General features: G+C 70.6%; 81 protein-coding genes (1 of these 81 only partly in view). 27 read left to right on the top strand and 54 right to left on the bottom strand.

What is annotated here, in order from left to right:
- On the top strand, positions 1–260 hold the 3' portion of the coding sequence (locus ABZT04_RS07840; RefSeq protein ID WP_356054585.1) for an NPP1 family protein. It extends 448 nt beyond the left edge of the window; the window shows 260 of its 708 coding nt (coding positions 449–708); the start codon falls outside the window, past its left edge; the stop codon is at positions 258–260.
- Positions 261–285: 25 nt separating this feature from the next.
- Here ABZT04_RS07840 and ABZT04_RS07845 read toward each other — a convergent pair whose 3' ends face one another.
- Together ABZT04_RS07845 and ABZT04_RS07850 are read right to left on the bottom strand one after the other, a co-directional pair.
- Positions 286–1,701: an FAD-binding oxidoreductase gene (locus ABZT04_RS07845; protein WP_356054168.1), complete on the bottom strand. Its 1,416-nt coding sequence runs from the start codon at positions 1,699–1,701 to the stop codon at positions 286–288.
- 103 nt (positions 1,702–1,804) lie between these two features.
- Positions 1,805–4,405, bottom strand: a complete 2,601-nt coding sequence (locus ABZT04_RS07850; protein ID WP_356054170.1) for an AAA family ATPase — start codon at positions 4,403–4,405, stop codon at positions 1,805–1,807.
- A gap of 95 nt (positions 4,406–4,500) precedes the next feature.
- Between ABZT04_RS07850 and ABZT04_RS07855 the strand changes: the two genes are divergently transcribed.
- Complete coding sequence (locus ABZT04_RS07855; protein ID WP_356054172.1) at positions 4,501–5,394, top strand: alpha/beta hydrolase; 894 nt, start codon at positions 4,501–4,503, stop codon at positions 5,392–5,394.
- Here ABZT04_RS07855 and ABZT04_RS07860 read toward each other — a convergent pair.
- Positions 5,348–5,857 (bottom strand): hypothetical protein, encoded by a 510-nt coding sequence (locus ABZT04_RS07860; RefSeq protein ID WP_356054174.1) that lies wholly within the window; start codon positions 5,855–5,857, stop codon positions 5,348–5,350. The two genes, ABZT04_RS07855 and ABZT04_RS07860, sit on opposite strands and share 47 nt — an antisense overlap.
- Positions 5,858–6,167: 310 nt before the next feature.
- Here ABZT04_RS07860 and ABZT04_RS07865 point away from each other — a divergent pair, with 310 nt between their 5' ends.
- From ABZT04_RS07865 to ABZT04_RS07885, 5 genes are all read left to right on the top strand, one after another.
- On the top strand, positions 6,168–7,541 hold the full coding sequence (locus tag ABZT04_RS07865) for a lectin (RefSeq protein ID WP_356054176.1): 1,374 nt from the start codon (positions 6,168–6,170) through the stop codon (positions 7,539–7,541).
- A 55-nt stretch (positions 7,542–7,596) separates the two neighbouring features.
- Complete coding sequence (locus ABZT04_RS07870) at positions 7,597–9,819, top strand: RICIN domain-containing protein (protein ID WP_356054178.1); 2,223 nt, start codon at positions 7,597–7,599, stop codon at positions 9,817–9,819.
- A gap of 26 nt (positions 9,820–9,845) precedes the next feature.
- Positions 9,846–11,147, top strand: coding sequence for a ThuA domain-containing protein (locus ABZT04_RS07875; RefSeq protein WP_356054180.1), 1,302 nt, complete (start codon positions 9,846–9,848; stop codon positions 11,145–11,147).
- Between the two features lie 120 nt (positions 11,148–11,267).
- On the top strand, positions 11,268–11,975 hold the full coding sequence (locus tag ABZT04_RS07880; RefSeq protein ID WP_356054182.1) for a TetR/AcrR family transcriptional regulator: 708 nt from the start codon (positions 11,268–11,270) through the stop codon (positions 11,973–11,975).
- Positions 11,968–12,711, top strand: a complete 744-nt coding sequence (locus ABZT04_RS07885) for an SDR family oxidoreductase (RefSeq protein ID WP_356054184.1) — start codon at positions 11,968–11,970, stop codon at positions 12,709–12,711. Before ABZT04_RS07880 ends, ABZT04_RS07885 begins: the two co-directional genes overlap by 8 nt.
- Before the next feature lie 330 nt (positions 12,712–13,041).
- On the opposite strand, the gene ABZT04_RS07890 is transcribed toward ABZT04_RS07885, so the two are convergent.
- The 4 genes from ABZT04_RS07890 to ABZT04_RS07905 form a co-directional block, all read right to left on the bottom strand.
- Positions 13,042–13,800: an IclR family transcriptional regulator gene (locus ABZT04_RS07890; RefSeq protein ID WP_356054587.1), complete on the bottom strand. Its 759-nt coding sequence runs from the start codon at positions 13,798–13,800 to the stop codon at positions 13,042–13,044.
- A gap of 245 nt (positions 13,801–14,045) precedes the next feature.
- Positions 14,046–15,056: a 4-hydroxy-2-oxovalerate aldolase gene (dmpG, locus tag ABZT04_RS07895; RefSeq protein WP_356054186.1), complete on the bottom strand. Its 1,011-nt coding sequence runs from the start codon at positions 15,054–15,056 to the stop codon at positions 14,046–14,048.
- Positions 15,053–16,003, bottom strand: a complete 951-nt coding sequence (locus tag ABZT04_RS07900) for an acetaldehyde dehydrogenase (acetylating) (RefSeq protein ID WP_356054188.1) — start codon at positions 16,001–16,003, stop codon at positions 15,053–15,055. The genes dmpG and ABZT04_RS07900 overlap by 4 nt, the downstream gene beginning before the upstream one ends.
- A complete protein-coding gene (locus tag ABZT04_RS07905; RefSeq protein WP_356054189.1) occupies positions 16,000–16,848 on the bottom strand; it encodes a fumarylacetoacetate hydrolase family protein in 849 nt (282 codons plus the stop codon). Before ABZT04_RS07905 ends, ABZT04_RS07900 begins: the two co-directional genes overlap by 4 nt.
- 234 nt (positions 16,849–17,082) lie before the next feature.
- Between ABZT04_RS07905 and ABZT04_RS07910 the strand changes: the two genes are divergently transcribed.
- The gene (locus ABZT04_RS07910; protein WP_356054191.1) at positions 17,083–18,687 is read left to right on the top strand and encodes an FAD-dependent oxidoreductase; all 1,605 of its coding nucleotides are present in this window, start codon (positions 17,083–17,085) and stop codon (positions 18,685–18,687) included.
- A 4-nt stretch (positions 18,688–18,691) separates the two neighbouring features.
- On the opposite strand, the gene ABZT04_RS07915 is transcribed toward ABZT04_RS07910, so the two are convergent.
- The 4 genes from ABZT04_RS07915 to ABZT04_RS07930 form a co-directional block, all read right to left on the bottom strand.
- Complete coding sequence (locus ABZT04_RS07915) at positions 18,692–19,201, bottom strand: hypothetical protein (protein ID WP_356054193.1); 510 nt, start codon at positions 19,199–19,201, stop codon at positions 18,692–18,694.
- A complete protein-coding gene (locus tag ABZT04_RS07920) occupies positions 19,198–19,638 on the bottom strand; it encodes a DM13 domain-containing protein (RefSeq protein ID WP_356054195.1) in 441 nt (146 codons plus the stop codon). The genes ABZT04_RS07915 and ABZT04_RS07920 overlap by 4 nt, the downstream gene beginning before the upstream one ends.
- 139 nt (positions 19,639–19,777) lie before the next feature.
- Positions 19,778–20,380: a TetR family transcriptional regulator gene (locus ABZT04_RS07925; protein WP_356054197.1), complete on the bottom strand. Its 603-nt coding sequence runs from the start codon at positions 20,378–20,380 to the stop codon at positions 19,778–19,780.
- 36 nt (positions 20,381–20,416) lie between these two features.
- Positions 20,417–21,277: an alpha/beta fold hydrolase gene (locus tag ABZT04_RS07930; protein ID WP_356054199.1), complete on the bottom strand. Its 861-nt coding sequence runs from the start codon at positions 21,275–21,277 to the stop codon at positions 20,417–20,419.
- Positions 21,278–21,445: 168 nt separating this feature from the next.
- On the opposite strand from ABZT04_RS07930, the gene ABZT04_RS07935 reads away from it, so the two are divergent.
- The gene (locus ABZT04_RS07935; RefSeq protein ID WP_356054201.1) at positions 21,446–22,318 is read left to right on the top strand and encodes a VOC family protein; all 873 of its coding nucleotides are present in this window, start codon (positions 21,446–21,448) and stop codon (positions 22,316–22,318) included.
- A 54-nt stretch (positions 22,319–22,372) separates the two neighbouring features.
- On the opposite strand, the gene ABZT04_RS07940 is transcribed toward ABZT04_RS07935, so the two are convergent.
- The 4 genes from ABZT04_RS07940 to ABZT04_RS07955 are packed head-to-tail and all read right to left on the bottom strand — an operon-like array spanning position 22,373 to position 24,761.
- Positions 22,373–22,564, bottom strand: a complete 192-nt coding sequence (locus ABZT04_RS07940) for a ferredoxin (protein WP_356054204.1) — start codon at positions 22,562–22,564, stop codon at positions 22,373–22,375.
- Between the two features lie 16 nt (positions 22,565–22,580).
- Positions 22,581–23,393 (bottom strand): mycofactocin-coupled SDR family oxidoreductase, encoded by an 813-nt coding sequence (locus ABZT04_RS07945; protein ID WP_356054206.1) that lies wholly within the window; start codon positions 23,391–23,393, stop codon positions 22,581–22,583.
- Between the two features lie 16 nt (positions 23,394–23,409).
- On the bottom strand, positions 23,410–23,619 hold the full coding sequence (locus ABZT04_RS07950; RefSeq protein WP_356054208.1) for a hypothetical protein: 210 nt from the start codon (positions 23,617–23,619) through the stop codon (positions 23,410–23,412).
- Positions 23,616–24,761 carry an amidohydrolase family protein gene (locus ABZT04_RS07955; protein ID WP_356054210.1) on the bottom strand — a complete coding sequence of 382 codons (1,146 nt, stop codon included), beginning with the start codon at positions 24,759–24,761 and terminating at the stop codon, positions 23,616–23,618. Before ABZT04_RS07955 ends, ABZT04_RS07950 begins: the two co-directional genes overlap by 4 nt.
- A gap of 180 nt (positions 24,762–24,941) precedes the next feature.
- Here ABZT04_RS07955 and ABZT04_RS07960 point away from each other — a divergent pair, with 180 nt between their 5' ends.
- Positions 24,942–25,802 carry a mycofactocin-coupled SDR family oxidoreductase gene (locus ABZT04_RS07960; protein WP_356054212.1) on the top strand — a complete coding sequence of 287 codons (861 nt, stop codon included), beginning with the start codon at positions 24,942–24,944 and terminating at the stop codon, positions 25,800–25,802.
- A gap of 9 nt (positions 25,803–25,811) precedes the next feature.
- On the opposite strand, the gene ABZT04_RS07965 is transcribed toward ABZT04_RS07960, so the two are convergent.
- The 5 genes from ABZT04_RS07965 to ABZT04_RS07985 all read right to left on the bottom strand — a co-directional run bounded on the left by ABZT04_RS07965 (position 25,812) and on the right by ABZT04_RS07985 (position 31,507).
- Complete coding sequence (locus ABZT04_RS07965) at positions 25,812–26,789, bottom strand: NADPH:quinone oxidoreductase family protein (protein ID WP_356054214.1); 978 nt, start codon at positions 26,787–26,789, stop codon at positions 25,812–25,814.
- The gene (locus ABZT04_RS07970; protein WP_356054216.1) at positions 26,786–27,967 is read right to left on the bottom strand and encodes an acyl-CoA dehydrogenase family protein; all 1,182 of its coding nucleotides are present in this window, start codon (positions 27,965–27,967) and stop codon (positions 26,786–26,788) included. The genes ABZT04_RS07965 and ABZT04_RS07970 overlap by 4 nt, the downstream gene beginning before the upstream one ends.
- The gene (locus ABZT04_RS07975) at positions 27,964–28,731 is read right to left on the bottom strand and encodes an SDR family NAD(P)-dependent oxidoreductase (RefSeq protein WP_356054218.1); all 768 of its coding nucleotides are present in this window, start codon (positions 28,729–28,731) and stop codon (positions 27,964–27,966) included. The genes ABZT04_RS07970 and ABZT04_RS07975 overlap by 4 nt, the downstream gene beginning before the upstream one ends.
- A gap of 29 nt (positions 28,732–28,760) precedes the next feature.
- Positions 28,761–29,909, bottom strand: coding sequence for an acyl-CoA dehydrogenase family protein (locus ABZT04_RS07980; RefSeq protein WP_356054220.1), 1,149 nt, complete (start codon positions 29,907–29,909; stop codon positions 28,761–28,763).
- A 125-nt stretch (positions 29,910–30,034) separates the two neighbouring features.
- A complete protein-coding gene (locus ABZT04_RS07985) occupies positions 30,035–31,507 on the bottom strand; it encodes an FCD domain-containing protein (RefSeq protein WP_356054222.1) in 1,473 nt (490 codons plus the stop codon).
- A 192-nt stretch (positions 31,508–31,699) separates the two neighbouring features.
- Between ABZT04_RS07985 and ABZT04_RS07990 the strand changes: the two genes are divergently transcribed.
- Entirely contained in the window at positions 31,700–32,899 is a 1,200-nt protein-coding gene (locus ABZT04_RS07990) for an acyl-CoA dehydrogenase family protein (RefSeq protein ID WP_356054224.1), read from the top strand.
- 88 nt (positions 32,900–32,987) lie between these two features.
- Here the strand turns inward: ABZT04_RS07990 and ABZT04_RS07995 are convergent, their stop codons facing one another.
- The 3 genes from ABZT04_RS07995 to ABZT04_RS08005 form a co-directional block, all read right to left on the bottom strand.
- Positions 32,988–34,508, bottom strand: a complete 1,521-nt coding sequence (locus ABZT04_RS07995) for an ABC transporter ATP-binding protein (RefSeq protein WP_356054226.1) — start codon at positions 34,506–34,508, stop codon at positions 32,988–32,990.
- Complete coding sequence (lanKC, locus tag ABZT04_RS08000; RefSeq protein ID WP_356054228.1) at positions 34,505–37,186, bottom strand: class III lanthionine synthetase LanKC; 2,682 nt, start codon at positions 37,184–37,186, stop codon at positions 34,505–34,507. Before lanKC ends, ABZT04_RS07995 begins: the two co-directional genes overlap by 4 nt.
- A gap of 178 nt (positions 37,187–37,364) precedes the next feature.
- Positions 37,365–37,658: a class III lanthipeptide gene (locus ABZT04_RS08005; protein ID WP_356054230.1), complete on the bottom strand. Its 294-nt coding sequence runs from the start codon at positions 37,656–37,658 to the stop codon at positions 37,365–37,367.
- A 331-nt stretch (positions 37,659–37,989) separates the two neighbouring features.
- On the opposite strand from ABZT04_RS08005, the gene ABZT04_RS08010 reads away from it, so the two are divergent.
- Entirely contained in the window at positions 37,990–41,049 is a 3,060-nt protein-coding gene (locus ABZT04_RS08010; protein WP_356054232.1) for an AAA family ATPase, read from the top strand.
- A 79-nt stretch (positions 41,050–41,128) separates the two neighbouring features.
- On the opposite strand, the gene ABZT04_RS08015 is transcribed toward ABZT04_RS08010, so the two are convergent.
- From ABZT04_RS08015 to ABZT04_RS08055, 9 genes are read right to left on the bottom strand one after another with little or no spacing between them, the layout of a single operon-like run.
- On the bottom strand, positions 41,129–42,274 hold the full coding sequence (locus ABZT04_RS08015) for a thiolase family protein (RefSeq protein WP_356054234.1): 1,146 nt from the start codon (positions 42,272–42,274) through the stop codon (positions 41,129–41,131).
- Between the two features lie 16 nt (positions 42,275–42,290).
- Positions 42,291–43,439 carry a CaiB/BaiF CoA-transferase family protein gene (locus ABZT04_RS08020; protein ID WP_356054236.1) on the bottom strand — a complete coding sequence of 383 codons (1,149 nt, stop codon included), beginning with the start codon at positions 43,437–43,439 and terminating at the stop codon, positions 42,291–42,293.
- Between the two features lie 53 nt (positions 43,440–43,492).
- Complete coding sequence (locus tag ABZT04_RS08025; RefSeq protein WP_356054238.1) at positions 43,493–44,257, bottom strand: crotonase/enoyl-CoA hydratase family protein; 765 nt, start codon at positions 44,255–44,257, stop codon at positions 43,493–43,495.
- A gap of 33 nt (positions 44,258–44,290) precedes the next feature.
- Complete coding sequence (locus ABZT04_RS08030; RefSeq protein WP_356054240.1) at positions 44,291–45,547, bottom strand: MaoC family dehydratase N-terminal domain-containing protein; 1,257 nt, start codon at positions 45,545–45,547, stop codon at positions 44,291–44,293.
- A complete protein-coding gene (locus tag ABZT04_RS08035) occupies positions 45,544–47,049 on the bottom strand; it encodes an AMP-binding protein (RefSeq protein ID WP_356054242.1) in 1,506 nt (501 codons plus the stop codon). Before ABZT04_RS08035 ends, ABZT04_RS08030 begins: the two co-directional genes overlap by 4 nt.
- A gap of 29 nt (positions 47,050–47,078) precedes the next feature.
- Positions 47,079–48,182, bottom strand: coding sequence for an acyl-CoA dehydrogenase family protein (locus ABZT04_RS08040; RefSeq protein WP_356054244.1), 1,104 nt, complete (start codon positions 48,180–48,182; stop codon positions 47,079–47,081).
- Positions 48,179–48,685 (bottom strand): VOC family protein, encoded by a 507-nt coding sequence (locus ABZT04_RS08045; protein WP_356054246.1) that lies wholly within the window; start codon positions 48,683–48,685, stop codon positions 48,179–48,181. The genes ABZT04_RS08040 and ABZT04_RS08045 overlap by 4 nt, the downstream gene beginning before the upstream one ends.
- Before the next feature lie 8 nt (positions 48,686–48,693).
- The gene (locus ABZT04_RS08050) at positions 48,694–49,893 is read right to left on the bottom strand and encodes a cytochrome P450 (RefSeq protein WP_356054248.1); all 1,200 of its coding nucleotides are present in this window, start codon (positions 49,891–49,893) and stop codon (positions 48,694–48,696) included.
- Positions 49,894–49,933: 40 nt separating this feature from the next.
- Positions 49,934–51,166, bottom strand: a complete 1,233-nt coding sequence (locus tag ABZT04_RS08055; RefSeq protein ID WP_356054250.1) for a CoA transferase — start codon at positions 51,164–51,166, stop codon at positions 49,934–49,936.
- Between the two features lie 113 nt (positions 51,167–51,279).
- Between ABZT04_RS08055 and ABZT04_RS08060 the strand changes: the two genes are divergently transcribed.
- Together ABZT04_RS08060 and ABZT04_RS08065 are read left to right on the top strand one after the other, a co-directional pair.
- The gene (locus ABZT04_RS08060) at positions 51,280–52,599 is read left to right on the top strand and encodes an acyl-CoA dehydrogenase family protein (RefSeq protein ID WP_356054252.1); all 1,320 of its coding nucleotides are present in this window, start codon (positions 51,280–51,282) and stop codon (positions 52,597–52,599) included.
- Positions 52,596–53,375, top strand: coding sequence for a glucose 1-dehydrogenase (locus ABZT04_RS08065; protein WP_356054254.1), 780 nt, complete (start codon positions 52,596–52,598; stop codon positions 53,373–53,375). The genes ABZT04_RS08060 and ABZT04_RS08065 overlap by 4 nt, the downstream gene beginning before the upstream one ends.
- A gap of 670 nt (positions 53,376–54,045) precedes the next feature.
- On the opposite strand, the gene ABZT04_RS08070 is transcribed toward ABZT04_RS08065, so the two are convergent.
- The 4 genes from ABZT04_RS08070 to ABZT04_RS08085 all read right to left on the bottom strand — a co-directional run bounded on the left by ABZT04_RS08070 (position 54,046) and on the right by ABZT04_RS08085 (position 57,882).
- Positions 54,046–54,831: an IclR family transcriptional regulator gene (locus tag ABZT04_RS08070; protein WP_356054256.1), complete on the bottom strand. Its 786-nt coding sequence runs from the start codon at positions 54,829–54,831 to the stop codon at positions 54,046–54,048.
- 65 nt (positions 54,832–54,896) lie between these two features.
- Positions 54,897–55,733 (bottom strand): fumarylacetoacetate hydrolase family protein, encoded by an 837-nt coding sequence (locus tag ABZT04_RS08075; protein WP_356054258.1) that lies wholly within the window; start codon positions 55,731–55,733, stop codon positions 54,897–54,899.
- Entirely contained in the window at positions 55,730–57,382 is a 1,653-nt protein-coding gene (locus ABZT04_RS08080) for an FAD-dependent monooxygenase (RefSeq protein ID WP_356054260.1), read from the bottom strand. The genes ABZT04_RS08075 and ABZT04_RS08080 overlap by 4 nt, the downstream gene beginning before the upstream one ends.
- A gap of 5 nt (positions 57,383–57,387) precedes the next feature.
- Positions 57,388–57,882, bottom strand: a complete 495-nt coding sequence (locus tag ABZT04_RS08085; protein WP_356054262.1) for a VOC family protein — start codon at positions 57,880–57,882, stop codon at positions 57,388–57,390.
- A 200-nt stretch (positions 57,883–58,082) separates the two neighbouring features.
- Between ABZT04_RS08085 and ABZT04_RS08090 the strand changes: the two genes are divergently transcribed.
- The 3 genes from ABZT04_RS08090 to ABZT04_RS08100 are packed head-to-tail and all read left to right on the top strand — an operon-like array spanning position 58,083 to position 62,744.
- Positions 58,083–59,684 (top strand): MFS transporter, encoded by a 1,602-nt coding sequence (locus ABZT04_RS08090; protein WP_356054264.1) that lies wholly within the window; start codon positions 58,083–58,085, stop codon positions 59,682–59,684.
- A 37-nt stretch (positions 59,685–59,721) separates the two neighbouring features.
- Positions 59,722–61,191 (top strand): benzaldehyde dehydrogenase, encoded by a 1,470-nt coding sequence (locus ABZT04_RS08095; protein WP_356054266.1) that lies wholly within the window; start codon positions 59,722–59,724, stop codon positions 61,189–61,191.
- Between the two features lie 53 nt (positions 61,192–61,244).
- A complete protein-coding gene (locus tag ABZT04_RS08100; RefSeq protein ID WP_356054268.1) occupies positions 61,245–62,744 on the top strand; it encodes a carotenoid oxygenase family protein in 1,500 nt (499 codons plus the stop codon).
- On the opposite strand, the gene ABZT04_RS08105 is transcribed toward ABZT04_RS08100, so the two are convergent.
- Genes ABZT04_RS08105 through ABZT04_RS08115 form a run of 3 tightly spaced genes read right to left on the bottom strand, consistent with a single transcriptional unit; the run spans position 62,745 to position 65,619 of the window.
- On the bottom strand, positions 62,745–63,782 hold the full coding sequence (locus ABZT04_RS08105) for a phosphotransferase family protein (protein ID WP_356054270.1): 1,038 nt from the start codon (positions 63,780–63,782) through the stop codon (positions 62,745–62,747).
- Complete coding sequence (locus ABZT04_RS08110; protein WP_356054272.1) at positions 63,779–65,293, bottom strand: fatty acid--CoA ligase family protein; 1,515 nt, start codon at positions 65,291–65,293, stop codon at positions 63,779–63,781. The genes ABZT04_RS08105 and ABZT04_RS08110 overlap by 4 nt, the downstream gene beginning before the upstream one ends.
- A gap of 17 nt (positions 65,294–65,310) precedes the next feature.
- Positions 65,311–65,619, bottom strand: a complete 309-nt coding sequence (locus tag ABZT04_RS08115) for a hypothetical protein (RefSeq protein ID WP_356054274.1) — start codon at positions 65,617–65,619, stop codon at positions 65,311–65,313.
- Between the two features lie 116 nt (positions 65,620–65,735).
- On the opposite strand from ABZT04_RS08115, the gene ABZT04_RS08120 reads away from it, so the two are divergent.
- Entirely contained in the window at positions 65,736–66,509 is a 774-nt protein-coding gene (locus ABZT04_RS08120) for an enoyl-CoA hydratase/isomerase family protein (protein WP_356054276.1), read from the top strand.
- Positions 66,510–66,572: 63 nt separating this feature from the next.
- Positions 66,573–67,577 carry an LLM class flavin-dependent oxidoreductase gene (locus ABZT04_RS08125; RefSeq protein ID WP_356054278.1) on the top strand — a complete coding sequence of 335 codons (1,005 nt, stop codon included), beginning with the start codon at positions 66,573–66,575 and terminating at the stop codon, positions 67,575–67,577.
- 77 nt (positions 67,578–67,654) lie between these two features.
- Here ABZT04_RS08125 and ABZT04_RS08130 read toward each other — a convergent pair whose 3' ends face one another.
- The gene (locus ABZT04_RS08130; RefSeq protein ID WP_356054280.1) at positions 67,655–68,914 is read right to left on the bottom strand and encodes an amidohydrolase family protein; all 1,260 of its coding nucleotides are present in this window, start codon (positions 68,912–68,914) and stop codon (positions 67,655–67,657) included.
- A gap of 188 nt (positions 68,915–69,102) precedes the next feature.
- On the opposite strand from ABZT04_RS08130, the gene ABZT04_RS08135 reads away from it, so the two are divergent.
- Positions 69,103–70,581, top strand: a complete 1,479-nt coding sequence (locus ABZT04_RS08135; RefSeq protein WP_356054281.1) for an aldehyde dehydrogenase family protein — start codon at positions 69,103–69,105, stop codon at positions 70,579–70,581.
- 27 nt (positions 70,582–70,608) lie between these two features.
- On the opposite strand, the gene ABZT04_RS08140 is transcribed toward ABZT04_RS08135, so the two are convergent.
- Complete coding sequence (locus tag ABZT04_RS08140) at positions 70,609–71,781, bottom strand: thiolase family protein (RefSeq protein WP_356054283.1); 1,173 nt, start codon at positions 71,779–71,781, stop codon at positions 70,609–70,611.
- Positions 71,782–71,878: 97 nt separating this feature from the next.
- On the opposite strand from ABZT04_RS08140, the gene ABZT04_RS08145 reads away from it, so the two are divergent.
- The 3 genes from ABZT04_RS08145 to ABZT04_RS08155 are packed head-to-tail and all read left to right on the top strand — an operon-like array spanning position 71,879 to position 74,600.
- The gene (locus tag ABZT04_RS08145; protein ID WP_356054285.1) at positions 71,879–73,003 is read left to right on the top strand and encodes an acyl-CoA dehydrogenase family protein; all 1,125 of its coding nucleotides are present in this window, start codon (positions 71,879–71,881) and stop codon (positions 73,001–73,003) included.
- 24 nt (positions 73,004–73,027) lie between these two features.
- Complete coding sequence (locus ABZT04_RS08150) at positions 73,028–73,792, top strand: SDR family NAD(P)-dependent oxidoreductase (RefSeq protein WP_356054287.1); 765 nt, start codon at positions 73,028–73,030, stop codon at positions 73,790–73,792.
- A 49-nt stretch (positions 73,793–73,841) separates the two neighbouring features.
- Positions 73,842–74,600: an SDR family oxidoreductase gene (locus tag ABZT04_RS08155; RefSeq protein ID WP_356054289.1), complete on the top strand. Its 759-nt coding sequence runs from the start codon at positions 73,842–73,844 to the stop codon at positions 74,598–74,600.
- A 26-nt stretch (positions 74,601–74,626) separates the two neighbouring features.
- Here the strand turns inward: ABZT04_RS08155 and ABZT04_RS08160 are convergent, their stop codons facing one another.
- Together ABZT04_RS08160 and ABZT04_RS08165 are read right to left on the bottom strand one after the other, a co-directional pair.
- Positions 74,627–75,580 (bottom strand): SDR family oxidoreductase, encoded by a 954-nt coding sequence (locus ABZT04_RS08160; RefSeq protein ID WP_356054291.1) that lies wholly within the window; start codon positions 75,578–75,580, stop codon positions 74,627–74,629.
- An 81-nt stretch (positions 75,581–75,661) separates the two neighbouring features.
- Positions 75,662–76,018: a DoxX family protein gene (locus ABZT04_RS08165; protein WP_356054293.1), complete on the bottom strand. Its 357-nt coding sequence runs from the start codon at positions 76,016–76,018 to the stop codon at positions 75,662–75,664.
- Positions 76,019–76,441: 423 nt separating this feature from the next.
- Here ABZT04_RS08165 and ABZT04_RS08170 point away from each other — a divergent pair, with 423 nt between their 5' ends.
- Both ABZT04_RS08170 and ABZT04_RS08175 read left to right on the top strand, forming a co-directional pair.
- Positions 76,442–77,632, top strand: a complete 1,191-nt coding sequence (locus ABZT04_RS08170; RefSeq protein ID WP_356054295.1) for an FAD-dependent oxidoreductase — start codon at positions 76,442–76,444, stop codon at positions 77,630–77,632.
- 10 nt (positions 77,633–77,642) lie between these two features.
- Complete coding sequence (locus ABZT04_RS08175; RefSeq protein ID WP_356054297.1) at positions 77,643–78,581, top strand: sigma-70 family RNA polymerase sigma factor; 939 nt, start codon at positions 77,643–77,645, stop codon at positions 78,579–78,581.
- A 122-nt stretch (positions 78,582–78,703) separates the two neighbouring features.
- Here the strand turns inward: ABZT04_RS08175 and ABZT04_RS08180 are convergent, their stop codons facing one another.
- Positions 78,704–79,876 carry a glutamate--cysteine ligase gene (locus ABZT04_RS08180; protein WP_356054299.1) on the bottom strand — a complete coding sequence of 391 codons (1,173 nt, stop codon included), beginning with the start codon at positions 79,874–79,876 and terminating at the stop codon, positions 78,704–78,706.
- A gap of 288 nt (positions 79,877–80,164) precedes the next feature.
- Here ABZT04_RS08180 and ABZT04_RS08185 point away from each other — a divergent pair, with 288 nt between their 5' ends.
- Positions 80,165–80,836 (top strand): class I SAM-dependent methyltransferase, encoded by a 672-nt coding sequence (locus ABZT04_RS08185; protein ID WP_356054301.1) that lies wholly within the window; start codon positions 80,165–80,167, stop codon positions 80,834–80,836.
- 369 nt (positions 80,837–81,205) lie between these two features.
- Here the strand turns inward: ABZT04_RS08185 and ABZT04_RS08190 are convergent, their stop codons facing one another.
- From ABZT04_RS08190 to mftA, 9 genes are all read right to left on the bottom strand, one after another.
- Positions 81,206–81,949, bottom strand: coding sequence for a hypothetical protein (locus ABZT04_RS08190; RefSeq protein WP_356054303.1), 744 nt, complete (start codon positions 81,947–81,949; stop codon positions 81,206–81,208).
- A gap of 53 nt (positions 81,950–82,002) precedes the next feature.
- Positions 82,003–82,521: a flavin reductase family protein gene (locus tag ABZT04_RS08195; protein ID WP_356054305.1), complete on the bottom strand. Its 519-nt coding sequence runs from the start codon at positions 82,519–82,521 to the stop codon at positions 82,003–82,005.
- A gap of 46 nt (positions 82,522–82,567) precedes the next feature.
- Entirely contained in the window at positions 82,568–83,749 is a 1,182-nt protein-coding gene (locus ABZT04_RS08200; protein ID WP_356054307.1) for a hydroxylase, read from the bottom strand.
- 121 nt (positions 83,750–83,870) lie between these two features.
- Complete coding sequence (mftF, locus tag ABZT04_RS08205) at positions 83,871–85,256, bottom strand: mycofactocin biosynthesis glycosyltransferase MftF (RefSeq protein WP_356054310.1); 1,386 nt, start codon at positions 85,254–85,256, stop codon at positions 83,871–83,873.
- Entirely contained in the window at positions 85,253–86,002 is a 750-nt protein-coding gene (gene mftE, locus ABZT04_RS08210; RefSeq protein WP_356054312.1) for a mycofactocin biosynthesis peptidyl-dipeptidase MftE, read from the bottom strand. Before mftE ends, mftF begins: the two co-directional genes overlap by 4 nt.
- 2 nt (positions 86,003–86,004) lie before the next feature.
- Complete coding sequence (gene mftD, locus ABZT04_RS08215; RefSeq protein WP_356054314.1) at positions 86,005–87,195, bottom strand: pre-mycofactocin synthase MftD; 1,191 nt, start codon at positions 87,193–87,195, stop codon at positions 86,005–86,007.
- Positions 87,196–87,237: 42 nt separating this feature from the next.
- Positions 87,238–88,452 carry a mycofactocin radical SAM maturase gene (mftC, locus tag ABZT04_RS08220; protein ID WP_356054316.1) on the bottom strand — a complete coding sequence of 405 codons (1,215 nt, stop codon included), beginning with the start codon at positions 88,450–88,452 and terminating at the stop codon, positions 87,238–87,240.
- Complete coding sequence (gene mftB / locus ABZT04_RS08225; RefSeq protein WP_356054318.1) at positions 88,449–88,724, bottom strand: mycofactocin biosynthesis chaperone MftB; 276 nt, start codon at positions 88,722–88,724, stop codon at positions 88,449–88,451. Before mftB ends, mftC begins: the two co-directional genes overlap by 4 nt.
- A 9-nt stretch (positions 88,725–88,733) precedes the next feature.
- Positions 88,734–88,871 carry a mycofactocin precursor MftA gene (mftA, locus tag ABZT04_RS08230; protein WP_356054320.1) on the bottom strand — a complete coding sequence of 46 codons (138 nt, stop codon included), beginning with the start codon at positions 88,869–88,871 and terminating at the stop codon, positions 88,734–88,736.
- Between the two features lie 123 nt (positions 88,872–88,994).
- Between mftA and mftG the strand changes: the two genes are divergently transcribed.
- On the top strand, positions 88,995–90,542 hold the full coding sequence (gene mftG, locus ABZT04_RS08235) for a mycofactocin system GMC family oxidoreductase MftG (RefSeq protein ID WP_356054323.1): 1,548 nt from the start codon (positions 88,995–88,997) through the stop codon (positions 90,540–90,542).
- A 215-nt stretch (positions 90,543–90,757) separates the two neighbouring features.
- Here the strand turns inward: mftG and ABZT04_RS08240 are convergent.
- Positions 90,758–91,000: hypothetical protein (locus tag ABZT04_RS08240; protein ID WP_356054325.1), on the bottom strand; the 243-nt coding region annotated here is incomplete at its 5' end.

The raw sequence follows: 91,000 nt of genomic DNA on the forward strand, positions 1-91,000 counted from the left end.
CCAAGATCGTCTATCACAAGGACGGCATCGGCTCGCACGACTTCCGCTTCGCCAACACCAACGACGAGCCCCCGGAGAACGCCACCGGCGGCTGGTTCTACCCGCGCCTGGTGGGTTGGAACGGCTACCCGGCCGGCCTCAAGGACAAGCTCCTGGCCGCGGACTTCGGCTCGGCCACGCTGAAGATCCGGGACAGCGACTTCAACTACGCGCTCTCCATCGCCGAGCCGTCCGGCATCTCGTTCGACCCGAACGCGTGATGCCGGCCCGGCCTCGGAGCTGGTGTCACGGGCGCGTCTCGTAGCGCGGTTTCGGGGCCGGGTGGATGTTCTGGTTCAGGTGGAAGACGTTGTCCGGGTCGCGGTCGGCCTTGATGCGGGCCAGCCGGTCGTAGTTGCCGCGGTAGCTGGCCCGGACACGTTCCTGCCCCTCGTCCATCATCATGTTCACGTAGGCGCCGCCCGCCGAGTACGGGTGCAGGGCTTCCTGGTAGTCGATGGTCCACCTCTTGATGAGCCCGGCGTTGGCGGGGTCCCGGTCGACGCCGGCGAAGACGGACGCCCAGCGTGCGTCGCGGTAGGCCCACGGGGTCTCGTCGTTGCCGACGTCGTGGGCGGCGCCGTCGATCGGGTAGAGGTGCATCGTGGACTGCGGGGTGGGGACCTCGGCGCCGAACTTGGCGTGGAGTTCCACGGCCTCGTCCGGGATGTCGTTGACGAAGTCGGCGCGCCAGTACCACTGGTCGCCGGGCGGGTAGAGCCCGTCGAACATGCCCTGCATGTCGGGGTGTTGCATCGGCCCGGCCGCGTGCAGGAGGGGTGCGGGCAGCGCGTCGAGCAGCGGGGCCATCTCGCGTGCGGCGGCCTCGGTGTCGCCGCCGGTGTAGCACCAGACGACGCCGGCCGTCTTGCGCAGGTGGAGCTCCTCGGGGAACGGCGGGGCGGGCGGGACGCTGCCGTAGAGGAAGAAGGCGCTCAGTTCGCGGGGCGCGTTCGGCAGGAAGTCGCGGTAGGCGGTGAGGACTTCGGCGCTGATCTCGACGGGCCAGAAGGTGGGTCCGGCGACGACCGTGCTGATCTCGTGCAGGCGGAACAGGAACGAGGTGACGACGCCGAAGTTGCCGCCGCCGCCCCGGACCGCCCAGAACAGGTCGCTGTTCTCGTCGGCGCTCGCCCGCACCCGACTGCCGTCGGCCAGGACCAGGTCGGCCTCCAGCAGGTTGTCGATGGTCAGCCCGCACTTGCGGGTGAGGTGGCCGAGTCCGCCACCGGTGGCGATGCCGCCGACTCCGGTGGTGGAGATGATGCCGCTGGGGGTGGCGAGTCCGTGCGCGTTGGTGGCGCGGTCCACCTCGCCCCAGACGCAACCGCCGCCGACCCGGACGGTACGGGCCTCGGGGTCGACGTGGATGGCCTTCAGCGGGGAGAGGTCGGCGACCACTCCCCCGTCGACGGTGCCGAGTCCGGCGCCATGGTGGCCGCCGCCGCGCACCGCGAGGGGCAGGTCGTGGGAGCGGGCGAAGGCGATCACGCGGGCCACGTCGTCCGCGTCGGCACAACGGGCGATGAGCGCGGGCCGTTTGTCGATCATCGCGTTGTAGACGGCGCGGGCCTCCGGATAGGCGGCGTCGTCCGGGCCGATCAACTCCCCCGTGAAGTCGGTCAGTTCACGACGAGCGGTCTGTGCGGGTGTGCTGGACATGCGGTCCCCCGTCTCGTGCTGCTCTGGATGACCTGCTTGTTCTATTTCGCCCGGAACCGCACGGTCATCCGTGCGCGTCACCCAGCTTGGCGCCGTCGGGTACCTACGTTTCGCCGTCGGGCAGCAGACCGAGTTCCGTGGCACGGGCGGCGGCCTGGCGTCGGGTGGGTGCGTCCAGCTTCTCCAGGACGGCCCGCACATGGTTGTCGACGGTACGGACGGACACGACGAGGCGGTCGGCGATCTCCGGGTTGGTCAGACCGTCCACGAGCAGTCGTACGACCTGGAGTTGGCGCTCGGTGAGACCGGCCAAGTTGCCTCTGGTCGCGGCGTACGGGCCGCGCGGGATGCGGCGGACGCCGAGGTGGCGCAGTTCGGTGCGGACGAGTCGGGCGAGGGGTTCGGCGCCGAGTGCGTCGAGGCGGGCGAGCGCGGTGAGTTTGTCGGCCGGGTCGGGGCTCTCCGCGAGCGCGGCGGCGTGTTCGTAGGGGCAGCCGGCCTGCTGCCACCGGTCCGCCGCCCGTTTCCAGTCACCGGCGGCCTGGAGCGCGTACGGGTGATCGCTGTCGTCGGCGGCCACGGGGTGCCCGGACTTCGTGAGCCAGTAGCCGAGTTCGGCGCGGTACGGCCCGTAGTCCAGTCGGCCCGCCTGCGCGTGGGCAGGCCCCGCCGCCTCGGCCGCCCCCGCGTGGTCGCCGCGTAGCCAGGCCGCCTCCGCCCGTGCGGCGGCCACCGGGCCCGTGCGTTGCAACTCCCGGGTCCGTACGGCGATCTCCCAGGCCTGGGTGAGGAGTTCGTCGGCGCCGGGCCTGCCGCGCCGGACCCGCACGCGCGCCAGGACGGTCAGGGCGGGACAGCGCGCCGGTACGAAGTCGTGCATGCCGTACTCGGCGTGCCGCGCGGCCTCTTCCCAGTCGGCGGCGGCGAGGCGGCGCATGGCCTGCTCGACGTGCAGGTAGTTGAGGAATCCCAAGTGCTCGGCGCGGTCGGCGAGTTCCATGGCCGGGGGAAGATACCGGTCGGCCTCGGTGTACCGGAGGTTGTCGAGCAGGGACCAGATGATGTTGGCGTAGGACCGGCAGGCGTGTTCGACCTCGCCCGCGGCGAGCGCCACGGCGAGGCTCTCCTCCAACTGCCCTCGCCCGTCGGGGTCTCCGCTGCGCCAGCGGGCGGCGCCCACGTTGTTGAGGGCGTGGGCGAGGATCGCCGCGTCGTCCGCGCGGCGGGCCAGGGCGATAGCCCGCTCGCCGTGCTCGATGGCCTCGGCGTAGCGGTCGGACAGCATGCGCAGTTGGGCGGTGTTGCTGAGCGCGAGGGCCAACAGCCGGTCGTCACCGGCGTGTTCGAGGACGGCGATGGCCTCCCGTGCCGCGTCCTGGGCCTCGTCGGCGTGGCCCGCCCACCAGTGGATGCGGGACAGCCAGCGCAGATCGGCGCCCAGCGCGAGAGTGTCGCCGAGCGAGCGGCGCAGGGCCACGGCGTCCCGCTGGGCCGTGACGGCCTCGACGGAGTCGGCGATGGTGTAGCACTCCACGGCGTAGCGTTCGAGGAGGTCGGCGAGTTCGGCGGGGGTGTAGCGGTGGCGTTCCCGCAGCACGAGCCGCAGATGGGCGGCGGCCTCGCGGTGGGCGCCGGCCTCGGTGGCGTCCCGGGCGGCGTGGGGGCCGTAGCGGGCGATGGCGTCCTGATCGCCGGCCTGCGCGGCGTGGTGGACGATGCGGGCCGGGTCGGAGCCGGGCCGGGCCACGAGTGCGGTGAGGGCGCCGCGGTTGAGGTCGATGCGGCGGGCCGCGGGCAGGGAGTCGGCGATGGCGCGTCGGATCAACTCGTGCCGGAACGTGACCCGTTCGGGGGCCACGGCGAGCAGTCCGCGCTGTTCGGCCGGGGCCAGCCCGGCGACGCCATCCGTCAACAGGGCGTCGACCAGGGGCCGTTCGACGGCCGAGGGCAGGACGGCGAGCTGCTCCAGCGCGTCCACGGTACGGCTGTCGAGTCCGCGCAGCCGGGCGAGCACCGCGTCGACGACGGTCGGCGGCACTCCCCCGGTACCGCCGGCCGCCAGGACTTCGGTGACGAAGAAGGGGTTGCCCGAGGTCACCTCGTACACCTGCGCCGCGTCGAGCCGGCTGGCCGAACTGAGTGTGCGTACGGCGGACTTGGAGAGGCGGGCCAGCGGCAGCCGGTGCACGCGGTCCGCGCGGGACGCCTGGCCCAGCAGGTGGCGCAGCGGATGCTCGCGGCTCAGCTCGTCGTCCCGGTAGGTGAGGACGAGCACGGCGGGCAGCCGTTCCATCCGCCGCACCAGAAAGCGTAGGGCGTCCAGCGAGGCCTCGTCGGCCCAGTGGACGTCCTCCACGACGAGTACCGTCGGATGCGGTATCCCGGCCAGCTCTTCCTGCAGTGCTTCGTAGACGCGCTGGCGGTCGCCGCCCTCGACGACGGCGTGGGCGAGTTCGGTGCCGACGCTGCCGACGAGGTCGCGGAACGGGCCGAGGGGACGGCGGGTGGCGAGGTCGTCGCACTGTCCCAGGAGGATGCGCGACCGAGGGGGCAGCCGGTCCGGCATGGCCTTCACCAGGCTCGACTTGCCGATGCCTGCCTCACCGAAGACGAGCGCCACGGAACCGGCCCCGTCCGCCGCCTCGCGTGCGGCCGCGGCCAGTCGCGCCAGCTCGGGCTCGCGTTCGAGGATCCCCCCATCCACGCGGTCGATTCTGCCACTCGGCGGGAGTTCCCGTCCGGGTGTCACACTCGGCCCGCCGCTGCCCTCTTGAGTGCAGACACGCACGGGAGGCGTACATGAACAGGATCGAACCGGCCGCGACCACCGCACAGCGGCTGATCGAACTCTCGGCCGGGACCCTGGAGTACGAGGACACCGGTGGCGACGGTCCCGTCGTGGTTCTGTTGCACGGGCTGCTGATGGACGCCTCGCTCTGGGCCGCGCCGATCGCCGAACTGGCCGCCGGTCACCGGTGTTTGGCCCCGACGCTACCGCTCGGTGCCCACCGCCACGCGATGCGCGCGGACGCCGATCTGTCGCTGCCCGGGATCGCCCGGCTCGTCGCCGAGTTCATGGAGCGGCTCGATCTGCGGAACGTCACGCTCGTCGGGAACGACACGGGCGGGGCGCTGGTGCAGGTGCTGATGGCGGACGGGTCCGCGCGGGTGGACCGGGTGGTCCTCGTCTCCTGCGAGGCGTTCGACAACTTCCCGCCGGGGCTGACGGGCCGGACGCTCGTGCTCGCGGGGCGCCTCTCGCCGTGGTGGTTCGGGTTGTTCATGCGGCAGATGCGACTGCGGGCGTTGCGCCGCCTGCCGTTGGCGTTCGGGTGGCTGACGAAGCGCGGGGACGCCGTCACCGAGCGGTGGACGCGGCCGGTTCAGGAGCGGCCGGAGATCCGCCGGGACGCCGTACGCGTACTGCGTGCCGCGTCGGCCGACGGGCGCCGCCTCCTGGAGGAAACCGCCGACCGGCTGCGGGAGTTCGACCGGCCCGCCCTTGTGGTCTGGGCGAGCGAGGACCGGGTGATGCCGCCCGAGCACGGGCGCCGGCTGGCCCAACTCCTGCCGCAGGGGCGGCTGGTGGAGGTGGCCGACAGTTACACGCTGATCCCGCTGGACCGGCCCGGCGAACTCGCCCGGCTCATCGCCGAGTTCGTACGACCCGTCTCGCCGCCCGCACCGGTATGATCCGGTGCCGGCGGCGCGGCTTGGGGGCGTCGAGCATGCTGACGCCGTTGTAGTAGCGGCCGCGGAGGTAGAGCGTGGGCGCGGCGACGAAGGTGACGATCACGGCGACGACGCTGATGGGGAAGAGGGTCGGGAGCGACTGTCCCTCGGGGAGGGTCTTGCCGCCTTCGTGGAAGGCGTAGGCGAGGGCCGCGACGAAGACGACCAGGCTCAGTGCCGCGATGACGCGGAGCACGGTCGCGATGGTGCGGGTGGAGGACTGGTCGCGCACCTCGGCCAGCAGGGACGCCGAGCACTCGGTGCAGGTGAGGTCCACCGTGTGCTTGCCGGACGGGGGCCGTTTGACGACGTAGCGGGCGGCCGCCCAGGTGATGGTGCGTGTTCGTGGCTTGAGGACGCCGCCCGTGACCTTGTCACTGAGGATGTGCCGGACTTCGACCTGCGCGGTCCCCGCTGTGTTCATTGGTTCCTCCGGCACACGCACCCTGGCGATCATCACAAAGTCTGCACAGTGTGACCTGTGCGAACCGGCCACTCAATGGTCCTGGTGATTTCTTTTCCTTCGCCTACAACTTCTCAACTCACGCAGGTCGTGGGGGACTTCTCCGGTCGCACCTCTTGACGGCTTTGGTGCAGACCTTTAGGTTCACCAGCCAACAGACCTCCCATGAATGCATTCTCACGCTCACATACGTGAACATCCGTGTTCACCTCTCACCGCCCTCATGCCGGCGGCGTCCACCCCCCACCCCAGGACGAAAGGCCCCCTCGCCATGCAACGCCTCGCCCTGCGCTGCGCCCTCGCGCTCTCCCTCGGCCTCACCGCCGTCGGCACCCTCGCCGCCCCCAACGCCTCGGCCGCCACCGGCACCATCACCGGACTCGGTGGCAAGTGTCTCGACGTGGCCGGCGCCAGTTCGGCCGACGGCACGGCCGTACAGATCTACGACTGCAACGGCACCGCCGCCCAGCAGTGGACGGTCGGCTCCGACGGCACCATCAGAGCCCTCGGCAAGTGCCTTGACGTCACCGGTAATTCGACGGCGAACGGCGCCCAGCTCCAACTGTGGACGTGCGCCGGCAGCGCCAACCAGAAGTGGACCGTCAGCGCCGCGCACGACATCGTCAACCCGGCCGCCGACAAGTGTCTGGACGTCACCGGCAACACCTCGGCCAACGGCACCCGTACCCAGATCTGGACCTGCTCCGGCGCCGCCAACCAGAAGTGGACCGCGCCGGCCGCCGACGGCGGCACCACCCCGCCCGCGACCGCGCCGATGGCTGTGGCGCCGTACCTCTACAACGGCTGGGGCAACCCGCCCAGCCCTACGACTGTCATGAACGCGACCGGCGTGAAGTGGTTCACCCTCGCCTTCGTCCTGAGCAACGGTTACTGCAACCCGCAGTGGGACGGCGGCCGGGCGCTGACCGGCGGCGTCGATCAGCAGACCATCAACACCGTGCGCGCGGGCGGCGGTGACGTCGTCCCGTCCTTCGGCGGCTACAGCGGCAACAAGCTGGAGAGTTCCTGCTCCAGCGCCGGTGAGCTGGCGGCTGCGTACCAGAAGGTCATCAGCGCCTACTCGCTGAAGGCCATCGACATCGACATCGAGGCCGACGCGTACAGCAACGCGACGGTGCAGCAGCGGACCGTGGACGCGCTGAAGACCGTCAAGGCCAACAACCCGGGCCTCAAGGTGTACGTCACCATCGGCACCGGACAGAGCGGGCCCGACACCAGCCTGATCAACCGGGCCGCGTCCTCCGGGCTGACCGTGGACGCCTGGACGATCATGCCGTTCGACTTCGGCGGCGCGGGCCAGAACATGGGGACGCTCACCCAGCGAGCGGCCGAGGGTCTGAAGACCGCGCTGAAGAACGCGTACGGCTACAGCGACGACGCGGCCTACCGGGACATGGGCATCTCGTCCATGAACGGCATCACCGACAACAACGAGACCGTCACCACCGCCGACTTCCAGACCATCCTCGGCTACGCGCAGGCGCACCACCTGGCGCGGCTGACGTTCTGGTCGGCCAACCGTGACCGTCCCTGCCCCGGCGCCTACCCGAACGACGACACCTGCTCGGGCGTGAGCCAGAGCAACTGGCAGTTCACCAGCATCTTCGCCCAGTACACCGGCTGACGAACGCCCCTCCGACCTTTCCACCCCACCCCCCATCACCACCACAGGAGCATCCGTGTTCAGACGGAAGAGGCCGACCCGCCGTCACCGCGTTCCGAGAGCGCTCACGGCCGTCGCGCTCGTGGCGACCACCGTCACCGGTATCGAGTTCGCCGCGCAGGGTTCGGCGAGCGCGGCGAACTCCGCCGCCGCCGCGATACCGACCGGCTACACCACCGTGGTCAACAAGGGCAGCGGCAAGTGTGTCGACGCCCGTTCGGCCGCGAGTGCCGACGGCACCGCCGTCCAGCAGTACACGTGCAACGGATCCACCGCGCAGAACTGGCAGTTGGTCGCCACCAGCGGGGGCTACTACCGCGTCAACAGCAACCTGAACGCGGGCGAGGCGTGGGACGTCACCAATGTCTCCACCGCCGACTCCGCGCCCGTCCAACTGTGGACGTACTCCGGCGGCAACAACCAGCAGTGGCTGCCGGTCGCCGAGGCCGACGGCGCCTACCACTTCGTCAACCGCAACAGTGGCAAGTGCCTGGACGTCCCGAGCGCCTCCACCGCGGACAGCGTGCAGCTCGCGCAGTACACCTGCAACGGCACCGCCGCGCAGTCCTTCACGCTCGGTGGCGCCACCACCAATCCGCCGGGGACCCCGGACTTCGGCCCCAACGTGACGGTGTTCGACCCGTCGATGTCGGCGTCCAGCATCCAGTCCAAGCTGGACTCGGTCTTCTCCCAGCAGGAGACCAACCAGTTCGGCTCGGCCCGCCAGGCCCTGCTGTTCAAGCCGGGCACCTACAGCGCCAACGCCAACGTGGGCTTCTACACCCAGGTCGCGGGCCTCGGCTTCTCGCCGGACGACGTGACCATCAACGGGTCCGTGCACGCGGAGGCCGACTGGTTCCAGGGCAACGCCACGCAGAACTTCTGGCGGGATGCCGAGAACCTCTCGGTCAACCCGAACGGTGGCACGGATCGTTGGGCCGTCTCGCAGGCCGCCCCGTACCGGCGCATGCATGTACGCGGCAACCTCGCGCTGGACGACGGCGGTTGGTCCAGCGGCGGCTTCATCTCCGACACCAAGGTCGACGGGCAGATCCAGTCCGGCTCCCAGCAGCAGTTCCTCACCCGTGACTCGCAAATGGGCAGTTGGTCCGGCTCCAACTGGAACATGGTCTTCGTCGGCGACCAGGGCGCACCCGCCCAGTCCTTCCCGACGTACACCAACGTCGCCAGCTCGCCCACGATCCGCGAGAAGCCCTTCCTGTACGTCGACAGCGCGGGCAACTACCAGGTGTTCGTACCGGGGTTGCAGTCCAACGCCGTCGGCACCACGTGGAGCGGGAAGACCCCGGCGGGCAAGTCCCTGCCGATCGACCAGTTCTACATCGTCAAGCCCGGCGCCACCGCGGCCGACATGAACGCGGCGCTCGCCTCCGGCAAGAACCTGCTGGTCACCCCTGGCGTCTACCACCTCGACCAGACGCTGAACATCACGCGCCCCGACACGGTGGTGCTGGGCATGGGCCTGGCCACCTTCGTGCCGGACGGCGGGATCACCGCGATCTCCACCGCCGACGTGGACGGCATCGAGCTGGCGGGTCTGCTGATCGACGCGGGCACCACCAACTCCGCGAACCTGGTGCAGATCGGGCCGGCCGGTTCGACCGCCTCGCACGCCGCGGACCCGATCCAGCTCTCCGACTTCTTCGTCCGGATCGGCGGCGCCACCGTCGGCAAGGCGACCAACTCCCTGGTGGTCAACAGCGCCAACACGATCATCGACCACACCTGGATCTGGCGTGCCGACCACGGCAACTCCGGCACGGTCGGCTGGACGACGAACACGGCGGACACCGGACTGATCGTCAACGGCGCCAACGTGACGGCGTACGGCCTGTTCGTCGAGCACTTCCAGAAGACCCAGGTCCTCTGGAACGGCAACGGGGGCAGAACGTACTTCTTCCAGAACGAGATGCCCTACGACCCACCGAACCAGGCCTCCTGGATGAACGGCTCCGGCAAGGGCTACCCCGCCTACAAGGTCGCCGCCAACGTAACCACCCACGAGGCATGGGGACTTGGCAGCTACTGCTACTTCAGCAGCAATTCGAGCGTGGTCGCCGACCACTCCTTCGAGGTGCCGAGCGTGTCCGGGGTCAAGTTCCACGACATGGTGACCGTCTCGCTGGGCGGGGTCGGCACGATCAGCCACATCATCAACAGCACGGGCGGACCGTCCAACTCCAGCAACAACGTCGCCTACTTGACCAACTATCCGTAGACCGCACGGAAAGGATCGATCACCCGATGAACACCACCATCAGATCCGGTTCCACCCGCGTGGTCCTGAGGGTCCTGCTCCTCCTCGCGACGGTGCTGGGCTTCGCGGTGGCACCGCCCGCTGCCCACGCGAGCACCGCGGCCACGCCGTTCAAGGTCCTCGGCCTGTACAGCGGTACGTACGACGCGGCGCACATCGACTTCGAGAAGGAGGCGAACGTCTGGTTCCCGCAGCAGGCCGCGGCGAACGGCTTCACCTACACGTCCAGCACCAACTGGGACCTGCTCGCCAACGGCGGGGTCAACGCCTACCAAGTCGTCCTGTTCCTCGACGACTTGCCGCAGACGTCCGCCCAACGCAGCGGTTTCGAGACGTACATGAGAAACGGCGGCGGCTTCATGGGCTTCCATGTCTCCGCCTTCACCACGGACGCGGCCGGCTGGTCCTGGTACCACAACACGTTCCTCGGCTCCGGGAACTTCGTGTCCAACACCTGGGGTCCGACCGCGGTGACCCTGAAGGTGGAGGACCACTCGATCCCGCCCACCGCCAGCCTGCCGGCCACGTTCACCTCGTCGGTCAGCGAGTGGTACAGCTGGTCCAACGACCTGCGGCAGAACCCGGACATCAAGATCCTCGCGTCGATCGACCCGAGCAGCTTCCCGGTCGGCACCGATCCCAACCAGTCCTGGTACAGCGGGTACTACCCGATCATCTGGACCAACACGAAGTACAAGATGCTGTACGCGAACTTCGGCCACAACGCGATGAACTACACGACCAACACGCGCCTGTCGTCGACGTTCGCGAGCCCGACCCAGAACCAGTTCCTGCTGAACGGCCTCAAGTGGCTCGGCGGGGGCGACACTTCGACGCCGCCGACGGACACCCCGATCTCCGAGACGTCCTGGTACTCCGTGCAGAACGGCGGCAACGGCACGTGTGTCGACGCCCGTTCGGCGGCCACGGCCAACGGGACGGCGATCCAGCAGTACGCCTGCAACGGTACGGCGGCGCAGCAGTACCAGTTCCGCTCCACTGACAGCGGGTACATGGAGATCACCGCGCGCGGCAACCCCGCACAGGTCATCGACGTGACCGACCGCTCGACGGCCGACAACGCGCCGTTGCAGCTGTGGGCCTACTCCGGTGGCACGAACCAGCAGTGGCAGCCCGTGAAGGAGACCAGCGGGCGCTACCACTTCATCGCCCGGCACAGCGGCAAGTGCCTGACCGCCGCCACGGCGGCGACCAACAGTGTCCAGCTCACCCAGCGGACCTGCGACGGCTCGGCCGCGCAGGCCTTCCAACTCGCCGTGCAGTCCTGAGCCACCGCACGGCACAGCAGGGGTGCCTCCCACCGCGGTGAAGCGGTGGGAGGCGCCCCTGTTTTCGTTGGTAACAACAGCTTGTTGTCAGCGATACGTATCACTGTTATCGTCGATTACATGAACACGAGATCGCTGATAATCGAGGCGGCGGCGGAGCTGATCGCCCAGTCGCCGAGCGGCGATGTGTCGACGCGCGCGGTGTGCGATGCGGCGGGTGTGCAACAGCCGGTTCTGTACCGCCTGTTCGGCGACAAGGACGGGCTGCTGGCGGCGACGGTCGACCACGTCTGGGACCAGTACCTGGAAACCAAGCGGTCGGCGGAGAAGTCGGCGGACCCGTTGCGGGACCTGCTCGCCGGGTGGGACAGCCACGTGGCGTTCGCCCTGGCCCATCGCAACGCCTACAAGTTGATGTTCGCCCCGGCGCTGCGCTCCACACCGGAGGCGGCACGGGAGGCGCTGCGGATCCTGCGCGAGGTTCTGGACCGGCTCGCCGCGCAGGGCCGGATGCGGATCGCGCCCGAGATCGCGGCGCGCATGGTCATGACGGCCACCACTGGTGTCGCGCTGGGGCTGATCACCCGCCCCGAGCTCTATCCGGACACGGATCTGTCGACGTCGGTCCGTGACGCGATGGTGCGGGCGATCCTGCTCGACGCGCCGTCGGACCCGGCCGTCCACGACGCCCGCGCGGCGGCGGCCACCACGCTGCTCTCCTCGCTCGACGATCTCACCCCCGAACCGTTCACTCCCGCGGAGTCGGCCCTGCTCGGGCAGTGGCTCACGCAGATCCCCACCACACGGAAGGGCCCTCACCATGACTGACACCGCCACCACCACCCGCGTCGCCCTGGTCACCGGCGGTTCCGGCGGCATCGGCCGCGCGGTCGCCGAGCGGCTGGCGAAGGACGGCATCGCGGTCGGCGTGCACTACGCCGGCAACAAGGCGAAGGCCGACGAGACGGTCGCCGCGATCGTCTCGGCCGGCGGCAGGGCGATCCCGGTCGGCGGTGACGTCGCCGACGAGGACGCGATGTCCGCCGCGTTCGACGCGGTCGAGGCGGAGTTCGGCGGCATCGACGTGGTCGTCAACACGGCCGGGGTCATGGTCCTCTCCCCGATCGCCACCCTGAGCCTCGACGACCTCGACCGTATGCACCGCACCAACATCCGCGGCACGTTCGTCGTCTCCCAGCAGGCGGCCCGCCGGGTGCGCGGCGGCGGCGCGATCATCAACTTCTCCACGACTGTCACCCGCACGAAGTTCCCGACCTACGGCGCCTACGTCGCGAGCAAGGCCGCGGTCGAGGCGATGACCCTCGTCCTGGCCCGCGAACTCCGCGGCAAGGACATCACCGTCAACGCCGTCGCCCCCGGCCCCACCGCCACACCACTCTTCCTGGACGGCAAGGACGACACCACGATCGAGAACCTGGCCAAGGCCGCCCCACTGGAACGCCTGGGCACCCCGGCCGACATCGCGGAATCGGTCGCGTTCCTGGCGGGCCCGGCCCGCTGGATCAACGGCCAAGTACTGTTCGCCAACGGCGGGTTGGCATAACGGGGAGGAGAAGCAGGAAATGGCTTACGTACTGCAAGCGGTGATCGCCGGGGAGGAACCGCTCCGCGCCGCCTCGCGGAACATCCCCGGTGCGCCTTCGAGAGGATGCTCGCCGAGTGGTCCGCCGTAGGGCCGGTCACCTATGTGGAGGCCGACTACTTCGGTGGGGTCGGCGAGCAGCGAGCTCTCGCAGGCACTCCGTCGGCTGGGTGCCACGAGCGGTCCGGGCCAGGACGAGTTCAGGGCTGTGGGGCTGGGCCGGCATCGGCACCACGACGGCTGGCTCTCCGCTTCCTCGTAGCGCTTCCTCGAGGCGAGGCCGCCCCCCAACTACCCCACCGCGTCCGCCACTTCGCGCCGGAACGACTCCCCGCCCCCGAACAGCTCCTCGGACACCGCCCGTACGGCGTTCACGACCAGCGGGGCAACGAGTTCCAGCGGCGCTCGCCCGTCGCCGACGACCGAGATCGCGCCGACCGGACCGTCGGGGCCGCGCAGGGCGAGGCCGACGCAGCCGAGGTCGGGGAAGCACTCGCCGCGGTCGATCGCCAGCCCGTTGCGTCGGCGTACCGTGCTCAACTCCCTGTGCAGGAGGTCGAGTCGGCCGATGCTGTGCGAGGTGCGGCACTCCATCGACTGCTGGTACCGGGCGTCGATCTCCTCCGGGCTCAGCCAGGCGAGCATGGCCTTCCCCAGTCCGGTGCAGTGGGCCACGGCCCGGCCGCCGACCCGTGAGGGGATGTCGACCGCCGCCCGGCCTCCCACCTTGTCGAGGTAGTAGATCTCCGGGCCGTCGAGCACGGCGAGATGGACGACCATCTTCGTGCGGACGGCCAGGTCGAGGAGTTGGGGCGCGGCCGCCGCGCGCAGCGTGCTGTGCCCGATCTCCCGCCCGCCCAGACCGAGCGCGCGCGGTCCCAGCGCGTACCCGGCGACCGTGTGGTGCAGCCAGTCCAGGCGCACCAGTTGGTCCAGGATCCGGTGGGTGGTGGAGCGCGGCAAGTGGGTCCGCCGGGACACCACTTCGAGGGTGAGGTGTGTCTGGGGCCGCTCGAAGAGGTCCATGATCAACGTCACGCGCTCCATCATCGACGGTGGCAGCGCATGCCGGTCGGCCTCGTATCGCGGTTCCAGGCGAAGGGCAGACGTCATCGTCAATGCCTCTCTGCTAAAACTGAAATCAATTCTAGTTCGGCGCCGTCGTCAACGTACAACGGCGCCGGACGCAGGCCAAGAGGCGTGCACGAGTTTATTGGTACGAGCGGTCTAATCAATACGTGAAAGCGCCGCCTCCCGGTGCGGGGTCCGGGGAGCGGCGCTACGGAAAGGTACGGTCAGCAGCCGCGGGTCAGGTCGAGCGCGATATCCACGATCATGTCCTCCTGCCCGCCGACCAGTCCGCGCCTGCCGACCTCCTGGAGGATGGTGCGCGCGTCGAGGCCGTACTGAACGGCTGCCGTCTCGGCGTGCCGCAGGAAGCTGGAATAGGCGCCCGCGTACCCGAGGGTGAGGGTCTCCCGGTCGACGCGCACCGGCCGGTCCTGGAGCGGGCGGACCAGGTCGTCGGCGGCGTCCTGGAGCGCGAACAGGTCGCAACCGTGCTTCCAGCCGAGCAGGTTGGCGACGGCGACGAACGGTTCGATGGGGCAGTTGCCGGCGCCCGCGCCCTGTCCGGCCAGGGACGCGTCCACCCGGGTCACACCCTCCTCCACCGCGGTCACCGAGTTGGCGACCGACAGGGACAGGTTCTCGTGCGCGTGGATGCCGATCTGGGTGTCCGGGTCCAGCACGTCCCGGTAGGCGCGGATACGGTCGCGCACGCCGTCCATGGTGAGCCGGCCGCCGGAGTCCGTGACGTACACGCAGTGCGCGCCGTAGGACTCCATCAGCCGTGCCTGGCGGGCGAGTTCGGCCGGGTCGGTCATATGGGCCATCATCAGGAAGCCGGAGACGTCCATGCCGAGTTCGCGGGCGGTGGCGATGTGCTGCGCGGCCACGTCGGCCTCGGTGCAGTGGGTGGCGATGCGCACCGAGCGGACGCCGAGGGAGTAGGCCTGTTTGAGTTCGGCGATGGTGCCGATGCCGGGCAGCAGCAGGGATGTCAGCGTCGCCCGGTGGATGGCGCCGGCGGCGGCCTCGATCCACTCCCAGTCGGTGTGGCTGCCGGGCCCGTAGTTGAGGCTGCCCCCGGAGATGCCGTCACCGTGGGCGACCTCGATGGCGTCCACGCCGGCCTGGTCGAGGGCCGCGCTGATGGCGGCCACCTTCGCGGGCGTGATCCGGTGCCGGATGGCGTGCATGCCGTCCCGGAGGGTGACGTCCTGCACATAGAGCCTGGGGGTCACTGGGTCACCTCGGTGGGGAAGCGCTGGGCGATGCGCTCGGCGACCCGCAGGGCGGCCGAGGTCATGATGTCGAGGTTGCCCGCGTAGGCGGGCAAGTAGTGGGCGGCGCCCTCCACTTCGAGGAAGACGGAGACCTTCGTGGTCACCTCGGAGGCGTCGTCGGTGAAGAGCGTGTGCACCGGATCACCGGCGGGGATCGGGGTGAACTGCACGCTCTGCTTGAGCCGGTAACCGGGCACGTAGTCGGCGACCGCGTCCACCATGCCCTCCACCGAGGCCCGGATCGTCTCGTGATCGGCGTCGCCGATCAGGCAGTACACGGTGTCCCGCATGATCAGCGGCGGCTCGGCCGGGTTGAGCACGATGATCGCCTTGCCGCGCTGGGCACCGCCCACCTTCTCGATCGCGGCGGAGGTGGTCTCGGTGAACTCGTCGATGTTGGCCCGGGTTCCGGGTCCGGCCGACTTCGAGGCGATCGAAGCGACGATCTCGGCGTAGGGCACCGGTGTGATCCGGCTGACCGCGTACACGATCGGGATGGTGGCCTGGCCGCCGCAGGTGACCAGGTTGAGGTTGTCGACCCCGCCCGCGAGATGCTCGTCGAGGTTCACCGGCGGCACGACGTATGGTCCGATGGCGGCGGGAGTCAGGTCGACGAGCCGTTTGCCGTACGGGGCCAGGCGCTTGGCGTTCTCGACGTGCGCCTTCGCGGACGTGGCGTCGAAGACGATCTCGATGTCCTCGAACCCGTCCATCCGGATCAGTCCGTCCACGCCCTCGTGCGTGGTGGGCACCTTCAGGCGTGCGGCGCGGGCGAGGCCGTCCGAGTCCGGGTCGATGCCCACCATCGCGGCCATCTCCAGGGTGTCGGAGAGCCGTAGCACCTTGATCATCAGATCGGTCCCGATGTTGCCGGAGCCGATGACGGCCACCTTGGTCTTCGTCATCCCTCTTCCTTCGACGAGTCCGATGAGTCGGTTGAGAACGTCGCGGTCACCGTGCCGAGGCCCGACATCTCTGCCCGTACGGTGACTCCCGGCGGGGTGGGGACGAGTGGACCCAGCGCTCCGGAGAGCACGACCTGACCGGCCCGCAGCGGGTCCCCGAACTCCCGGGCGGTGCGCGCCAGCCACAGCAGCGCGGCGAGCGGATCACCGAGGCAGGCCGTGCCGTCGCCCTCCGAGGCGAGCTTCCCGTCGGCGTACAGCCGCATCGTCACGTCCCGGGGCTCGAACGCCTTCAACTCGACCCGCTCGCCGCCGAGTACGAACAACCCGCTGGAGGCGTTGTCGGCGACGGTGTCGGTGATCGCGATGTCCCAGTCGGCAACCCTGCTGTCCACGATCTCCAGCGCGGCGACCGCGTACGCGACGGCGGACCGGACCCGCTCGATGTCGAGGTCGTCGTGGTCGAGGTCGGCGGCGAGGACGAACGCGATCTCGGCCTCGACCCTGGGCTGCAGCAGCCGTTCGCTCGGCACGGCCGGCAGCGCGCTGACGTCCATGTCGGCGAGGAGCACCCCGAAGTCGGGCCGGTCGACGCCGACTTGGCGCTGCACCGACTCCGAGGTCAGTCCGATCTTGCGGCCGACGACCCGTGCTCCGGCGGCGATCCTGTCGGTCACGACGCGCTGTTGGACGGCGTAGGCAAGGCTGATGTCGGTGGCGCCGAGCAAGTCCCGTACCGGAGCGCACGGTTGACGGTCGCGGGCCGCGCGCGTCAGTCGGGCGACCGCCTCGGCCACCGCCGCCTCACGGTCCGCCACCGCCGTCGGTTCCCATACGTCTGTCATTCGCATCCTCAACTCGTGATGGTCTCCAGCCTGGGCATCCGTGCCCCATCACGGTCCCGCGCGTTCCGCTCACCGGGACTCGATCCGGGTGTGGACGGACGGTCTCGCTCAGCGAGATGACGTACCGGAGCCGTGGAATCGGCTGGATACCGTCGCCCGCACATTGCTGCTGAAGGTTGTGGCGTTGAGCCGCGCTCGGCCGTCGAGAACGTCAGCACACCTGAGGAGGTCATCTTGGCCAGCAACGAGGACGTCTACGACGTGATCGTCGTCGGGTCGGGCGGAGGTCTGGTCGGTGCCTATGCCGCGGCGTCACGCGGTCTGCGCACCCTCGTCATCGAGAAGACCGACCGGGTCGGCGGCACGACCGCCTACTCCGGTGCGGGTCTGTGGTACCCGGGCTCGGCGCCGATGCGGCGGGCCGGTCTGGACGAGAGCGTCGAGGACGCCAGGACGTATCTGCGCAACGCCGTCGACGACGAGTCGCGCGAGCGGTTGCAGGACGCGTATCTGCGGGCCGGTGCCCAGGTGATCGACGAGTTGGAGCAGAACCCGTGGTTCCGGTCGTTCGAGTACGCCCCGGTGCCGGACTACTATCCGGCGCTCGCCGGCGCCTCCCCCACGGGACACACCATCTTCCCGCCGCAGGTCACCGTCGCCGAACTCGGTGAGCACGCCCCGCTGGTGCGCACCTGTCTGCCCGCCGAGCGGTGGGGACACGACGAGGGGCCGGTGCTGAGCGGTGGCCGCGCGCTGATCGGCCGTACGCTCGCGGCGTTCCTGGAGACGGGCCACGCTTCGCTGCGGCTCAACACCGCGTTGGAGAGCCTGGTCGTCGAGGACGGCAGGGTCGTCGGTGTGCAGGCGGTGAGCGACGGCGAACGGGTGACGTTCCGGGCCACGGGCGGGGTGATCCTCGCGGCCGGCGGCTTCGAGCGCAATCAGGAGTTGCGGGAGAAGTACCAGCCGGTCCCGCCACGCGCCGCCGAGTGGACCCACGGCTGCCCGGGCAACACGGGGGACGCGCTCCAGGCCGGCATCGCGGTCGGCGCCGCCACCGACCTGCTCGACGCGGCCTGGTATGTCCCGGGCCTGGTGTGGCCGGACGGCCTGCCGCTCTTCCACACCGGCACCCGGGGCGGGATCTGGGTCAACGCGGCGGGCGAACGCTTCGTCAACGAGACCCGCCCCTACGACCAGGCGGGCCGCGAGATCGTCCACCTGCACACCACCACGGGTGTCTCGCACATCCCCGCCCACTGGATCATCGACCAGCGCCAGCTCGACCGGGACAGTTTCGGCGGACCCCACGACCAGCCGGTCGACCCCGAGTGGTTCGAGTCCGGCGCCCTCAAGAAGGCAGACTCCCTCAAGGAGTTGGCGAAGCTGATCGACGTACCGCTCGACACCCTGCGCGCGACCATCAAGGAGTTCAACGGCTACGCGGAGACCGGGGTCGACGAGAGGTTCCACCGCGGCGAGACGCCCTGGGACCAGATCGCCTTCCACGTCCTGGGCTTCCCCGCCCTGCCCCAGCTCAACTACCCGGCACCGCCCACCCCCGGCCGGCCCAACCCGCTGCTGCTGCCGCTGGACACCCCGCCGTACTACGTCGCCACCATCCTCCCGTCCGACATCGGCACCAAGGGCGGCCTGAAGATCGACGAGCACGCGCGCGTGCTACGTCCGGACGGACAGCCCATCGCGGGCCTGTACGCGTCCGGGAACACGGCCGCCGCGATGACGGGACGCGTGTACCCGGGCGCGGGGGCACCGATCGGTTCGAGTGTCGCGTTCTCCTATCTGGCGGTGCTGGACATCGCGGACGGCACGGACTGACTCGTCAGAGCCAGCGCCGGACCGGTTCCCGGAACACCATCGCATTCGGACGTTTTCGGCCTACGACCCTCTCCGCGACGGTCGTCGCGGAGAAGTGCGAGGCCAGCAGCGGCCAGGCGATGACCACCGTCGAGAGGACGGCCATGATCGGATACTCGGTGATGAGCTGGTCCGCGCTCCAGTACATCAGCAAGGTGAACGCGGACATGAAAGACGCGGGCAAGGAGAAAACTCCCAGGACAAGGACAACGCCCAGTGATGTCTCCAGAAGGGGCATCGCGAAGCCGAAGAAATGCGGCCATTCCGCGAGCGTGGCATCCGAGAAGCTTTTGAAGTAGCCCGGAACCCTGCTGTTCGACTTCGCGCTGTTCGCCACCAGCAGGATGTCCGCCGCACCGAAATGCGCCCGGTATTTCAACGTCCCCTCATGAAGCCACAGCACACCCAGCGTGACTCTGATCGCGCCGGCGAAGGCCGCCGCGATCAGAGTCCCGCGCGCATGGGGCGACTTCATGACAGCTTCGCGGCGCCGAATACCGCCTTCGCCTTGTCGCAGTGGATGACCACGGTGCTGTAGGCGGCCGCGTCGGCGCCATTGAGGGCGAACATCTGGGACGCCTTGTCGAACTTGACGGCCCCGATCTCCTTGCCCGCCGACACGGCTGCTTCGTCCGTGCCGTTCGTGAGATAGACATGCAGGTCCGGCCCCTCGTCGGAGGAGAACCCGGAAAGCGTGACGCCCGAACCGCTCACCTGCGCGGAGCCGGACACCTTCTTTCCGTTGAGCCCCGCGAACATCCCCGTGCTGTCGGCCGCCTTCGCCGCCTGCGGGGAGGCCGACATGGAGGCCGCCGCCTTCGAGGTGGAGTCGCCGTTGTCAGACCCGCCGCACGCCGTGAGCGTGAAGGAAATCGCCACAAGAGCCGCGCCGGCAAACCCGATTTTCCGCATGCCAAATCCTCTTCTTGATTCCGTGGGAGTCGGCGGCAATAGGAACGGACCGCCGCCGACGAGAACCAACCTACCTACGGAATACGCGAAGAGGACCGGCTGCCGGGGGACGTAAGAAATGCTTCATATCTTGCGGCGGCTACGGCGAGAGGAGCAGCCGTGCGGCCAGGCGCATGTTGCTCTCCGCCTCCTCGGTGGAGAGTTCCTCGGTGAGCATGGCCACGAACAGGCCCCACCAGCCGTAGATGAGCAGTCGCGCCCTGCTGCGGTCGGTCTCGGAGGCCTCGCCGACGCCGAGCAGGCGCAGGATGGTCCGGCCCAGGGCGCTGTCGACGATGTCGATGCGGGCCGGGACGGCGCTGGTGTACTCGGTGAACGAGGACGTCGCCACCGCCGAGGCGAGCAGCGGGCTGTCGAGCAGCTTGACGCTGAGCGCGATGAGCAGTTCCGCGATCTCGGCGGCGGGGTCGGCAGCCGCGTCGGCGGTGGTCTCGTGGTCGCCAAGGAACTGCTCGATGTGCCACTCCATGACCGCCATGAACAGGTGCGGCTTGGACGGGAAGTACCGGTACAGGGTGGCGATGGCTACGCCGGCCTCCTTGGCCACGTCGTGCATCTGGACGCTGGCGAGCCCCTCGCGGGCGCCGAGTTCGGAGGCCGCGCGGAGGATGCGGACCCGGCGGGCGATCTGGCCGCGCGAGACGGGTGCCGCCGGTTGCCGTCCCTCAGCGGGTCTCGCCACGTCGTCCCCCATGTCGTCCGGTGCTCCCGCCGACGCTCAGGATGCCTCGGGGCGGGTCAGGAAGGCCAGGACCGTGCTCTCCCAGGCCTCCTTCTGCTCGATCATGGCCCAGTGCCCGCAGTCGGGCAGGACATGCAGTTCGGCCTTGGGAATCGTACGCATCGGGATCAGCGCGCTCTCCAGCGGTGTGACGCGGTCGTCGCGGCCCCAGGTCAGCAGGGTCGGTGCGCTGATCTTGTGGAGGGCGGCCCAGATGGGCTGGTCGGAGTGGGCCTGCGCGGCCTGCATGGCGGCCATGGCCTGGCGGCCGTAGATCCGGCGGGAGGCCTCCAGGGTCGCGGGCTCGGTGGCGGTCGTCCAGCGCTCCTCGATGAGTTCCTCGGTGAGGAGGGCCGGGTCGTGGACCATCGACCGCAGCCACTGGAGGAGGTTGTCGCGGGTCGGGTTCTCGGCGAACTCGACGAGCAGGTTGAGGCCTTCACTGGGGCCCGGCGAGAGGATGTTGCGGCCGACGCCACCGATGGTGACGATCCTGCGGAACAGGTCCTTGTGGGCGACGGCGAGTCCGGCGGCGACGAAGCCGCCCATGGAGTTCCCGATGACGTTCACGCGGTCGAGGCCGAGGCCGTCGAGGAAGCGCAGGACGGCCTTCGGGGCCGCCATCATGGGGTTCTCGTCGGTGGGGTCGCTGACCCCGAACCCGGGGAACTCCAGCGCGAGGCAGCGGAAGTGCTTCGCGAACACGGGGAGGTTTCCCCGGTAGTTGCGCCAGCCCGTCACGCCCGGACCCGAGCCGTGCAGCATCAGCAGCGGCGGCCCGTCGCCCGCCTCGTGGTAGCGCAACGTGCCCTCGGCGGTGCGCAGTTCGCGCAGGGTGTCCTCAGCGGTGAGTGTCATGACGGTGCGTGGCCTCCGGTCGCGGGGTGACAGGCGACAGTCACCGTGCCACCGGGGCCCGGCCGGGTGCCGTACCGCTCCCGATCAGTGGGACGTGGACGGCCCCCGGTCGGCCACGCTGATTAGCGTCGGGCTGCCAGGACTTGACGACTGTGAGGGGAGAACCTGATGGGTGTGCGCTCACTCGGGTATGTACGGCTGGATTCCAGTGACATCGGGAAATGGAAGGTGTTCGGGGCGGATTTCCTCGGCCTGATGCCTGTTGAGGGCGGCGACCCGGAGTCCCTCTACTACCGGATGGACGACTATCCCGCCCGCATCGTGGTCTCCCCCGGCTCACAGAACGGGATGACCGCCCTGGGCTTCGAGGTGATCGACGAGCGGGAACTGGCGCGGCTCGTCGCCGAGGTCGAGAAGACCGGCATCAAGGTGACCGCCGGCACCGAGGACGAGGCCGCGGAACGCAGGGTCACCGGTTTCGTCAAGTTCAACGACCCGGGCGGCAACCCGGTCGAGTTGTTCTACGGCGCGATCCTCGACCATGTTCCGGTGCACACGCCGCTGGTCTCGGGGTTCCTGACCGGCGACATGGGCTTCGGGCACGCCATCGTCTCCGCCGAGGACGCCCGGGGCACCTTCGACTTCTACGTCGATGTCCTCGGGTTCATCGAGCGCAACACGATGCGCTCACCGGGCGGCACGACCTGGTTCATGGGCTGCAACCCCCGCCACCACACCCTGGGCGTCACCCCGGCGCCGGGTCCCGGGCGGCTGCTGCACTTCATGGTCGAGGGCAAGACGCTGGACGACGTGGGGCGCGCCCTGGACCGGGCCGCGAAGCTCGACGTCCCGATGATGCACTCGCTCGGCAAGCACACCAACGACCACATGGTGTCGTTCTATGTGTGGTCGCCGGAGAACTACGCGGTGGAGTTCGGCTGGAACGGCCTGAAGGTGCCGGAGCCGGTGCCCGTCTACGAGATCACCGACGGCGCGTTCTGGGGCCACCACTTCACCCCGCCACCGCAGCCCGCCGGCTGATCCGAGAAGGCATGAGCAGAGCCCCACGGTCCACGGCCGTGGGGCTCTCGCGTGTCACCCCTCGACGGTGACGGCCCGCTCGGGGCAGGCCGACTCCCCGTCCCTGGCCGCCTGTTGCAGCTCCGGCGCCACCTCACCGTCGAAGGGCAGCGCGTAGCCGTCGTCGTCGAGCTTGAACACCTCCGGCGCCGCCGCCGCGCACCGCGCGTGCCCGGAGCACAGTGCGGAGTCGATCGTGATCTTCATCCGTCTCTCCGTTCCGCTACGGCTTGTTCGTCGATCCCGCGTCGACGGTGAACTGGAGTCCCGTGACGAACCGCGCCTCGTCCGAGGCGAGGAACAGCACGGCGTTCGACACGTCGCGCGGTTCGACGTACGGGGCAAGGGGGTTCATCGCGACCAGTGCGAACAGCGGTTCCCGCGCGGCGAGTTCCTCGATCGGGACGCCGACGGTGATGCCCGTGTCGCTGACGCCGGTGGGGTGCACGGTGTTCACCCGGATGCGGTGCGGGGCGAGTTCGTTGGACAGCGCCTTCATCAGACCGACGACGCCGTGTTTGCTGGCCACGTAGTGGGCGTACGGCACATGGCCGCGGATGCCGGCGGCCGAGCTGGTGATGACGATGGAGCCGCCCTCCCCGGCCTCGATCATCCTGGGGACCGCCGCCCGCACGGTGTTCCAGGGGCCCTTGAGGTTGACGTCCATGTTGACGTCCCAGGCCTCCTCTGACAGCTCCCACGCGGCGCCGATGCTCATCACGCCCGCGTTGGCCACAAGAGTGTCGAGCCGCCCGAACTCCTCCCAGGCCGCGTCGGCGGCGGCCCGCAGCTCCCCCACCGAGCGCACGTCGGCCTGCATCGCGATACAGCGGCGGCCGGTCGCCCGCACCAACTCCGCGGTCTCTTCGAGCTGTTCCTTCGACGCCAGCGAGTAGGGCAGCTCGGCGCTGATGTCGTGGCACACGTCGGTCACGACGACATCGGCTCCCTCCTCCGCCAGCCGCACGGCGTGGGAACGCCCCTGCCCACGGGCCGCCCCCGTGATGAGCGCGACCTTGCCCTCCATACGACCCACGCCAACTCCTATTCGCTCAGCGGACATTCAGATCCTCGGCGGCCTCGCGCAAGGCGCGGAGCCGCCTGTCGAGGAGTTCACGTTCGGCCTCGTCGTCCGCGCCGAGTTCGGCCAGCCGGCGGGCGGTGAGAGCGATCTCCTCCTGGAGGCGGCCGTACGCCTCGTCGCGGGTCAGCAGGTCGAGATCGGTCCAGTCGGAGCGCTCGGACTCCGGGCGCCTGCTCATGCCGGGAGGTTGTAGAGGCGGCGGGTGTTCAGCTCCACGATCTTGTGCACCTCGTCGTCCGGTACGTCGGCCAGGACCTCGGCCGCGTAGGCGCGGCTCTTGGGCCAGTACGAGTCGGAGTGCGGGTAGTCGCACTCCCAGGTGATCTTGTCGACGCCGATGTGGTGGCGTACGTCCACGCCGAACCGGTCGTCGATGAAGCAGCCGTGCATGTGTTTGTGGAACAGGTCGGAGGGCCGCACGGTCTGGTTGACGTTCTGGTAGAAGCGGTGCCGCTCCCAGGTGCCGTCGATCCGCTCCAACAGGTACGGGATCCAGCCGATGCCGCCCTCGGACAGCCCCACCTTGAGGTCGGGGTGCTTGTGGAACACCGGGGAGAACAGCAGGTCGGCGGTGGCGTACATGGAGTTGCAGGCGAACAGCGAGATGGTCACCGCGAAGGGTGCCTCAGGGGCGGTCTTCGGGGCCGAGCCCGAGGTGCCGAAGTGCAGACACAGGGGCATGCCGGTCTCCTCGGCCGCCGTGAACACCGGGTCCCAGTGGTCGGTGTGGAACGACGGCAGCCCCAGCGGGACCGGGTTCTCCGGGAACGAGATCGCCTTGGCGCCCTTGGCCGCCGTACGCCGGATCTCGGCCGCGCAGGCGTCGACGTCCCACAGCGGCAGGATGACCAGCGGGATGAGCCGGCCCGGGGCGGTGGCGCACCACTCGTCGAGCACGAAGTCGTTCCACGCCCGCACGCAGAGCAGGGCCAGTTGTCGGTCCTGTCCGTCCAGGAACACCGTGCCGGCGAAGCGCGGGAAGGACGGGAAGCAGAGCGCGCCCCACACGCCGTCCAGGTCCATGTCGCGCAGCCGGGCCTTCGGGTCGTAGCAGCCCGGGATCATCTCGTCGTAGCGGGTGGGTTCGAGGCCGAACTCCTCGGGCGACTTGCCCGCCACGGCGTTCAGGCCGATGTAGGGGTAGATGCGGTCCTCGTAGTTCCACACCTCGGCCGGGGCCTGGCCCTCGCCGCGCGACTGTTCGACGATCCGGGGCCCGAGGTCGCGGTACTTCGCCGGGAGGCGGTCCGTCCACAGGCGCGGCGGCTCGATCAGGTGGTCGTCGGTGGACAGCAACTTCATCCATGGCTGCAATGGCATCGATGTGCTCCCTCGATCTCATGGACTCTCTAGCACCGGCCGGATTGTGTGCACTGTTCGCGTCCCACTGAACGGAAACCGGCCAACAGCAAACGGAGTTGACACCGATCATGGATCACGAACAGCTCCATCGGACACTATTCAGGCTACTCTTTTATTTCCGGCGGAAGGAGCCCCACGATGGGCCGAGTACAGGACAAGGTCGTCTTCATCACCGGGGCCGCACGCGGACAGGGCCGTTCCCACGCGCTCCGGCTGGCCGCGGAGGGTGCCGACATCATCGCCGTCGACCTGTGCGCGGACATCGCCACCAACGCGTATCCGCTGGCCACTCAGGACGACCTGGACGAGACCGTGCGCCAGGTAGAGAAGCTCGGCCGGCGCATCGTGGCGCGCAAGGCCGACGTGCGTGATCCGGCGGCGCTGAAGGCCGCCGTGGCGGACGGGGTGGCCGAGTTGGGCCGGCTCGACGCCGTGGTCGCGCAGGCCGGCATCGCCCCGCTGGGGCCGCAGAGTGCCCAGGCCTTCATCGACGCCGTCACCGTCGACTACGTCGGTGTCGTGCACGCCGTCGAGGCCGCCCTTCCCCATCTGCCGGACGGTGCCTCGATCGTGGCGACCGGGTCCATCGCGGCCCTGACCCCGGCGACCGTCGACAACCCGGCCAACGGCCCCGGCGGTCTTGGCTACTCCTTCGCCAAGCGTCAAGTCGCCGCGTTCGTCCACGACTTGGCGACGGTGCTGCTGCCCCGGCGGATCCGGGTCAACGCGCTGCACCCCACCAACGTCAACACGGACATGCTCCACAACGACATCATGTACCGGTCGTTCCGGCCCGACCTCGACAGCCCGACCCGCGAAGACGCCATGGTCTCTTTCCCCGCGACGACCGGCATGGGCAACCCCTACGTCGAGCCCGAGGACGTCTCCGACACCGTGCTCTTCCTCGTCTCCGACGAGTCCCGCTATGTCACCGGCATGCAGATGCGGGTCGACGCCGGAGGCTACGTCCGCAAGCGTCCCCAACTCCCCACATTCTGAAGGTCTTCGCTACGAGGTGAGGTCCAGGACCACCTTGCCGGTGGTCCTGCGCTCGGCGACATCGGTCAGGGCGGTCGCGACCTCGTCGAGGGCATGGACACGGGAGACGAACGGGCTCATCCCGTCCCGGACCATCCCGGCGAGGGCCCGGTCAGCGGCGGCCACGGCGTCCGGGGCGTACTGGCGGACCGTACGGATCTCGAAGCCCCGCACGACGAGGTCCTTGAGCAGCACCAGGTTCAGCGGAATCCGCGGGATCTGCCCGTCGGCGTACCCGACCGTGACGAACCGGCCGCCCCGGCGCAGCGCGCGCAGGGCGGCCTCCGCGTGGTCGCCGCCGACCGGGTCGATCACGAGGTGGACGCCCTCGCCGCCGGTCAACTCCCTTGTGCGGAGCTTGAGATCCTCGTGGACGTAGTCCACGCCGGCCTCGGCCCCGAGCTTGCGGGCGACCGTCAGCCGCTCCTGGCTGGACGCGGCGGCGACCACCCGCATCCCGAGCCGCGTCGCGATGTCCACCGTCGCCGAGCCGACCCCGCCCGCGGCGCCGAGCACCGCGACCCACTCCCCCGCCCTGCCCTGTCCCACGGTGACCAGCGAGTGGTAGGCGGTGGCGTAGGTGACGTGGAACGCTGCGGCATGCACCATGTCGAGACCCTCGGGCACCTGGCGCAGGCTCGCGACGGGCACCACGACCTGTTCGGCGAACGCCCCGGTGAACACCGCCCCTGCCACGGGTGAGCCGACGGGAGGGCCGTCCACGCCGGGCCCCAACTCGGCGATCACACCGGCGAATTCACTGCCCGGCGTGAACGGCGGTGGTGCGTGCACCTGGTAACGGTCCGCCACGATCAGTACGTCCGGGAAGTTCACCGCCGCCGCGTGGACCTGGACCAGGACCTCGCCCGGCCCGGGTCGGAGGTCGTCGAGTTCGACGACCGAGAGAGAGCCGGGCGGCCCGTACTCCGTGCAGCGTGCGGCCCTCATGACGTCCTTCCCGTGGTCGTCGGCATCGCCGGGTCCCGGGGCAGCCCCAGCACCTGCTCGGCGATCGTGTTGCGCTGGATCTCGGCGGTGCCCGCGCCGATCGACGAGGCGCGGGTACGGAGGAACCCCCATACCCAGCGCCCGCGTTGCACGGCGTGCGGATCGCGGCGGCCGAGGATCCCGTACGGCCCGAGCAGGTCGAGGGCGAACTCGTGCAGCTCCTGCTCGAAGGTCACGATGAACAGCCGCGCGGTCGAAGAGGCGGGCCCCGGCTCGCCCTTGGCCATGATGTCGGCGATGGTCCGCATGCCGGTGAGCCGCATGACGCGGACGCGGATCTCGAAGTCCGCGAGCCTGTCCCGGACCAGGGGATCGGCTGTGGCGCCGCGTTCGCGGGCGAGTTCGATCAGCTCGTCCAACACCCGCCGGTACAGGGCCGCTTGGTTCATCGCCCCCGCCGCGCGCTCGTGCCCCAGGCTCGTCCGCACCAACGGCCAGCCGCCGTTCTCCTCGCCGACGCGGTTCGCCACCGGTACACGGACGTCGTCGAAGAAGATCTCGCAGAAGTGCGCGTCGCCGGTGAGGTCGCGCAGCGGCCGTACGGTGACTCCGGGGGCGTGCGCGTCGATCAGCAGGTAACTGATGCCGTCCTGCCGGGAGTCGGGCGGTCCGGTGCGGACGAGGGTGAAGAAGATGTCGGCGATGTCGGCCGAACTGTTCCACACCTTCTGCCCGTTGACGACGTACACCGCGCCGTCGCGGCGTGCCGTCGTGCGCAGCGCGGGCAGGTCCGAGCCCGCCTCCGGTTCCGAGTAGCCCTGGGCCCACACCGTGTCGCCGCGCAGCATGGGACGCAGATAGCGCTCCTTCTGCTCGGGGGTGCCGTACTTGACGATCGTGGGGGCGGCGATGCCCAGTCCGGTGCCCAGGGGTCCCGGAACCCGGGCGCGCGCGTACTCCTCCTGGTAGACGACCTGGCGTGCGAAGGACAGCTCCATGCCTCCGTAGGCGCGCGGCCAGCTCGGGCCCGCGTATCCGGCGTCGTAGAGCGCGGCCAGCCATTTCTTCTGCCAGGCGACCCGCTCGACCGGGTCCTTGGGGCGGCGGCCGGGGTGCTGCTCGGTCAGGAAGGCCCGCAGGCGGGCGCGGAACCGCTCGTCGGTCTCGCCATCCGTCATCGCGGAGCCATGCGAATGGCGCCGTCGAGGCGGATCGTCTGACCGTTGAGGTAGGGGTTCTCCAGCATCTCCACGGCGAGGCGGGCGAAGTCGTCCGGGTCGCCGAGTCGCTTGGGGTGCGGCACGGTGGCGGCGAGGCCGTCGCGGATGTCGGCGCGGAGGCGGCCGAGCATCGGGGTGTCCATGATGCCGGGGGCGATGGTGTTCACCCGGATCTGCCAACTGGCCAGGTCGCGGGCGGCGACCAGGGTGATGCCGTGGACGCCGGCCTTGGCGGCGGTGTAGGAGGTCTGCCCGATCTGGCCGTCGAACGCGGCGACCGACGCGGTGAGCACGACGGCGCCCCGGTCGCCGTCGACGACCTCGTTGCCTGCGAGGCGGGCGGCGGCGAGGCGCAGCACGTTGTAGGTGCCGACCAGGTTGACGCGTACGACCTCGGCGAACGTATCGAGTTCGCCGGGCTTGCGGTCGCGGTCGATGATCCGGGTGCGGTCGCCGCCGCGTCCGGCGCAGTGCACGACGCAGCGCAGGGTGCCGAGTTGCTCTGCCGCGTCGAGGGCGGCGTCGACCTGGATCTCGTCGGTGACGTCGGTACGGACGAAGCGGGCGGCCTCGCCGAGGTCGGCGACCGCCTTGACGCCCTGCTCCTCGGAGATGTCGGCGAGGACGACGCGTCCGCCGCGTTCGATGATGCGGCGCGCGGTGGCCAGGCCGAGCCCGGAGGCACCGCCGGTGACGAGTGCCGCTGAACCGTCGATGTTCACACCCAACTCCTCATGGTCTGAAGGGGTTTCTAGAGGCCCAGGGACTTGCTGATGATGGTCTTCATGACCTCGCTGGTGCCGCCGTAGATGCGGGTCACCCGGGCGTCCGCGTAGAGGCGGGCGATCGGGGATTCGAGGATGTAGCCGTAGCCGCCGTGCAGTTGGAGACAGCGGTCGACCACGCGACCCTGTGTCTCGGTGCAGAACAGCTTGGTGCGCGCCGCGTCCACGGGGTCCAGTTCGCCCGCGACGAGCGCGGTGATCGCCGCGTCGAGCAGGGCTTGCGCGGCCGTCAACTCGGCGTCCAGCGCGGCGAGTTCGAACTTCGTGTTCTGGAACTGCGCCAGTGGTTTCCCGAACACGGTCCGGTCGCGGACGTAGCCGACGGTCAGGTCGATCGCCGTACGGGCCTGGGCGACCGCGCCGACCGCGATGGCCAGGCGTTCCTGGGCGAGGTTGCGGCCGAGGAGGGTGAAGGCCGCGCCCTCCTCGCCGAGGAGGTTGGCGGCGGGCACGCGGACGTCGTCGAAGGAGAGTTCCACGGTGTCCTGGACGGCCAGCCCGATCTTCTCCAGCTTGCGGCCGACGGTGAAGCCGGGCATGCCCTTCTCCACCACGAGGAGGGAGAGACCGGCGCGCCGGTTGTCCGGGTCCACCGAGGTGCGGGCGACCACGATCACCAGGTCGGCGTGGTGGCCGCCGGTGATGAAGGTCTTGGACCCGCTGAGCACGAAGTGGTCGCCGTCGCGGACCGCGCGGGTGGTGATGCCGGCGAGGTCCGAGCCGGTGGCGGGTTCGCTCATCGCGATCGCGGTGTACAGCTCGCCGGAGGCCAACCCCGGTAGCCAGCGCGCCCGTTGCTCCGCGTTGGCGAGGCCCGTGAAGTACGGGACGACGATGTCGAGGTGGGTACGCAGGCCGCCGAGCGTGACGCAGGCGCGGGCACACTCCTCCTGGATCACGGCGTTGTAGCGGTAGTCGTCCTGGCCTCCCCCGCCGTACTCCTCGGGGATGGCCGTGCCGATGATCCCGAGCTTGCCCAGCGCGGTGAACAGATCCCGGGGCACGAGCCCGGCTCGCCGCCAGTCCTCGTACGACGGGACCACCTCACGGGCGAGGAAGTCACGGACCAGCAGACGGAAGTCCTCATGGGACTCTTCGAACAGGGTCCGGCGCATCGGATCTCCTTCGGCTCGACCTATTCAGTATACCTAATTAGGCTCGCTCGACACAGCCCGATCCAACGGAACGCCCCGTGAGCCCGAAGGCCGCACGGGGCGTTGCACTGTTGAGTGTCAGGGAATCAGTGCCACCAGGGGATGAGGGCGTCCAGGTGTCGGCGCATCCGGTGTCGGGCCACCCCGGCGTCACCCTCGACGATCGCGTCGAGAATCCGCTGGTGGACGTGCTGGACCTCGTCCGCCGCCGCGTCGCCGGGCAGCGGCCGGTCGTGGCCGGAGGCGTGGCGGCGGAACAGCTCGGTGATGATCGACAGGAACAGCGACAGCACCGGGTTGTCGGAGAGCGCGGCCAGTTCGGTGTGGAAGAGGTCGGCCTTGCGCGGGTCGTCGGCGGGCCCCTCCGTGCTCCAGCGCACCGCCTTGCCGAGCCGCTCGGCCACCGCCTTGTCGCCCTCCGCGACCCGGGCGGTGACCCGGGCGACGATGCCGAGTTCGATGGCGTTGCGGACGATCCGCAGGTCGTCGGCGGTGACGCCCTGGTACTCCAGGAACAGCGCCATGGTGTCGATGCTGGCCTGCGGCTCGGGCTCGGTGACGATCAGGCCGCCACCGGGGCCGCGGCGCATCCGGGCCACCGAGTGGTACTCCAACAGCCGTACGGCTTCCCGCAGTACGGCCCGGCTGATCGAGTAGCGGGCGAGCAGATCGGCCTCCGAGCCGAGCACCATGCCGGTCTGCCAGCCGCGCGCGGCGATGTCGTCGTGGATGCGGGCCGCGACCACCTCGGCGAGTTTCGCCCGCGGCCCCTCGACCAGTTCGGGCTCGACGACATGGCCCGCGATCCGCTGCCCGCGCCGCACCCGGTGCTTCTCGATCCAGCCGGCCACCGACTCCAGATGCGCGGTCAGCTCCGTCTGGGCGCGGGCTCCGTCGTCGGCGATCACCGCGTCGACGACGGCCTGGTGCGCGCGGTGCGAGGTGTCCTTGGCCGCGTGCATCTCGGCCTTGGAGACCCGGCGGGAGGTGTGCGCGTAGCGTGCGGTCAGCCGGGTGAGCACGTCGACGAACAGGTGCAGCACCGGGTTGCCCGACAACTGGCCGAGCACGGGGTGGAGCGGGTCCTGCGAGTGGACACCGGGGTCGTCCCAGTGGTCGAGTTCGGCGCCGAGCGTGGTCCGGAGGGTCTCGATGCCCTCCTCGGTGATCCGCTCGGCGGCCAGACCTGCGGCGATCGGCTCCAGCAGGAGGCGGGCCTGGAGCAGGTCCGTGACGCTGGTGCCGACGTATTCGAGGTAGATCACCATGGCGCGGGTGGCCGGACCCGCGTCGGGCGCGCAGACGATCAGGCCCCCGTTCGGGCCACGCCGCATCCTGGCCACCTGGTGGTGCTCGACCAGCCGGACCGCCTCGCGCAGCACCGCCCGGCTCACCCCGAGGCGCTCCCGCAGATCCACCTCGGAGCCCAACGACTCGCCCACCGGCCAGCCCTGACGGATTACGGCCGACTCGATACGGCGGGCGGTCTGCGCGGCCAGCTTGCCGACCGGGACACCGGTCTCGCCGTCGGCGGGCTCGCGGTCGACGGCAGTCGCCATGGCCAACTCCTCTGGGGCGGATATTGCGGATCCCCAGTCTATTGGTCACCTGGGCCGGAGACGTGCGGTTCGGGTACCTGGAACCAAGATAAGGCCACTTTTTCTGGCCTGGAGCCCTGGCAACCGAGTGATCAGCAAGGTTAAAGTAACCTCATTTATGGGCCGCGGCACGAGAACAGGGAGCCGACAGCGATGCGACTTGAGTCCACGCCCGAGCTCGAGGCGTTCCGGAGGAAAGTGCGCGCCTTCGTCGCGGAGCACGCCCCGGGCGTCAAGACCCATGCGGGGGTGCGCGCCCCGGAGCCGGAACTGATGCCGGCGATCCGGGAGTGGACCGCCAAGCTGTACGCGGCTGGCTTCCTCGGGATCGACTGGCCCGCCGAGTACGGCGGCCGTCCCGACGCGCATCCGCTGGAGGCGTCCGTCGTGGCCGAGGAGATCGCCCGCGCCCGCACCTGGCAGCCGATCGGCGCCGCCTCGCTGGCGTCGGCCGCGTTGCTGGAGTTCGGCACCGACGACCAGCGGGCGCGCTTCCTGCCCCGTATCCGGGCCTGCGAGGACGTGTGGTGCCAGTTGTTCAGTGAGCCCGAGGCGGGCAGCGACCTGGCGGCACTGCGGACGCGGGCGGTCCGCGAGGGCGGGGGCGACGACGCGGTGTTCGTCGTGGACGGCCAGAAGGTGTGGACGACGAACGGCCAGCACGCCGACATGGGCTATCTGCTCGCCCGCACCGACCGCGAGGCCCCGAAGCACAAGGGCATCACCGCCTTCGCCCTAGATCTGCGCAGCCCTGGCGTCGACATCCGGCCGCTGCGGGAGATCACCGGGACGACGGACTTCAACGAGGTCTTCCTGGACGGTGTCCGCATCCCGGCCACGAACGTGATCGGCGGGGTGAACGACGGCTGGCGGGTGGCGATGAGCAGCCTGGGCCATGAGCGGTCCGGCGTGGGCGCGCGCGGTGTCGAACTGGGCGCCGTACTCGACGACTTGCTGCGTCTGGCCGCCCGCACCGAGGTCGGTGGCAGGCCCGCGCTGGACGACTCGGCGACCCGGCAGGCGATCGGTGAACTGGCCACCCGGGTGCAGGTGAACGCCGCGTTGCTCGGTCTCTCCCAGTCGCGGATGCTGCACGACACGGAAGGGCCCGCCGACGCCCTGCTCGGCAAGATCTTCTTCAGCGAACTCAACCACGACCTGGTCGACTTCGGCCTGAGCCTCCAGGGCGCGGACGGGCTGCTGATCGAGGGCGACGAGGACGCCGTATCGGATGGCTGGTGGCAGGACGCGCATCTGTACTCGCGGGCCTACACGATCGCCGGCGGGGCGAACGAGGTGCTGCGGACGCAGGTCGCCGAGCGGGGGCTCGGAATGCCGCGGGAGCCTCGCTGACCCTCCCGGTCAACAAAAGCAGGGCTCCCAGGCATGCGGCATCTACGAGTTGCCCGTCGTCTGGTGACACCTGACCGTCCGCGAGGACCTAGGAGCGAGCGGCGGTCGCGGACAGGGTGACCACGCGGTCGAACCGGCTGTCGAGATCCTCGTCCCCGTGGTGCACGACGAGGAGACCACGCCCGTGGGTGTGCTGCTTCAGTGCCCGCAGCACGAGGTCCCGGCCGGTCTCGTCGAGGTTCGCGAACGGCTCGTCGACGAGGTACACGTCCGCGTCCTCGCAGAGGAGCGCCGCAACCCCGGTCCGCTGCCGTTGGCCGGACGACAGCTCCGAGGGGAGCTGGTCGGCCACGTCGTCGAGCCCCAGGGCCGTGCGCACCCGCTCGTCGGCGACCAGTTCGCACACGGGCAGCGGGGGCAGGTTGACCGGAGCGGTCAGGGCGGCGACCCGGTCCGGCAGTGTCACCATGCCGCGGTCGGGAGCGAGCGTTCCAGAGATGACGTGCAGGAGCGTCGTCTTGCCGCAGCCGTTGGGGCCCCGCAGCAGGACGTGCTCACCCGCGCCCAGTTCGAAGTCCTCGATCGTCACGTCCGCGCCGTCGTCGTACCCGACGCGGACGGCGTGGACCAGCACCACGCGTCCCTCGTCGTGGTACCGCGACACCCCGGAGGCGCGCAGGGTGGCGATCCGCCGGAGCACGGCGGTGTTCCGGCGGGCCTGCGGAATCATGTTCACAAGCTCGAAGATTCCGGTGACGGCCCGCCACAGCGAGTTCACGAAGGCGAGGAAACTGCCGAACGACATCCGGCCGGCGAACACGAAGTACGCCCCGGTGATCATCGCGGTGGTGTCGGAGAGGTTCATGACGAGGTCGCTCAGCGTGGTCTGCTTCTGGGCGAGTCGGAAGTTGGTGAAGGTGATGCCCAGGAAACCGCGCAGCGCCTTCCTGTTGGCGGCCCGGGTGCCGGGCAGCAGCGCCGGCAGGCCGCGCAGCGCGTGGAAGGACTCCAGCGTCCGGGACAGCGTGTTGACGTACTGCGCCTCCGCCTCGCGTTCCGGTTCGGTGTTGTCCTCGATCCGCTTGGCGATGCGGTTGCTGACGTACACCAGCGGCGGCACGATGACGAGCAGGATGAGACTGGCCTGCCAGGACAGGTACAGCAGCACGCCGACGAAGACGACGGACGAGACCGCCTGCTTCGCGATGCGGATGCAGACGTCGACGGCCGGCAGGACCCCTTCCTGGACGTCGTTGTGGACCCGGCTGACGAAGGAGGCGTTGCCGGCCTGTGCCATCCGCCGTGCGTCCTGGCCGAGCGCGCGGTCCAGCAGCTCCATCTCCAGGTCCAGCATGAACGTGTTCTCGAACCGCTTGCGCCAGCGCGCCACCCCGTAGCCCGCGAGGCTCAGGGTGAAGCCGAGCAGGAGGTAGCAGGCGGCGAGGACGACGAACCGGTGGAAGTGGCCGGTCAGGATCGCCTGGTCGAACAGGGCCTTCAGCAGCAGGGGATGCACCAGGGCCTCGGTCCCGCCGAGGGCCGCCTCGATGAGGACGATCGCCGAGAGCTGGGTCCGGTGGCCCCTGAGCGTGTGCCACAGCTCCTTCACCGGGCCGCCTCGTCCAGCAGGAAGTCGGCGGTGCCGCCGTGGTTCACGCGGTGGAGCACCCGAAGGATGCCGGCCGAGCCGCTCAGGTAGTCGGTGGAGCAGCGCAGCAGTCCGTCGCCGGGCGAGCCCAGGGGCACCGCCTCGCCGTGTCGCGGTACCGCGAACCGCTCGTCCGGCTCGAACAGGAACAGCCGCCGTACGAAGTCGAGTTGCCGCAGTGCGATGTCCCGGTAGGCGGCGTCGCCGGTGATCGAGGCCGCGTCGAGAAGCGTGTCGGCGATCCCGGACATGCCGAACGAGAACCCCGGCAGCACGGCCTGCCGGACATCCAGCGCGCGCAGGACGGTCCGTGCGGAATCCAGATCGCCGTAGCGCAGCAGCACTCGGGCGATGCCCGCGGAACCCACCTCGACATAGGGCTCCGCGGTGCCGCGGTGGTCGAATGTGACATTGCCGTCGTCCTGCCGCTCGGCGTGGGCCATCTCCCAGGCCAGTGCGCCGCGGCCGAGGCTCAGGCACCACTCGTCCCCAGTGATCTGGTGCATGCGCAGCAGGAACATCGCGACGCCCGCCTGGCCGAAGCCCAGGCCGGTGAACGGTTCCCCGGCCGTGAACTCGTTGCGCCAGTGGACCCGGCCGCCGTCGTGCCGGGCGGCCTCACGCAGCGCCCGGGCGCAGTCCCGTGCCGCGGCGAGGTGACGTTCGTCGTGGTCGTGGACGTAGAAGCGCAGGTTCGTCATGCCCACGCCGGCCAGGCCGTAATAGAAGGTGTAGTCACCGGACTCGTGGGCGTGCCGGTTGGCCCGCGCCAGCAACCGCGCGGCCTGCGTGCGGAAGCCGAGGGTGTCGGTCGCCCAGGCGATGCCGGCCAGACCGTTCATCAGGCCCGCCGGGTACTGGGCCGGGTCGAGGCCGGCCAGGTCGTCGCGCAGCCGGCGCAGCCATTCGGGCCGGAGCGGGAGGCCCGAGGCGTTCAGCGCCCACAGGACGCCGCTGGCGCCGAAGCCCAGGCTCAGCGGGTTGGTGACGTGCGCGAACGGGTCGACGGGGAAGAGCGTGGGCCGGTCGGTGTCGGCGACGGCGTCGATGAAGGCGGCCAGCCCCGCCTCGGTCTCCGCCAGGCCGAGTCGCTCCTCGACGGCCGGTCGCACCGGCACGGCATGGACCTGGTCGACCAGGTCGTCCTCGTGCTCCAGCTCATGCAGGACGTCCGTGATCGTGATCCGCGCCTGCGCCAGTTCCGTGAGCAGTTCATGGATCCGCGTCGGCCAGCCGAGGCTGTCGGTGAGGATCCGGTAGCGGTCCAGGATGTCCTCGCGCAGATACGACAGGGCCGCGACCGGGAAGATGAAGTAGGCCATCGTCATGGCCAGGCCGAACAGGTCGTCCTCGACCGCGGACACGGCGAAACGGCGTCGGAAATTGGTGAACCCCGGTGTGTACAGCTCGACCGGTGCCTCCAGGTGCGCGTGCTCCGCGTCGGCCTCGGTCAGTCGGCACGTCTCCAGGTCGACGATGGTGACCTTCAGGGTGTCCGGGTCGATGAGGACGTTCGCGGCGGTGAAGTCGCCGAGGATCACCTTGCGGTCGTGGGCGGCCTGGAGCGCACGCGCCAGTCCGCGGAAAACGGCGAGGAAGATCCGCAGGAACTCCTGCGACTGCGGGATGCCACCGGGGCCCAGCCGGGCGAGCGGGTTGCGTTCGAGCAGCATGGAGCGGATGTCGGTGCCGTCGACGAACTCCTCCGCGATGAAGTGGTGTTCCCAGTGGCGGAACGTGGCGATCGGGGCGGGGAACGTCCCGACGTCGGCCAGCCGGTTCAGGAACACCCACTCGCGGTGGAGGATGTCCACGGCGTCGTGGTCCTGACGCGGGTCGACATTGGTGTGCGGGCGGGCCTCCTTGAGCACCACGACACGGTCCTCGTTCGCCGTGTCCTCGGCGGTGTACACCCCGCCGCTGTTGGAGAACTGCAGCGCCCCGGTCACCCGGAAGCGACCAGCCAGCAGGCCGTCATCGTCGGTGTCGGCCGGCGGCTTCCAGTCGGCGAACGGCCATGCCACCCACGGCGGTTGGGCGTAGCCGGGGCGTCGGTCGTCGGTGACCGGCCCGTCCGGTCCCGTGATGTGGGGCACCGGCCGGCCCAGGACATCGACGGAATGGGTGTCCAGGAACTGCCCGTACCGGAAGTAGAGCGCCTTGTGGTCGCGGTACCGGAGGTCGGAGAGCACGTACGGGCCCTCGGCGCCGTCCAGCACTAGGGCGAGGCCGGCCAGACACGACCGGAACTCGTCGTCGTCCCGGGGGTAGACGGTGACGAGTTTGCCGCCGCTGCCCCGCGACATGGCCTTCGAACTCAGCATCTCGAACACGGTGAGATCGAGAGCGATCTTGAAGTCGATGTCGTGCTCGGTCAGATACCCGATCACCGAGGCGGCGACCTCGCGCACGTTGCGATGGTTCGCCGACACATGGATCTTCCACCCCTGCTCGGGCAGGTTCGGATTGTGCCGGTAGCTCCACCAGATGCCCTTGCGGACGAATCGTGCCCGCACCCGGTCGTCGAGGGAGGCGAGGAAGTGGTCGGGCTTCGGCTCGTAGTAGACGTCGAGCGGGTCGAAGAACAGGGTGTCGTTCCAGCAGAAGGGAAATCGGTATACCCATCGTTCGTTGATCATGTCTGCCTCTGTCGGTGTGTCCGAGGAGCCTGGCGGGTGCTTGATGAGGGCGCGCCGGAGCGGCGGGAACCATGCGGGGCGCGCGGTGTGTGCACTCCCCGCATGGTTCACGCCGTCAGACAGCGGGCGGCAGGTACCGCTCAGAGGGTTGCCCCGCAGCAGGTGCCGCTCAGTTGGATTACCTGCAGCAGGTGCTGCTCAGGCTGCTGGTGATGCTCAGAACCACGGCGCTGCTGTTCTCCGTCCGCGGCTCAATCGTCTGCAGCTTCAGAACGCTCATGCGGGTCACCTCCTCAGTGGTCGGGAGCGCGTTGACGCGCTCGGGAGACGGAACGGGTACCGATCGGTCGGCCGGACCAGTCAACGGCGTGCGTCGGACGCGTACATCAGGGGAAAGGCCCCGCATTCCGCGTGCGCCGCCCCCAGGAACGCGCGAGTCCGGTCGGCGCGAATGGTGGTGGTCGCGCCCCATGCCCCGGGTCGCCCGAACCGGTACCGTCAGTCGTTTTGTCCTGGTCGTGCGGCGCACCGGGCCGTCGCCGCCCGGGAGGCGGAGCCGGCTCCGGTCCGCTGAACGGAACCTGACGCGACAGGCGGATGGTGGTGAATCACGCTCAATGCGAACGACTCGGCATCGGGGGGATGTTGATGTGCACACGGGAGTGCCACCGGGCCCGGTACGGGACAGGGCGGTCGGGAGAGCCGGGGGCGGAAGCGGACGCCCGTCGCCGAAGCGCACGACCAGCGGCTGCGCCGGACGGTGCAGGCCCTGCGTCCTCCGCGCCGGGTGCGGGGCGAGGCGTATGAGGAAGCCGGACCTGCACCACTTCGCGGCCCCGGACGTCCTGAACTCCCGGCCACCGTCGTCGGACGGGAGCGGCGCGCAGGTCGTCGGCCGGCCGGGTCCGGCCGGGGGCGACAACGGGTCTCGCGGCGCGTTCATCGGCCGACGGGCCGAGATGTGGCAGGTCATGACGGCTCTGGCCGCGGCGCGCTCGGGGCGTGGCGGCGCGGTCTTCGTCACCGGCGAGCCCGGCATCGGCAAGACGCGGCTCGCCGTGGAGGCTCTCGGCGCGGCTGCCGAAGCGGGCATGGTCACCGCACGGGGCCGGGCCGGTGCGGTCGGCTCGGCCCTGCCGTACCGACCGCTGGTCGAGGCGTTGCTCTCCCTGTCCCGGGCCGGCCTGCTGCCGGACCCGGACCAACTGGGCCCCTACGGACCGGTGCTCACGCGCCTGCTGCCCGGGAGCCAGGTCCCCGGCACCGCCCCCGTGTCGCACCTCGTGGTCGCCGAGGCGCTCCTGCGCGTGCTCGGCGTGGCCGGCCGGCAGCACGGATTCCTGCTCGTGCTCGACGACCTGCACGACGCGGACACGGAGACGCTGGCGGTCCTTGAGTACGTCCTCGACAACCTTGCGGAGCAGCCCGCCGTGCTGCTGCTCATCGCCGGTCGTGAGCTCTGTGTGGCGACCGAGCTGGCCGCCCGGGCGCGTCAGCGGGGAGCCGCGTCGACCCTCGAACTGCGCCCGCTGGGACGCCCGGACGTGCACGCCCTCGTCGTGGCCGAGTGGGGATCCACCCCGGGCGCGGTCAGCGCGGAACTGGTCGACGACGTGGTGGCCGACAGCGCCGGGATCCCGCTGGTGATCGAGGAACTCCTCCACGACCTGGGCCGCCGCACCCAGAACGGCTCCCGGAGGCTCCCCGTGCCCGCCGCAGTCGCCCGCAGTATCAGGTACCGGACCGACCGGCTCGCCCCCCGCGGACGCGTGATCCTCGGCGTCGCGGCCCTCTTCGGGCAGCGCTTCCCCTTGCCGGTGCTCCAGCGAGCAGCCGGGTGCGACGATCGCGAACTGCTGACGGTCCTGCACGCGGGAGTCTCCTCGTATCTGCTCGAACCGGACAGATCGAGTCCGGAGTGGTACGCGTTCCGGCCCCGGCTCGCCGCACAGGTACTGCTGGAGGATCTCGGGCCGGCGGAACGCACCGGTTACGCGCGGCGCGCGGCGCACACTCTGGTCGACCTCCACCCGGGACTGCCCGGCGAGTGGTGCGTGCACGCCGCCGACCTGTTCGAGCAGGCCGGCGACGCTCGCGATGCCGTCCCCCTGTACTGCGAGGCGGCGCGGCGCGCGATGGCCGAGGGCGCGGTGGATCGGGCGGTGGCTCTGCTCACCCGCGCGCACCGGTCGGTCGATACCGGGCTCGCGCCCGAACTGCGGGCCACCGTGCTGGAGTTGCTCCTGCGCACCGTCTCCCGTGCGGCCCGGTTCGACGCCGTACCCGGGCTGGCCGACGACCTCGAAGCACTGGACGGCCACGAGATTCCGGCGGCGCGCCGGGCGGGCCTCTACGCGCAGCTGGCCGAGGTCACCGAGTCGACGGGCCGGCCCACCGACGCCTTCCGGTATCTCGACACCGCCCGCCGGCTGCTCGGCGCCTCCGCGACCGCCGCGCACAGCGCCCCCGTCGACCTGGCCTCCGCCCAGGTGGAGCTGAGCAGGCCCGCGCCCGACCGGCTGCGCTCGGCCGCCGCATACGCCCGCCGGGCAGCGGAGGCGGCTCAGCACGCCGAGCTGCCGGACGTGCACGGCAGGGCACTCCTGCTGCTCGGACACCTGGCCGCGGAACACGACGAGGAAGCCGCCGCGGCACACTTCGCGCGCGCCGGTGCTGTCGCCGACCTGCACCGGCTACCCGACCTGCGGGTGTCCGCCGAGGTGTACCTGGCCCGCAGCGCGCTGCGCCGCGACGGAGAGCCGACCCTGCTCGAAGAGGCCCGCCAGGAGGCCCTGCGGATCGGCGTGCTCCCCCTGGCGTACGAGAGCGGCTGCGTCCTCGCCCTGGAGCAGGTCCGACGCGGCGCGTTCGAGGAGGCCGGCCGACGGATCCGCGACGGGCTGTCCGAGGCGACGCGACTACGGCTGCGCCCGGCCGCGTCCATGATGCGGTTGGCGGAGGCCGTACGGTACGCGCACCAGGGGCGGCGCGCCGAGATGCAGGAGGCCCTGGACCGGCTGGCCCGGGGCATCGACGACTCGCCCGGTGCGCGGTCGATGTCGTACGGGCTGGCGCGGGCGTTCTGCTCGCTGCTGGAGGAGAACCACGACGCCGCCGAGCAGGAGTTCGCGCAGGCTCTCGTGTACGACAAGGAAAACCCGGGAGTCGGCGAGTTCGGGGCGCAGGGCATGTACGGCGTCATGCTGCTGCGCGGTGTGCTCGCCGGGCGCGTGGGCCGACGGCACCACACCGACGTCGCCCGGGCCGGCGGCGACACCCGTTGGAACCGGCAGTTCGCCGGGGCGGCGGACGCGGTGCTGCTGGGCCGCGAGGGCAGGCCCGCCGAGGCGACCGCCGCCGCGACCGCGGCACTCGAGGCCGCGGCGCCCTACCCGGTGGCGCGCAATCTGGTCCTGCGCCTGGTCGCTCGGTCGGCGTACGAGGACGGCTGGGGCGAGCCCGTCGACTGGGTGCGTGAGGCGGAGGAGTACTTCCACGGCGCCGGCGTTCCGGCGGTCGCCGCCGCGTGCCGGAGCCTGTTGCGCGGCATGGGCGCACCGGTCCGGCAGCGGCGCACGGGCACCGAGCACGTGCCACCCGATCTGCGCCGGTACGGCGTCACCGTCCGGGAGTTCGAGGTCGCCCGGCTGCTCGTCGAGCGGATCGGCAACAAGGACATCGCCGACTGGCTGCACATCTCGCCGCGGACGGTGGAGAAACACGTGGCGAGCCTGCTCCGGAAGACCGGCCACCCCGACCGGGCCGCTTTCGCCGCGGCCGCCCGCGGCCCGGTGGCCGGGCGCGCGCCTCACCTGCGGCGCGTCGTCGGCCCGGATCCGGCGATGTGGGTCTTCGGCCACTGACAAGGGTGTGGCGACGGTGACTCGACCGCGCCGGTCGCCACGGAGCCACCTGTGAGGGGGGATGGTCAGCGGACGGACGTCACGAAAGCAGTTCGATGACCGTGGCGTTGGCCGTGCCGCCCCCTTCGCACATCGTCTGGAGTCCATAGCGCAGGTTCCGTTGCCGCATCCGGGCGAGCAGCCGGGTCATCAGGATGGCGCCGGAGCCGCCGAGCGGATGGCCGACCGCGATCGCGCCACCGAGCGGGTTGAGCCGCTCGGGGTCGGCTCCGGTCTCGGCCAGCCACGCCAACGGCACTGGCGCGAACGCCTCGTTGACCTCGAACACCCCGATGTCCCCGATGGCGAGACCGGACCGGCGCAGCACCTTCTCGGTCGCCGGGATCGGGCCGGTCAGCATCATGATCGGGTCCGCGCCGCTCACCGCGCCCGAGTGGTAGCGGGCGATTGGCTTGAGCCCCAACTCCCTTGCCCGTTCGGGAGTTGTGATGAGGAGTGCGGCGGCGCCGTCGGATATCTGGGAGGAGTTTCCGGCGTGGATCACTCCGTCGTCCTTGAACGACGGCTTGAGTTTGGCGAGGGTCTCGACCGAAGTGCCGCGCCGCAGGCCCTCGTCGACGGTGAACTTGGTGCCGTCGACCTCGATGGGCACGATGTGGTCGTCGAAGACCCCGGAGTCGATCGCCGCGGCGGCCTTGGCGTGCGACTCGGACGCGAACTCGTCGAGCCGGTTGCGGCTGAGGCCCCACCGTTCGGAGATCAGCTCGGCGCCGACGCCCTGGCTGAACTGGAACCCGTCGTAGCGGGCCAGGACGGCGGGCCCGTACGGCTGCCCTGTGGTGCGGTGCGAGCCGAGCGGGACCCTGGTCATGGTCTCCACACCGCCGGCCACCACGAGGTCGTACTGTCCGGCCATGACGGCGTGCGCGGCGGAGTCGACGGCCTGTTGGCTGGAGCCGCAGGCCCGGTTGATCGTCACCCCGGGCACATGCTCGGGCCAGCCCGCGGCCAGTGCCGCGAACCGGGCGATGTTGCTCGACTGGTCGCCGATCTGGGTCACGCAGCCCCACATCACGTCGTCGACGGTGCCGGGGTCCACGCCGGTGCGTTCCACCAGCGCGGTGAGCACATGGGCCGACAGGTCGGCCGCGTGTACGGCGGCCAGGGAGCCGTTGCGCTTGCCGATGGGGGTGCGGACGGCGTCGACGATGACGGCCTCTGGCATTGCGGGGTCCTTTCGGTCAGTGGGGGAACTGGACGGCGGTGCCGCTGTCGACGAGTGCGTCGACGCCGGCGATCTCCCAGTCCCGGAACACGGCGCGGGTGTCGGCGCCTACGGGTGGTGCGGCCGGCCCGGGGCTCGACGGGGTCGCCGAGAAGCGGGGTGCCGCGGCGGGCTGGACGACGCCTTCCCGTGTGAACAGGCTGGCGCGTGCGGCTAGTTGGGGGTTTGCTGCCGCCTCGGTGAGGCCGAGGACGGGGGCGACGCAGGCGTCGGTGCCTTCGAACAGGGCCGCCCATTCGTCGCGGGTGCGTTCCGCGAACCGTTCCGCCAGGCGGCGGCGCAGCTCCGGCCAGGTCGAGCGGTCGTGCTGCAGCTCCGGATCGACGTCGAGCTTGAGCAGCCCGATCAGCCGCCGGTAGAACTTGGCCTCAAGGGCGCCGACCGCGACATGCCGGCGGTCCTTCGTCTCGTAGACGGCGTAGAACGGCCAGCCGCCGTCGAGTTGGTTGGTACCGCGCTCGTCGGTCCACACCCCCCGCCCGAGTTTGCCGAAAGTACTCGCGAGGAGGTGGGCCGTGCCGTCGACGATGGCCGCGTCGACGACCTGGCCAACTCCCGTGCGTCCTACGGCGTGCAGGGCGGCGAGCACGCCGATCACGAGGTAGCAGCCGCCGCCCCCGAAGTCGCCGACGAGGTTGAGCGGTATCTGCGGCGGTCCCGCCGCGTCGCCGATCGCGCCGAGCGCGCCGGTGAGGGCGATGTAGGTGAGGTCATGCCCGGCGGCTGCGGCGAGGGGTCCGGTCTGGCCCCAGCCGGTCATCCGGCCGTAGACGAGCCGGGGGTTGCGGGCGAGGCACTCGTGGGGTCCGATGCCCAGGCGTTCGGTGACGCCAGGACGGAAGCCTTCGATCAACACGTCGGCGCGCTGGGCGAGTTGGAGGAGTACGGCGGGTCCTTCCGGGTGTTTCAGGTCGAGGACGACCGAACGCTTCCCGCGGTTGAGCACGTCCGCAGGGCCGCCCGCGTCGGGCTCCGCCGCCCGCTCGGGCCGGTCCACCCGGACGACCTCCGCGCCGAGGTCGGCGAGCAGCATGCCGGCGAACGGGCCCGGCCCGATGCCGCCCAGCTCGACGACGCGGCAGCCGGACAGCGGTCCTGTGGTCACAACACCCTCCCTGACGAGCCGTCATTGCGGATACTGATTCTGCTACGACGCTGTCAGCGTCCCTTCCAGACCGGCGAGCGCTTCTCGGCGAAGGCGGCGGCGCCTTCCCGTGCGTCCTCGGACGAGAACACCGGAGCCGCGATCTCGGCCTGCCGGGTCCAGCCCTCCTCCAGCGTCCACTCGGCGGCGGACCGGGCGATCTCCTTGGTCGCGGCGACGGCGAGGGGCCCGTTCGCCGCGATGGTCGCGGCGAGTTCCAGCGCGCCGGCGAGCGCGCCGCCCTCGTCCGTGAGCCGGTTGACCAGTCCGACCTCCGCCGCGCGTACGGCGGTGATGGGCTCGCCGGTGAGCAGCAGTTCCAGCGCGATGGCGTACGGGATCCGCTGCGGGAGGCGCAGGGCCGCACCGGCCCGCGCGACCAGGGACCGCTTCACCTCCGGCACCCCGACCCGTGCCGTCCGGGACGCCACGACGAGGTCGCAGGCGAGCAGCAACTCGAAGCCGCCCGCCAGCGCCCATCCCTCGACCGCGCCGATCAACGGCTTGCGCGGCGGGGTGATGGTGATCCCGCACAGTCCGCGGCCCTCGATCGCGGGGCTCTCGCCGCGCAGCCATGCCTTGAGGTCCATCCCCGCCGAGAACGTGCCGCCCGCCCCGGTGAGGACACCGACCCGCAGCTCGTTCGACTCGTCCAGTTCGTCCACGGCGGCGGCGACACCGGCGGCCACCCCGGCATCCAGCGCGTTCTTCACCGTAGGACGGTTGATCGTGATGACCTGGACCGCGCCACGGCGTTCCACCAGCACCTCGTCCGACATCCTGCCTCCTGAATCGTGATCCTCAATTGCCGTTCACTTGCCGTTGACCGCGAACCGCTCCAGCTCGTGGGCGACCATGCCGTCCAGGTCGTCGGCGGGCGGGACGGGCAGTTCCACGGCCCGCTCCCTGGTCGGCAGCAGCACAACCGCCGTGCCGGGGGTGGTGACTTCGCCGCGCTGGTTCTCGCAACGCACCTCGATGTGCACCTCGCCCCGACCGTCCACCTGTTGCTTGTCGACGACGGTGCCGCGCACCCAGGTGGTGTCGCCGAGGTAGTTGAACTTGCGGTGCTCGCAGCCGAGTTTCCACAGCCAGCCGTCGTCGCCGATCCAGTCGGTGAGGAGGTGGCAGAGCCAGGTCTCGCGCATACCGCCGTAGTCGTAGGGCCCCGGCAGGCCGAGTTCGCGGGCCCGTTCGGGCTCCCAGTGCAGCCGTTGCACGGTGTCCGGGACGCCCAGCCGGTTGGGCGGGTAGAGGCCGGGAGCCTTGCGGCGTACAGCCGCCGCGATCCCGAAGGCACCGGGCGGAGTGAGCTGCATGCCCCAGCCGAGGTGCCAGACGACCACGTCCGTGGTGGTCAGCGGGCCCTTCACGCGGGGTTGGAGTTCCTCGCCGACCTCGACGTCCTCCCAGTAGCGGGGGGCGGGACCGCGCCTGGTCTCGGCCGCGTACGCCGCGTCGATCTCGGCGAGTTGCTCGGGCCGGTACGGCTGCTGTTCGAGCGCTTCCTTGGCCCGCTTCTTCGACGTGTGCCGCTCGGCGTTGATCCAGGTGCCGCGCCGCAGGGCGTGCATCTCGCCGCGTCCGTTGGCGTAGAGGTAGTCGCGGACGACGTGTGCGGTGCGCCCGCCGAAGCGGCTGGGCTTGACCTGGACCCCGACCTGGGTCTGCAACACCCGGCAGCGGTCGCCCAGTTGGAGGGGGCGCCACCACTCGAACTCCATCACCGCCTGGTAGGAGCCGAGCCCGGCGAAGGGGTCGCCCTTGAGCACGGCCTTGGTCTCGGGGTCCGGTGTCGGGGCCGCGTCCTCCCCCATCGTGTAGAGGAAGGTCGGCGGTGCGACGAGCGAGCCCCAGCGGGTCTTGGCCGCGTAATCGGGGTCGCAGTAGAGCGGGTTGGCGTCACCGTAGCCGTAGGCGAAGTGGCGTGCACCGTCCCAGGTGACCTCGTGGTTGTGCGGCGGGTTGTGCTGCGGCTGGGGGACGCCGAGGCGTCGCCGGGAGCGTTCGACCGCCTCGTCCGTCAGCACGCCGAACCGCTCGGCCGGCTTCTCCTCGGTGCTGCTCACCGCTGGACCTCCTTGGGGTGTTCGGCGAGCCGGGCCCGTACGAGGTCGAGCAGTTCGACGCGGCTCACCTTGCTCGACGGGGTGCGGGGCAGTTCGTCGAGGACGACGATGTGGGCCGGCACTTCGTACGGCACGAGGTGCGTGCGGCACAGGGCGGTGAGTTCCGCCGCATCGGGTGCGGGCCGCCCCGGCTCCAACTCGACGGCCGCGACCGGTACTTCACCGAGTCGCGGCTCCGGCAGTCCGGCGACGGCGGCCTCGCGTACGGCCGGGTGGGTCTCCAGGATCCGTTTGACGGTCTCCGGTTGCACCTTGAAGCCGCCGCGGATGATGGCGTCGTCGGCGCGGCCCTCGATCCACACGAACCGGTCGGCGTCGATCCGGGCCAGATCGCTGGTCCTCACCCAGGTCCGGCCGCCGTGGGTGCTCTGCTCGGTACGGACCTCGAGCCGGCCGGTACGACCGACGGGCAGCTCGCCGCCGTCCTCGCCGGTCACCCTCAACTCCACGCCGGCGAAGGCGCGTCCGGCGCTGCCCGCCTTGCGCTGCCACCAGTGGTCGTGCAGCGCGAGGGTCCAGCCGGCGACGGCTCCGGCGAACTCGGTGGCGCCGTAGGTCATGAGGACGGGGATGCCGTAGGTGCGGAAGAAGGCGTCGGCGAGTTCCGGCGGGCAGGGTGCCGTGCCGGAGGTGACCACCTGGAGTGTGGCGAGGCGTTCCTTCGGGACCTGCGCGTCGAGTACGGCGCGGATCGCGGCCGGGACCAGGCTGGCCGCGCGGAGTCGGTGGCGTTCGACCGCGCTCACCCAGGGTTCGACGGCGAATCTGGGCATGAGGAGCATGCGGCGTCCGGTGGCGAGGCAGGCGAGGGCGCGCCACAGGCCGCCGATGTGGACGAGCGGTGTGGCCACGAGGGACGCCGACGGGGACAGGAGCCTGCTCGCCTTGGGGATCTGGCCGCCTGAGACGAGGGCCTGGTCGAGTTGGCCGATGCGCAGGTGGACGCGTTTCGGTGGGCCGGTGGTGCCGGAGGTGAGCATCTCCACGGCGACGCCCGGGCGGGACGGTGCCTCGGCAGGTGACGTGCCGCCCCTGGGCCGTAGCGTCCCGTCGGTGTCCAGTTCGAGGGCCGCACCGTGCGCGGTCACGGCGTCGAGGACGCCCTCGCGGGTGAGGACCTCGGCTCCGGACACCACGACGGGTGGCTCGCAGCCGGCGATGTCGGCGGCGAGCCGCGCGGCGGGCTGGAGCGGGCTGAGCATGACCAGGCAGCGCCCGGAAGCGATCACCGCGGCGACCGCGGCGACGTGTTCGGGCCGGTTCTCCAGGACGACTCCGACGCGGGCCCCGGCGGGCAGGCCCAGCGCGTCGAGTGCCTCGCCGAGGTCCCGGGCGGTCCGCTGGACCTGCCCCCAGGTCCACCACCTCTGGTCGTACTCGATCGCCTCGGCAGCCGCCGGCGCTTCGGCCAGCAGCCGGGACAGGCGGTCGCGAATTCCCACGTGATCAGCCTTTCGACAGGACGTCGGTCTCAGATTCCGACCAGGTCGGCCAACCGGGTCCGGTGCGTCGCCGGGCCCCCGAACAATTGCTCCGACGACTTCGCGCGCTTCAGATACAGGTGCGCGTCGTGCTCCCACGTGTAGCCGATGCCGCCGTGGATCTGGATGTTCTCCTTGGCCGCCTGAGTGAAGGCGTCCGCGCAGCAGGCCGCGGCCAGCGCGGCGGACACCGGCAGTTCGGACGAGCCCTCGGCGGCCACGGAGGTCGCGTGGTACGCGGCCGACCGTGCGCCCTCGACCTGCACGAGCAGGTCGGCGCACTTGTGCTTGACCGCCTGGAAGGACCCGATGGGCCGCCCGAACTGCACGCGGACCTTGGCGTATTCGACGGCGGCGTCCAGACAGGCCTGCGCTCCGCCGACCTGCTCGGCGGCGAGCGCCACGGCCACGAGGTCGAGCACGGTGCGCAAATACACCGAGGCGTCCCCGTCCGGGCCGACCCGCAGCGCGGGCGCCCGGTCGAGGTCGATGCGCGCCAGCCGCCGGGTCGGGTCGAGGGTCTCCAGCCGGGTCCGGGTCACGCCGGGCGCGTCGCCTTCGACGGCGAAGAGTCCGGGTCCGGTGTCGGCGCGAGCCACGACGAGGATCAGGTCGGCGGTGTGACCGTCGACGACGAACATCTTGGTGCCGGACACCGTCCCGTGCCCGGCCGTCGCCCCGACGTCCGCCAACTGCCATGATCCGCCCGCCTCGGCGAGCGCGAGGGTGGCCGTCAGGGAGCCGTCGGCGATCGCGGGCAGCCAACGCGCCTTCGCCGCCTCGTCGCCGGAGGCCGTGAGGGCCTGGCCGGCGAGCGCGACGGTCGCGAAGTACGGCGAGGGCAGCAGCGCCCGTCCGGTCTCCTCCAGCACGATCCCCAACTCGACCGGCCCGCCGCCGGATCCGCCTTGCTCCTCGGGCAAGGCCAGGCCGTGCAGGCCGAGTTGGTCGGCCATCTGCCGCCACAGCCGGGGGTCGTGGCCCGCGTCGGAGTCCATCGCGTCGCGTACGGCCGCGCTCGGCGCCTTCTCGGTGAGGAAGCGCCGTAGTGTCGTACGGAGTTCGTCCTGTTCCTCGGTGAACGTCAGGGTCACGTCTGTGCCTTGGATCGCAGGTAGGCGCCGAGGTCCGGGATGCGGGAGCGCTCCACGATCTCGATGCGCAGGCCGGAAGGGGCCAGGTGGTAGGCGAAGATCGCCATGGCGCCGTCGACGACCGCGCAGGCCTCCAGCGGGAAGCCCGCCTCCTCCAGGCGCTTGGACGTCTTCGGTACGTCGTCGCAGAAGTAGCCGAGGTGATGGGTGGCGATGTTCCCCCAGACTTCGTCCGGGGGGACCCCCATCTCGCTTCGCTCGGCCGCCGTCCACGGTGTCCCGGGGATCTCCTGCACGAGTTCGATGTGCGGGGCGTCCAGCGAGTACGCGTAGCGCAGCGGGAGCACGCGATCGCCGTCCGCCAGCCGGATCGGCAGATCGGCGGCGAGGGTCTCGGTCCAGCGGTAGCCCGCGATCTCGGTCAGCCGGGTCTTCCACAGTTCGACGTCCGGGACGACAACTCCTGTGTGGTACAGGTCCGTTGGGCTGAGGGGAGGTGTCATGGCGTCGCTCACCACTCCAGCCGGAGCTGCTTGATGCCGTACATGTTGCCGTGCGCTTCGAGGTCCTGGCCGGGCGTGATCCGGTAGTCGGGGATGCGCCGGTGCCATTCCTCGACGGCGACGTTGAGTTCGAGGCGGGCGAGGTGGGAGCCGAGGCACCGGTGCGGGCCCGACCCGAACGCGATGTGGTTGGTGGCCCTGCGCCGCACGTCCACTTCGAGGGGCCGGTCGAAGCGCTCGGGGTCGCGGTTGCTGACCGCGAGCGGAAGCATCACCATCTCCCCCGCCCTGACCGGGCAGCCGCCGATCTCGACGTCCCGGGTGGCCTTGCGGGCGGGCACGACGAACGAGTACACGCGGAGGATCTCCTCGACCGCCGTCGGGATCAGCGCCGGGTCCTCGACAATCGCCCTGCGCTGTTCCGGATGCGTGGCGAAGTGGTACAGCGCCCAGCCGATCGAGATCGGCACTGTGTCGAAGCCGGCCTGGAACAGCAGGATGCAGAACGCGTGCATATCCCGGTCGCTGATCGGCTCGCCGTCGATCGTCCAGGTCATGGCGCGGGAGAGCAGGTCGTCACGGGGGGCCTCGCGCCGTAGCGCGATCTGCTCCTCGAAGTACCGCGACACCTCGTTCATCGCGCTCAACTGCCGGTTGCCGTCCGGGTCTTCGCCATGCGAGAGGTGCAGCAGATCGTGGATCCAGTCGAGGAACCTGGCGAGGTCCTCCTCGGGCAGGCCCATCAGACGCATGAAGATCAGGGTCGGGAAGCGGCGGGCGAACGTGTCGAGGACGTCGGCGGAGCCCCTGTCCTTCAGCCCGTCGACCAGACCGGACGCGACCTCCCGGACCTCCGGTTCGCGGGCGGCGACGGTCTTGGGCGAGAAGGCGCTGCCGAGCAGCCGCCGCCACGCGGTGTGCTGCGGCGGGTCCAGCATCTCCGGGATCCACAGGAACCTGGGGTCGGGGTCGAGCGCCGTCACGGACCGGTTGGAGAAGGTCCGCCAGTCCTGCAACGCCTCCTGCACGGCCGCGCCTTCGGTGACGACCCAGTACCCGCGTGCCACGGTGCTGCGGAATCCGGAGTGGGTGCGGGCGATCTCGTCCCAGCGTTCCTGGTGGCTCAGGACGGGCCCGCCGAGCCGGTTGTCGAAGTGGTAGGCGGGGACGCCCTGGTGGGTCCCGTCGGGTTCGAGTGTCGCGCTCATCACGGCTCCTCTCCTGGGGTGGTCGGCTCTCCTACGGCGGTCATGTCGCCGCGCCGTCGATCTTCAGGGCGAGCAGTTCCTCGTCGGAGAGACCGAGCGAGCGCAGGATCTCGTCGGTGTGTTCCGCGAACTGCGGTGCCCTGGTCAGCTCGGCCGGGGTCTCGTCGAACTGGACGGGGTTCGCGACGAGTTCGCGGTCCACGCCGTCGGCGTCCACGACCGTGGCGATGAGTCCGTTGGCGCGCAGCGAGGCGTCCTGGCCGACCTCCCAGGAGTTCTGCACCGCCGCCCACTGGCCCTCTCCGCGCGAGAGGATCTCGAACCACTCGGCGTAGGGGCGCGACGCGATGAGTTCGGCGACGATGTCGGCCGCCTCCATCGCGTTGGCCATCAACTTCTCGGTGCTGTCGAAGCGTTCGTCCTCGCCCAGCTCCGCACGCCCGGCGAGCTTGCAGAACTCGGCCCAGTACCGGCCGGGTTGGAGCATCGAGAGCTCGATCCAGCGTCCGTCCGAGGTGCGGTACGCGCCGATCAGCGGGTTGGTGGCGGAGCCGTAGCGGGGCTGGGTGTTCACCGGCAGCGGGCCGCCGGCCATCAGCGCCATGTTCACCGTGAACTGGGTCGCCCAGGCCCCGACGCCGAGCAACGACACGTCCACCACGGAGGGTTCGCCGGTCGTCGCGCGGGAGTAGAGGGCGGCGGCGATGCCGCCGGCGATCGTCATGCCGCCCATCGCGTCGCCGTAGGCTCCGGCGGGCATGCGGGTCATGCGGTCCGCGCCCGGCGGGGTGACACCGGCGGCGCTGCCGCCGCGCGCCCAGAAGGCCGTGCTGTCGTAGCCGCCCTTGTTCGCCTCGTCGCCGCGCGCGCCGAAGCCGCTGCCCCGCACATAGATGATGTCCGGGTTGATCGCCCGGATGTCCTCGACGTCGATGCGCAGTTTCGCGCGCGCCCCGGGCAGGAAGTTGGTGAGGAACACGTCGCTGGCGCGGACCAGTTCCTCGAACACCGCGCGGGCGGACGGCTTCTCCAGGGCGAGGCCGACGCTGCGTTTGCCTCGGTTGGGCCCCTCCACGATCGGGAAGAACGAGGACCCCTTGCTGGTGGCCTCGTACCCGAGGACGCGGACCAACCCCCGCTGGGCGTCGCCGCGTTCGGCGTGCTCGATCTTGATCACGTCGGCGCCCCAGTCCGCGAGCACGGCACCCGCCGCCGGGACGAAGGTGAACTGGGCTACTTCGAGAACGCGAACGCCCTCCATCGGCCTGCGCATCGACCAACTCCTCATACTCAATATGCCGTCACGCCTCTTGAGTATGGACCGAACCTCGCTAAAAAGTATACTGTTTTGCTGTCACCGACCGATCCGCACCTCTCGGAGAGCCGATGCTGGACTTCTCGATCGAACCCGAGTTCCAGGCCAAGCTGGACTGGGCGGCGACCTTCGTGCGGGAGGAGGTCGAGCCGCTCGACCTCCTCTTCCCGCACGGCGGCGACCCGTACGACACCCGCAACGAGAAGGCGCGCGCGATCCTGCGGCCGCTCCAGGACCAGGTCCGGGCGCAGGGCCTGTGGGCCTGCCACCTCGGTGCCGAACTCGGCGGCGCGGGCTACGGCCAGGTGAAGCTCGCCTACCTCAACGAGATCCTCGGCCGCTCCTACTGGGCCCCCACCGTGTTCGGCACCGCGGCCCCGGACACCGGCAACGCCGAGATCCTGGCCATGTTCGGCACCGAGGAACAGAAGGCGCGCTATCTACGGCCGCTGCTCGACGGGGACATCGTCTCCACCTTCTCGATGACGGAACCGCAGGCCGGCGCCGATCCGAAGGAGTTCTCGTGCCGGGCCCGGCACGAGGGCGACGAATGGGTGATCGACGGGGAGAAGTGGTTCTCCTCCAACGCCCGTTACGCGGCCTTCCTCATCGTCATGGCCGTCACCGACCCTGATGCCCCGCCGCACGCCCGGATGTCGATGTTCATCGTCCCGGCCGAGACACCCGGCATCGAGATCAAGCGCAACGTCGGCACCATGGACGAACGCGACTCCCTAGACGAGGGCATCCACGCCTATATCCGCTACGACCAGGTGCGGGTCCCGCTCGACGCGATGCTCGGCGGTCCGGGCGAGGGCTTCAAGGTCGCCCAGGCGCGGCTCGGCGGGGGGCGGGTGCATCACGCGATGCGGACCGTCGGCAAGTGCACCCGCGCTTTCGACATGATGTGCGAGCGGGCGGTGTCCCGGCGTACTCAGGGCACTCTTCTCGCCGAGAAGCAGGCCGTGCAGCAGTTCATCGCGGACTCGTGGGTGGAGCTGCAGCAGTTCCGGCTGCTGGTGCTGCACACCGCCTGGATCATCGACTCCCAACCGCACGGCGCGGCCCGCACCCAGATCGCGATGTGCAAGGTGCAGACGGCGAAGGTGCTGCACGACGTCATCCAGCGCGCGCTGCATCTGCACGGCTCGCTCGGCACCACCAATGAACTCCCGCTCGCGAAATGGTGGATGGCCGCCCCCAACCTCGCGCTCGCCGACGGCCCCACCGAGGTGCACCGCACCACGATCGCCAAGCAGCTCCTGAAGGACCGCCGCCCGGCCGAGGGCCTGTTCCCCAGCGAACACATCCCGCCGAAGCTGGAGGCCGCCCGCAAGCGGTACGCCCACATCGTCGAGGACGACAGTCTCGCCGGCCGGGTCGACGCATGACCGACGAACGCGACACCAAGTCCCTTGCTCCGGCGGACCTGTTCGACCTCTCCGGCAAGGTCGCCCTCGTCACGGGCGGCAGCCGGGGCCTGGGCCTCGCGATGGTGCGCGCCTTCGCCACCGCGGGCGCCGACGTCGTGATCGCCAGCCGCAAACTCGACGCGTGCGAGACGGCGGCGGCCGAGATACGCGCCCTGGGCCGCCGTGCCCTGCCGGTCGCCGCCCATGTCGGCCACTGGAACGATCTCGGCTCGCTGGTCGACGCGGCCTACGAGGAGTTCGGCAGGATCGACGTCCTGGTCAACAACGCCGGCATGTCGCCGCTCGCCCCTTCCTCGGCCGACACGAGCGAGGAGCTGTTCGACAAGGTGATCGGCGTCAACTTCAAGGGCCCGTTCCGGCTCGCCTCATTGATCGGCCGGCGCATGGCCGACTCGGGCAACGGCGGCTCCATCATCAACGTCTCGTCGTCCGGCGCCCTGATGCCCCAGCCCCGCTTCGGCCCGTACGCGGGCGCCAAGGCCGCACTCAACGCCCTGACGACGGTCTTCGCCCTGGAGTACGGCCCGACCGTCCGGGTCAACACGATCTCGGCGGGGCCGTTCCTGACGGACATCTCCAAGGCCTGGGCGCCGGAGAAGCGCGAGACGACGCGCAGCGCGGCCGGACGTCCGGGGCAGCCGGAGGAGATCGTCAGTACTGCGCTGTATCTGGCGAGCGATGCGTCGAGTTATACGACGGGGGCGCTGATACGGGTGGATGGGGGGCTGTACTGACAACTCCGGCTGTGGATCGCGATGTTCGCGTCCGGCGCGCGGCTCGGCGACGGTGACCAACGGCCCGGCGTTCCGCTCGCGCGGGCCGCGACTCCGGTGCTATCGGCGACGCCGGCCGGCGTCCGCCGCGCGTCAGCAGGGTGGGGCAGACCGCGACGACGGCCAGCCCGGGCGGATGGCGGGTTGTACTGACAACTCCGGCCGCAGAACGCGACGCTCGCGTCCGCCGCGCGGCCCGTCAACGGCGACCACCAACCCGACGTTCCACCCGCACCGACCACGACACCGCTCTCCTATCGGCGGCGCCCTCCCGGCCTCCGCCGCCCACTACGACGACCAGCCGGGCACGAAGAGCTGCACTGGCAACTGCGGCCGCAGGTCGCGACGTTGACGTCCACCGCTCGGCGCGGCGACCGCGACCCCCAACCCGGCATTCCGTCCACGCGAACCGCAGCTTCGGTCCTTTCGAAGGCGTCGGTCGGCCTCCGGCACGCAGCAGCCGATTGCGGCAGCGCACGACGACGACCAGCCGGGCCGATGAAAGGCTGTACCGACAACTCCCGCCGCAGACCCCGACGTGCACGTCCCCCACCCGACTCATGGACACCAACCACCCACGCGCACCACAACTCCGGCTCTACCGGCGGCGCCGCCCCGCAGCCAGGTGAACTCACCCCGCCACGACAGCCAGCCGGTCGCTGATCTGGGTCGCTGTGGTCAGGACCTTCTGGGCGATCTCCGTCTCCGCCTCCGGGTACACCCGGGAGGCGAGGGCGGCCACGCTTACCGCCGCGACCACCTGCTTGTTCTCGTCTCGGATCGGGGCGGCGATTCCGACCACGTCGGGGTCGAGTTCACCGCGGGTGATGGAGTAGCCGAGGCGGCGGATACGGCCGAGGCGTTCCATCAGGGCGTCGACGTCGGTGAGGGTCGCCGGGGTGAAGCGGCGCAGTTCGGCGGCCTCAAGGAGGCTGCGGGCCTCGGCGTCCGGGCTCCAGGCCAGCAGGACGAGGGCGGACGCGCCGGCGTTGAGCGGCAGGGTGCTGCCGCGTTCGTAGGAGATGCGCACCGCGCGGGTGCTCTCCGCGCGGTCCACGCACACCACCAGGTCCCCGGTGCGCCGGGTCAGCAGCACGGTTTCGTGCACCTCCTCGGCGAGGGCATCCATCGACGGCTGCGCGACCTCCGAGAGGCCGTAGCTACGACGGGCCAGCCGGGCGATCTCCAGTACCCGCAGGCCGAGCCGGAAGCCGCCGCCCGGTGCCTCCTCGAGGAAACGGCCGGCCACCAGGCTCTGCAGATAGCGGTACGCGGTGGAGCGTGCCACACCGAGCCGCTCCGCGACCGTGGTCCCGGAGACGACGAGGTGGGTGTCGTCGAACATGGTCAGGATGTCCAGCGCCCGGTCGGCCGTGGAGTTGCGGTCGCGGTAGTTGGGGGATGCGGTTCCTGACATGCGCGACACTTTACTGGGTGCGGGCGGGGCGGCGGAGACGGTGCCCGACTGCCCGCGGGGCCGGTCTACAGCCGGTCCTGGACGACGGTGTTGCGCAGTTCCCCGATGCCTTCCACGGTGGTGACGAGTTCCTGTCCGGGGCGCAGGAACACCTTCGGGTCGCGGCCGGCGCCCACCCCGCCCGGGGTCCCGGTGAGGATCAGGTCGCCGGGGAGCAGAGTGATGATGGTACTGACGTAGGCGATGATGTCGGCCACGTCGAAGAGCAGGTCGGCGGTGTTGGACTTCTGCATGGTGTGGCCGTCGACGGCGCAGGTGATGGTCAACCCGGAGGCGCCGGGCGGGAGTTCGTCCGCCGTGACCAGCACGGGTCCGACCGGGGTGGTGGCCTCGAAGGTCTTGCCGGAGAGGAACTCCCGGGTGCGGTGCTGCCAGTCCCGTACGGTCACGTCGTTGGCGACCGTGTAGCCGGCCACGTGCTCCAGTGCCCGTTCGCGCGGTACACAACGGCCGCCGCGTCCGACGACGACCCCCAACTCGGCCTCCCAGTCCAGGTCTTCGCTGACCGGCGGCATGTGGATGTCGTCGTGCGCGCCGATCAGTGAGCCGTCGAACTTGGCGAACAGGGTGGGGTGTTCGGGCGTCGCGCGGCCCATTTCCCTGATGTGCGTGGCGTAGTTGAGACCCAGGCAGACGATTTTGTTGGGGTGCGGGACGAGCGGTGCGAGCGATGTCCCGGCCAGCGGCAGGCGTTCGCCGTCGGTGGTGGCCGCGCGGTCGCGCCAGTCGTCGGCGGCGAGCAGGGCGCCGAGGTCGCAGAAGGGCAGCAGGACCAGTTCGTCGCCCTCCTGCCGGGCGGCGGTGGTACGGCCGTCGGCGACTCGGACGGTGCTGAGCCTCATCGGGGTACTCCCTGGGGGTCGGGCTGGATCTCAGCAGCGGTGGCTTTGCGGGGGTGGGTGGTGAACTGCCGTAGCTCCGCGCCGACATGCGCGGCCCGAGCCGGGGTGAACACCGCGCCCACCAGGCGGTCGGGGCGGACGAGGACGAAGGACCCGGTCAGCCCGATGAAGAGGGCGTCGAGGCGGCCGTCCGCGTCGGCGATCCCTGTCCTGCCGTCGCGGTCACGTGGTGTGCGGTCGTCCAGGAAGACGTCCACGGCGGTGGCGTCCGGGAGGCCGGCCGGTACGAGGGCCGCCCAGTCGGCGTCGGTCACGCCGACCCCCAGCAGGCTCCAGCCCTGCCCGAGGACGTCGTCGAGCCGGGTGAGGCGGTAGTGCGGTCCGTGCAGCACGCGCGGCTGCGGCAGCGGTCTGCCGACAAGTTCGCGGCCGGGGCCGTCGAGCGGGACGACTGCTCCGGTACGGACGCGGGTGTCGGGCCGGTAGCGCATCTCGGTGAGGTAGCGGCGGCCCGGCGGCGTCCGCATGGCCGTGCGCACCAGCAGGTCGCGCAGCAGGGCGCGGGGACGGCTGGTGGTCATGACGATCCGGCCGAGCCGCACGGACAGGTCGATCACGGCCCGGGCGTGGGGGCGCCGTTCGGTGTCGTAGGTGTCGAGCAACGCGTCGCCGGCCCGCCCCGCCAACACGTCGGCGATCTTCCAGCACAGGTTGGCCGCGTCCCGTACACCGGAATTGAGGCCCTGACCGGCGAACGGCGGCATCATGTGCGCGGCGTCGCCGAGCAGGAAGCAGCGGTCCTCGCGCAGCCGGTCGGCGAGCAGGGCGTGGAAGCCGTAGGCGACCGAGCGCTCCACCTGTTCGGGCGTGATCTCCCGGTAGGGCGCGAGGAGTTGGCGTACCAGAGCGAGCGGGGGCGGTGTGCCGGGGGCGCACTCGTCCGGCCTCAGGCGGAACTCGTAGCGGCAGCGGCCGTCCCGTCCGGGGACGATGACGGCGGGGCGGTCGGGGTCGCCGTAGTGCATGCCGTAGCGCTGGTCGTGCGCGTCTCCCAGGGTGTCGACCACCAGCCACACGTCCGGGAAACTGCGCCCGCGCATGGGGATGGACAGCAGGTCGCGGACGGTGCTGCGCCCGCCGTCGCAGCCGAGGACGTAGGAGACGTCCACCTCCTCGACCGGGCCCTCCTGCCCGCCCGTCCGAAGCGATGCGCGAACCCGATCCGGATACCGCCCGAGCGCGGTCAGCCGGGTGCCGAAGCGGACGTCGACGCTCGGCAGGAGGCGTAGCTGCTCGCGGAGCACGCGCTCCAGGTCCGGCTGGGCGAAGGGGTTCTTGAACGGGTGTCCGAAGCGTTGGTCGCCGGTGCCGCGGGCGTGGACGAGCGGTCGTCCGTCGACGCCGAAGTACCGGGTCCCGGTGCCCGGCACGAGGATCGGGTACACCGCCTCGTCGAGGCCGCCGGCCGATTGGAGGGTGCGCAGCGACTCGTCGTCGAGGCTGATCGCCTTGGCGTCGTCGCTGGTCGTGGCGTTGCGTTCGACCAGCAGCACCCGTACGCCCCGGGAGCCCAGCAGATGGGCGGCCGTCAGTCCGGTCGGGCCGGCGCCGACGACCAGAACCGGTGGCGGCTCAACCGTCGTGGACACGGTGGTCACTGGACCGGCTGGTAGGCCGGTCCGCCCTCGGTCAGCAACCGCTCCACGTCGGCGAGCACATCGGCCGGGTCCTGGTCGAGGTCGATGGTCTTGCGGAACGGCTGGCGTACGTCGCGATCCAACCGGAGGTAGACCTCGTTGCGGTTCCCCTCGGGGTCGAAGAAGTAGATCCCGATCGCGTTGCCGTGGGTGACCTCCTGCTGGACCTCGATGCCCTCGGCGCGGAACCGGTGGTGGAAGTCGATGACCGTCTCCAGCGAGTCCACACGCCAGGACACCTGGTGGGTGAGCCTGGCCCCGGCGAGGGCGGTGCGGCCCCGTTGCAGGACGAACTCGTGGTGCTCCTCGTCGGGGCGGGCGGAGAGGAACACGATGCCCCGCTCCTCGTCCTCGTCGGTGACGGTCAGCCCCAGGACCCGGGCGTAGAAGTCGCGCATCTTCTCCAGGTCGTCGACCCAGAAGCCGGTGTGACCCAGACCGGTGATCGCCATACCTGATGTCTCCTTTAGCAGGACGTCGATCTCGTCTTACGGGACGCTAAGCCGCTGGAACTGTCGACGTCAACCCGCTGCCGCACGGGAGAGCATGCCCGTCCCGCCTCTTGACTCTTCAAGCACTTTGGGTGCAGCGTCCTGTCTTGCGATACAGCAGTCCAACTATGCAGGACTTCATACGACTACTGGAGGCACCCATGGAGAGCCCGCCGTCGCTGGGCCGCGGCACTCTGATCGCCGCCTGTCTGGCCATCTGCGTGGCCCAGATCGGCATCCCGCTCGCGTCCCCGATCATCGGCGAGATCCAGCGGGACCTCGGGGCGTCGGCCGCCGCTCTGGCCTGGATTCCAGCCGCGTTCATCCTGCCGACGGCCATCCTGGAACTGAACTTCGGCGTCCTCGGCGACCTCTTCGGACGCAAGCGCCTACTCGTCCTCGGTGGACTGCTGATCACCGCAGGGGCTTCGGTCGTCGCGAGCTCGGACACGCTGACCCAGCTCATCGTGGGCCAGGTCGTGGCCGGACTCGGCGCGGCCGCGATCTTCCCGTCCTCGCTGGCGGTCATCGCCGCGGGCACACCGGATTCCGCGGCCCGCGCACGGGCCCTGTCGTACTGGGCCGTCAGCCTGGCGTTCGGTGCCATGGCCGCCCCGCTGATCAGCGGGTTCACCACCGAACACGCCGACTGGCACTGGGCCTACCTGCCGCTCGCGGTCCTTGGTGTGGTGACCGCGGCCGTCAGTGCCCGCTGGATCACCGACTCCCGCCGACCGGCCGGTCGCGGTCTCGACCGGCCCGGCCAGATCACCATCGCCGTCTCCCTGCTCGCGCTGCTCTACGCCGTCATCCAGGGCGCCAACGACGGCTACACCGCGCCGCACATCGTGCTCGCCTTCGCGGCAGCCCTCGTCGCCTTCGTGGGATTCCTCGTCGCGGAGCGCCGGTCGCGGGCGCCGATGCTGCGGCTGGATCTCTTCCGGATCCCTTCCTTCGCCGCGGCCGCCGCGATCGGCCTGCTCGCCATGTTCGGTTTCATCGGCACCGCCTATGCGCTGAGCATCAAGCTGGGGCTGATCTACCACCTCTCACCGCTCAAGGCGGCCCTGCCCTTCGCCCTCATCCAGGCAATCCCACTCCTGCTCACGCCCGTTCTGCCGAAGCTGCTCCAGCGTGTGCGCCCCCGCACCCTGCTCGTCGGCGGCCTGCTCTCCCTCGCGGCCGGTGAGATCTGGATGGCGCTGCTGCCGGGCGACGCCACCGACCTGGCGCCGATGGCCGGACCGATCCTGCTGCTGGGGACCGGCTTCATCACGATGTTCTCCGCACTGACCGCCGTCGCGATCGGCGCCGTCGACATCCGCCACGCCGGCATGGCCAGCGCGGTCGCCAGCCTTGTGCGCGAGACGGGGCAGGCGCTGGGCCCCGCGATCGTCAGCGCCGTCGCGCTCGGTACAGCGAGCAGCGCCCTCGGCGCGAAGCTGGACGCTGCCGGGCTTCCGGCCGCCGCCCTGCACGCGGCCGACGCCGTCAACGCGCAGGGCGGCGCGATCGCGGTCGCCAACGCCGACCTCGGCGAGCTGTCGCACACCTTGGTCCCGCTCGCCCGCCAAGCCCTCGAAGTGAGCCTCGATCGCAGCCTGTTCCTCTGCGCCGGCGCCAGCCTGGTCGCCGCGCTCGTCGCCGCGCTGGCCCTGCGGCGCAGCACCGCCGCGGACGCACCCGGCGGCCTGGACAGCGAGGAGGCGGCCGACACCTCCGTGGTGCACGCGCACGAGGCCGAGGCACTGCCCGGCCACTGACACCCTGGACACGACTCACCTATGGGAACGGGACACCATGACCTTTTTGGACAGCAGCACCTGGGACGGCCGCATCTTCTCCGGCTCGGGCGAGTGGATCAGCGGCTCGGGCGAGGCGTACGACGCCGTCGAGCCCGCCACCGGCAAGACCCTCGGCCGCGTCGGCTCCGCCACACCGGACGATGTGGACGAGGCGGTGCGGCGCGCGGTGCCGGCACAGCGGGAGTGGGCCGCGCGGCCGTACTCCGACCGTGCCGCCGTGTTGCGGCGCGCCGCGCGGCTCTTCGAGGAGCACCGGCAGGAGATCGAGACCTGGGTGATGCGCGAGTCCGGCGCGATCCGGCCGTTCGCCGCACTCCAGGTCGACAGCGGCGGTGCCGACGAGTGCCACGAGGCCGCCGCTCTCGCCGGAGCACCGTACGGCGAACTGCTGCGCTCCGGGCAGCAGCGGCTGTCCTTCGCCCGCCGGGTCCCGGTCGGAGTGGTCGGCGTGATCGCTCCGTTCAACGTGCCGATCACCCTGTCGATGCGCGCCGTCGCCCCGGCGCTCGCTCTCGGCAACGCGGTCGTCCTCAAGCCCGATCCCCGCACCGCGGTCAGCGGGGGTGTCGTCCTCGCCCGCGTCTTCGAAGAGGCGGGCCTGCCCCCGGGGTTGCTGCACGTCCTGCCCGGTGGCGCGGACGTCGGCGCGGCCGTGGTCGAGCATCCGCAGGTCCCCGTCATCGCGTTCACCGGCTCGACCCGGGCCGGGCGCGCCATCGGCGTCACCGCGGCCCGGCACCTCAAGCGGGTCCACCTGGAGCTGGGCGGCAACTCCGCGCTCGTCGTCATGGACGACGTCGATCTGGACAAGGCCGCCTCGGCGGGAGCCTGGGGGTCCTTCGTCCACGCCGGCCAGATCTGTATGGCCGGCGGTCGCCACCTCGTCCACGCCTCCGTCTACGACGAGTACACCGCCCTGCTCGCCCAGCACGCCGAGGCGCTCCCTGTCGGCGACCCGCTCGGCGAGGACGTCGCGGTCGGACCGCTCATCGACGCGGGCCAGCGCGACAACGTGCACCGTGTCGTCACCGAGACCGTCGAGGCCGGTGCCCGCCTCGCCGCCGGCGGCAGCTACGACGGACTCTTCTACCGGCCGACCGTGCTCACCGGCGTCCCGCTCACCGCGCCCGCCTACGCCGAGGAGATCTTCGGGCCGGTCGCGCCCGTCGTCCCCTTCCAGGACCTCGACGAGGCGGCCCACCTGGCCGCGGGCACCGAGTACGGGCTGTCCCTGGGCATCCTCACCCGGGACGTCATGAAGGGAATGGCCCTGGCGGAGCGCGTGCCCAGTGGCCTCGTCCACATCAACGACCAGACCGTCAACGACGAGCCGCTCATCCCCTTCGGCGGGGTCGGCGACTCCGGCACCGGTTCCCGTCACGGCGGCACGGCCGCCAACCTCGAAGCGTTCACCGAACAGCAGTGGGTCACCGTGCGCGGGGAACTCCCCGACTACCCCTTCTGACGCACTCCTTGTCCACCCCGCACCGCCCAGGAGCAACAATGCGCCCCAACCCCATGACCGTTGTCCCCCACCGGAGTGCCTCCCCCTCCGGAGAGGAAGCCGACCGGCCCGCCGAGAACAAGTTCCTCAACGGCCCCTTCGCGCCATGGACCGAGGAGAGCGAGGCCTACGACCTGGAGGTGGATGGCGCCATACCGTCCGACCTCGCGGGCGCGCTGTTCCGTGTCTCCTCCAACCCCCGCTTCCAGCCCCGCGACCCCGAGCGCTACCACTGGTGGGAGGGTGACGGCATGGTGTGCGGCGTCTACCTCCGCGACGGCCGGGCCGCCTACCGCACCCGGTGGGTCGAGACCGACTCCATGAAGGTCGAGATGGAGGCGGGAGAAGCGCTCTACAGCGGCTTCGTCAACGGCGGCACTCCTGGCCGACTGCCCGAAGGCGCCCCGCCCGCCAAGAACTTGGCGAACATCAATGCCGGTCTGTTCGACGACCACCTGATCGTCTACTTCGAGGGCGGACTGCCGCACGCGCTCGACCCCGAGACCCTGCGCACCCTCGGCACCTACGACTTCCACGGCGGCATCGACGTCCTGTGCACCGGCCACTACAAGCTCGACCCCGAGAGCGGTGACATGCTCTTCTTCGCCGCCACCGGAGCGACCATCACCTGGTACCGCGCCGATGTGAAGACCGCCCAGATCGTCGACTCGCACTCCTTCGACATCGGAGTGCCGGTCCTCATGCACGACTTCGCGGTCAGCGACAACTACGCGGTCTTCTTCGTCACCCCGGCCCAGTTCCGCCTCGACCTGGTGGCGCAAGGCAGGCCGGGCGTGGTCTGGGACGAGAACTCCCTCGACCACGGGGTGCAGATCGTCCTGATGAACCGTCACACCCACGAGGTCACCTGGCACGAGTTGGGCGGGCACTGGGCCAACACCCACTTCTTCAACGCGTACGAGCAGGCAGGCGAGTTGGTCGTCGACGGGCACCGCATCGACCGGCTCGGCAACCCGGTCGACCGCCTCTCCACCCCGCTGGCTTCCCACGAGTGGTTCCCCCCGGCCCTGCCGCACCGGTGGCGTGTCGACCTGGCGACCGGCCGGGCCACGGAGGAGATGATCAGCGGTGTCTTCGGGGAGTTCCCCAAGATCAACGACGGGTACACAGGCCGACCGCACCGCTACGGCTACTTCGTCACCACCCGTGGCCTGGCCGACGACATCATGTCCGACGGACTGGCCCGCCACGACTACGTCCTCGACCGCACCACCGTCGTCGAAGGGCCGGACGGACTGACCAGTCCCGGCGAACCGGTCTTCGTCCCCCGCGCCAACTCCGCCGCCGAGGACGACGGTTACCTGCTCTCCCTGTGGTGGAACCGCGCCACCGACCTCAGCGAACTCCTCATCCACGACGCCGCCGACCTGCGTCGCACACCACTGGCCCGGGTCAAGCTCCCCAGCCGCGTGCCCTTCGGCTTCCACGGCAGTTGGGCCGACCATCACACCCTGGACCGAGCGATCGCCGCCCTCCGCGGCAACACCAAGTAGTCACCCGCGGTACTGACCGAGCAACTCCAGTGCCTCGTCCAGGAGTACGGGCAGCGCGGGCAGCATCCGCTGATGCATGGTGTTCAACTGCCCTGATTTCCGGCCCCGTTTGATCAGCAGCGCGGTCGCCGCCGACTCCTTGTACTTGGTGAGTGCCTCGAACCACTCCAGGTCCCGCAGCGTCTCACCCCTCATTTCCTGGTAGGCGTCGACGAGTTCGGCTTTGGCGGGCATGCCGGTGGGCTCGTCCGAGGCGGAGGCCGGGTGGCGGGCCTCGTCGGTGAAGAAGGTCAGCCAGGTCATGTCGACGCGGGGATCGCCGAAGGACCAGATCTCCCAGTCGATGATCGCCGTGACAGCGCCGTCCGCGCACAAGGTGTTGCCGAGCCGGTAGTCGCCGTGGGTGAACACCGGTGTCATCGGGGCGGGCACGGTGGCATGCAGCCGTTCGGCGACCGCCTCGTGACCGGTGCGCAGATCGTCGGGGACGGTGCCGAACGCCCGGGTCCAGCGGTCGATCTCCCCGGCAAGGGTCACCACCGGCTCCGCCGCGAGCGCCGTCCCCACCGGCCTCACCCGGTGCAAGGCGGCCAGCATCCGAGCGGCGTCCAGGGCACGGCCGCGCACCTCCCCCGGGCTGAGTGTGCCGCGCGGCACCAGCACCGGCTCTACGCACTCCCCGGGCACCAACTCCATAGCCACGAAAGGCTGGACGGCCGGAGGCGCGCCCGCATCGGAGAACAACACCTTCGGCACCCGTACGCCCGGCTGTCCGGCCAGGGCCGACATCAGGCGGCCCTGACGCAGCACGTCCCGGTTGCGGACCGGGGGCAGACCAGGCGGGGCCACCTTGAGGACGACGCGTTCGCAGCCGGCCGGGACCCCCGACAGAGTGGCGACGTACGTCAGGCTCGACGTTCCGCCGGTGAGGGGTTCGACGCCGTCGACGGTGGCGCCGGGTGTCCAGCCGCCGACCGCGACCGCCGTACGGTTCGTCAACTCCCTTATGAGCGCCGGGCTGTTGGTGGCGACGCTCATGACTGCCCCTCCGTCCCGTTGCCGGGTGCGGTCAGTGCCGCCACGATGTCGCGGCGCACCAGCTTGCCGGTCACCGTGCGCGGGAGTTCGGTCCAGTAGGTGATGCGGTCCGGGGTCTTCGAGCCGCGCAGGGTTCCGCGTACGGCCGCGCGCAGTGCCCCGGCGTCGACTGCCGCGCCGTCACGGGGGACGACGACGGCCTCGATGCGCTGGCCCCACTCCTCGTCGGGGACGCCGACGACGACGGCGTCGAGCACGTCCGGGTGCCGTAGCAGAACGTCCTCTATCTCGGCGGGCGCGATGTTCTCCGCGCCCCGGATGATCGTGTCGTCGGCCCTGCCCTCGATGTGGAGGTAACCGTCGGCGTCGAGGCGGCCCCGGTCGCGGGTGTGGAAGTAGCCTCGCTCGTCGACGGCCGAGCCCTGTCCGGCGTACTCCCCCGAGACCTGCTCCCCGCGCACCCAGATCTGCCCGGTCTCCCCCGCGCCCAGGGGTTCCCCGGTGATGTCACGGACCTCGATCTCGATGCCCGGAACCGGCAGCCCGGCCGAGCCGAGCCGGGCCCGTACCGCCGGGTCGTCGCTCGCGATCGCCGCCCGGTGTTCGGCCGGGCCGAGCACCGAGATGGTGGACGAAGTCTCGGTCAGGCCATAGGCGTTGACGAAGTCGACGTGCGGCCAGGCGCGCAGTGCCGTCTCGATCACCCGCACCGGCATCCTCGCGCCACCGTAGGCGAGGGACCGCATGGAGGGGACGGAACGGTCCAGCCCCTCCATGTCCATGATCCGGGCGAGCATCGTCGGCACGACCATCGCGTGCGTGATCCCCTGCTCCCGGACGAGCCCGAGCCAGCCCTCCGGGGTGAACTGGTCGAGGGTGAGGGTGCGTCGCCCGGCGTAGAGGTTCGTCAACACATTGGAGACGGCTGCTATGTGGTACGGCGGCACACTCATCAGCGCCGCCTCGCTGGGCTCCGCCGCGGCGAACTCCACTGTGCCGAGCACATACGACACCAGGTTGTGGTGGCGCAGGAGCACACCCTTGGGGGCCGAGGTGGTTCCGCTGGTGTAGATCAGGACGGCGGGGGTGTCGGGTGCGGGTACCGGCTCGGTGTCGCCGTCGGTGTGCGCGGCGGCCTCCGCGAGCCAGTCGGCCGGGCCTCGGACCGACAGTCCGGCTCGGCGCGGTGCCGCGTCCTGGTCGGGGGCGGCGATGGCCAGGGCGTGCGGGTGGTTCGCGAGGAGGGCGTCGAGTTGTTCGTCGCCCAGGCGGTAGTTGACCGGGACCAGGGGGACGCCGGCGTGGGCCGCGGCGAACTGGGCGACGGCGAAGGCGGGGCCGTTCGTGGCCAGGTACACGACCGCGTCGGCGCCGGCCGCGCGGATCGCGCGGGCCCCGCCGGCCGCCAGCTCGCGCAGCCGTACGGGGGTGAGCCCGTCCTGTGCGCGGCCGATCACGACCCGGTCGCCGAAGCCCTCGGCGGCCATGTCCAGGATCATCGACACGTTCATCGGCGTGTGTCCCGCTCTCAGTCGGAGGCCGGGAGCGGCTTGGCGGTCTTCACCGGCAGGGGGACGCCGTTCACCGCGAGGGTGCCCTGGCCCTGCTTCGTGCAGAGGAGTTCGAGGCCGAGGTCCTCGTCGGCGTAGCGCTTGCCGAGCAGTGAACCACTCATCTGGTCCGGGTCGGCGGTGCCGGTGGCAGTCCCCGGCGCGGTTCCCTCGATCATGGCGGCGCCGCCGCAGGTGATGTCCAGCTCGCTGTCAGGACAGCGCACGACGATCACCGCCGTGGTGTCGACCGTACTGGCGAGCATCTGTCCCACTCGTGGCCTCATCGCAGCTTCCTCCGCGGATCTCGTTCCGTTCCGGGCGCCCAAAGACCAGAAAAAAGTATACTACTTACCTCGATCACGTCGAGATGACGAACCGAGTTCACGAACGGAGTCGCCGGGTGGATCTCAAGACCGTCCTGTTCGAGGTGACCGACCATGTCGCCACGATCACGCTGAACCGGCCGCAGGCCATGAACAGCTTCAACCAGCGGATGCTGGACGACTTCTCCACCATCTGGGACCGGGTCAAGACCGACGACGACGTGCGTGTCGTGGTGCTGCGCGGCTCGGGCGAGCGCGCGTTCAGCACCGGCATGGACGTCAAGGAGGGCATCGACCGCCACCCCAACGTCTGGTCTCAGACCGACCCCGGCGAGTTCCTGTCGCCGAAGCTGAACCAGGTGTGGAAACCGCTGGTCTGCGCGGTGCACGGGATGGCCGCCGGGGGCGCGTTCTACTGGCTCAACGAGGCCGACATCCTGATCTGTTCGGAGGATGCGACCTTCTTCGATCCGCATGTCAGCTACGGGCTCACCGCCGCGCTCGAACCGATCGGGCTGGCCCGCCGCATCCCGCTCGGCGAGACGCTGCGCATCGCCCTGCTCGGCCTGGACGAGCGGGTGTCGGCCGCGCGCGCCCTGCAGATCGGCCTGGTCAGCGAGGTGCTGCCGGGTGAGCGACTCTGGGACCGGGCGGACGAGATCGCGCGCATCATCGCCGCCAAACCGCCGGCCGCGATCCAGGGCACCGTGCGCGCGATCTGGGAGTCCCTGGACGCGACCCGCACCCAGGCCCTGCGCGGCGGGCTGTCGTACACCCAGATCGGCAACCCGATCGGAAAGGCGGAGGTGGACCGCTCGGCGGTACCCCGGGGACGGTGGACACTGCGCTGACACTCGCCTACCCTCCCTAAAACAGTATCCTTTTTTACTAGCTTCTACGGAGGGCTGGCTCTGATGCGATTCGGCATGCCCTGGCCGGGCCCCGAGGTGGCACGTGAGGCCGAGGAGGCCGGTGCGGGTGCCTTCTGCGCCGGCGAGTTCGTCGACCACGACGCCTATCTCACCCTCGCCGAGATCGTCGCCAACTCCGAGCGGGCGCTTGCGGGGCCCGCCATCGCCTACGCCTTCGCCCGCACCCCGTACGCGCACGCCACCGCGCTGCGCCAACTGCACGCACAGGCGCCGGGAAGACTCTTCCTGGGCCTCGGCAGCGCCGCGTTCCGCATCAACCGCGACTGGCTCGACGTACCCGCCGACCGCCCGGTGGCCCGGATCGCGGAGACCGTCGGCGCCGTCCGCGCCTGGCTGCACGCGGAGAACGGCGAGAAGGTCAACTACTCCGGCGAGTTCCACTCGATCGACGCCGACGTCCGCGCACCCGTCCTCGGCCGGCTCGACATCCCCGTCCTGCTCGCCGCGTTCAACACCCGTATGGCCGCCACGGCGGGCCGGGTCGCCGACGGAGTCATCGGGCACGGGCTGTTCACCGACACCTGGTGGAACGACGTCGTACGCCCGTCGGTCGAGAGCGGCACCGCCGCCGCGGGCCGCACCGACCCGCCCCTGGAGCACGGCTGGGTCATCACGGCGGTCGACGACAGCGCCCCCGAGCGCGCGGTGGCCGACGCCCGGCGCATGATCGCCTTCTATCTCACGGTGAAGACGTATGACCCGTTCGTCGCGCACCACACCTGGGAGGGCCCGGTGGCCCAGCTCCGCAAGGCGTTCGCGGCCGGGGACACCGACGCGATGGCCGCCGCCGTCACCGACGAGATGCTGACCGCTATCGCCGTGTGCGGGACGACGGCCGACGCGAAGGACCTGCTCGCCCGTCGCGCCGGTTCGCTGCCTCGTGACGTCGGCTATTTCGCACCGCCCAGTTTTCTGGTGAGCCGACGGCGCCGGGCCGCGTACGCCCGCGCCGGCCTCGCGCTGATCGGCGAACTGCCCACAGCGTGAAAGAAAGCGGCGGGCGGCACCCTCGGGCCGCCCGCCGCTCCCCTCGCGTTTCAGTACCCTGAAACGCCGTCGCGTGGTCAGGCCTTCTCGGCGACCGGGGCGAGTTTCCTGCTCTTGTCGAAGCCCACGACGTCGGCCAGCGTGCCCCCCAGGATGGCCGCGCGGTCCTCGTCGTTCACGCCCTCGAAGTTCTCCGCGATGCACTCCTCGCTACTGCGGAACGTGCCCTCGGCGTGCGGGTAGTCATTGCCCCACATGACCGTCGACAGACCGGTGATGTGCCGCGCCTTGACCGCCGTGGGGTCGTCCGCGAACTGCACGTGGATCTGGCGGCGGACGTACTCGGTGGGCTTGAGCGGATACGGCCACTTGTCGTTGATCGCGAACAGGCGGCCCATCGAGGGCTGTTCCTTCGCCGGGTGGTTGTCGTCCCAGAAGCCGAGCCACCAGTCGGGGTCCTGGCCCGTACCCGTCTTCCACGCCTTGTCCATGTAGCCCATGAAGGAGACCAGCCAGCCGGCCGTGTACTCGATCAGGTTGAAGTGCAGGTCCGGGAAGCGCTCACACACACCACCGCCGACCAGGCTGGCGATGATGCCCTGCGGCCCGGCGACCCCCGCCCCGGCCGCGAAGCCCATGGTGCGGCCCGCCACCATGTCGTCGGTCAGGTTGCCCTTGCCCATGTTCATCGCGGTCATCAGGCCGCGCACGGTCTGCGCGGTCCCGGAGATCTCCTCCTTGACCTTCACCCCGCCGGTGGCGACGTGGATGAAGACCGGCATGCCGTGCGCCTGCGCGGCGGCCCAGATGGGGTCGTACTCCCGCGCGTAGTAGGGCAGCGGCGGGATCTCGGGCAGCAGGATCGCGCCCAGGCCCATGCGCGCGCAGCGCTCGATCTCCGCCACGGCCTCGGGGACGTCCGTGATCGGGATCGCGGCCGTGGGGCGCAGCCGGTCCTTGTAGGGGAGGTAGCGCTCCACCAGGTAGTCGTTCCACACGCGCGCGTGGGCCATGGAGAGTTCGTGGTCGTCGGTGAACAGGACGAACAGCGACAGGTTGGGGAACATCACCGAGGCGTCGACGCCGTCGTAGTTCATGTCCCGCAGGATGTGGTCCGGCTCGCCGTCGGGGGTCTCCCCGCCAGTCTGGCGGTACTTGGAGATGGTCCAGCCGTCGAAGCCGATGGTGTGGAGCTTCTTGAACTCCGTGTGCCCGCCCGGCACGATCGGCTCGTCGAGGGTGAACTCCTCTTCCCAGAGAGCACGGTCGCGCAACTGCTTGGGCAGGCGGGTCTTGAACAGATCGACCGGCTCGATGATGTGCGAATCGCCGGACACTACAAATTCTTTGAACACAGGCGGTACCTCTCTTCGAACTCCGTCGTCCGTAGCCAGAAGGCCGACCCCCAGATATCTGCGAAGTTAGCTGTACCGACCGGTCTAGTCAATAAATGGCGCCGACTCCTGGTCACCTCCTCTTAATTCAGTACACTCAACTCTGACCAACAGCGATGAGGAGACGGCACATGACGACGACGTACTCGTTCTCTCCGGGTCTCTACATCGACGGACGGCACACCGACGGCACGTCGGACGCGCGGATCGTCGTACGCAATCCGGCGACGGAGGAGACGGTCGCCGAGGTACCGGACGCCTCGCTCGCCGATGTGCGGCGGGCGATCGAGGCGGCGCGGCGGGCCTTCGACGAGGGGCCGTGGCCGCGGATGCGGCCCGCCGAGCGGGGCGCGGTGCTGCTGCGGATGGCGGAGGAGCTGGAGCGGCGGCTGCCCGAGCTGGTCACCGTCAACATGGCCGAGGCGGGGTCGGTGCGCGCGCTGGCCGAGACTCTCCAGACCCGGGTGCCGGTCGCGCATCTGCGGGACATGGCCGAGCGGGTGATGCCGGCCTTCGCGTGGGAGCGCCCGATGGATCCGACGATCGCGCCGGGCATCGGTGTCTTCCAAGGGGTGCTGCGCCGCGAGGCGTTCGGGGTGTGCGCGCTGATCTCGGCGTACAACTTCCCCTTCTTCCTCAGCATGATGAAGGTGATCCCGGCGCTCGCGGCGGGCTGCACCGTGGTCCTGAAGCCGGCCCCCCAGACCCCTCTCGACTCGCTGCTGCTCGGCGACTTCGCCGACGCGGCCGGGCTGCCGCCGGGCGTGCTGAACATCGTGACCGGCGATGTCGAGGCCGGCCGGGAGCTGACCACCCACCCGATGGTGGACTTCGTCAGCTTCACCGGGTCGGACACGGTGGGCCGCACGGTCTACGCGCAGGCCGCGGGCTCCATGAAGAAGGCGGTGCTGGAACTCGGCGGCAAGTCGGCCAACATCGTGCGGGCCGACGGTGACGTCGACGGCGCGGTCCGCTCCGCGTTCGTGGGCATGACCACCCATGCGGGACAAGGCTGTTCGCTGCTGACCCGCACCCTCGTGCACGAGTCCGTCCACGACGAGTTCGTCGCCCGGCTCACCGCCGCCCTGGCCGGGGTCAGGGTCGGTGACCCCGCCGAGGCGGACACCACGATGGGCCCGCTGATCAGCGCGGCCCAGCGGGACAAGGTCGAGAAACTGATCCGGGTCGGCGAGGAGGAGGGCGCCCGGATCGTCTGCGGCGGCAAGCGCCCGGCCGGTCTCGACCGGGGCTACTTCATGGAGCCGACCCTCTTCACCGGCGTGGACAACGCGATGGCCATCGCCCGGAGCGAGTTCTTCGGGCCGGTCGGTGTCGTCATCCCGTTCCGCACCGACGAGGAGGCGGTCCGCATGGCCAACGACAGCGCGTACGGTCTGAGCGGAGCCGTCTGGAGCGCCGACACCGCGGCCGCGTACGAGATGGCGACCCGGCTGCGGACCGGCGGTGTCACGATCAACGGCGGCAGCGCGGGAGTCAGTCCGCGGTCCGCCTTCGGCGGGTACAAGCAGAGCGGACTCGGCCGGGAATGGGGCGAGTTCGGACTCGACGAGTATCTCCAGACGAAGACGGTGAGCTGGGCGGCCCGCTGACCGGTGGACCGCCCGGCACACCACGCGTCAGACGGTGAGCACCATCGCCGATCCCATGCCCCCGCCCGCGCACATGGCCGCGACCGCCGTGCCTCCGCCACGGCGGCGCAGTTCGTGCGCGAGGGTGACGATCATGCGGGCGCCGGTGGTCGCGATCGGGTGGCCGAGGCTGCACCCGCTGCCGAAGGGGTTGACCCGCTCGGGGTCGAGGCCCAGTTCGCGGGTGGTGGCTACGGCGACCGCGGCGAACGCCTCGTTGACCTCGAACAGGTCGACGTCCCCGATCCGCAGTCCGGCCCGGTCAAGTGCCTTGCGGATGGCGGCGATCGGGGCCAGTCCGGTCTCGACGGGATCGACGCCGACACTCGCCCACGACCGTACGGTGGCGAGCGGGGTGAGCCCGTGGGCGGCGGCTACCTCGGCGGAGGCCACGACGACCGCGGCCGAACCGTCGTTCACCCCACTGGAGTTGCCCGCGGTGATGGAGTAGCCCTCGATCTCGGGACGCAGCACCTTCAGTGCCGCGAGCTTCTCGATGCTGGTGTCGCGGCGCGGGTGTTCGTCGGTGTCGAACACCGCCTTCGTCCCGTCACGGCCGACGACCTCGACCGGGACGATCTCGTCGGCGAACCGTCCCTCGTCGATCGCCCGCACGGCCCGCTGGTGCGAGCGCAGCGCCCAACTGTCCATCTCCTGACGGGAGATGCCGGTCAGCCGGGCCGTGTTCCAGCCGACAAGCGTCGCCATGTCGTTGTGGGGCGCCTCGCGAGTCGACACGTGCGAGGGCGAGGACCAGGGGTCCTGCCACTCGTCGGTGCCCGGGATCCGGCGCCGGGCCACGGGGGCGGTCGACGTGGACTGCGTGCCCCCGGCGACGACCGCGCGCTCCATTCCGGCGCGGACGCCCGCTGCCGCGGTCGCCACGCTCGCGAGCCCCGAGGCGCAGTGCCGGTTGTGCGCGAGACCCGGCACATGGGTCAGCCCCGCTTCGAGGGCCGCGTAGCGGGCGATGTCCCCACCTCCGGCCAGGGTCTCGCCGAGGACGACGTCGTCGATCAGGTCGAGGGGCAGCCCGGAGCGTCGTACCGCTTCGCGTACGACGACGGTGGCGAGATCGAAGGCGCTGGTGTCACGCAGCGTTCCCTTCCGAGCGGTACCGATCGCGGTGCGGCAGGCGGCGAGCAGAACGGCATCAGTCATGCAATTGATGATACTCAACTAGATAGAGTCAGCGGTAGAACGCCCAGAATCGGCCCAGGATCTCGACCGATCACCTAAAAGAGGATACCTTCCTCCTGTGAACTTCGAGCTGAGCGAGGAGCAGGCCATGCTCCGCGAGGCCTCGCGCGACCTGCTGTCCGACCGGGCCCCGATCGCCGTCGTACGCGCGTCGATGGGCCGCCCCGAGGACGTCGACCCCGAACTCTGGCGCCTGACGTCCGACCTCGGCTGGCCCGGCCTGGCGCTGCCCGAGGAGTACGGCGGCTCCGGCCAGGGTCTGGTCGAACTCGCCCTGGTCGCCGAGGAGATCGGACGCGCGCTCGGCCGGGGCCCCTTCCTGCCGACGGCCATTGTCGGCCGGGCGATCGCCTACGGCGGTTCCGAGCGGCTGCGCGCCGAGGTACTGCCCGCGCTCGCCGCCGGGGACGGCTGGGCCACCTGGGCCTTCGCCGAACCGCACGCGCCGTGGACCCTGGACGGGATCCACGCCACCGCACGCACCGACGGGGACGCGGTCGTCCTGGACGGGGTCAAGACCCTGGTGCAGGATGCCGGCGGCGCCCGCCAACTCCTGGTCACCGCACGCCACGACGGCGAACCGGCGTCCTTCCTCGTCGACCGCGCGGCCCCTGGAGTCACCGTCCGCCGCCAACGCGTCCTGGATCCGACCCGCGCGTTCCACGAGGTCCGTCTGACCGCCGTACGCGTCCCGCTCGACGCCCGGCTCGACGGCGGGCCGGACGACATCCAGGCCCTGCTCGACGAGGCGTCCGTCCTGCGGTGCGCGGACGCGCTCGGCGTGATGGACCGAATGCTGGAGCTGACCGTCGAACACACCAAGACCCGGGTGCAGTTCGGGCGGCCGATCGGCACGTTCCAGGCCGTCAAACACGCCTGCGCCGACATGGCACTGATCGTGCACGGCACCCGCGCCGCCACGTACTACGCGGCGATGGCCGCCGACGCCGGCGCCGACGACACCGCCCGGGCCGCATGCGCCGCCGCCTCCTACGCCTCAGCGGGCACCGGTGAAGTCGCCGCGCGCGCACTGCAGTTGCACGGCGGCATCGGCTTCACCTGGGAGCACGACCTCCACCTCCACCTGCGCCGGGCCCGCGCCGACCGGGTGCTGTACGGGGACACGGCCGTCCACCGCGACCGGCTGTGCACCCTCCTTCAGCGGTCGTCCGCGTCCGCCTGAGCGCGAGCGAAAGGGAATCGATCGATGGAGATCAAGGGCAAGAAGGCCGTGGTGTTCGGTGGCGCCTCCGGAATGGGCCGCGCCAGTGCGGAGTTGCTCGCCGCACGCGGCGCCGACGTCGTCGTACTCGACCGTCCGGCATCGGCCGGCGCGGAGGTCGCCGCGGCGCTGGGCGGGCGTTTCCAACCCGTCGACGTCACCGACTTCGAGGCGACGGAGAGCGCGCTGGCCGCCGCCGTGGAGTCACTGGGCGGGCTGCATGTCTCGATCACGACCGCCGGTGGCGGCAAGGCGCAGCGGACGCTCGGCCGGACCGGGCCGCACGACCTCGACACCTTCCGCCGCGTCCTCGACCTCAACGCCGTCGCGACCTTCAACATCAGCCGGCTCGCCGCCGCGCACATGAGCCGCAACGAGCCCGAGGACCCCGACGGCGAACGCGGGGTCATCATCAACACGTCGTCGATCGCCGCCTTCGAGGGTCAGGTCGGCCAGGTCGCCTACGGCGCCGCCAAGGCCGCCATCGCCGGCATGTGTCTCACCATGGCGCGCGATCTCGGCTCGCTCGGCATCCGGGTCCTGGCCATCGCGCCCAGCCTGTTCGACACGGGCGCCGTCGAGAAGATCCCGGACGACGTGCGGGCGGTCCTGGTCAAGGACGCGGCGTTCCCCAAACGCCTGGGCCGCCCCGAGGAGTACGCCAAGCTCGCGCTCGCCATCGTCGACAACCCGATGCTCAACGGCCAGTGCCTGCGGCTCGACGCGGGACAGCGGTTCGGTCCCAAGTGACGGACGCCGGGCGCCCATTCGGACCAGGACGACGACGGGAGCATCCGTAATGCCGGACCGCGACGAGCACCACGGCAAGGTCGCGTTCATCACCGGGGGCGGGCGCGGGTTCGGCAAGGCGTTCGGCGCCGCGCTGTCGGCGCGGGGCGCGCATGTCGTGCTCGCGGACGTCGACGGCGGCGCGGCGCAGGCCGCCGCAGCCGAACTCACCGCCGCAGGCGGCAGCGTGACGGGGGTGACATGCGATGTCTCCGACGAGGACGCGGTCGAGGCGGCCATCGGCGACCTGGCCGAACGGCACGGCGGTCTCGACATCCTGGTCAACAACGCGGGCCTGCACGCCGCTTACAACCGGCCGTTCACCGAACTCGGCCTCGCCAACGTCCGACGCGTACTCGACGTGAACGTCATGGGAGTCGTCATCTGCTCCCTCGCGGCGCAGCCGGCCATGCGGGGTCGCGCGGGCGCCACCATCGTCAACATCTCCTCGTCGGCCGCCTACGCCAACCGCAGCATCTACGGCGTCTCCAAACTCGCCGTACGCGGACTGACCGTGTCCTTCGCGCGCGAGTTCGCCGCCGACGGCATCCGTGTCAACGCGATCGCCCCGGGCCTGATCTTCACGGACACCGTCCGCGCCGAACTGCCCGAGGCCGAGGCGAAGCGGGTTCTGGGCGAGCAGATCCTCCAACAGGAGGGCACGGAAGGGGACATCGTCGAGGCGCTGCTCTATCTGGTCTCGTCGAAGGCGTCGTTCGTCACGGGTGAGACGCTGCGGGTGACGGGCGGTTTCGCGCTCTCGGTCTAGCCAGCCTTGACTTCTCGCCGAACGGGCTACTGGTGCCGACTGCCCGCCCGTGCGGAGAGGCGCGCGACGAGTCGGCGGGGCAGGGCACGGCCCAGTCCGACCATGACCTTGTAGCGGACGTCCGGCACGCTCACCGGTACGCCCCGGCGGAAATCCCGGATCGCAGCGTCGACGAACTGGTCAGCGTCGAGCCACATCCCCGCCGGGATCCCCGAGGTGTCCATGCCCGACCGCTCGTGGAACTCGGTCCGCACCCAACCCGGGCACAGCGCCATCACATGGGCGCCGGTGCCGGCCACCTGTTGGCACGCGCTCTCGCTGAACGTCACTACCCACGCCTTGGACGCGCTGTACGTCCCGCGCGGGAAGAACGCCGCGACCGAGGCGACGTTGATGACGCCACCGCGCCCGCGCTCCATCATGCCGGGCAGGGCGGCGCGGGTGAGCCGTAGAACGGCTTCGCAGTGCACGCGCAACATCGCCAGTTCCTCGGCCAGTTCGGTGTCGACGAAGTCACCGCGCTGCCCGAACCCCGCGTTGTTCACCACCAAGTCCACGCCGTCGGCGGCGCGTTGCTCCGCTTTCGCAAGCCCCACCCCGGTGTTGAGGTCCGCCGGCAGGACCTCCACCTGGATGCCGTGGGCAGTCCGGAATGTGTCAGCGGCCTGTTCGAGACGCTCGACGTCCCGCGCGAGCAGAACCAGATCGAAGCCGTCCGCAGCGAGCCTCCGCGCGAACGCCGCTCCGATGCCGGCGGTCGCGCCGGTGACCAGGGCTGTGGGCATGACGGCAGCGTACCGGGAGAGATTGTGGGGCCGGCTGGGGCCACTGGCGAGACCTTGCGCGAGGAAGGTGAAGGCCTGTGTGCGGTACGCGCGCAGGTCGGCGGCGAGCCGGTCGGGGACCTCGTCGGCCGGGGCGCGTTGTCGTACGAGGTCGATGAGGACGCGATGGACGCCCATGAGGGCGTTCGCGGCCACGTACGCGGTGACATCGTCGGCTCCCGGGGACTGAGCTGAGGGCGGACGGCGTACCGCCGGGGCGCGTTCTGGGCTCGGCGATTAGGAGGGGCCGTGGTGGGCCAGGCCCAGGGCCAAGGCGGCGATCGCGGTGGCGAGGAACACGATGCCGCCCACTATGTTGCGGGAGCCCACCCGCAGGTGGGCGATGATCGCGCCGATGAAGTACAGCACGAGGCCGGAGGCGGCGAGGGTCCCCAGCAGCGGCACGACGAGCCCGGCCAGCAGCCCCACGGTGCCCGCCGCCAGGAGCGCGCCCAGCACCGGTACCCACTTGCGGGGCAGGCCCTTCATGTCCGCCTGGGTCTTGGGGTATTCGTGGCCGATCAGGTAGGTGACCGCGGCGGCACCGTTGAAGAGCACGCCGAGGATGGTGACTGTCACGTAGGCGGCGAACACATTTGCTCCGTTGTCGTAGGTGGTTGTGCTGCTCGGTGATCCGTCGTGGGATGTCGATCTCCTGGACGACGAGCGGGCGACGCGTTTTGTGACATCGGGTTGGTGGTGGGTGTCCGGGCTTGATGAACGCGCGGTCCGCCTACGCGTGATCGACGGCCGTGCCGTCGGCATCCGACCCATCCGCGGGAGCGTCGGCTCCGAATCAGGAACGAGGGACACGGAGCGGTGCCCTCACCCGTCGCCCGGCTGTGGCTGGGACGCTCCAGCCGGGCGACGAGGGGTGAGTCGAGACCGTCTTGGACTTCCGCGCGCGCACAGTCAGTCGTTCGTCCAGGTTCGGTGACCTGCATCACATCCGGCTCCTGTCAGCTATCGGGGCGCCGTCTCGTTCAAGGGGCACGCGAACGAGACAGGAGCCATCTCATGAAGCACCGCATCGTCGTACTCGGCGCTGGATACGCCGGGGCCTTCGCCGCCGGAAACCTGGCCCGTCGGCTCTCCCCCGCCGACACCGAGATCACCGTTGTCAACGCCGTGCCCGAATTCGTTGAGCGGATGCGGCTCCACCAGCTCGCGATCGGCCAGGACCTCGCGTTCCGCAAGCTCACCGACGTATTCGCGGGCACCGGCGTGCGGCTGAGCCTGGCGCGCGTCACCGGCGTCGACCCCGAGCGCGGGACCGTCGCCGTGACCGGCGAGGACGGCGACGGCGAGCTCGCGTACGACACGCTTCTCTACACGCTCGGCAGCTCCGTGGCCCACCATGGCGTCGCCGGCGTGGCCGAGTACGCCTTCGACGTGACCGGCCGGTACTCGGCGCTGCGTCTGCGCGAGCGGCTGGCCGACCTGGACAGGGGCGGCACCGTGCTGGTCGTCGGTGAGGGGCTCACCGGCATCGAGACCGCCACCGAGTTCGCCGAGTCCCGACCCGACCTCTCGGTCGCGCTCGCCGCCCGCGGCGAGTTGGGCGCCTGGCTCTCACCGAAGGCCCGCCGTCACCTGCACCAGGCGTTCGAACGGCTCGGCATCACCATCCACGAGCACACCGGCATCAAGGCCGTCGAGCCGACACGGGCGATCGCCGCCGACGGTACGTCCGTCCCGGCCGACGTGACGGTGTGGGCGGCCGGGTTCGCCGTACACCCGATCGCGGCCGCAAGCGGCCTGGAGGTCGCCAAGACCGGCCAGATCGTCGTCGACCGCACCATGCGCTCGGTCTCGCACCCGGACGTCTACGCCGCCGGTGACAGCGCCTACGCGATCGGCGAGAATGGCCGGCCGCTGCCGATGTCCTGCGCCTCGGCCGGTCTCACCAACATGCAGGCGACCGCCGCGATCATCGCGCGCCTGACGGGCAGCGAGGTCCCGACGATCGGGCTGAAGTACCACGGCAACCACATCAGCCTCGGGCGACGTGACGCCATCTTCCAGATGGTCGACGGGGACGCCCACCCGAAGTCCTGGTACCTGGGCGGCAAGGCCGCCGCGCGGCTCAAGTCGGGCGTGCTCAAGGGTGCCTGGTGGGGCATCGCCCACCCGACCTTCGGCATGCCCAAGCGCAGGCATCGCCTGGCCCCCGCGCCTGACCGGGCTGGTGTCAGGGTCGCCGCATAGGCTGCTCCGTATGGACAGCGCGGCCATCGATCGGTTCGAGGCCAGCCGGAGCCGGCTGGCCTCGCTCTCGTACCGTCTGCTCGGCTCGGCCGCCGACGCCGAGGACGCCGTACAGGACGCGTTCCTGCGCTGGCAGGCCGCGGACCGGGAACGTATCGAGCTGCCAGAGGCCTGGCTGACCAAGGTCGTGACCCATCTCTGCCTCGACCGGCTCCGCTCGGCGCGGGCGCGCCACGAGCGAGCGGCCGGTGCCTGGCTGCCCGAGCCGCTCTTCGAAGGCGACCCGATGCTCGGCCCCGCCGAAACCTTCGAGCAGCGCGAGTCGGTGTCCTTGGCCGTACTGACCCTCATGGAACGCCTCTCGCCGGTCGAGCGGGCGGTCTACGTCCTGCGTGAGGCCTTTTCGTACCCTCACGCCGAGATCGCCGGGATTCTCGACATCACCGAGTCCGCGAGCCAACAACATGTCCACCGGGCCCGGATCCGCATCACCGCCGAGCACCGCCGCGGCGACGACGTGGACCCCGGGTCCGCGCGCCGGATCGTCGAGGAGTTCCTCGCCGCCGCCATCTCGGGGCGCACCGAACGGCTGGTGGCGCTGCTCACCGACGACGCGACCGCGGTCTCGGACGGCTACGGACTGGCCAGGCGGCTGCTGCGGTACGACACGCGCGAGCGCGTCGCCTCCTACGTGCGGGCCGGCTTCAAGCCCACACCGGCGAAGCGGCGGCTGGCCGGCGGCTCCCCCGCGTTCCACATCGCACTGGTCAACGGCTCCCCGGCACTTCTCGCCGTGACCGACGGCCGGGTCGTGGGCGCGGTGGCGTTCGCGTTCAGCGACGGCAAGGTCGCGTCCCTGCTCGGCATCGCCACCGCGGACCGGCTCTCGCGCCTCAACGAGGCATGGCGGCAGCACCAACCCGACGCGCCGGTGTTCAACGCATGGTGACCAGGGCAAGCGCCGGTCCAGCCATGACGGCAACGGGCCGTGATCACACACCATCCCTGTCTGTCCGAACCGGAGTTGGACCTGCCCCGGCCGCGCCTGCCGACCTCACGGGGCAGCGCAAGTCAGCGGGCGACCGCCTCCGGTGCCCCCGCCGGGCCCGTGGCGGAGGACGCGGACTTCCCGCGGCCGTGCGGCGGCGGCCGGCGGTTCCTGCCCTCGCCGCGGGTTTCGGAGATCAGCATGTCGGCACAGGCCAGCAGACCCTCTTCGCTGGCCGTACGACGTATGCGCCGAGCGGCGCTGCCTTCTGCCAGGGCCTGCTGGGTCAGCGTGTTGACGGTCTGCCAGTCGCCGTGGGCCTCGAGCGCGGGACGCAGACGGGACAGAAGCTCGCCGACGACGCGTGCGGCGGGTGCCTTCCGACGGGTCTCGGGATGCACCAGCGTCCCCTCCAGGCCGGATCGCGCGGCCCGCCACGAGGCGCCGCGCAGCCATTCGTGGTGGCCGTCGCACGCCACCTCACCGGCCGCACGGCGGTCACAGGCGTCGGTCACCAGGGCGCGGAACAGCCCGGCGATGAGCACCACGGTCTCGACGCGGGGGCAGGCGTCGCAGATGCGCAGTTCCAGCGTGGGCAGATGGTCGGAGGGCCGGAGGTCGTAGTAGATCATCCCCGCGTCGCTGATGATTCCGGCCTGGACGAGCTCGTCGACGGCGGCGTCGTACTCGGCCCCGTCGGCGTAGCAGCCCACCGGTCCCGCGGTGGGCCAGCGCTGCCACACCAGCGTGCGCCAGCTCGCGTAGCCGGTGTCGGACCCCTGCCAGAACGGGGAACTCGCGCTCAGCGCCAGCAGCACGGGCAGCCACGGCGAGATCGGACACATGACGCCCACGGCCGTGTCGCGGTCGGGTACGTCCACGTGGATCTGGGCGCCGCAGATGAGCTGCTCGTCGGCCACCTGACGGTACTCGTCGACCATGTGGCGGTAGCGCGCGTCGGCGGTGGGGTGACCAGGGCGGGCGGGCGCCAATGGTGCCGTGCCCGCGGCAACGACCGCCAGTCCCAGCGAGGAGGCGGCCCTGTCGAGCCGCCGCCTGGTCCGGGAGAGGTCGGCGTACAGGCTGTCCAGCGAGGCGTACACCCCGCTGTTCGACTCGACGGTGGACTGGTGCAGTTCCTCGGTGAAGCCCCGCTTGGGAAGCCGTCGCAGCACCTGGTCGGCGCGCGGTACCAGCAGTCCGCTCTCCACTTCCAGGATGTGGAACTCCTCCTCCACCCCCATGCGTACGTTCACGACACTCCTCAAGGTCTTGCCCGGCCTCCGCGCGTCGCGGGAAAGGCGCCCTCGGCGGGTGGACACGGCGGCTGTGCTGACGATCCCCAAGTGCCCAGAGCAGCGATCGCTAAGCGTCCATCAATGCGCGTTTGACGTGGGTTCCTCACAGATGAGCGGAAATGTTCCGGGTGGCGACTGTTTGCCGGAACGGCAATTTCGCGTGCGGACCGGCGCAGGTCTGAGCACCATCGACAACACGCCCGAGCGGGGCGGCGGGCCCAGCACCATGAGCAGATGGAGGCAACGGTGTCAGGACACCACGAACACGGCCGAAGCGGCGAGCACGACGAGCGGGCCACCGCCGCGATGTTCGAGCCGACGGGTTGGGACGAGCGGTACGCGGGGCAGGAGCGGTTCTGGAGCGGCGAGCCCAATCCGCAGCTCGTCGCTACCGCTGGTCAGCTGACCCCCGGCACAGCGCTGGACGTCGGTTGCGGCGAGGGGGGCGACGTGATCTGGCTCGCCGGGCAGGGGTGGCGCGTGACCGGCGCCGACTTCTCGGCCGAGGGCCTGGCCCGTGCCGCCCGCCACACCGAGGAGGCAGGCTTGGCCGACCGTGTCGACTGGTGGCAGGTGGACGCGAGGACCTTCGATGCCGGCGACCGCTCGTACGACTTGGTCACCAGCCACTATCTGCACGCCCCGGACGGCGGCATGGTCGACGTGACCCGCCGCCTCGCCGCGGGCGTCGCCCCCGGCGGGTCGCTCCTGGTGGTCGGGCATGCGCCGTCCCACAAGTTCACGCTCCTCTCCCAGAGCCACCGCAAGGCGATGTTCCTGGCCGCGGAGCTCCTCCCCGGCCTGCCGGACTACTTCGAGCCCGTCGTCGTGGAGCAGCGCACCCGCACACTCAAACGGGACACCGGGACGGTCGAGGCCGAGGACTCGGTCCTGCTGGCCCGCCGCGCGGAGCGCTGAACGCTTCGCCGAGACAGTGCGGCTCGGTCATTGATCACCGCTGGTGTCCGTGTGCAGACCTGCCAGATGGACAGGCCCGACGGACAGACCAGGCCAAAGCTCTACCGGTCGCCGTCGGTGATCTCGCGCGGATCGCGCTCTGTGCGGCGCGGCGGCCCTCGGCGGTCGGTCCGATCCCGGTACGGCGACCGCCGGTCCCGCTGTGGATCGGCTCCACGAGGCCGCGGTTCTCCATGCGCGTCAACAGGCGCGAGACGCGGCTCTTCTCCCAGTCGAGGCCGGGCGCCCGCCACGGCGTCCGGAGTACAACCACTCCTTCCCCTCGACCAGGTGATCGCCTGATGCGGCGCGCTGCGCCACCAAAACCCCCTACGCGCTCGCCAGTTCAGCAGATTCCGAGGCCGCCCCAGCAGCCTCCTCCTCTTCCGATTTCACCGCGCGCAACAGCACGATCGGTGTGGCGATCTTCCAGATGAAGTACACCGCCGTGGGAAGGACGTTCGCGAGGAGTCCGTTCCAGGCGAACGGGCCGGTCTTGGTGAGGAAGACGAAAGCGCCGGGGATGAGCAGGACTCCGAGTACCAGGTTGAGATAGCCGAACCAGCGTGGGAACACCGGCTTGGCCCGGTTGTCCACGAGGGCCGCGTATCCGATCGACCAGACCTGCAGGACGAATATGCAGGCGTTTCCGACGAGCATGAGCCAGTAGATGTCCGACATCGCGTAAAGCACGTCGGGTGAGTGGCTTTCCGGGCGGTAGGCCGCGGCGGCGAGTATCGCGATCGGGAAGAAGAAGCCGATCGGGGCGACGACGCCGGTGAGGAGCTGGATCATGGACAGCAGGCCCCAGCCGCCCTCGATACGGCGCATCTGCATGCTGGTCACGACGACGAAGGGGTACTCGAACGGGACCACCAGGACCATGATCGTGGCACAGGTGAGGATGCCGGTCCGGTGGTCGGTGAGGAATTGGACGACGCCTTGGGCATCCGTCGTCGGGTCCATCGGCGTGATGAGGTGGCCGATCGAGAAAGCCACGGCGAAGCCCAGCAGCAGTACGAATCCGCACCATGCGGAGATGCGTTCCAATCTGAAGTGCAGGTCCTGTCGCATCGATGGATCTCCTTTGATCTCGCGGCTCGTTGTTCGCTCGTCCACCAGCCCGTTCACCAGCCGACAAGCCGGTCCAGCAGCAGCGTCGCGCTCGACAGGTAGTCGCCGTATCCGCCGCGGAAGAAGAGCAGCGGCGTCTTCATCGACTCGACGCGGAGCGTGCGGACCCGTCCTACGACCAGTTCGTGGTCGCCGAGTTCGACGATCTTCTCGACCGTGCAGTCGACCCACGCGACGATTCCGTCGAGGACGGGATTGCCGAGCGGGGATTCCTGCCAGTCGGTGCCCTCGAAGCGGTTCGGGCCGCCGGCCATCTGCCGGGAAAGGCGTTCCTGGTTGCCCGCGAGCGCGTTGGCGCAGAAACGTCCGGCCGTCCGGATCGTCCGCAGGGTGTTGGAGGAACCGTCCACCAGGAAGGACACCAGGGGCGGTTCCAGGGACACGGACATGAAGGTTCCGACGATCATTCCCCGGGGTTGCCGGTCCACGTCCGTCGTGGTGATGGCGACCACGCTGGTGGGGAAGTGCCCCAGCACCTCACGGAATTGGCGCGCCTCGACCGCGTCCGTCACGGCCCCTCCTTGTTCTCGCACGTTCTCGCACGTTCTCGACGACCCGTCAGATCAGCACGCGCATCGCTTCGGGCAGCTCAAGTCCCATCTGGGCCAGGGCGTTGGCGTGATACGCGGACCCGGGGACATGGATCATGTGCTGGAGTCCCACGTGCGCGTCCCGCCAGAACCGCTGCATCGGGTTGTCGCGCCGGATCGCGTTGCCGCCGGACCGCACGAAGATCTCGTCCAGGGCGGAGACGGCACGCCACGCGCAACGGACCTGGTTGCGGCGGACGTTGGACCGGTCCTCGACGGAGATGGGCTGCCCGGCCTCGACCTGGTCGTACAACCGGCTGATTCCGTCGATCAGTTGGACCCGTGAGGCGGCGATCTCCGCCGCGGCCTCTCCGGCGGCGTACAACACATAGGGGTCGTCGCGTACTTGGACTCCGGTCACCGCGACACGGTCGCGCTGCTGGGACAGGTGGAGGGAGAGCGCGCCCTCGCAGATGCCGATGACGGCGGCGGTGATCCCGAGGGGGAACATGGAGCTGAAGGGCAACTTGTAGAGGGTGTCGGTGAGTCCGACCGCCTCGGCGGCGGTGCCCTCCTGGACCACTTCCTGCTTGATGGTGCGGTAGGTGGGGATGAACGCCTTGTCGACGACGACGTCCTTGCTGCCGGTGCCCGCGAGGCCGATCACGTCCCAGGTGCCGTCGATGATCTCGTAGTCCGAGCGCGGCAGTACGACATGGAGTACGGAGATCGGGCCGGCCGGCTTACCCTTGCCGTCGCCGACGAGCGCGCCGAGGAAGTCCCAGTCGCAGTGGTCACTGCCGGAGGAGAAGGGCCAGCGTCCGCTGAGGACGTAGCCGCCGTCCACGGGGTCGGCGATGCCGTTCGGCATGTACGGCGAGGCGATCCAGGAGTCCGGGTTCTCGTCCCACACCTCATGGGCGAGCCGGGGGTCCAACTGGGCCAGTTCCCAAGGGTGTACGCCGACGACACCGCACACCCACCCGGCGGCGCCGTCGTGCCGTGCGACGGCCATCACCGCCTCCGCGAAGTCCCGGGGGTGGGCGCTGTAGCCGCCGAACACCTTGGGCTGGAGGAGTCGGATCACGCCGGCCGAGCGGAGCAGTTGGACGGTGCGGTCGCTCAACTTGCCGAGTTTCTCGTTCTCTTCGGCGAGTGCGGCCAGTTCGGGCCCGAGTTCCTCGACACGGTTGACCACTTCGTGCGTCACGCCGCACACCTCCTGCTGACCGGTATCGCGCAAGTGCCGCGGACGCGCGGCGGGATGGTCTCAGTGTCTTTTCCTGGACCGGACGTCCGCCGGCCGCTTTCCGCTGACCGGGACTTAAGGATCAGCGGGTGATACGAGGTCGCAGGGCCGTGGTGGAGCGGCCTTTGAGCGCGGACAGCCACACGCCGGCGCCGTAGGCGAGGTCGTCGAGGCGGCGCGCGACGCCGTAGCGGATCGGGTCGAGGTGGGCCCGGTCGCGCCGGTACTCAAGGGCGATGTCGGCCACCGCGGCCACCGCGGCGGCCCTGCGTATGCGGCGGGACGCCAGACAGCCGACGATCGTGAGGGGCCACCAGTGCCGGTTGAACAGGGCCGAGGTCTGGGCCACGGCCGCCAGGGCCCCGTTGACCGTGAGCCGCGCGGCGAGGTGGTGAGGGTGCCCGACGCCGTCGAGCTTACGGCTGATCTTCAGGGTGACGCCCGCGAGGACGACCCCGGCGACGGGCGCCGACCAGCGGCGTTGGGCGAGCAGGGCGGTGACGAGTGCGGCGCTCCAGGGGGCGAACACGGCCGGGGCGATGAAGCGCGGGTGGCGTTCGGCGAGGGGGTGCGCGCCGGTGCCGTAGACGGCCTTGCGCAGCAGCCAGTCGTCGGCCCGTGTGCGGTGCTCGTGTGCCGCCTCGGCCGCCGGCTCGTAGCGCACCCGCCGACCTTGTTCGATCAGCCGCCAGCACAGGTCTACGTCCTCGCCGACCCGCATCCGCTCGTCGAAGCCCTCCGTGAGGGCGTCCACCCGTGCCACGACGCAGGCCGTGGAGGCCCAGGAGACGGGGCTGCCGGGTCGTACTCCGGCCGGGTGGGCGCCCAGGTCGAGGGAGGAGCGGGCGTTCTCGTAGCGTTCGATCCAGGTCGGGGCGGCAGAGGGCAGGCCGGTGATGCGGGGTACGGCCATGGCGACGGCGGGGTCGGCGAAGTGCCGCAGGAGGGTGGGCACGGTGTCCTGGTCCGGCACGATGTCGGAGTCGGCGAACACGACGAAGGGCGTTGACACGAGCCGGAGTCCGGCGTTGCGGGCGCCCGCCGGGCCGACGTTCGTCGTCAATGTGACCAAGGTGGCCCCGTGTTCGGCGGCGACGGCGGCGACCGCCTTCGGGTGTCGTGACGCGTCGTCGACCACGATCACGGGGTGATCGGCGCCAACACTGCTGAGCAGCCGGGCGAGTTGGCGTGGCCGGTCGCGGACCGGCACGACGACCGTGTACCGGGGATCGGCGGGTAGGGGCAGCGAGCCTACGACGGGATTAGCCATGGCGAGGTCGAGCAGCCGCTCCGCGAGCAGGGCGCTCGCCGCGTCCCGCACCCTCAACGTCCGCCCCGTGAACAGCCGTTGGGCCCTCGGCGTCAACCGGATCAACCGGGTGGGGAAGCCCCCGACGAGGGCCCGGCCGCCGTCCACGACGCGGGTGTGGCGGTCGAGTTCGACCAGGAAGCCGACGGGCAGCGTCATGGTCGTACGACCTGCTGAGCCAACCGCGCGGGGACCGACTCGGCGAGGCGGCCCCGGTCGTCCACGGTCCAGGCGGTGATGCGGCGGACGGTGGCGGCCACCATGGCGTCCGTCGCCCGGCGTCCTTCGGCCGCCGTGGCGCCGGTCGGGTCGCCGAGGACGCCGGAGGGGGAGACCGCGCGGACCCCGTGGGCCATCAGCTGCGGGAGGAGCGCGGCCAGCGGTCGGGTGTCTCCGACGACCGCCGACTCCAACCGCACGCGCTCCGGGGCCAGATGGAGCATCACCGAGGTCTCGGTGCGGCCGGCGTGCGGGTCACCGCCGGGGACAGTGCAGGCGGTCCAGGCCGCGTCGTGGCCTTCGGCCCGGAGCAGTCGGAGGGCGGTGTCGAGGGTCGCGGTGTTGCCGCCGTGGCCGTTGACGAGGACGATCCGTCGGGCCCACAGGGACAGCGAGCGTACGGCCTCCACCAGTACGGCGCGCAGCGCTTCGTGGCCGACGGAGACGGTTCCGGGGAAGTCCGCGTGCTCGCCGCTGGCGCCATAGGGAAGCGTCGGTGCAACGAGCGCTGTGGGGAGGGAAGTTGCGGCTCGTCGCGCGACCGCGTCGGCGATGACGCTGTCCGTGTCGAGCGGCAGATGCGGGCCGTGCTGTTCGGTGGACCCGATCGGCAGGAGGACGAGCACGTCGGACGGCACGGACGGCCAGGCGGTGTGGGCGAGTTGGGTCGCCGGGTCCCGGACCATGCTCAGGCGGCCGGGGCTTCGCGGCCCAGGACGAGGGGGAAGTCCGGGGGGATGACCAGGTCGTCCGGCGACAACTCGTGGACGGAGGAGTGTCCGAGGCCCAGGACCGCCGAGTCGAGGCCGCTGCGGAGGATGTCCAGGACGTTCTCGACGCCGGCCTGTCCGTTCGCCGCAAGGCCCCAGAGATAGGCGCGGCCGATCAGGACGGCGCGGGCGCCGAGGGCGAGGGCCTTGGCCACGTCGCCGCCCCTGCGGATGCCGCCGTCCAGGAGGACTTCGATCTGGTCGCCGACCGCGTCCGCTATCGCGGGGAGAACGCGGATGGTGGCGGGGGTGGTGTCGAGGTTGTTGCCTCCGTGGTTGGAGACGGACAGGGCGGAGACACCGGCGTCGACGGCCCGCTTGGCGTCGTCGACACGGGTGACTCCCTTGAGCAGGAAGGGCCCGCCCCACTCCTTGCGCAGCCAGGCCACGTCCTCCCAGGTCGGGGGCGTGGTCTGCATCCACTCGCCGTAGGCGCCGAAGAAGGTGGGGGCCTCGCCGCCCGGGGGCCGCAGGTTGGGGACCGAAAGGTCGGGCAGGCGGCGGGACTTGGCGAAGCGGAGCAGCCAACCGGGGTGGGGCAGTACGTCGGGCGCGAACTTCAGCATGGTCTTCAGGTCGAGCTTGTCCGGGATGGCCGGACTCCCCCAGTCCCGGCCGTGGGAGAAGGACCAGTCGAGGGTGACGATGAGCGCCTTGGCGCCGGCCTCCCTGGCCCGGTCCATGCGCTGCACCATCGTCGCCCGGGTGCCGCTCCAATAGAGCTGGTAGAAGAGGTCCGGCTGGGCGGCGGCGACCTCTTCAACGGGCTTGCTGGCAAAGGAACTCAGGCCCATGAGGACGCCCCGGTTCGCCGCCGCGCGGGCCACGGCGACCTCGCCGTCGGGGTCCACGGCCTGCACGCCGGTCGGCGAGATGAGCACCGGGAGGGACGCGGGCACCCCGAGCACGGTCGTGGACAGATCGCGTTCCGTGTGGTGGCCAACCACCCTGGGCGCAAAGCCCAGTTGAGCGAACGCCGCCGTGTTGTCGTCGATCGTACGGCCTCGCTCCGAGCCCGCGACGAGCGCGCCGTAGACCGTGCTCGGCAGCCGCTTCTTCGCCCGGCGCTGCGCTTCGGCGACCGTCTCGAACCAGGGGTTCCTGCCCATGTGCCGCGTCCCTTCGGTTGAGCTGTTGTGTGACGACAGGGCCTAGGGCCGGCTGAGGCGCAGGCCGGCCAGGGGGTCCTCGGCGCAGTCGCCGACCGGGGGCCGTTCCAGGTCCCGGCGCCGGGTGAGGACGAGGTCCACGGGCCGTCGCCGGGAGTGGTCGGCGGACGGCTTGGGGAGGTCCGCTCCGCCCTTTGCGCGCTGGGCGAGTTGCTGTTCGCCGTAGCCCTGCACGCACTCGGGGTCGGGGCCGTCCAAGGGCAGTCCGGTGAAGAACTTGGCGGCCATGCAGCCTCCCTTGCAGGTGTCGTAGAACGCGCAGGACGCGCAGGCTCCGCCGTGCTGCGGGGTGCGCAGGCGTCCGAACAGTTCCGAGTCGCGCCACACCCGCGTGAAGCCGCCGGGTGCGCGGACGTTGCCGGCGAGGAACTCCTCGTGAATGGCGAAGGGGCAGGCGTAGACGTCGCCGACCGGGTCGATCAGGCAGACGACGCGTCCGGCGCCGCACAGGTTGAGGCCGGGAAGCGCCTCGCCGTAGGCGGAGAGGTGGAAGAAGGAGTCGCCGGTCAGCACGTTGTCACCGTGGGCCAACAGCCAGTCGTACAGCTCGCGTTGCTGGACTGCGGTCGGGTGGAGGTCCTCCCAGACGTCGGCGCCGCGGCCGGAGGGGCGCAGGCGGGTCAGGCGGAGTTGGGCGCCGTAGCGGTCGGCGAGGGCCTTGAACTCGTCGAGTTGGGGGATGTTGTGGCGGGTGCAGACCACGGACAGCTTGAAGTTGCGCATGTCGGCGGCGGCGAGGTTCTCCATCGCGCGCAGTGCGGTCGCGTACGAACCGCCGCCGCGTACCGCGTCGTTGACGTCCGCGGTCGCGCCGTCGAGGGAGATCTGGACGTCCACGTAGTCGTTGGCGGCGAGGCGGCGGGCGGCTTCGGGGGTGATGCGGACGCCGTTGGTGGAGAACTTTACGCCGACGTGGTGAGCGGTGGCGTAGTCGAGGAGTTCCCAGAAGTCGGCGCGGACGGTGGGCTCTCCGCCGCCGATGTTGACGTAGAAGACCTGCATAGCCTCCAACTCGTCGATGACCGCCTTGGCTTCGGCGGTGCTCAGCTCGCGCGGGTCGCGGCGGCCGGAGCTGGAGAGGCAGTGGGTGCAGGCCAGGTTGCAGGCGTAGGTCAGTTCCCAGGTGAGGCAGATCGGCGCGTCGAGTCCGGACTCGAAGAGGTCGACCAGCCGTGTCGGGTCGGCGGTGGCGGTCATGGGGTCCTTCCGACGAGCATCGACGACTCGGTGAGGGCTGCCAAGGCCCTGCCGTAGCGCGGTAGTTCGGCCTCCTCGACACCGGCCGCCAGACAGGCGGCGCGGGCCGTGGGGGCGTCCGCGAGGGACTCGACGACGGTCAGGAGTCTGCGGTCCTTGAGGAACGTCAGCCTGCGGGTGCCGAAGTGGTAGAGGAGCGCGCCGAACGGTTCCGGTCGCACCGAGACCTGGGGATGCAGGCCGAGGGCGCGGTCGAGGGTCGGCGCGGTCACGCGCGCGGCTTAGTAGACACCGCACATGCCGTCGATGGAGATCTCCTCGATGAGGTCGTCGGCCTCGATCAACTGCCCCTCCGTGACGGGTGCTTCGGCCTGGTTCTCGCTGGCCGGGACGGTCGGTGCGGACTGGGGTTCGTTCATGCGACTCTCCCTGGGCATCCGGGCGGCTGCGCGGTCGACAGTAATGGCACCCGGTGCCGAAAGTGAAGAGGGGGACACCATGATTCTTTCGACCGGTCGGTCTATAGCGGCGCCGGGGTCTGATTGAGCCGCCCGGATGTCATCGTCGTGGGCGCGGGCGGCAGCGGCGCTCCGCTGGCCGCGCGGCTGAGTGAGGACTCCGGGCGGAGTGTGCTGCTGCTGGAGGCGGGTCAGGTGCCGCGCCAATGCACCGCTTTCACAAGGGAGTTGCTGGACGCGCGACTTGTCCCGGGCGCGCGGCCCGGGCATCCCGCCGTCCAGCCGTACACCGTCCACCTCACGCCGCGGCGGCCCTACACGGTCGCGCGGGGGCGCCTTCTCGGCGGGTCGACGACCGTCAACGGCGGCTACTTCGTGCGCGCCCGACGGGAGGACTTCGAGCGCTGGTCGGCGGTGGGGGGTGCCGCCTGGTCGTATGACCGGGTGCTTCCGCTGCTGCGGTCACTGGAGTCCGATCTCGACCACGGCGCCGGGTCGTCGCACGGTTCCGGGGGTCCTGTGCCGGTCCGGCGCACCGGCCTGCGGCACCCCGCAGCTCTGGCATTCCGGTCGGCGGCACGGGAGTTGGGGTTTCCGGAGGAGGCCGACAAGAACGCCCAGGGCACGCCCGGGTTCGGGCCCGTCCCGACCAATACGCTGGACGGGACACGCGTCAACACCGGTGTCGGCTACCTCCTGGGCGCGCTCGACCGCCCCAACCTCCAGGTGCAGGGCGGGAGTTCGGTCCACAGGGTCGTCGTCGAGCACGGGCGCGCGACCGGCGTCGTCGTCGAGCGCGACGGGTGTCGTACGACCGTGGAGTGCGGTGAAGTCGTGCTGTGCGCCGGGGCGTTCGGCTCCGCCCACCTGTTGCACCTGTCGGGCATCGGACCGCGCGACGAGCTGGAGCGCCTCGGGATTCCGGTCGCCGTGGACTCCCCTGCCGTGGGAGCCCGTTTCGGGGACCATCCGCAACTGGTGCTGGAATGGCGGCCGCGGCGACCACTGCCCGAACCCTCCGGCTCCTGGCTCGGTGGATGCCTCCACCTGTCCTCGTCGGACGGCGAGCACCCGGGCGGCGATCTGGAGATCCTGCAGTCGCTCGTCCCCATGGCGGGTCTGGTCGGCGGAAGGGTGACCGTGCCCGGTGCGCCTCTCGCGTTCCTGGCGTCCGTGCAGTCACCCCGGCTCGGCGGGCGGCTGCGGACGCGTTCCGCCGACGCGGCCACTCCCCCGCGTCTCGACTACGGCTATCTGGAGACCGCGGAAGACCGGCGGCGCCTGCGTGAAGTCGCCCGCACCACCGCCGAGTTGGTGGCGACGGACGCGTTCGCTGAGGTGTCACGCGGGTTGGTGGAACCGGGAGGGGAGGTACTGGCGGACGACCGGCTGCTCGACCGCTGGATCGAGAGACACCTCGGCACCGCGCACCACACCTGCGGCACGGTGCCGATGGGCCCCGCCGACGATCCCGGGGCAGCCGTGGACCACTACGGTCGCGTGCACGGTGTCGTCGGGCTGCGCGTCGCGGACACGTCGATCCTGCCGACTCCGCCCTTGCGGGGGCCGGCGGCCACGGCTGTGCTCGTCGGTGAACTTGTCGCTGATGCGATGCGGCGCGACTTGGCGTAGGAGGGTGGGGGCACGGGGTCAGAGCTGGGCCGACCGCGAGTGGGTGTAGGCCCAACACGGCGCGCGGGCCGCGCGGCGCACGGCGAACTCCCTGACGCGAGGCGTAGCGCACGGTCGAAACGGCCGCAGCGTCGCGATCCGCAGGACCAGCGGCGTATCCGCGAACTCGCCACCGACGCCCATGCGACATGCCCCGCCCCGACAGGAGCGCGAGGTCAGAGCCGGGCCGGGCCCTCCAAGCCAGTCGCCAGTTGGCGTAGGCCCAGGACCAACTCGCCGCCAGGTCCCGGGAACTCCCCGCCGACGCACCCGTACGACACGCCCCGCCCCGAACGAAGCGCGGAGTCAGAGCCGAGCCGGCCCCTCCAAGCCAGTCGCCAGTTGGCGTAGGCCCAGGACCAACTCGCCGCCAGGTCCCGGGAACTCCCCGCCGACGCACCCGTACGACACGCCCCGCC

Source organism: Streptomyces sp. NPDC005492, assembly GCF_040605995.1.
Taxonomy (GTDB): domain Bacteria; phylum Actinomycetota; class Actinomycetes; order Streptomycetales; family Streptomycetaceae; genus Streptomyces.

What these genes read in the sequence shown, in the direction of transcription:
- ABZT04_RS07845 (WP_356054168.1), bottom strand. Translation starts at nt 1,701, where the DNA reads ATGTCCAGCACACCCGCACAGACCGCTCGTCGTGAACTGACCGACTTC.
- ABZT04_RS07855 (WP_356054172.1), top strand. Translation starts at nt 4,501, where the DNA reads ATGAACAGGATCGAACCGGCCGCGACCACCGCACAGCGGCTGATCGAA.
- ABZT04_RS07860 (WP_356054174.1), bottom strand. Translation starts at nt 5,857, where the DNA reads ATGAACACAGCGGGGACCGCGCAGGTCGAAGTCCGGCACATCCTCAGT.
- ABZT04_RS07865 (WP_356054176.1), top strand. Translation starts at nt 6,168, where the DNA reads ATGCAACGCCTCGCCCTGCGCTGCGCCCTCGCGCTCTCCCTCGGCCTC.
- ABZT04_RS07875 (WP_356054180.1), top strand. Translation starts at nt 9,846, where the DNA reads ATGAACACCACCATCAGATCCGGTTCCACCCGCGTGGTCCTGAGGGTC.
- ABZT04_RS07880 (WP_356054182.1), top strand. Translation starts at nt 11,268, where the DNA reads ATGAACACGAGATCGCTGATAATCGAGGCGGCGGCGGAGCTGATCGCC.
- ABZT04_RS07885 (WP_356054184.1), top strand. Translation starts at nt 11,968, where the DNA reads ATGACTGACACCGCCACCACCACCCGCGTCGCCCTGGTCACCGGCGGT.
- ABZT04_RS07890 (WP_356054587.1), bottom strand. Translation starts at nt 13,800, where the DNA reads ATGATGGAGCGCGTGACGTTGATCATGGACCTCTTCGAGCGGCCCCAG.
- ABZT04_RS07900 (WP_356054188.1), bottom strand. Translation starts at nt 16,003, where the DNA reads ATGACGAAGACCAAGGTGGCCGTCATCGGCTCCGGCAACATCGGGACC.
- ABZT04_RS07905 (WP_356054189.1), bottom strand. Translation starts at nt 16,848, where the DNA reads ATGACAGACGTATGGGAACCGACGGCGGTGGCGGACCGTGAGGCGGCG.
- ABZT04_RS07915 (WP_356054193.1), bottom strand. Translation starts at nt 19,201, where the DNA reads ATGAAGTCGCCCCATGCGCGCGGGACTCTGATCGCGGCGGCCTTCGCC.
- ABZT04_RS07920 (WP_356054195.1), bottom strand. Translation starts at nt 19,638, where the DNA reads ATGCGGAAAATCGGGTTTGCCGGCGCGGCTCTTGTGGCGATTTCCTTC.
- ABZT04_RS07930 (WP_356054199.1), bottom strand. Translation starts at nt 21,277, where the DNA reads ATGACACTCACCGCTGAGGACACCCTGCGCGAACTGCGCACCGCCGAG.
- ABZT04_RS07935 (WP_356054201.1), top strand. Translation starts at nt 21,446, where the DNA reads ATGGGTGTGCGCTCACTCGGGTATGTACGGCTGGATTCCAGTGACATC.
- ABZT04_RS07940 (WP_356054204.1), bottom strand. Translation starts at nt 22,564, where the DNA reads ATGAAGATCACGATCGACTCCGCACTGTGCTCCGGGCACGCGCGGTGC.
- ABZT04_RS07950 (WP_356054208.1), bottom strand. Translation starts at nt 23,619, where the DNA reads ATGAGCAGGCGCCCGGAGTCCGAGCGCTCCGACTGGACCGATCTCGAC.
- ABZT04_RS07955 (WP_356054210.1), bottom strand. Translation starts at nt 24,761, where the DNA reads ATGCCATTGCAGCCATGGATGAAGTTGCTGTCCACCGACGACCACCTG.
- ABZT04_RS07960 (WP_356054212.1), top strand. Translation starts at nt 24,942, where the DNA reads ATGGGCCGAGTACAGGACAAGGTCGTCTTCATCACCGGGGCCGCACGC.
- ABZT04_RS07965 (WP_356054214.1), bottom strand. Translation starts at nt 26,789, where the DNA reads ATGAGGGCCGCACGCTGCACGGAGTACGGGCCGCCCGGCTCTCTCTCG.
- ABZT04_RS07970 (WP_356054216.1), bottom strand. Translation starts at nt 27,967, where the DNA reads ATGACGGATGGCGAGACCGACGAGCGGTTCCGCGCCCGCCTGCGGGCC.
- ABZT04_RS07980 (WP_356054220.1), bottom strand. Translation starts at nt 29,909, where the DNA reads ATGCGCCGGACCCTGTTCGAAGAGTCCCATGAGGACTTCCGTCTGCTG.
- ABZT04_RS07985 (WP_356054222.1), bottom strand. Translation starts at nt 31,507, where the DNA reads ATGGCGACTGCCGTCGACCGCGAGCCCGCCGACGGCGAGACCGGTGTC.
- ABZT04_RS07990 (WP_356054224.1), top strand. Translation starts at nt 31,700, where the DNA reads ATGCGACTTGAGTCCACGCCCGAGCTCGAGGCGTTCCGGAGGAAAGTG.
- lanKC (WP_356054228.1), bottom strand. Translation starts at nt 37,186, where the DNA reads ATGATCAACGAACGATGGGTATACCGATTTCCCTTCTGCTGGAACGAC.
- ABZT04_RS08005 (WP_356054230.1), bottom strand. Translation starts at nt 37,658, where the DNA reads ATGGGGCGCGACCACCACCATTCGCGCCGACCGGACTCGCGCGTTCCT.
- ABZT04_RS08010 (WP_356054232.1), top strand. Translation starts at nt 37,990, where the DNA reads ATGAGGAAGCCGGACCTGCACCACTTCGCGGCCCCGGACGTCCTGAAC.
- ABZT04_RS08015 (WP_356054234.1), bottom strand. Translation starts at nt 42,274, where the DNA reads ATGCCAGAGGCCGTCATCGTCGACGCCGTCCGCACCCCCATCGGCAAG.
- ABZT04_RS08025 (WP_356054238.1), bottom strand. Translation starts at nt 44,257, where the DNA reads ATGTCGGACGAGGTGCTGGTGGAACGCCGTGGCGCGGTCCAGGTCATC.
- ABZT04_RS08045 (WP_356054246.1), bottom strand. Translation starts at nt 48,685, where the DNA reads ATGACACCTCCCCTCAGCCCAACGGACCTGTACCACACAGGAGTTGTC.
- ABZT04_RS08050 (WP_356054248.1), bottom strand. Translation starts at nt 49,893, where the DNA reads ATGAGCGCGACACTCGAACCCGACGGGACCCACCAGGGCGTCCCCGCC.
- ABZT04_RS08055 (WP_356054250.1), bottom strand. Translation starts at nt 51,166, where the DNA reads ATGCGCAGGCCGATGGAGGGCGTTCGCGTTCTCGAAGTAGCCCAGTTC.
- ABZT04_RS08060 (WP_356054252.1), top strand. Translation starts at nt 51,280, where the DNA reads ATGCTGGACTTCTCGATCGAACCCGAGTTCCAGGCCAAGCTGGACTGG.
- ABZT04_RS08065 (WP_356054254.1), top strand. Translation starts at nt 52,596, where the DNA reads ATGACCGACGAACGCGACACCAAGTCCCTTGCTCCGGCGGACCTGTTC.
- ABZT04_RS08070 (WP_356054256.1), bottom strand. Translation starts at nt 54,831, where the DNA reads ATGTCAGGAACCGCATCCCCCAACTACCGCGACCGCAACTCCACGGCC.
- ABZT04_RS08075 (WP_356054258.1), bottom strand. Translation starts at nt 55,733, where the DNA reads ATGAGGCTCAGCACCGTCCGAGTCGCCGACGGCCGTACCACCGCCGCC.
- ABZT04_RS08085 (WP_356054262.1), bottom strand. Translation starts at nt 57,882, where the DNA reads ATGGCGATCACCGGTCTGGGTCACACCGGCTTCTGGGTCGACGACCTG.
- ABZT04_RS08090 (WP_356054264.1), top strand. Translation starts at nt 58,083, where the DNA reads ATGGAGAGCCCGCCGTCGCTGGGCCGCGGCACTCTGATCGCCGCCTGT.
- ABZT04_RS08095 (WP_356054266.1), top strand. Translation starts at nt 59,722, where the DNA reads ATGACCTTTTTGGACAGCAGCACCTGGGACGGCCGCATCTTCTCCGGC.
- ABZT04_RS08100 (WP_356054268.1), top strand. Translation starts at nt 61,245, where the DNA reads ATGACCGTTGTCCCCCACCGGAGTGCCTCCCCCTCCGGAGAGGAAGCC.
- ABZT04_RS08105 (WP_356054270.1), bottom strand. Translation starts at nt 63,782, where the DNA reads ATGAGCGTCGCCACCAACAGCCCGGCGCTCATAAGGGAGTTGACGAAC.
- ABZT04_RS08110 (WP_356054272.1), bottom strand. Translation starts at nt 65,293, where the DNA reads ATGAACGTGTCGATGATCCTGGACATGGCCGCCGAGGGCTTCGGCGAC.
- ABZT04_RS08115 (WP_356054274.1), bottom strand. Translation starts at nt 65,619, where the DNA reads ATGAGGCCACGAGTGGGACAGATGCTCGCCAGTACGGTCGACACCACG.
- ABZT04_RS08125 (WP_356054278.1), top strand. Translation starts at nt 66,573, where the DNA reads ATGCGATTCGGCATGCCCTGGCCGGGCCCCGAGGTGGCACGTGAGGCC.
- ABZT04_RS08135 (WP_356054281.1), top strand. Translation starts at nt 69,103, where the DNA reads ATGACGACGACGTACTCGTTCTCTCCGGGTCTCTACATCGACGGACGG.
- ABZT04_RS08140 (WP_356054283.1), bottom strand. Translation starts at nt 71,781, where the DNA reads ATGACTGATGCCGTTCTGCTCGCCGCCTGCCGCACCGCGATCGGTACC.
- ABZT04_RS08150 (WP_356054287.1), top strand. Translation starts at nt 73,028, where the DNA reads ATGGAGATCAAGGGCAAGAAGGCCGTGGTGTTCGGTGGCGCCTCCGGA.
- ABZT04_RS08155 (WP_356054289.1), top strand. Translation starts at nt 73,842, where the DNA reads ATGCCGGACCGCGACGAGCACCACGGCAAGGTCGCGTTCATCACCGGG.
- ABZT04_RS08170 (WP_356054295.1), top strand. Translation starts at nt 76,442, where the DNA reads ATGAAGCACCGCATCGTCGTACTCGGCGCTGGATACGCCGGGGCCTTC.
- ABZT04_RS08175 (WP_356054297.1), top strand. Translation starts at nt 77,643, where the DNA reads ATGGACAGCGCGGCCATCGATCGGTTCGAGGCCAGCCGGAGCCGGCTG.
- ABZT04_RS08190 (WP_356054303.1), bottom strand. Translation starts at nt 81,949, where the DNA reads ATGCGACAGGACCTGCACTTCAGATTGGAACGCATCTCCGCATGGTGC.
- mftF (WP_356054310.1), bottom strand. Translation starts at nt 85,256, where the DNA reads ATGACGCTGCCCGTCGGCTTCCTGGTCGAACTCGACCGCCACACCCGC.
- mftE (WP_356054312.1), bottom strand. Translation starts at nt 86,002, where the DNA reads ATGGTCCGGGACCCGGCGACCCAACTCGCCCACACCGCCTGGCCGTCC.
- mftD (WP_356054314.1), bottom strand. Translation starts at nt 87,195, where the DNA reads ATGGGCAGGAACCCCTGGTTCGAGACGGTCGCCGAAGCGCAGCGCCGG.
- mftC (WP_356054316.1), bottom strand. Translation starts at nt 88,452, where the DNA reads ATGACCGCCACCGCCGACCCGACACGGCTGGTCGACCTCTTCGAGTCC.
- mftA (WP_356054320.1), bottom strand. Translation starts at nt 88,871, where the DNA reads ATGAACGAACCCCAGTCCGCACCGACCGTCCCGGCCAGCGAGAACCAG.